At 71.7% G+C, this 115,343-nt stretch carries 94 protein-coding genes, 1 tRNA gene and 1 pseudogene (2 of these 96 cut by a window edge); 42 read left to right on the forward strand and 54 right to left on the reverse strand.

What is annotated here, in order from left to right:
- The 8 genes from MQE23_RS07730 to MQE23_RS07765 all read left to right on the forward strand — a co-directional run.
- Positions 1 to 674: the 3' portion of a sugar ABC transporter permease gene (locus MQE23_RS07730; RefSeq protein ID WP_020272707.1), read on the forward strand. Its footprint begins 211 nt before the window's first position; only the last 674 of its 885 coding nucleotides appear in the window; its start codon lies off the left edge, out of view; its stop codon occupies positions 672 to 674.
- On the forward strand, positions 671 to 1,540 hold the full coding sequence (locus MQE23_RS07735) for a carbohydrate ABC transporter permease (RefSeq protein ID WP_020272708.1): 870 nt from the start codon (positions 671 to 673) through the stop codon (positions 1,538 to 1,540). Before MQE23_RS07730 ends, MQE23_RS07735 begins: the two co-directional genes overlap by 4 nt.
- Positions 1,541 to 1,741: 201 nt before the next feature.
- On the forward strand, positions 1,742 to 2,596 hold the full coding sequence (locus MQE23_RS07740) for an alkaline phosphatase family protein (protein WP_051185563.1): 855 nt from the start codon (positions 1,742 to 1,744) through the stop codon (positions 2,594 to 2,596).
- A complete protein-coding gene (locus MQE23_RS07745) occupies positions 2,593 to 5,526 on the forward strand; it encodes a glycoside hydrolase family 2 TIM barrel-domain containing protein (RefSeq protein ID WP_243378641.1) in 2,934 nt (977 codons plus the stop codon). The genes MQE23_RS07740 and MQE23_RS07745 overlap by 4 nt, the downstream gene beginning before the upstream one ends.
- A 108-nt stretch (positions 5,527 to 5,634) precedes the next feature.
- Entirely contained in the window at positions 5,635 to 7,470 is a 1,836-nt protein-coding gene (locus tag MQE23_RS07750; RefSeq protein WP_243378642.1) for a LamG-like jellyroll fold domain-containing protein, read from the forward strand.
- A gap of 17 nt (positions 7,471 to 7,487) precedes the next feature.
- A complete protein-coding gene (locus MQE23_RS07755; RefSeq protein ID WP_243378643.1) occupies positions 7,488 to 9,164 on the forward strand; it encodes a PHP domain-containing protein in 1,677 nt (558 codons plus the stop codon).
- Between the two features lie 4 nt (positions 9,165 to 9,168).
- Entirely contained in the window at positions 9,169 to 10,017 is an 849-nt protein-coding gene (locus MQE23_RS07760; RefSeq protein ID WP_243378644.1) for a hypothetical protein, read from the forward strand.
- Positions 10,018 to 10,049: 32 nt separating this feature from the next.
- Entirely contained in the window at positions 10,050 to 10,877 is an 828-nt protein-coding gene (locus MQE23_RS07765; protein WP_020277635.1) for a PaaX family transcriptional regulator C-terminal domain-containing protein, read from the forward strand.
- Here MQE23_RS07765 and MQE23_RS07770 read toward each other — a convergent pair.
- From MQE23_RS07770 to MQE23_RS07785, 4 genes are read right to left on the reverse strand one after another with little or no spacing between them, the layout of a single operon-like run.
- The gene (locus MQE23_RS07770) at positions 10,868 to 11,323 is read right to left on the reverse strand and encodes a MaoC family dehydratase (RefSeq protein ID WP_010043036.1); all 456 of its coding nucleotides are present in this window, start codon (positions 11,321 to 11,323) and stop codon (positions 10,868 to 10,870) included. The two genes, MQE23_RS07765 and MQE23_RS07770, sit on opposite strands and share 10 nt — an antisense overlap.
- An 11-nt stretch (positions 11,324 to 11,334) precedes the next feature.
- Complete coding sequence (locus MQE23_RS07775; protein WP_020277637.1) at positions 11,335 to 12,843, reverse strand: long-chain fatty acid--CoA ligase; 1,509 nt, start codon at positions 12,841 to 12,843, stop codon at positions 11,335 to 11,337.
- 10 nt (positions 12,844 to 12,853) lie between these two features.
- Positions 12,854 to 13,729: an amidohydrolase family protein gene (locus MQE23_RS07780; protein WP_020277638.1), complete on the reverse strand. Its 876-nt coding sequence runs from the start codon at positions 13,727 to 13,729 to the stop codon at positions 12,854 to 12,856.
- Positions 13,729 to 14,646: an SDR family oxidoreductase gene (locus MQE23_RS07785; RefSeq protein WP_020277639.1), complete on the reverse strand. Its 918-nt coding sequence runs from the start codon at positions 14,644 to 14,646 to the stop codon at positions 13,729 to 13,731. Before MQE23_RS07785 ends, MQE23_RS07780 begins: the two co-directional genes overlap by 1 nt.
- Before the next feature lie 185 nt (positions 14,647 to 14,831).
- Here MQE23_RS07785 and MQE23_RS07790 point away from each other — a divergent pair, with 185 nt between their 5' ends.
- The 4 genes from MQE23_RS07790 (at position 14,832) to MQE23_RS07805 (ending at position 18,841) form a co-directional block, all read left to right on the forward strand.
- Positions 14,832 to 15,257, forward strand: coding sequence for a MarR family transcriptional regulator (locus MQE23_RS07790; protein WP_020277640.1), 426 nt, complete (start codon positions 14,832 to 14,834; stop codon positions 15,255 to 15,257).
- Positions 15,258 to 15,393: 136 nt separating this feature from the next.
- On the forward strand, positions 15,394 to 16,686 hold the full coding sequence (locus tag MQE23_RS07795) for an MFS transporter (protein ID WP_020277641.1): 1,293 nt from the start codon (positions 15,394 to 15,396) through the stop codon (positions 16,684 to 16,686).
- Positions 16,683 to 18,050, forward strand: a complete 1,368-nt coding sequence (locus tag MQE23_RS07800) for a DUF6351 family protein (RefSeq protein WP_243378645.1) — start codon at positions 16,683 to 16,685, stop codon at positions 18,048 to 18,050. Before MQE23_RS07795 ends, MQE23_RS07800 begins: the two co-directional genes overlap by 4 nt.
- Positions 18,047 to 18,841 (forward strand): IclR family transcriptional regulator, encoded by a 795-nt coding sequence (locus MQE23_RS07805; RefSeq protein WP_020277643.1) that lies wholly within the window; start codon positions 18,047 to 18,049, stop codon positions 18,839 to 18,841. The genes MQE23_RS07800 and MQE23_RS07805 overlap by 4 nt, the downstream gene beginning before the upstream one ends.
- A gap of 57 nt (positions 18,842 to 18,898) precedes the next feature.
- On the opposite strand, the gene MQE23_RS07810 is transcribed toward MQE23_RS07805, so the two are convergent.
- Positions 18,899 to 19,354 (reverse strand): VOC family protein, encoded by a 456-nt coding sequence (locus MQE23_RS07810; RefSeq protein ID WP_243378646.1) that lies wholly within the window; start codon positions 19,352 to 19,354, stop codon positions 18,899 to 18,901.
- A 198-nt stretch (positions 19,355 to 19,552) separates the two neighbouring features.
- Between MQE23_RS07810 and MQE23_RS07815 the strand changes: the two genes are divergently transcribed.
- Complete coding sequence (locus MQE23_RS07815; protein WP_243378647.1) at positions 19,553 to 20,947, forward strand: glycoside hydrolase family 16 protein; 1,395 nt, start codon at positions 19,553 to 19,555, stop codon at positions 20,945 to 20,947.
- A 64-nt stretch (positions 20,948 to 21,011) separates the two neighbouring features.
- Here the strand turns inward: MQE23_RS07815 and MQE23_RS07820 are convergent, their stop codons facing one another.
- Entirely contained in the window at positions 21,012 to 21,899 is an 888-nt protein-coding gene (locus tag MQE23_RS07820; RefSeq protein ID WP_037674437.1) for an AraC family transcriptional regulator, read from the reverse strand.
- Positions 21,900 to 22,074: 175 nt separating this feature from the next.
- On the opposite strand from MQE23_RS07820, the gene tkt reads away from it, so the two are divergent.
- Genes tkt through MQE23_RS07860 form a run of 8 tightly spaced genes read left to right on the forward strand, consistent with a single transcriptional unit; the run spans position 22,075 to position 32,571 of the window.
- Positions 22,075 to 24,150: a transketolase gene (gene tkt / locus MQE23_RS07825; protein WP_243378648.1), complete on the forward strand. Its 2,076-nt coding sequence runs from the start codon at positions 22,075 to 22,077 to the stop codon at positions 24,148 to 24,150.
- A 19-nt stretch (positions 24,151 to 24,169) separates the two neighbouring features.
- Entirely contained in the window at positions 24,170 to 25,315 is a 1,146-nt protein-coding gene (tal, locus tag MQE23_RS07830; RefSeq protein ID WP_243378649.1) for a transaldolase, read from the forward strand.
- A complete protein-coding gene (gene zwf / locus MQE23_RS07835; protein ID WP_020277649.1) occupies positions 25,312 to 26,979 on the forward strand; it encodes a glucose-6-phosphate dehydrogenase in 1,668 nt (555 codons plus the stop codon). The genes tal and zwf overlap by 4 nt, the downstream gene beginning before the upstream one ends.
- A complete protein-coding gene (gene opcA / locus MQE23_RS07840) occupies positions 26,976 to 27,911 on the forward strand; it encodes a glucose-6-phosphate dehydrogenase assembly protein OpcA (protein ID WP_243378650.1) in 936 nt (311 codons plus the stop codon). Before zwf ends, opcA begins: the two co-directional genes overlap by 4 nt.
- Entirely contained in the window at positions 27,904 to 29,568 is a 1,665-nt protein-coding gene (gene pgi / locus MQE23_RS07845; RefSeq protein WP_020277651.1) for a glucose-6-phosphate isomerase, read from the forward strand. Before opcA ends, pgi begins: the two co-directional genes overlap by 8 nt.
- Position 29,569: 1 nt before the next feature.
- Positions 29,570 to 30,454: a phosphogluconate dehydrogenase (NAD(+)-dependent, decarboxylating) gene (gnd, locus tag MQE23_RS07850; RefSeq protein ID WP_243378651.1), complete on the forward strand. Its 885-nt coding sequence runs from the start codon at positions 29,570 to 29,572 to the stop codon at positions 30,452 to 30,454.
- A gap of 3 nt (positions 30,455 to 30,457) precedes the next feature.
- Positions 30,458 to 31,045 (forward strand): histidine phosphatase family protein, encoded by a 588-nt coding sequence (locus MQE23_RS07855; protein ID WP_020277653.1) that lies wholly within the window; start codon positions 30,458 to 30,460, stop codon positions 31,043 to 31,045.
- Positions 31,046 to 31,104: 59 nt separating this feature from the next.
- Positions 31,105 to 32,571, forward strand: a complete 1,467-nt coding sequence (locus MQE23_RS07860) for a membrane-associated oxidoreductase (RefSeq protein WP_243378652.1) — start codon at positions 31,105 to 31,107, stop codon at positions 32,569 to 32,571.
- Here the strand turns inward: MQE23_RS07860 and MQE23_RS07865 are convergent.
- Together MQE23_RS07865 and MQE23_RS07870 are read right to left on the reverse strand one after the other, a co-directional pair.
- Entirely contained in the window at positions 32,558 to 34,354 is a 1,797-nt protein-coding gene (locus MQE23_RS07865; protein ID WP_243378653.1) for a sugar phosphate isomerase/epimerase and 4-hydroxyphenylpyruvate domain-containing protein, read from the reverse strand. The two genes, MQE23_RS07860 and MQE23_RS07865, sit on opposite strands and share 14 nt — an antisense overlap.
- Before the next feature lie 14 nt (positions 34,355 to 34,368).
- Positions 34,369 to 35,244, reverse strand: a complete 876-nt coding sequence (locus MQE23_RS07870) for a shikimate dehydrogenase (protein ID WP_020277656.1) — start codon at positions 35,242 to 35,244, stop codon at positions 34,369 to 34,371.
- Positions 35,245 to 35,384: 140 nt separating this feature from the next.
- Between MQE23_RS07870 and MQE23_RS07875 the strand changes: the two genes are divergently transcribed.
- Both MQE23_RS07875 and MQE23_RS07880 read left to right on the forward strand, forming a co-directional pair.
- Positions 35,385 to 36,056, forward strand: coding sequence for a TetR/AcrR family transcriptional regulator (locus tag MQE23_RS07875; RefSeq protein WP_020277657.1), 672 nt, complete (start codon positions 35,385 to 35,387; stop codon positions 36,054 to 36,056).
- A gap of 192 nt (positions 36,057 to 36,248) precedes the next feature.
- Positions 36,249 to 37,607 (forward strand): MFS transporter, encoded by a 1,359-nt coding sequence (locus MQE23_RS07880; RefSeq protein ID WP_243378654.1) that lies wholly within the window; start codon positions 36,249 to 36,251, stop codon positions 37,605 to 37,607.
- 48 nt (positions 37,608 to 37,655) lie between these two features.
- Here MQE23_RS07880 and MQE23_RS07885 read toward each other — a convergent pair whose 3' ends face one another.
- Positions 37,656 to 38,066, reverse strand: coding sequence for a VOC family protein (locus MQE23_RS07885; protein ID WP_243378655.1), 411 nt, complete (start codon positions 38,064 to 38,066; stop codon positions 37,656 to 37,658).
- Positions 38,067 to 38,328: 262 nt separating this feature from the next.
- Here MQE23_RS07885 and MQE23_RS07890 point away from each other — a divergent pair, with 262 nt between their 5' ends.
- Positions 38,329 to 39,561, forward strand: coding sequence for a serine hydrolase domain-containing protein (locus MQE23_RS07890; protein WP_243378656.1), 1,233 nt, complete (start codon positions 38,329 to 38,331; stop codon positions 39,559 to 39,561).
- A gap of 6 nt (positions 39,562 to 39,567) precedes the next feature.
- Here the strand turns inward: MQE23_RS07890 and MQE23_RS07895 are convergent, their stop codons facing one another.
- The 3 genes from MQE23_RS07895 to ribA all read right to left on the reverse strand — a co-directional run bounded on the left by MQE23_RS07895 (position 39,568) and on the right by ribA (position 42,583).
- Positions 39,568 to 40,725, reverse strand: a complete 1,158-nt coding sequence (locus MQE23_RS07895) for a saccharopine dehydrogenase family protein (RefSeq protein ID WP_243378657.1) — start codon at positions 40,723 to 40,725, stop codon at positions 39,568 to 39,570.
- Positions 40,715 to 41,776: a saccharopine dehydrogenase gene (locus MQE23_RS07900; protein WP_243378658.1), complete on the reverse strand. Its 1,062-nt coding sequence runs from the start codon at positions 41,774 to 41,776 to the stop codon at positions 40,715 to 40,717. The genes MQE23_RS07895 and MQE23_RS07900 overlap by 11 nt, the downstream gene beginning before the upstream one ends.
- Before the next feature lie 147 nt (positions 41,777 to 41,923).
- The gene (gene ribA / locus MQE23_RS07905; protein ID WP_037670750.1) at positions 41,924 to 42,583 is read right to left on the reverse strand and encodes a GTP cyclohydrolase II; all 660 of its coding nucleotides are present in this window, start codon (positions 42,581 to 42,583) and stop codon (positions 41,924 to 41,926) included.
- A 41-nt stretch (positions 42,584 to 42,624) separates the two neighbouring features.
- On the opposite strand from ribA, the gene MQE23_RS07910 reads away from it, so the two are divergent.
- Positions 42,625 to 43,353: a creatininase family protein gene (locus MQE23_RS07910; RefSeq protein WP_082319958.1), complete on the forward strand. Its 729-nt coding sequence runs from the start codon at positions 42,625 to 42,627 to the stop codon at positions 43,351 to 43,353.
- Between the two features lie 155 nt (positions 43,354 to 43,508).
- Here MQE23_RS07910 and MQE23_RS07915 read toward each other — a convergent pair.
- From MQE23_RS07915 to MQE23_RS07935, 5 genes and pseudogenes are all read right to left on the reverse strand, one after another.
- Positions 43,509 to 44,540: pseudogene (locus tag MQE23_RS07915) on the reverse strand (lysylphosphatidylglycerol synthase transmembrane domain-containing protein); the annotation flags it as partial.
- Positions 44,537 to 45,529 carry a class I SAM-dependent methyltransferase gene (locus MQE23_RS07920; RefSeq protein WP_020274351.1) on the reverse strand — a complete coding sequence of 331 codons (993 nt, stop codon included), beginning with the start codon at positions 45,527 to 45,529 and terminating at the stop codon, positions 44,537 to 44,539. The gene MQE23_RS07920 and the pseudogene MQE23_RS07915, both read right to left, overlap by 4 nt.
- On the reverse strand, positions 45,526 to 46,731 hold the full coding sequence (locus tag MQE23_RS07925) for a glycosyltransferase family 4 protein (protein ID WP_037670748.1): 1,206 nt from the start codon (positions 46,729 to 46,731) through the stop codon (positions 45,526 to 45,528). Before MQE23_RS07925 ends, MQE23_RS07920 begins: the two co-directional genes overlap by 4 nt.
- Entirely contained in the window at positions 46,728 to 47,126 is a 399-nt protein-coding gene (locus MQE23_RS07930) for a 6-carboxytetrahydropterin synthase (RefSeq protein ID WP_243378660.1), read from the reverse strand. The genes MQE23_RS07925 and MQE23_RS07930 overlap by 4 nt, the downstream gene beginning before the upstream one ends.
- A 163-nt stretch (positions 47,127 to 47,289) precedes the next feature.
- Positions 47,290 to 48,270 carry a zinc-binding alcohol dehydrogenase gene (locus tag MQE23_RS07935; RefSeq protein WP_020274348.1) on the reverse strand — a complete coding sequence of 327 codons (981 nt, stop codon included), beginning with the start codon at positions 48,268 to 48,270 and terminating at the stop codon, positions 47,290 to 47,292.
- 108 nt (positions 48,271 to 48,378) lie between these two features.
- Between MQE23_RS07935 and MQE23_RS07940 the strand changes: the two genes are divergently transcribed.
- Complete coding sequence (locus MQE23_RS07940; RefSeq protein ID WP_020274347.1) at positions 48,379 to 49,140, forward strand: CDP-alcohol phosphatidyltransferase family protein; 762 nt, start codon at positions 48,379 to 48,381, stop codon at positions 49,138 to 49,140.
- A 13-nt stretch (positions 49,141 to 49,153) separates the two neighbouring features.
- On the opposite strand, the gene MQE23_RS07945 is transcribed toward MQE23_RS07940, so the two are convergent.
- The gene (locus tag MQE23_RS07945; RefSeq protein WP_020274346.1) at positions 49,154 to 49,537 is read right to left on the reverse strand and encodes a helix-turn-helix domain-containing protein; all 384 of its coding nucleotides are present in this window, start codon (positions 49,535 to 49,537) and stop codon (positions 49,154 to 49,156) included.
- A 126-nt stretch (positions 49,538 to 49,663) separates the two neighbouring features.
- On the opposite strand from MQE23_RS07945, the gene MQE23_RS07950 reads away from it, so the two are divergent.
- Complete coding sequence (locus MQE23_RS07950; protein ID WP_020274345.1) at positions 49,664 to 50,065, forward strand: RidA family protein; 402 nt, start codon at positions 49,664 to 49,666, stop codon at positions 50,063 to 50,065.
- Positions 50,066 to 50,107: 42 nt separating this feature from the next.
- Here the strand turns inward: MQE23_RS07950 and MQE23_RS07955 are convergent, their stop codons facing one another.
- The 3 genes from MQE23_RS07955 to MQE23_RS07965 form a co-directional block, all read right to left on the reverse strand.
- Positions 50,108 to 50,563, reverse strand: a complete 456-nt coding sequence (locus MQE23_RS07955; protein WP_020274344.1) for an SRPBCC domain-containing protein — start codon at positions 50,561 to 50,563, stop codon at positions 50,108 to 50,110.
- Between the two features lie 77 nt (positions 50,564 to 50,640).
- Complete coding sequence (locus MQE23_RS07960; RefSeq protein WP_243378661.1) at positions 50,641 to 52,155, reverse strand: ABC transporter substrate-binding protein; 1,515 nt, start codon at positions 52,153 to 52,155, stop codon at positions 50,641 to 50,643.
- A gap of 81 nt (positions 52,156 to 52,236) precedes the next feature.
- Positions 52,237 to 53,115, reverse strand: a complete 879-nt coding sequence (locus MQE23_RS07965) for an alpha/beta hydrolase (protein ID WP_243378662.1) — start codon at positions 53,113 to 53,115, stop codon at positions 52,237 to 52,239.
- Between the two features lie 185 nt (positions 53,116 to 53,300).
- On the opposite strand from MQE23_RS07965, the gene MQE23_RS07970 reads away from it, so the two are divergent.
- The 4 genes from MQE23_RS07970 (at position 53,301) to MQE23_RS07985 (ending at position 57,628) form a co-directional block, all read left to right on the forward strand.
- The gene (locus tag MQE23_RS07970; RefSeq protein ID WP_243378663.1) at positions 53,301 to 55,244 is read left to right on the forward strand and encodes an AfsR/SARP family transcriptional regulator; all 1,944 of its coding nucleotides are present in this window, start codon (positions 53,301 to 53,303) and stop codon (positions 55,242 to 55,244) included.
- 109 nt (positions 55,245 to 55,353) lie between these two features.
- A complete protein-coding gene (locus MQE23_RS07975) occupies positions 55,354 to 56,139 on the forward strand; it encodes a DUF1963 domain-containing protein (protein WP_243378664.1) in 786 nt (261 codons plus the stop codon).
- A 114-nt stretch (positions 56,140 to 56,253) separates the two neighbouring features.
- A complete protein-coding gene (locus MQE23_RS07980) occupies positions 56,254 to 57,213 on the forward strand; it encodes an adenylyl-sulfate kinase (protein ID WP_243378665.1) in 960 nt (319 codons plus the stop codon).
- Between the two features lie 22 nt (positions 57,214 to 57,235).
- A complete protein-coding gene (locus MQE23_RS07985) occupies positions 57,236 to 57,628 on the forward strand; it encodes an SCO5389 family protein (protein WP_020274338.1) in 393 nt (130 codons plus the stop codon).
- On the opposite strand, the gene MQE23_RS07990 is transcribed toward MQE23_RS07985, so the two are convergent.
- On the reverse strand, positions 57,615 to 58,475 hold the full coding sequence (locus tag MQE23_RS07990) for an alpha/beta hydrolase (protein WP_020274337.1): 861 nt from the start codon (positions 58,473 to 58,475) through the stop codon (positions 57,615 to 57,617). The two genes, MQE23_RS07985 and MQE23_RS07990, sit on opposite strands and share 14 nt — an antisense overlap.
- A 130-nt stretch (positions 58,476 to 58,605) precedes the next feature.
- The gene (gene fusA, locus MQE23_RS07995) at positions 58,606 to 60,648 is read right to left on the reverse strand and encodes an elongation factor G (protein WP_243378666.1); all 2,043 of its coding nucleotides are present in this window, start codon (positions 60,646 to 60,648) and stop codon (positions 58,606 to 58,608) included.
- A gap of 537 nt (positions 60,649 to 61,185) precedes the next feature.
- Here fusA and MQE23_RS08000 point away from each other — a divergent pair.
- On the forward strand, positions 61,186 to 61,569 hold the full coding sequence (locus tag MQE23_RS08000) for a DUF6083 domain-containing protein (protein ID WP_279345134.1): 384 nt from the start codon (positions 61,186 to 61,188) through the stop codon (positions 61,567 to 61,569).
- A 12-nt stretch (positions 61,570 to 61,581) separates the two neighbouring features.
- Here MQE23_RS08000 and MQE23_RS08005 read toward each other — a convergent pair whose 3' ends face one another.
- The 8 genes from MQE23_RS08005 to MQE23_RS08040 form a co-directional block, all read right to left on the reverse strand.
- Positions 61,582 to 62,496, reverse strand: coding sequence for a YceI family protein (locus MQE23_RS08005; RefSeq protein ID WP_037670743.1), 915 nt, complete (start codon positions 62,494 to 62,496; stop codon positions 61,582 to 61,584).
- Between the two features lie 128 nt (positions 62,497 to 62,624).
- Positions 62,625 to 63,467 (reverse strand): NAD(P)H-binding protein, encoded by an 843-nt coding sequence (locus MQE23_RS08010; RefSeq protein WP_243378668.1) that lies wholly within the window; start codon positions 63,465 to 63,467, stop codon positions 62,625 to 62,627.
- An 87-nt stretch (positions 63,468 to 63,554) separates the two neighbouring features.
- Positions 63,555 to 64,844 (reverse strand): patatin-like phospholipase family protein, encoded by a 1,290-nt coding sequence (locus MQE23_RS08015; protein ID WP_243378669.1) that lies wholly within the window; start codon positions 64,842 to 64,844, stop codon positions 63,555 to 63,557.
- Positions 64,841 to 65,920 carry an MBL fold metallo-hydrolase gene (locus MQE23_RS08020; protein ID WP_020269976.1) on the reverse strand — a complete coding sequence of 360 codons (1,080 nt, stop codon included), beginning with the start codon at positions 65,918 to 65,920 and terminating at the stop codon, positions 64,841 to 64,843. The genes MQE23_RS08015 and MQE23_RS08020 overlap by 4 nt, the downstream gene beginning before the upstream one ends.
- A 28-nt stretch (positions 65,921 to 65,948) precedes the next feature.
- Positions 65,949 to 67,760: a S8 family serine peptidase gene (locus MQE23_RS08025; protein WP_243378670.1), complete on the reverse strand. Its 1,812-nt coding sequence runs from the start codon at positions 67,758 to 67,760 to the stop codon at positions 65,949 to 65,951.
- A gap of 364 nt (positions 67,761 to 68,124) precedes the next feature.
- Positions 68,125 to 69,228, reverse strand: a complete 1,104-nt coding sequence (locus MQE23_RS08030) for a maleylacetate reductase (RefSeq protein WP_243378671.1) — start codon at positions 69,226 to 69,228, stop codon at positions 68,125 to 68,127.
- On the reverse strand, positions 69,225 to 70,094 hold the full coding sequence (locus tag MQE23_RS08035; protein WP_020269979.1) for an intradiol ring-cleavage dioxygenase: 870 nt from the start codon (positions 70,092 to 70,094) through the stop codon (positions 69,225 to 69,227). Before MQE23_RS08035 ends, MQE23_RS08030 begins: the two co-directional genes overlap by 4 nt.
- Positions 70,095 to 70,148: 54 nt before the next feature.
- The gene (locus MQE23_RS08040) at positions 70,149 to 71,924 is read right to left on the reverse strand and encodes an FAD-dependent monooxygenase (protein WP_243378672.1); all 1,776 of its coding nucleotides are present in this window, start codon (positions 71,922 to 71,924) and stop codon (positions 70,149 to 70,151) included.
- 155 nt (positions 71,925 to 72,079) lie between these two features.
- Between MQE23_RS08040 and MQE23_RS08045 the strand changes: the two genes are divergently transcribed.
- Positions 72,080 to 73,900, forward strand: coding sequence for a helix-turn-helix domain-containing protein (locus tag MQE23_RS08045; protein ID WP_243378673.1), 1,821 nt, complete (start codon positions 72,080 to 72,082; stop codon positions 73,898 to 73,900).
- A gap of 114 nt (positions 73,901 to 74,014) precedes the next feature.
- Here MQE23_RS08045 and MQE23_RS08050 read toward each other — a convergent pair.
- Positions 74,015 to 74,099, reverse strand: a tRNA-Leu gene (locus MQE23_RS08050).
- Positions 74,100 to 74,241: 142 nt separating this feature from the next.
- Here MQE23_RS08050 and MQE23_RS08055 point away from each other — a divergent pair.
- Entirely contained in the window at positions 74,242 to 75,573 is a 1,332-nt protein-coding gene (locus MQE23_RS08055) for a DUF2254 domain-containing protein (protein ID WP_243378674.1), read from the forward strand.
- Between the two features lie 61 nt (positions 75,574 to 75,634).
- Here the strand turns inward: MQE23_RS08055 and MQE23_RS08060 are convergent, their stop codons facing one another.
- Genes MQE23_RS08060 through sucC form a run of 3 tightly spaced genes read right to left on the reverse strand, consistent with a single transcriptional unit; the run spans position 75,635 to position 79,293 of the window.
- On the reverse strand, positions 75,635 to 77,176 hold the full coding sequence (locus MQE23_RS08060) for an aldehyde dehydrogenase family protein (RefSeq protein WP_243378675.1): 1,542 nt from the start codon (positions 77,174 to 77,176) through the stop codon (positions 75,635 to 75,637).
- 44 nt (positions 77,177 to 77,220) lie between these two features.
- The gene (sucD, locus tag MQE23_RS08065; RefSeq protein WP_020269460.1) at positions 77,221 to 78,153 is read right to left on the reverse strand and encodes a succinate--CoA ligase subunit alpha; all 933 of its coding nucleotides are present in this window, start codon (positions 78,151 to 78,153) and stop codon (positions 77,221 to 77,223) included.
- A gap of 9 nt (positions 78,154 to 78,162) precedes the next feature.
- The gene (gene sucC, locus MQE23_RS08070) at positions 78,163 to 79,293 is read right to left on the reverse strand and encodes an ADP-forming succinate--CoA ligase subunit beta (protein WP_243378676.1); all 1,131 of its coding nucleotides are present in this window, start codon (positions 79,291 to 79,293) and stop codon (positions 78,163 to 78,165) included.
- Between the two features lie 144 nt (positions 79,294 to 79,437).
- Here sucC and MQE23_RS08075 point away from each other — a divergent pair, with 144 nt between their 5' ends.
- From MQE23_RS08075 to MQE23_RS08090, 4 genes are all read left to right on the forward strand, one after another.
- On the forward strand, positions 79,438 to 81,120 hold the full coding sequence (locus MQE23_RS08075) for a thiamine pyrophosphate-binding protein (protein WP_243378677.1): 1,683 nt from the start codon (positions 79,438 to 79,440) through the stop codon (positions 81,118 to 81,120).
- A gap of 8 nt (positions 81,121 to 81,128) precedes the next feature.
- Positions 81,129 to 82,370: a formyl-CoA transferase gene (frc, locus tag MQE23_RS08080; protein ID WP_020270550.1), complete on the forward strand. Its 1,242-nt coding sequence runs from the start codon at positions 81,129 to 81,131 to the stop codon at positions 82,368 to 82,370.
- Between the two features lie 4 nt (positions 82,371 to 82,374).
- The gene (locus tag MQE23_RS08085) at positions 82,375 to 84,519 is read left to right on the forward strand and encodes an acetate--CoA ligase family protein (protein ID WP_243378678.1); all 2,145 of its coding nucleotides are present in this window, start codon (positions 82,375 to 82,377) and stop codon (positions 84,517 to 84,519) included.
- Between the two features lie 121 nt (positions 84,520 to 84,640).
- Positions 84,641 to 86,029, forward strand: a complete 1,389-nt coding sequence (locus MQE23_RS08090; RefSeq protein WP_243378679.1) for an OFA family MFS transporter — start codon at positions 84,641 to 84,643, stop codon at positions 86,027 to 86,029.
- A gap of 149 nt (positions 86,030 to 86,178) precedes the next feature.
- On the opposite strand, the gene MQE23_RS08095 is transcribed toward MQE23_RS08090, so the two are convergent.
- The 19 genes from MQE23_RS08095 to MQE23_RS08185 all read right to left on the reverse strand — a co-directional run bounded on the left by MQE23_RS08095 (position 86,179) and on the right by MQE23_RS08185 (position 109,603).
- Entirely contained in the window at positions 86,179 to 87,237 is a 1,059-nt protein-coding gene (locus tag MQE23_RS08095) for a sugar phosphate isomerase/epimerase (RefSeq protein WP_243378680.1), read from the reverse strand.
- An 81-nt stretch (positions 87,238 to 87,318) separates the two neighbouring features.
- Positions 87,319 to 88,737: a nucleotide pyrophosphatase/phosphodiesterase family protein gene (locus MQE23_RS08100; RefSeq protein WP_020270546.1), complete on the reverse strand. Its 1,419-nt coding sequence runs from the start codon at positions 88,735 to 88,737 to the stop codon at positions 87,319 to 87,321.
- Complete coding sequence (gene eboE, locus MQE23_RS08105) at positions 88,734 to 89,903, reverse strand: metabolite traffic protein EboE (RefSeq protein WP_243378681.1); 1,170 nt, start codon at positions 89,901 to 89,903, stop codon at positions 88,734 to 88,736. The genes MQE23_RS08100 and eboE overlap by 4 nt, the downstream gene beginning before the upstream one ends.
- Before the next feature lie 3 nt (positions 89,904 to 89,906).
- On the reverse strand, positions 89,907 to 90,845 hold the full coding sequence (locus MQE23_RS08110) for a TatD family hydrolase (protein WP_243378682.1): 939 nt from the start codon (positions 90,843 to 90,845) through the stop codon (positions 89,907 to 89,909).
- On the reverse strand, positions 90,845 to 91,591 hold the full coding sequence (locus MQE23_RS08115) for an EboA domain-containing protein (RefSeq protein WP_020270543.1): 747 nt from the start codon (positions 91,589 to 91,591) through the stop codon (positions 90,845 to 90,847). The genes MQE23_RS08110 and MQE23_RS08115 overlap by 1 nt, the downstream gene beginning before the upstream one ends.
- On the reverse strand, positions 91,588 to 92,559 hold the full coding sequence (locus tag MQE23_RS08120) for a sugar phosphate isomerase/epimerase family protein (RefSeq protein WP_243378683.1): 972 nt from the start codon (positions 92,557 to 92,559) through the stop codon (positions 91,588 to 91,590). Before MQE23_RS08120 ends, MQE23_RS08115 begins: the two co-directional genes overlap by 4 nt.
- A complete protein-coding gene (locus MQE23_RS08125) occupies positions 92,556 to 93,461 on the reverse strand; it encodes an SCO3242 family prenyltransferase (protein ID WP_243382536.1) in 906 nt (301 codons plus the stop codon). Before MQE23_RS08125 ends, MQE23_RS08120 begins: the two co-directional genes overlap by 4 nt.
- Before the next feature lie 131 nt (positions 93,462 to 93,592).
- Positions 93,593 to 94,807, reverse strand: coding sequence for an inositol-3-phosphate synthase (locus MQE23_RS08130; RefSeq protein ID WP_243378684.1), 1,215 nt, complete (start codon positions 94,805 to 94,807; stop codon positions 93,593 to 93,595).
- Between the two features lie 93 nt (positions 94,808 to 94,900).
- The gene (locus tag MQE23_RS08135) at positions 94,901 to 98,623 is read right to left on the reverse strand and encodes a ThuA domain-containing protein (protein WP_243378685.1); all 3,723 of its coding nucleotides are present in this window, start codon (positions 98,621 to 98,623) and stop codon (positions 94,901 to 94,903) included.
- Between the two features lie 263 nt (positions 98,624 to 98,886).
- Positions 98,887 to 99,885 carry a sugar phosphate isomerase/epimerase family protein gene (locus MQE23_RS08140; RefSeq protein ID WP_020276530.1) on the reverse strand — a complete coding sequence of 333 codons (999 nt, stop codon included), beginning with the start codon at positions 99,883 to 99,885 and terminating at the stop codon, positions 98,887 to 98,889.
- Between the two features lie 14 nt (positions 99,886 to 99,899).
- Positions 99,900 to 101,111 carry a Gfo/Idh/MocA family oxidoreductase gene (locus tag MQE23_RS08145; protein WP_037673038.1) on the reverse strand — a complete coding sequence of 404 codons (1,212 nt, stop codon included), beginning with the start codon at positions 101,109 to 101,111 and terminating at the stop codon, positions 99,900 to 99,902.
- Positions 101,112 to 101,170: 59 nt separating this feature from the next.
- Complete coding sequence (locus MQE23_RS08150; RefSeq protein ID WP_020276532.1) at positions 101,171 to 102,217, reverse strand: substrate-binding domain-containing protein; 1,047 nt, start codon at positions 102,215 to 102,217, stop codon at positions 101,171 to 101,173.
- A 17-nt stretch (positions 102,218 to 102,234) separates the two neighbouring features.
- A complete protein-coding gene (locus tag MQE23_RS08155) occupies positions 102,235 to 103,254 on the reverse strand; it encodes an ABC transporter permease (protein ID WP_243378686.1) in 1,020 nt (339 codons plus the stop codon).
- Positions 103,251 to 104,768, reverse strand: a complete 1,518-nt coding sequence (locus MQE23_RS08160; protein ID WP_243378687.1) for a sugar ABC transporter ATP-binding protein — start codon at positions 104,766 to 104,768, stop codon at positions 103,251 to 103,253. The genes MQE23_RS08155 and MQE23_RS08160 overlap by 4 nt, the downstream gene beginning before the upstream one ends.
- Before the next feature lie 85 nt (positions 104,769 to 104,853).
- Positions 104,854 to 106,035 carry an ROK family transcriptional regulator gene (locus tag MQE23_RS08165; protein WP_020276535.1) on the reverse strand — a complete coding sequence of 394 codons (1,182 nt, stop codon included), beginning with the start codon at positions 106,033 to 106,035 and terminating at the stop codon, positions 104,854 to 104,856.
- A gap of 199 nt (positions 106,036 to 106,234) precedes the next feature.
- A complete protein-coding gene (locus MQE23_RS08170) occupies positions 106,235 to 106,912 on the reverse strand; it encodes a GntR family transcriptional regulator (RefSeq protein ID WP_020276536.1) in 678 nt (225 codons plus the stop codon).
- A 148-nt stretch (positions 106,913 to 107,060) separates the two neighbouring features.
- The gene (locus tag MQE23_RS08175) at positions 107,061 to 107,999 is read right to left on the reverse strand and encodes a beta-ketoacyl-ACP synthase III (RefSeq protein WP_020276537.1); all 939 of its coding nucleotides are present in this window, start codon (positions 107,997 to 107,999) and stop codon (positions 107,061 to 107,063) included.
- Positions 108,000 to 108,159: 160 nt separating this feature from the next.
- Positions 108,160 to 108,300, reverse strand: coding sequence for a hypothetical protein (locus MQE23_RS08180; RefSeq protein ID WP_243378688.1), 141 nt, complete (start codon positions 108,298 to 108,300; stop codon positions 108,160 to 108,162).
- A complete protein-coding gene (locus MQE23_RS08185; protein ID WP_037673031.1) occupies positions 108,269 to 109,603 on the reverse strand; it encodes an OFA family MFS transporter in 1,335 nt (444 codons plus the stop codon). Before MQE23_RS08185 ends, MQE23_RS08180 begins: the two co-directional genes overlap by 32 nt.
- Before the next feature lie 223 nt (positions 109,604 to 109,826).
- On the opposite strand from MQE23_RS08185, the gene MQE23_RS08190 reads away from it, so the two are divergent.
- The 4 genes in view from MQE23_RS08190 to MQE23_RS08205 are tightly spaced (at most 6 nt apart) and all read left to right on the forward strand, a layout consistent with a single transcriptional unit that may run on beyond the window.
- Entirely contained in the window at positions 109,827 to 110,798 is a 972-nt protein-coding gene (locus MQE23_RS08190) for a 2-dehydropantoate 2-reductase (protein ID WP_243378689.1), read from the forward strand.
- Positions 110,795 to 112,720, forward strand: a complete 1,926-nt coding sequence (locus MQE23_RS08195; protein WP_020276541.1) for a molybdopterin-dependent oxidoreductase — start codon at positions 110,795 to 110,797, stop codon at positions 112,718 to 112,720. Before MQE23_RS08190 ends, MQE23_RS08195 begins: the two co-directional genes overlap by 4 nt.
- A gap of 6 nt (positions 112,721 to 112,726) precedes the next feature.
- Positions 112,727 to 114,550 (forward strand): NAD(P)H-dependent oxidoreductase subunit E, encoded by a 1,824-nt coding sequence (locus MQE23_RS08200; RefSeq protein ID WP_020276542.1) that lies wholly within the window; start codon positions 112,727 to 112,729, stop codon positions 114,548 to 114,550.
- Positions 114,547 to 115,343: the 5' portion of a 2Fe-2S iron-sulfur cluster-binding protein gene (locus MQE23_RS08205; RefSeq protein WP_243378690.1), read on the forward strand. 64 nt of this gene lie beyond the right edge of the window; the window shows 797 of its 861 coding nt (coding positions 1-797); it begins with the start codon at positions 114,547 to 114,549; the stop codon falls past the right edge of the window. The genes MQE23_RS08200 and MQE23_RS08205 overlap by 4 nt, the downstream gene beginning before the upstream one ends.

The raw sequence follows: 115,343 nt of genomic DNA on the forward strand, positions 1-115,343 counted from the left end.
GGGTCCTGTCCACCGTCCCCACGCTCTTCGGCGCCCTCGTCCTGGCGACGCTGCTGCATTCGGTGCGCCGCTTCAAGGGCTTCTACCGCATCGCCCTCTACGTGCCGAACGTCACCTCGATCGTCGCCGTGGCGATCTTCTTCGGCGCGGTGTTCAGCAACAACTTCGGCCTGGTCAACGCGATCCTGGGCACGGTCGGCATCTCGCCCGTCCCGTGGCTGAGCAACCCGTGGCTGATCAAGCTGGTCATCGCGCTGCTGATGACCTGGATGTGGACCGGCTACAACATGATCATCTACCTGGCCGGTCTCCAGGCGATCCCGACCTCGATCTACGAGGCGGCGAAGATGGACGGGGCCGGCCCCGTCCGCACGTTCTTCCAGATCACCATCCCGATCATGCGGCCGATCATCCTGTTCACCGTCATCATCTCGACCATCAACGGCCTGCAGAGCTTCAGCGAACCCCAGGTCCTCTTCGCCAGCAACGCCGCCAACCAGAACCTCGGCGGCCCGGGCCAGGCGGGCCTGACCACGCTGCTGTACTTCTACCAGTCGGCCTTCCTCAACAACGACTACGGCTACGGCGCGGCCATCGTGTGGGCCTTCTTCGTACTGATCATGGTGCTCGTCGTCATCAACTGGCGCCTCGTGCAGCGCGGGAGGAAGTCATGACGACAGCGGACACGACACGGCCGGCCACGGGCACGCGGCGGCTGCGCCGCCCCAGGGGCCTGACCGCGCACATCCTCCTCGCTCTGGCCGTCCTCATCTCGGTCTTCCCGTTCGTGTGGACGATCGTCATGGCGACCAACACCACCGAGGACATCTACAAGAGCCCGCCGAAGCTGACCTTCGGCTCCCACCTGCTGGAGAACATCCGCCACGTGCTGAACACCATCGACTTCTTCGGGTCGATGCTCAACACGATCGTCGTCGCCTGCGTCACCACCGCCCTGGTGCTGTTCATCGACTCGCTGGCGGCCTTCGCCTTCGCCAAGTTCGACTTCCCCGGGCGCAAGGTGCTCTTCGGCACGCTGCTGGTGTTCATGATGCTGCCGCTCCAGCTGGCCGTCCTGCCGCAGTTCATCCTCATGTCGGAGATCGGCTGGGTCGGCATGCTCAAGGCCCTCGCCCTGCCGGCCCTCGCCAACGCCTTCGGCATCTTCTGGCTGAACCAGTACATACAGAACGGCGTGCCCGACGAACTGCTCGACGCCGCGCGCATCGACGGCGCCGGGTTCTTCCGCCAGTACTGGAACATCGCGCTGCCGATGATCAAACCCGCCCTGTCCTTCCTGGCCATCTACGCCTTCGTCAACGCCTGGAACGACTACGTCTGGCCGCTCATCGTCCTCACGGACCCCAGCCACGTCACGCTCCAGGTGGAGCTCGCCCAGCTCCATGTCGGCCACACCACCGACTACAGCATGGTCATGGCCGGTGTCCTCATGGCGGCCCTGCCGCTGGTCGTGGTCTTCGCGATCTTCGCGCGCGGCTTCATCGCGGGGGCGACCGAGGGAGCGGTGCAGGGGAGCTGAGGGCCGCGCCTCAAGGGGCGCGGGGCTGTGTCGATATGCGGCTCCGCCGCGTGGGCGCGACCAGCCACAGCGTCCGGGCAGCCGACAACGGACAAGCCGCCCCGAGCTCGTGGTCGATCGGGCCGGTGCAGCACACACGAGCGACGAGGGAAGCAAGCAGTGACGGACAGCAGCGCACGCGCCAAGGTGCTCGTCGTCGGCATGGACGGGCTCCGCCACGACCGGCTGATCCGGTCCCACGCCACCGCACCCGTGCTGCACGGCCTGATGGCCACCGGCGCCCACGGCACCAGCATGCTGCCCTACGGCCGGGCCGAGGACGGGCCGTCGGCCGGCACGGCCTACACCGACTCCGGGCCCGGCTGGTCGAGCGTGCTGACCGGGGTGTGGCCCGACCGGCACGGGGTGACCGGCAACGACTTCCTCGGTGCCGACTACACCCGCTACCCCGACTTCCTCAGCCGCGCCGCCACTGCCCGGCCCGGTCTGCGCACCGCGGCCGTGGTGTCCTGGCCGGAACTGCTCGACCGCGGTGTCCTCGGCCCCGCCATCGGCCGGCGGGTGCGCTACGACGGCGAGTCCGACGGCTACGAAACCACCGACCACCTCGTCGCCGACACCGCCGCACACTGGCTCACCGAGGACGATCCGGACGTCGTGTTCGTGTACTTCGGCGCCACCGACGAGGCCGGCCACGCAACGGGCCCCCTCAGCCCCGCCTACGACCGGGCCCTGCTCGCCCAGGACGCCCACCTCGGGCGGCTCCTGGAGGCGATCGACGCGCGGCGGGCCCATGAGCACTGGACCGTGCTCGTCACCACGGACCACGGTCACCTCGACACCGGCGGCCACGGCGGCGACTCGCGTGCCGAACGGGAGGTCTTCGTCATCCTCTCGGAGCCCGGCATGCCCGGCGGCACCCGGCTGGACACGCCCCGCCTGATCGACATCGCGCCCACCGTCCTGGACCGTCTCGGCATCCCCGTCGACCCCGCCTGGGGCCTGCGGGGCCGTGCCCTGCCCCGGCCCACCCCACCGACTTCGGAATGGTCATGACCGACGCACTCCCCGATCCCCTGATCGCCCTGCGCCCCTGGGAAGCACCCGAGGTGACCTCCTGGGGGCGCCTGCCCATGAGCGCCGTGGACCGGAGGGCCGGGGCCGTATCCCTGGACGGCGACTGGCGCTTCCAGCTGCTGCCCGCGCCGGACGCCCCGCTCGGGGACGTCTGGTCGTCGTCGTACGTCCCCGGTGTCTGGACCATGCAGGGCACGGACGATCTTCCGCGGTACCTGAACATCCGCATGCCGTTCGCGGAGTTCCCGCCGGGCGTGCCCGCCGCCAACCCGACGGGCGTGTACGAGCGTGCGGTCGACGTCCCCGCCGAGTGGGCCGGGCGCCGGATCGTGCTCCAGGTCGGGGCCGCGGAGAGCGTGCTGCTGGTGCACGTGAACGGGCGGCCCGTCGGCATCTCCAAGGACTCCCATCTGGCCGCCGAGTTCGACCTGTCCGGCGTCGTACGCCCTGGCGAGCGGGCCGCCGTACGGCTGACGGTGGTGAAGTGGTCGGACGCCTCGCACATCGAGGACCAGGACCAGTGGTGGCACGGCGGCATCACGCGCTCGGTGCTGCTGTACGCCACCGACCCGCTGTATCTCGCGGACGTGACCGTGCGGGCCGGCCGCGACGGTGACCTGCGCGTCGACTGCCTGGTACGGGACGCGGGCGGCGCCCTGCCCGAGGGCTGGTACGTCAGCGGGGAGCTGGACGGGGCGCTGCTCACGCAGGACGCGGAGTTCGACCGGGCCAACGCCGAGGACGAGCGCGTCTCCGCCTTCCTCGGCGAGGTCCGGCTGCGGACCGCCGTGCCGGACGTGCGCACCTGGACCGCCGAGACGCCCGAGCTGTACGGCCTGACCGTCCGGCTGCACCGCGCCGACGGCACGGTCGCCGACAGCTCGCACCACCGGACCGGCTTCCGTGACGTCGAGATCATCGGCCGGGACCTGCTGGTCAACGGCGAGCGCGTGTTCATCCGGGGCGTGAACCGGCACGACTTCCATCCGCTGACCGGCCGGACCGTGTCGTACGACGACATGCGCGCGGACCTCGTCCTGCTGAAGCGGTTCGGCTTCAACGCGATCCGCACCGCGCACTACCCGAACGACCCGGCCCTGTACGACCTGGCCGACGAGCTCGGCTTCTACGTCGTCGACGAGGCCGACATCGAGTCCCACGACCACGCGCACGAGATCGCCGACGACCCGCGCTATCTGGGCGCCTTCGTGGACCGGGTCGCGCGGATGGTGCTGCGGGACAAGAACCATCCGTCCGTCATCATCTGGTCGCTGGGCAACGAGTCCGACTACGGCGCGAACCACGACGCGGCGGCGGGCTGGGTACGCCGGCACGACCCGACCCGGCCCGTGCAGTACGAGGGCGCGGCCAAGCGCGGCTGGGCCGACCCTGACCTGGCCTCCGACATCGCCTGCCCCATGTACGCCCCGCTTCAGGAGTGCCTGGCGCACGCCATGTCCGGGACGCAGACCAAGCCGCTCATCCAGTGCGAGTACTCGCACGCCATGGGCAACAGCAACGGCACGCTCGCCGACCATTGGGAGGCCATCGAGGCCACCCCGGGTCTTCAGGGCGGGTTCATCTGGGAGTTCTGGGACCACGGCATCCTCCAGCGTGTGAACGACGGCAGACCGGCCGGGCGTGGGGGCGCCGGGCTCTACGACAACGGTGTCGCCGCGCCCGGGCACCGCTGGGCGTACGGCGGCGACTTCGGGGAGACCGACCACGACGGCGCCTTCATCGCCGACGGTGTCGTCTTCCCCGACCGCACCCCCAAGCCCGTGATGTTCGAGCACCGGGAGATCGCCGCGCCGCTGCGCATCGAGTGCTTCCGGCACGAGGGCGTCGTCCTGGGCAACCACCAGCACTTCCGGGGCCTGGACTGGCTGTCCGGCGAGTGGCAGCTGGCCCTCGCCGACGGCGGCACCCGGACCGCCCCCGCCGAGCTGCCCGATCTGCGGCCGGGCGAGACGGCCGCCGTACCGCTGCCCTTCGAGCTGCCGGAGGACGGCGGCGAGGCGTGGCTGACGCTGCGGGTCACGACGACCCGGGACGAGCCGTGGGCGCCGCGCGGCACAGTCGTGTGCCTGCCCCAGGTACGGCTGCGGCACGCGCCCCCGACGAGGCACGCCCCCGTCACGCACCGCGCCGTGGAGGTCGACGAGGACGGGCTGCTGGTCCATCCGCTGCTGACGGCCGGACCCACGCTGTCGCTGTGGCGGGCGCCCACCGACAACGACGAACTGGGCGGCATGGCGGCCCGCTGGCGGGACTGGGGTCTCGACGCGCTCACCCGCAAGGTCGTCGCCGTACGGCGGGACCCGGGGCGGGTGGCGGTCGTCTCCGACCACCTCGGCCCGGGCGGGACCGTCCGGCACGAGCAGGTGTTCACGGCGGTCGAGGGCGGGCTGCTCGTGGAGGAGTGCGCCGAGCTGCCCGAGGCGCTGGACGACGTGGCCCGGGTCGGGTCGGTCTTCGAGACGGCCGCCGGGCTGAACCTCCTGGAGTGGTTCGGGCAGGGCCCCTGGGAGTCGTATCCGGACCGGGGCGCGGGCGCGCCCGTCGGCCACCACTCGCTGCCGGTGGACGAGCTGTTCACGCCCTATCTGCGGCCCCAGGAGAGCGGCGGGCGGCACGGCGTGCGGCGGTTCACGCTGTCCGCGCCGGACGCGACCGGGCTCGCAGTGCGGCTGGACCGGCCCCGCCAGGTCTGTGTGACCCGCCATCGCGCGGCCGACCTCGCCTCGGCCGCCCATCCCGACGAACTGGTGTCGCGGGCGGGGTGCGTGGTGCACATCGACGCGGCACACCGCGGTCTCGGCACGGCTTCGTGCGGGCCCGACACCTTCGCCTCCTACCTCGTCGCGGCGGGCGTCCATCGCTGGAGCTGGACGCTGCGCGTTCTCTGAGTTCTCCTCCCTCCCCTGTCACCTTCTCCGACCTCTCCGAGACTCCCTCCCTGTCGCCTCCGCCGAGTTCTCCGAGACTCCCTCCCCGTCACCCTTCATGGAGCCCCTGTGTGCACTTCGCATGATCACGACCTGGGCGAGGCCCCCCAGGCCGGTGCCGGAAGACGCGGTTTCCTGCGCGCCACCGCCCTGCTCGGCGCGACCGCCACGGCGGTGGCCGCGCTGCCGGCCGTCACCGCCCGGGCGGCACCGGCGAGTTGGCGCCCCGACCCGCGCAGCCGCCGCTTCACGCTCGCCGTGATGCCGGACACGCAGTACCTCTTCGACGGGCCGAGCATCGACAAGGCGCCGGTCGAGGCGTCGCTGCGCTATCTGCTGGAGCACGGCAGGGAGGAGAACCTCGTCTTCCTGTCCCACCTGGGGGACCTCACCCAGAACGGCGCGCAGGAGGAGTTCGCGGCGATCGGCGAGGCGTTCTCGCTGCTGGACCGGCGGGGCGTCGGCTACAGCGTCCTGGCCGGCAACCACGACGTGAAGTCGTCGACGACCGACCAGCGCGGTGCGACGCCGTATCTGGACGCCTTCGGGCCCGAGCGGTTCAAGGGGCAGCGGACGTTCGGCGGTGCCTCCCCGGACGGCTACAACACCTTCCACCTGTTCACCGCGGGCGGCCGGGAGTGGCTGGTGCTCGCGCTGGACTGGCGGCTGTCGCCGCAGGGCTACGCGTGGGCGAAGGAGGTCATGGCGCGGCATCCGAAGACGCCCGTGATCCTCACGACGCACGAACTGGTCGTCGAGGACGACTCGTTGTCGGACTACGGGCAGCAGCTCTGGGACCAGCTGATCGAGGACCACGACCAGATCTTCCTCACGCTCAACGGGCACTACTGGCCCGCCGCCCGCGCGACGCGCAAGAACGCGGCCGGGCACGATGTCCATCTGCATCTGACGAACTACCAGAACCGCTACTTCGGCGGCGCGGCGATGATCCGCCTCTACCGGTTCGACCTGGACCGGAACGTCATCGACGTGGAGACCGTCTCGCCGTGGATCCTGGGCCGGGCGGGGAAGGGGCTCAACGAGCTGGAGCGGCAGGAGATGGAGCTGAGCGGCGACGCCGACCGGTTCTCCGTCGAGATCGACTTCGCGGAGCGCTTCTCCGGCTTCGCGCCCGTGCCCGCCCGTCCCGCGCGGCCCGTCTCGAAGATGCTGGTCCCTGGCACCGCGGCGTACTGGCGATTCGAGAAACCCGTCGACGGCACGGCCGGCACGGTCCGGGACCTGTCGGGGCGGGGCAACGACCTCTCGCTCGTCACGGTGGGCGGCGGTGCGCTGGGCTGGTCGGCGGACCATCACCCCGACCAGCCGGGGCACGGCAGCCTGGAGTTCCAGGGCTTCAAGTCCCCGCTGAAGGGCGCCTACCTGCGCACGGTCGACGGTGCCCCGCTCAACTCGGCCACGTTCGAGGACGGTTACACCATCGAGGCGTTCTACCGGCTGCCCGCCGACTGGGACCCGGACCACAATGCCTGGTCGGGCCTGGTCGGCCGCACGGGCACGGGCGGCACCGCCGGGAAGACCGCCGACGACCCCGACGAGCCGCTGGCCACGCTGTCGCTGTCCAACGACCGTGAGCCGCAGTGGGCGATGCGGCCGCTCAATCAGCAGGGCATCGCCACCAACTGGGGCCAGGAGACCCCGCTGGAGACCTGGTGGCACCTCGCGGTCGTCAACGACGGCAGGCACACCACGCTGTACGTCGAGGGCTGCCCGGTCGTCCGCAACCCCAAGGCGTCGTCCGTCGGCATCACCTCCGTCGGCCTGCCGTGGCTGCTCGGCGGCTACGAGTACGCCGGCAAGATCGACCAGATCTTCCACGGCCGGCTCGGCGACGTCCGGATCGTCGCCCGGGCGCTTCCCGTCACCTCCTTCATGAACCACTGACCTCCCAGGGAACTCTCATGACAGAGCAGCAGCTGCCCGCCTGGGCCGACCCGTCCGTCTCCCCCGCGGCCCTCGATGCGCAGGGCGCCTCCCGCCGCGGGCTCCTGCGCCGCGCGGGCCTGTTCGGCGCCGCGTTCGCCCTGGGCTCGGCGGCGACCCCGGCCCTGGCCGCCGACGGCGACGGCGAACGGCCGGGCGGCGAGGACCCCCGCCTGGCCTACCTCGTCGGCGACCACCACATCCACTCCGTCTACAGCCACGACGCCAAGTACACCTTCTCCCAACTGGCCGCCGCAGGGGCGAAGTACGGCCTGGACTGGATGGTGTTCACCGAGCACTCCAACTTCGGGCACGCCGACTTCGGGGCCGCCCTGGAGCACCAGGAGATCCTGGACGCCCGGGCGGAGAACCCGCGTCAGCTGATCTTCCAGGGGCTGGAGTGGTACATCCCGGCGGCCGAGCACTGCACGGTCTTCACCCCGCCCGGCCGGAACGAGGTGGATCTGCTCACCTGGTTCGAGCGCGCCTACGACGGCAAGCTCCTCGGCTACGACAAGGGCGGCCCCGCCGACGCGGACACCGCCCGCAACGAGGCACACGCCGTCAAGGCCCTCAAGTGGCTGGCCGAGCAGCGCCGTTCGGGCTACGTCGACGACGTTCTGGTCCTCGCCAACCACCCCATGCGCCTGGGCATCGACTCCCCGCACGAGATGCGCGCCTGGCGGGACGCGGCGCCCGGGATCATGATCGGCATGGAGGGCGCGCCGGGCGCCCAGGGCGCCGCCATCCCCGGCTGGCGTGGCGCCGCCTCGATCCGCGGCGAGTACGAGAACAAGCCGTCCGCGCAGTCCTGGCCCGGCTACCCGGCGGACGCCTATGTGACGTACGGCGGTTTCGACTGGGCGACCGCCACCGTCGGCGGCCTGTGGGACTCGATGCTCGCCGAGGGGCGGCTGTTCTCGGTCACCACCAACTCCGACGCCCACCGGATCGTCTTCGACACCTGGAAGAACGGCGACTGGCAGCCCGGCCAGACCTTCGACAGCACCGGGAAGCTGCCCGACCCGGTGAACACGGACACCCCGCAGCCGGGCAGCGACTTCTGGCCCGGGCAGTTCAGCCGTACGCACGTGGGCGTGACCCGCTACGGCTACCGTGCGGTCATGGCGGGCCTGCGCGCGGGCCGGGTCTGGCTCGACCACGGGCATCTGCTCGACGGGCTCGACGTCCGGCTGAAGCGGGACGGCGACCGGGGCCGGGGCGTGACGCTGGGCGGCCGGCTGCGGGTCCGCAAGGGCGAGAAGCTCACCCTGAACATCACCGTGACGACCGCCTCACGGCCCAACCCGCAGGGGATCCTGCCGGAGTTGGCGCACGTGGACGTCATCCGCGGCGCGGTGCGCGGCCCGGTCGCCGACCGTGACACCTGGAAGGCCCCCGACACCCGCGTCGTCCGCTCGCAGGACGTCTCCGGCCGCACGGGCACCTACACGCTGCGCATCCCGCTGACCGCGGGTGAGGAGTCCTTCTACGTCCGGCTGCGCGGCAGCGACGGCAACCGGCACGGCACCGGCTACCTCGGCGCCTCGGTCGACCCGCACGGACCGGTTCCGCACGCGCCCGGGGACGGTGACCCGTGGGCGGATACGTGGTTCTATGCGAACCCGGTATTCGTCGACGTGGAAGGTGCCTGACCTGATGAGACGTCAACTGCTCGCCGCCACCGCCTTATTAGGTGCCCTCACGCTGGGTGCCGGCACGGCCTCGGCCGCCGGTGCCCCGCAGTGGGCCGAGACCGGCACGTCGTACACCGACACCCTCGGCGGCGGGCAGGGCCTGGCCAGCCGCGCGGACGGCTCCCTGCTGTACCGCGGGCTGGCCTCCATCCCGCTGGGCCTGCGGGTCAAGGGCTGGAACCACATAGGCGACCCGGACATCGCGCGCGGCCATGTCTTCGACGCCTACCAGGGATCGGACACGGCCACGTCGAAGATGTTCGCGGTCACCACCCCGGCCGGGAAGCGCTACGAGTACGTCCACCCGCTGAACCCGGGCGAGAAGCTGAACAACTCCTTCGCCGCCGTCTCGCCCGACGGTCAGTGGCTGGTCTCGGGCGAGTGGGGCGCGCAGAACCGGCTCCAGGTGTTCCCGGCACCCCTGCTCAACCCCTCCACACCGCCCACCGGCGGCGAGCTGAGGGAGGCCGGGCAGATCACCCTGGACAAGCCGGTGCGTGACATCCAGGGCTGTGACTTCGTCACCGAGACCCGCCTGCTGTGCGCCTCGAACGACGCCTCGGGCACCCTCTTCCCGGAGATCCGGCCGCTGCTCCAGATCGATCTGCCCCACAAGCCGGACGGGCAGCCGGTCACCGGCACGGTGACGAGCCTCTTCGCGCTGCCGCAGCGCAGCGTGTGCACGGGCATCTTCGAGACGGAGGGCGTCGACTACGACGCGAACAGCGGCACCCTGCGGGCGCAGGTGATCCCGCCGGGCGTGTGCGCGGTGTCGACGGCCGTCCACGCGTACCAGCAGGTCACGGACTGATCGAGCGGAGGTACGGAGGTACGGTGGGCCGCGTGACCGGTGAAGAGTCGCTGCGGCCCCAGTCCCTCATGCTGACGTTCCTGGGCGACCAGGTGCTCGGGCGCGATGTTTGCGTGTACTCGGGCAGTGTCATCGACGTGTTCGCCCGCGCCGGGATCGGCGAGCAGGCGACCCGCTCGACGCTGACCCGGATGGTCAACCGTGACCTGCTGCGCCGCCAGCGCGAGGGCCGCCGGATGTACTTCGGGCTGACCGAGCGCTCGGAGGCCGTGCTGCGCGACGGCGAGCGGCGCATCTGGCAGACCGGCGCCGTCAACCGGCACTGGGACGGCACCTGGACCCTGCTCGGTTTCTCCCTGCCCGAGTCCTGGCAGCGCCAGCGCCACGACCTGCGCTCCCAGCTGACCTGGAGCGGCTTCGGCCCGCTGTTCAACGGCCTGTGGATCGCGCCGGGCGAGGTCGACGTGTCGGCGCTGGTCGCCGAGCTCGGCCTGTCCGCCCATGTGAAGGTCTTCCGCGCGCACGCCGACGCCGGGACGGACATCGGGCAGATGATCGAGGAGACGTGGGAGCTGTCCGATCTCGCCGGGCGCTACGAGGCGTTCGTACGGCGCTGGCAGCCCTGGGAGGACGAGCTGCCGGACGCCGACGACGCTCTCGTGCTGCGGCTGCGGCTGCAGACCGAGTGGCTCCGCATCGTCCGGCGCGATCCGCGCCTGCCGGTCAAGCACCTGCCGGACGACTGGCCGGCGGAACAGGCCGAGAAGACGTTCCGGGCCGTGCACGACCGGCTCTCACCGCTCGCGCGTGACGCCTCGGAACGTCTTCTCGACCTGGTGCCCGCGCGGCCTCAGGCGTAGAACCGCGACAGGCTCTGGAGCACCGCGGCCGGCTTGCCGCCGCCCTCGATCTCGATGGCGCCGTCGACCGTGATCTGCACGCCGCCCGGCACCTCCTCGACCTCGGCGAGCTTCGCCGTCAGCCGGATGCGGGAGCCGACCTTCACCGGGGAGGGGAAACGCACCTTGTTGAGGCCGTAGTTGACCTTCGTCGTCACGCCCTGGACGTCCAGGAGCTCGGTGAACAGCGGGATGAAGAGGGAGAGCGTGAGGTAGCCGTGCGCGATGGGGGCGCCGAAGGGCCCCTCCTTGGCCTTCTCGGGGTCCACGTGGATCCACTGGTGGTCCCCGGTCGCGTCGGCGAAGGTGTCGATCCGCTCCTGCGTGACCTCGATCCACTCGCTGGTGCCGAGGTCGCTGCCCGCGAGCTTCTTCAGTTCGTCGAGGCCGTTGACGGTGATGCTCATGGAGCCGTCCTTCACTGGGAGTCGGTGCCGTAGCGCTTGCGCACACGGGATTTGAGGAGCTTCCCGGAGGCGGTGCGGGGCAGTTCGTCCGCCACCACGACCGACTTCGGGATCTTGTACTTGGCGAGGCGGCCGGCGAGCGACGCGAGGACCTCGTCGGGGTCGAGTGCGGCGCCTTCGCGGGGGACGACGACCGCGCGGGGCACCTCGCCCCACTTGTCGTCCGCCACCCCGATCACCGCGCACTCCACGATGTCGGGGTGGGCGAGGAGCTGGTCCTCGATCTCGGCGGGGTAGATGTTCTCGCCACCGGAGATGATCATGTCCTTGATGCGGTCGACGATGTAGACGTAGCCGTCCTCGTCGATCTGGGCGGCGTCGCCGCTGCGGAACCAGCCGTCCGCGAAGGACGCGGCCGTCTCCTCGGGCAGCCCCCAGTAGCCGGGCATGACGTGCGGCCCGCGCACCACGACCTCGCCCACTTCGCCGACATCGACCGGCGCGAGGTCGGGCCGTACGACGCGTACGTCGCTGAAGAAGTGCGGCACACCCGCGGAACCCGCCTTGCCGACGGCGTGCTCGGCGTCCAGGAACAGCGTGCCGGGGGCGGCCTCGGTCATGCCGTAGCCCTGGAGGAAGGTCAGGCCGCGCCTCTGGTACGCCGCGATCAGCGGGGTCGGGACCGGGGAGCCGCCGCAGGTCAGGATGCGCAGCGACGTCAGGTCGGCGTCCGGCCAGCGCGGGTGCCGCGCCACCTGGTCGAACATCGTGGGCACCCCGAACATGAAGGTGATCCGGTGCCGTTCGATCAGATCGAAGGTGGCGTCCGGGTCGAAGGCCTCGACCAGGACGCAGGTGCCGCCCTTCAGCAGGACCGGGAGGGTCAGCATGTTCAGCCCTGCGGTGTGGAACAGCGGGGCGGAGACCAGCGCGCGTTCGTCGGCGACCAGGTCGTGGTCGATGAGGACGTTGATCGCGTTCCACGTGAGGTTGCCGTGGGTGAGCATCGCGCCCTTGGGACGGCCGGTCGTCCCAGAGGTGTACATGATGATGCAGGTGTCGTCGGGGGCGACGGGCGTGTCGATGGGCTCCCGGGAGGCCGAGGCCAGCGCCTCCTCGTACTCGGCGCCCACTTCGACGTACGTACGGACGTCCGTGCTGCCCGGGAGTCCCGCGACGAGACCGGCGTGCGAGGGACCGTAGACGAGGGCCTTGGCGCCGGAGTCGGCGAGTTGGTAGGCGATCTCGGGGCCGGCCAGGCGGGTGTTGAGGGGGACGAAGACCGCGCCGAGCGTGCCGGCTGCGAACAGGGTCTCCAGGTAGGAGGGGTGGTTCGGGCCGAGGTAGGCGATGCGGTCGCCGCGGCGCACGCCCCTCTCGCGCAGGGCGTGGGCGAGGCGGGTGGTGCGGTCGTACAGGCCGGCGTAGGTGCGGGTGGTGTCGCCGTGGATCAGGGCGGTGCGGTGCGGGGTCTTGCGGGCCCGGCGTGCGGGCCATGACCCCAGTCCCTCGTTGCGCATGTCACGCCCCTTACGGTTTCGTCAGCCCGAGCAGACGGGCGGCGTTCTCCTTGAGGATCTTCGGCCGGACCTCTTCCTTGATCGTCAGCTTGTCGAAGTCGGCGAGCCAGCGGTCGGGGGTGAGGACGGGGAAGTCGGAGCCGAAGAGCACCTTGTCCTTCAGCAGCGTGTTCGCGTACTGCACGAGCTGCGGCGGGAAGTACTTCGGCGACCAGCCGGACAGGTCGATGTGCACGCCCGGCTTGTGCGTGGCGACGGCCAGGGCCTCGTCCTGCCAGGGGAACGACGGGTGCGCCAGGATGATCTTCAGGTGCGGGAAGTCGGCGGCGACGTCGTCGACGTGCAGCGGGTTGGAGTACTTGAGCCGGATGCCGCCCCCGCCGGGCACGCCGGCGCCGATGCCGGTCTGGCCGGTGTGGAACAGGGCGATGGTGCCGGTCTCCTCGATCACCTCGTAGAGGTCGTAGGCCACCGAGCGGTCGTTGGGGAAGAAGCCCTGGATGCTGGGGTGGAACTTGAAGCCCTTCACCCCGTACTCCTCGACCAGGCGGCGGGCCTGCTTCACCCCCGCCTTCCCGCGGAAGGGGTCGATGGAGGCGAAGGGGATGAGGACGTCGGCGTTGGCGGCGGCGGCCTCGGCGACCTCCTCGTTCGGGACGGGCGCCGTGCCGGTGGCTGACTCGGCGTCGACCGTGAAGATCACGGCGGCCATCCTCCGCTCGCGGTAGTACGCGGCGGTCTCCTCCAGGGTCGGCTTCCGCTTGCCCTCGACCTTGAAGTAGGCCGAGGAGGCGTCGTGCAGGTCGTCGTCCAGGGAGGAGTGGCCCTTGGAGGACACCTCGGCGTGGGTGTGGACGTCGATCGCGACGAGGTCGTTCAGGTCCATCACGCCTCCGGGAACTTCGGTGCCGGGATGCCGACCGACTGCAGTTCGGCACCGACCGAGGTGGGCCAGGCGTCCGCGAGGGTGCCGGGGGTCCAGCCGCCGTCGGCGTAGGCCGCCCTGATCTCCTGCGGATGCGACCAGAGTGCCACCTTGTCGCCGCCGATGCCGATGGCCTGCCCGGTGATGCCGCGCGCGGCCTCGGAGGCCAGGAACGGGACCAGGGCGGCGCAGTCCTCGGGGGTGCCGAAGCCCTCGCCCTTGCGCAGGAAGTCCGGCAGCGGCTCGCCGTTCCTCATGGCCTCGATGTACGGGGCGAAGGCCGGGATCGTCTCGGTCATCGCGGTCGCGGCGACCGGCACGATCGCGTTGACGGTGATGTTCGCGCGGCCCAGCTCCATGGACCAGGTGCGGGCCATGGCCGCGATGCCGGCCTTGGCGGCGGCGTAGTTCGTCTGGCCGAAGTTGCCGCGCTGGCCGGCCGGGGAGCCGACCAGGATCAGCGAGCCGCCCTCGCCCTGCTCGCGCATCCGGACGGCGGCGGCGCGGGCGCAGGTGAAGGTGCCCTTGAGATGGGTGGTGATCACCGCGTCGAAGTCGTCGTCGGTCATCTTCCACAGCACCTTGTCGCGGAGGATGCCCGCGTTGGTGACGAGGACGTCCAACCGGCCGAACTCCTCGACCGCGCGGTTCACCAGCCGCTCGGCGGCCTCGGAGGTGCCGACCGGGACCACCTCCGCCACTGCCTTGCCGCCCGCCTCGGTGATGGACTTCACGGCCGCCTCGGCCACGGCCTCGTCGACGTCGTTGACGACGACGGATGCGCCGTGGGCGGCCAGGGCGTGCGCGTAGGCGAGGCCGAGGCCCCGGCCGCTGCCGGTGACGACGGCGACCTTGCCGGAGAGATCGATGCTGGGCACGGGTGGGTCCCTTCACACGGGTTCGACTTCGAGATCGAAGCTAAGAGCAATAATTGTTGACGTCAATAGTTGTTGGCGACCCAAAGGTGCGAGATGCTGGGATCCCAGGAAGCGCCGAGCACAGGGAGCCCGTCATCACACGCCAGAACGTCACCCCGAAGCCCATCGACGCGCACGAGCCGTGGATGCGCGGGCTGCACGCCGACACGGGCTACCTGCTGTACCGCCTGGGCCTGCGCTCGGGACAGCTCTTCAACTCCTGCCTCCAGGAGTCGGGCCTGCGCCTGCGCCACTACGCGGTACTGCGCTTCCTCGCCACCTCCGAGGGCGCCCTCCAGCGCGAGCTGAGCACCCGGCTCGGCTACGACCCGAGCGCGATCGTCGGCCTGGTCGACGACCTGGAGAAGCAGGGCTTCGCCGAGCGCCGCCCCTCCCCCGACGACCGCCGCAGCCGGATCGTCGCGCTGACCGAGAAGGGCCGCGCGTTCCTGCGCGACACCGACGAGGCCGGCCAGCGGGTGACGAACGAGCTTTTGGGCCCGCTGGACCCGGCCGAGCGGGACGCGCTGCACGGGCTGCTGCTGCGGATCGCCGAGGACGGACTGAACTGATGTTGTGCAAATGATTGACGGCTGCACGATGGATGCATAACTTCATCGGCCAACCGAGACCCGTCCCCAGGGAGCTCCCGTGCAGCCATCCCCTTCTGCCGCTCAACCTGCCCCCGATTCGCGGCAGTTGCGCCGCGTGGCCGTCTCCGGCCTGCTCGGAACGGCCGTCGAGTTCTACGACTTCCTCGTCTACGGCACGGTCGCCGCGCTCGTCTTCGGCGAGCTGTTCTTCCCCCGGGCCGACCCGGCGGTCGGCACCATCGCGGCGTTCGGCACCTTCGCCGCCGGCTATCTCGCCCGCCCGCTCGGCGGCATCGTCTTCGGCCACTTCGGCGACCGGATCGGCCGCAAGTCGATGATGCTGCTGACCATGGTCCTGATGGGCTCGGGCAGCTTCCTCATCGGCCTGCTGCCGACGTACGACGCGATCGGCGTCTGGGCCCCCATCCTGCTGGTCGCCCTGCGCGTGGTGCAGGGCATCGCGATCGGCGGCGAGTGGGGCGGCGCGATGCTCATGGTCGTCGAGCACGCCGAGCACGCGCAGGGTTCCCGGCGCGGTCTGTGGTCCAGCTTCACCCAGCTCGGCGCCCCGCTCGGTTCCGTGCTGTCGGCCGGTGTGGTCACCATCGTCGCCGGGCTGCCCGACGACGAGTTCCGCTCCTGGGGCTGGCGGGTGCCGTTCCTGCTGAGCATCGTGCTGCTGGCCGTCGGGCTGTTCGTGCGCCTCAAGGTCGCCGAGAGCCCGCTGTTCGCCCAGGTCAAGCGGCAACCGGTGGACAAGCCGCCGATCGTGGAGGTGCTGCGCCGTCCGAAGCCCGTACTGCTGGCCGCGTGCGTCGGCATCGGCGCGTTCACCGCCCAGTCGCTGCTGACGAGCTTCATGATCTCCTACGCCGTCGACGAGGGGTACACCCGCCCGCAGGTACTGACCGCGGTGACCGTCGCCTCCTGCGTGGCCCTCGTCGTCCTGCCCGCCGCGTCCGCGCTGTCGGACCGGGTCGGCCGCCGGCCCGTCGTGCTCGCCGGAGCGGTCGCCTCGGCCGCGCTCGCCTTCCCCGTGCTGGCGCTGGTCGACTCCGGCTCGCCCGGACTGCTGATCCTCGCCCTCGCCCTCGGTCACGGTGTCGCCCAGTCCACGATGTACGGGCCGCTCGGCGCCCTGCTCACCGAGATGTTCGGCACCCGCGTCCGCTACACCGGTGCCTCCCTCGGCTACCAGGCGGCCACCCTGATCGGCGCCGGGTTCTCCCCGCTCATCGCCGGCAGCCTCCTCGCCTCGTACGGGGGCGGAAGCACGCCCGTCTCGCTGCTGCTGTGCGCGGGCGCGGCGATCACCGCCGTCACCGTGTGGCGCCTGCGCGAGACGCACACCGACGCCCTCGACTCCCCCGCGCCCACCGCCCCCACCCTGGAAGGGACCCCGCGTTGAGGATCCGCCTCGCTTTACTGACCGCCTGCCTGTCCCTCGCGACCGCGCTGCCGGCGCAGGCCGCCGCCACGGACAGCCACCTGGAGGGCCGGCTCCCCTCCGGTGCCGCGTACGTGATGGACGTCCCCGCGTCCTGGAACGGCACGGTGCTGCTGTACAGCCACGGCTACTCCCCGGCCGGAGCCCCCAACCCGGCCCAGAACACTCCGGGTGCGGCCGCCCGGGACAAGCTGCTGGCCGAGGGCTACGCCCTGATCGGCTCCTCGTACGCGACGAACGGCTGGGCCGTCACCGAGGCGGTGCCGGACCAGCTCGCCACGCTGGATCTGTTCACCGAGAAGTTCGGGGCGGCCCGGCGGACGCTCGCCTGGGGCACCTCGTACGGCGGGTTCGTCACGACGATGCTCGCCGAGCGGCACGCCGGCCGGTTCGACGGCTCGCTGTCGATGTGCGGGCTGGTGCAGGGCGGCGTCGCCAACTGGAACAGCACCCTGGACCCGGTGTTCGCGCTGCGCACGCTCCTCGCACCGGACTCCGGGATCCGGCTCACGGGCTTCGCCGGCCAGCCGGAGGCGGTCGCCGCCGGGAAGGCGCTCACCTCGAAGGTCGACGCCGCCCAGCAGACCCCCGAGGGCCGGGCCCGGATCGCCCTCGCCGCCGCCCTGCACAACATCCCCGGCTACAACGACGCCTCGCAGACCGAGCCGGGGCCCACGGACTGGGAAACCCAGCAGGCCAACCAGTACACCGCCGTCCGGGGCCTGCTCCAGATGCCCGCGTTCAGCTGGCGGCAGGAGGCCGAGAGCCGGGCGGGCGGCAACCCGTCGTGGAACGCCGGTGTCGACTACACCGCCATGCTCACCCGGTCCCCGCTGTACAAAGAGGTGAAGGAGCTCTACAAGGAGGCAGGACTGTCCTTGCGTACCGACCTCTCGGCCCTGGGCCGGGCACCCCGGATCTCCGCCGATCAGCCGGCCGTACGGTGGATGCGGAACACCAGTGTGCTCTCCGGCCGACTGGCCGACCCGCAGCTGAACATCCACACGACCGGTGACGCGCTGATACCGGTGCAGTCGGAGAGCGCCTACCGGCGGGCGGCCGGCGCGGCCGGCTCCGGACCGCTGTTCCGTCAGGCCTACGTCGACGCCCCCGGCCACTGCACGTTCACCCCCGGCGAGACCCTGGCCGCCCTGCACGCCCTGGAACACCGCCTGGACACGGGCCGCTGGGACACCTCGCCCGCCGCCCTCAACTCCCGCGCCACAGCGGCGGATCCGACGGCGGATCCCCGCTACGTCCCGTACCGCCCGGCCGCCTACCCCCGCCCCTACGACCTCGCCCACCCGGGAGACACCCGGCCATGACCGCACTGCCCCGAGTCCTCGGCTCCGCTCACGCGGGCGGCGCCGCCCCGACCGCGACCGACCGGCTGCTGTCCGTCCTCGCGGCCTTCGACCACGAGCACCCGGCCCTGTGCCTGACGGACATCAGCCGACGGGCCGGACTGAGCCTGACCACCGCGCACCGGCTGGTGGGCGCGCTCACCGAGTGGGGAGCCCTGGAACGGGACGAGTCCGGCGTCTACCACGTCGGGCTCCGGCTCTGGGAGATCGCCGCACTGGCGCCGCGCGGCCTCGCCCTGCGGCAGATCGCGCTGCCGTACCTGGAGGACCTGTACGAGGCGACGCACGAGAACGTGCAGCTGGCGGTGCGGGACGGCACGGACGTCGTCTACATCGAGTGGCTGTCGGGGCGGTCGGCGGTCGGTGTGCACATCCGCGTCGGCGCGCGCTGGCCGCTGCACGCCACCGGGGTCGGGCTCGCCCTGCTGGCGCACGGGGACCCGGAGTTCCAGGAGGAGTACTGCGCGGGCGCACTCGCGTCCTTCACGCCGTACACGATCACCGACCCCGCACGGCTGCGGCGGGAGCTCGCCGGAGTGCGCCGGACCGGCGTGGCGGTGAGCGACCGCCAGGTCACGGAGGACGCCCTGTCGGTGGCCGCGCCGGTGCGCACGGCGGACGGCTCGGTGGCCGCCGCCGTGTCCGTCGTGGTACCGCACGCCGACGCCCAGGTGCCGGTGCTGGTCCCGGCGGTACGGGTGGCGGCGCGCGGGATCTCCCGGGCCCTGGGGTGGCAGCCGGAGCGGGCCTGAACCGGCGCGTTCAGCAGTTGCCCGGCATCGGCTTTCCGGCGAAGCGGTCGGTGCCGCTCAGGCCACGCAGAATTCATTGCCCTCCGGGTCCCGCAGCACGACGCCGTAGTACTCCATGTCCGGCTCGTCCATGACCCGCAGCACCGTCGCGCCGGCCGCGGTCAGCCGGTCCACCTTCGCCGTGATTCTCCGGGTGCGCTCCGGCAGGGGAACGCCTCTGCCGCCGCCGACCTTCAGGTCGAGATGCACCCGGTTCTTGACGGTCTTGCCCTCCGGCACCCGCTGGAACCAGACGCGGGGCCCCTGCCCGTCCGGGTCGACAATCGACTCGGGGGTCTCTCCCACTCCCTCGGCCAGTTCCTCCGCGGGCACCCCCATGTCCGCCCAGTAGGCCCGCCAGGTGGGGTGCCCGCCCGGGGGCGGTTCGGGCACGTATCCGAGGGCCTCGGTCCAGAAGGTGACGAGCTTCGCCGGGTCGGCGCAGTCGATGGTCAGCTGCAAGGTGACATCCATACCGTGAGCATCGCAGCAAGGTCTGACAACGGCCCCCAACAACCCGGTCGACAGAGCCCGTTCAGGACGTGCACTCATCGGCCGCCCCGCACTTTTCCCGGCTTCACCTCTTGACGACCCGGGTGACGTGGAGCACATTGACGACACTCTGAGAGCGCTCTCAACCTCCCCGCACCCGTACCCGAGAGGCATCCCCACATGCGTGACACCTCCGGCAGACCCCGCACCCGGCGCCCCTTCCGGCGGGCGCTCGTCGCCGTCGTCAGCACACTCGGCCTCGCCGCGGTCGCCGCCACCGCCGCGACTCCCTCCGCCAGCGCCTCCGCGCCGCCGCCCCCGTCGGGCTGGAACCAGGTCTTCCTCGACGACTTCAACGGCCCGGCCGGCAGCGGCGTCAACACGTCCAACTGGCAGTACGCGACCGGCAAGGGCTACCCGGGCGGCCCCGCCAACTGGGGCACCGGCGAGATCGAGACGATGACGAGCAGCACCGACAACGTCTCGCTCGACGGCAACGGCAACCTCCGCATCACCCCCCGGCGGGACGGCGCCGGCAACTGGACCTCCGGCCGCATCGAGACCAACCGCACCGACTTCCAGCCTCCGGCCGGCGGCAAGCTCCGCGTGGAGTCGCGCATCCAGGTGCCGAACGTCACCGGGGCCGCGGCCAAGGGCTACTGGCCCGCGTTCTGGATGCTGGGCGCCCCCTACCGCGGCAACTACTGGAACTGGCCGGCCGTCGGCGAGCTGGACATCATGGAGAACACCCAGGGCCAGAACACGGTGTTCGCGACGATGCACTGCGGCACCTCCCCGGGCGGCCCCTGCAACGAGACCAGCGGCATCGGCAGTTCGACGGCCTGCCAGGGCAGCACCTGCCAGGCCGGCTTCCACACCTACCGGATGGAGTGGGACCGCTCGACGAGCGTCGAGGAGATCCGCTTCTACCTCGACGGCGTCAACTTCCACACGGTGCGCGCCAACCAGGTCGATGCCACGACGTGGCGCAATGCCACGGACCACGGCTTCTTCATCATCCTGAACGTCGCGATGGGCGGCGGCTTCCCGGACGCGTTCGGCGGCGGCCCGGACGCGGGGACGCAGCCCGGCCACCCGATGGTCGTCGACTACGTCCAGGTGCTGTCGTCCGGTGGCGGCACCACGCCTCCCCCGACCGGCAACCGCGACGCCTACTCCGCCATCCAGGCCGAGTCCTACGACGGCCAGTCCGGCGTGACGACCGAGACGACGTCCGACTCCGGCGGCGGCCAGAACGTCGGCTCGCTGGCCAACGGCGACTGGCTGCACTTCAAGGGCGTGAACTTCGGCTCCAGCGCGGCCCGGCAATTCAGCGCCCGGGTCGCGAGCGGTGCGGCGGGCGGCGTCAGCGGACTGGTGGAAGTGCGGCTGGACAGCCGGAGCAACGCGCCCGTCGGGAGTTTCGCCGTGGGCAGCACCGGCGGCTGGCAGTCGTGGCGGACCGTTCCGGCGAACATCAACTCCGTGACGGGCACGCACGATGTGTATCTGACCTTCACCAGCGGACAGCCGGCGGACTTCGTGAACGTCAACTGGTTCACCTTCGGACACTGACGATCCTCGGCAGGGGGCTCCACGCGCGCGTGGGGCCCCCTTTCGCTGCCCGGCCTCCGTAACCTCAGCGCAGTTCCGCCCGGAACGCCGCCGGCGTCTGGTCCGTGTGCTGGTGGAAGAACTTGGAGAAGTTCGCGGCGTCGGGGAAGCCGACCGCCGCGCCGACCCGGCCGATCGGCAGGTCGGTGTGGGCGAGGAGGCGTTTGGCCTCCAGGACCACGCGCTTGTCGATGAAGGCCTTGGGGGTGTCCCCGGTCGCGCCGCGGACCGCGCGGACCAGGGTGCGGCGGGAGTAGCCGAGCGCATCGGCGTAGGCGCTGACGCTGTGGTTGGTGGCGAAGTCCTTCTCCACGGCGTCCCGGAAGAGGGTGAAGGTGGAGTCGGACGTCTGTCGTACCGACTCCGCCGTACTGGCGGCGAGATGGGCGAGCCGCAGCAGGAACGCCGTCAGCGAATGGCGCAGGACGGCGGTGTGCAGGCTCAGCGGCAGCGTGTCCGTGTCCTCGTACTCGCGGCGGAGCTGGCCGAGCGAGTCGCGCAGACCGGCGAGTTGGGCCGCGTCGGGACGCAAGTGCGGCGGCAGGTCGTAGCGGTACAGGCCGGTGGCCTCGACGGTCGCGCGGGGCAGGAAGCCCGGCTGCATGGTCAGCACCGTTCCGCGGTACTCGCTCGTGCGGGAGAAGCGGTGGACCTGCCCCGGGCGGATCCACAGCAGGTCCCCGGCCGTGGCCTCGTACTCGGTGAAGTCGACCATGTGCCGGACCGGGCCCTCGCCGAACAGCAGCACGACGTGGAAGTCGATGCGGTGCACGCGCTCCAGGGGCGCGTCGGCGTGCCAGGTGCGGCCGGTGCCCATCGGGCCGACCTGCATGCCGACGCCGCCGACACTCAGCTCGACCGGGAAGGGGAACGTTCTGATCCCGTCGCCGCCTTGGATGCCTCTGTCTGCCATATCTGCCATATCCGCCATGTCCGCCTCGTGCCGCCCCATTCGCGCGCCGCGCTGCCTTGGGGTGTCCCACTTTCACCACAGGCTGGCACACGGCGACCTTCCGTCGAAAAAGTCAGACTTTTAGTTTTGAAGACGTCAGACCAGCCACTTCGCTCCTATCGAGGACTTCTTGAAGATGAGCACGCAGACAGCGGACAGCTTCGAATGGACCGAACTCGACCGGCGTGCCGTCGACACCGCCCGTCTGCTGGCGGCCGATGCCGTCCAGCGGGTCGGAAACGGCCATCCCGGCACGGCGATGAGCCTGGCGCCGGCCGCCTACACGATCTTTCAGAAGGTGATGCGGCACGATCCGGCCGACCCGGAGTGGACCGGCCGTGACCGATTCGTCCTCTCCCCTGGCCACACGTCGCTGACCCTCTACACGCAGCTGTACCTCGCGGGCTACGAGCTGGAGCTTGACGACCTGAAGGCGTTCCGCACGCACGGCTCGAAGACGCCCGGCCACCCCGAGTACGGACACACCGCGGGCGTGGAGACCACGACCGGCCCGCTCGGCCAGGGCGTCGCGAACGCGGTCGGCATGGCGATGGCCGCCCGTTACGAGCGTGGCCTGTTCGACCCCGACGCCCCCGAGGGCGAGTCTCCCTTCGACCACACCGTCTGGGCCATCGTCTCCGACGGCGACCTCCAGGAGGGCGTCTCCGCCGAGGCCTCCTCGCTGGCCGGCCACCAGAAGCTCGGCAACCTGGTCTTCCTCTACGACGACAACCACATCTCCATCGAGGGCGACACCGCGACCGCGTTCTCCGAGGACGTGCTGAAGCGGTACGAGGCGTACGGCTGGCACGTGCAGCGGATCGAGCCGCACGAGGACGGCGACGTCGACGTGCACGCGCTGTACGCGGCGCTGAAGGAGGCTCAGGCCGAGACCGGGCGCCCCTCCATCATCGCGATGCGCACCATCATCGCCTGGCCGGCGCCGAACGCGCGCAACACCGAGGCCTCCCACGGCTCGGCGCTCGGCGAGGACGAGGTCGCCGCCACCAAGCGCCTCCTCGGCTTCGACCCGGAGAAGACCTTCGAGGTCGCCGACGAGGTGCTGGCGCACACCCGCCGGGCCCTGGACCGGGGCGCCGAGGCGCACGCCGCCTGGGACAAGCGGATCGCCGCCTGGCGCGGTGAGAACCCGGAGCGCGCCGCCACCTTCGACCGGGTCAGCAAGGGTGAGCTGCCCGCCGGCTGGGAGGACGCCCTGCCGGTGTTCGAGCCGGGCAAGGCGGTCGCCACCCGTGCCGCGTCCGGCAAGGTGCTCCAGTCCCTCGGCGCGGTCGTCCCCGAGCTGTGGGGCGGCTCGGCCGACCTGGCCGGCTCGAACAACACCACCATCGACAAGACGTCGTCCTTCCTGCCGGAGGGCAACCCGCTGCCGGAGGCCGACCCGTACGGCCGGACGATCCACTTCGGCATCCGCGAGTTCTCCATGGCCGCGGAGATGAACGGCATCGCGCTGCACGGCAACACGCGCGTCTACGGCGGCACCTTCCTGGTGTTCTCCGACTACATGCGCAACGCCGTCCGGATGTCGGCCCTGATGCAGCTGCCGGTGACGTACGTGTGGACGCACGACTCCGTCGGCCTGGGCGAGGACGGCCCGACCCACCAGCCCGTCGAGCACCTGGCGTCGCTGCGGGCCATCCCGGGCCTGAACGTCGTACGCCCGGCCGACGCCAACGAGACCGCGCTCGCCTGGGCCGAGATCCTCCGGCGGCACACCACCGACCCGGCCCCGCACGGTCTCGCGCTCACCCGCCAGGGCGTGCCCACGTACGAGCCGAACCCGGACGCGGCACGCGGCGGTTACGTGCGGGCCGAGGCGGAGGGCGGCGAGCCGCAGGTGATCCTGATCGCCACCGGTTCCGAGGTGCACCTCGCCGTCGAGGCCCGTGAGCGGCTCGAGGCGGCGGGTGTGCCCACCCGGGTGGTGTCGATGCCGTCCGTGGAGTGGTTCGAGGAGCAGCCCCGCGCGTACCGGGACAGCGTCCTGCCGCCGTCCGTGAAGGCCCGGGTCGCGGTCGAGGCCGGTATCGGCCTGACCTGGCACCGGTTCACGGGGGACGCGGGACGCATCGTCTCCCTGGAGCACTTCGGCGCCTCCGCAGACGCCAGGACCCTGTTCGCCGAGTACGGCTTCACCCCCGAGAACGTCGTCGCCGCAGCCCGGGAATCCCTGGCCGCTGTGCGCGGTTGATCCGACCGCCCGAAAGAAGATGATCACTGTGACCGAAGCGACCGCGAGCGCGGGAGCACTCAAGCGCCTGTCCGACGAGGGCGTGTCGATCTGGCTGGACGACCTGTCCCGCCGGCGGATCGAGTCCGGCAGCCTGGCCGGGCTCGTGGCGACGGGGAACGTCGTCGGCGTCACCACCAACCCGTCCATCTTCCAGGCCGCCATCGGCTCCGGCGAGGGCTACGAGGAGCAGCTCGCCGACCTGGCGGTGCGGGGCGTCACCGTCGACGAAGCCGTCCGGATGATGACGACGGCCGACGTCCGGGCCGCCGCCGACGTCCTGCAGCCGGTGTACGACGCCACCGGCGGGCGGGACGGCCGGGTGTCCATCGAGGTCGACCCGCGGCTGGCCCACGACACGGCGGCGACCGTCGCCGAGGCCCGGCAGCTGGCCTGGCTGGTGGACCGCCCCAACGTGATGATCAAGATCCCCGCGACGAAGGCCGGCCTGCCGGCGATCACCGAGGTGATCGGCGCGGGCATCAGCGTGAACGTGACGCTGATCTTCTCACTGGAGCGCTACCGCGAGGTGATGGACGCCTACCTCGCCGGCCTGGAGCAGGCACAGGCGGCCGGTCTCGACCTGGCGGCCATCCACTCGGTCGCGTCCTTCTTCGTCTCCCGCGTCGACTCCGAGATCGACAAGCGGCTGACGCTGCTGGGCACGGACGAGGCCCTCGCCCTGAAGGGCAGGGCGGCCCTGGCCAACGCCCGGCTCGCCTACGAGGCCTACGAACAGGTGTTCGCCGGGCCGCGCTGGCAGGCCCTGGGCGGCGCCCGTGCGAACCGGCAGCGCCCCCTTTGGGCCTCCACCGGTGTGAAGGACCCCGCTTACAAGGACACCCTGTACGTGGACGAACTGGTCGCCCCCGGCACGGTCAACACCATGCCGGAGGCCACGCTGAACGCCGTCGCCGACCACGGTGACGTCCAGGGCGACACCGTCACCGGCGGTTACGCCCAGGCGCGTGCCGACCTGGCGGCCGTCGAGCGGCTCGGCATTTCCTACGACGAGGTGGTGCGGCAACTGGAGGACGAAGGCGTCGCCAAGTTCGAGGTGGCCTGGCAGGACCTGCTGGACGCGGTCACCAAGTCCTTGAACAGCAAGGGAGTTGACGCGGAATGACCGAGGGCATCCCCCAGACGGCCGAGCAGGAGACCATCGGAACCAAGGAGGACAAGGAGGCCCGGGCGGCGCAGGAGGCCGCCGGGGTCGAGCAGACCGGGGTGAGCGGCCGGGCCGCACCGCGCCCGCAGTACGCCGGCACCGACTTCGACAATCCCCTGCGCGACCCGCGCGACCGCCGTCTGCCCAGGATCGCGGGCCCGTCCGGGCTCGTCATCTTCGGGGTGACCGGCGACCTGTCCCGCAAGAAGCTGATGCCGGCCGTGTACGACCTGGCCAACCGCGGCCTGCTGCCGCCGGGCTTCTCGCTGGTGGGTTTCGCCCGCCGGGACTGGGAGGACCAGGACTTCGCGCAGGTGGTGCACGACGCGGTCCGTGAGCACGCGCGAACCCCCTTCCGCGAGGAGGTCTGGCAGCAGCTCGCCGAGGGCATGCGGTTCATCCCGGGTGACTTCGACGACGACACGGCGTTCAAGCAGCTGCGCTCCGCCGTCGAGGAGCTGGACGCCTCCCGGGGCACCAGCGGCAACTACGCCTTCTACCTCTCGGTGCCGCCGAAGTTCTTCCCGAAGGTCGTCCAGCAGCTGAAGAAGCACAAGCTGGCCGACGCCCAGGAGGGTTCCTGGCGCCGCGCGGTCATCGAAAAGCCGTTCGGGCACGACCTCGACAGCGCCTGTGAGCTGAACGCGATCGTGCACGACGTGTTCGACCCGGAGCAGGTCTTCCGTATCGACCACTACCTGGGCAAGGAGACCGTCCAGAACATCCTGGCGCTGCGCTTCGCCAACCAGATGTTCGAACCGATCTGGAACCGGTCGTACGTCGACCATGTGCAGATCACCATGGCCGAGGACATCGGCATCGGCGGTCGCGCGGGGTACTACGACGGCATCGGCGCCGCCCGTGACGTCATCCAGAACCACCTCCTGCAGCTGATGGCGCTCACCGCGATGGAGGAGCCCGCCGCCTTCGACGCGGCGTCGCTGCTCACCGAGAAGCTGAAGGTGCTGCGGGCCGTGCGGCTGCCGGAGGACCTGGGCCGGCACACCGTGCGCGGGCAGTACGCGGCGGCCTGGCAGGGCGGCACCAAGGTCCGCGGCTATCTGGAGGAGGAGGGCATCGACCAGGCCTCCTCGACCGACACCTACGCCGCGATCAAGCTCCAGGTGGACAACCGCCGCTGGGCGGGCGTGCCCTTCTACCTGCGCACCGGCAAGCGGCTGGGCCGCCGGGTGACGGAGATCGCGGTGGTGTTCCAGCGGGCCCCGCACTCCCCCTTCGACTCCACGGCGACCGAGGAACTGGGGCAGAACGCGATCGTCATCCGCGTCCAGCCGGACGAGGGCATGACGGTGCGGTTCGGCTCCAAGGTGCCGGGTACGTCGATGGAGATCCGCGACGTGACGATGGACTTCGCCTACGGCGAGTCGTTCACCGAATCGAGCCCCGAGGCGTACGAACGGCTGATCCTGGACGTCCTCCTGGGCGACGCCAACCTGTTCCCCCGTCACCAGGAAGTGGAAGAGTCCTGGAAGATCCTCGACCCGATCGAGCAGTACTGGGCCACGCACGGCCGGCCCGCGCAGTACGTCTCGGGCAGTTGGGGACCCGCGGAAGCCGACGAGATGCTCGCACGAGACGGACGGAGCTGGCGCAGGCCATGAAGATCGACCTGACCGACACCACGGCAAGCAAGATCAACAAGGCGCTGGTGCAGGGCCGCCGCGCCATCGGCACCCCGGCCGTGGGCATGGTCCTGACGATGGTGATCGTCACGGACGAGGAGAACGCCTACGACGCGATCAAGGCAGCCGAGGAGGCCTCGCACGAGCACCCCTCGCGCACCCTGGTCGTCATCAAGCGGCACGCCCGCACCCCGCGCGACCGCACCCAGTCCCGGCTGGACGCCGAGGTCCGGGTCGGCGCCGACGCGGGCACCGGCGAGACCGTGGTGCTGCGGACCTACGGCGAGGTGTCCGAGCACGCCGACTCGGTGGTGCTGCCGCTGCTGCTGCCGGACGCGCCGGTGGTGGTGTGGTGGCCGATGGAGGCGCCGGAGGTGCCCTCGAAGGACCCGCTCGGGGCGCTGGCCCAGCGGCGCATCACCGACCTGTACGCGGTGGAGAACCCGCTGGAGATGCTGGAGACCCGGGTCCGCTCCTACGCGCCCGGTGACACGGACCTCGCCTGGACCCGGCTGACGCCCTGGCGTTCGATGCTGGCGGCGGCGCTGGACCAGGCCCGGGCGAAGGTGATCTCGGCGGCCGTGGAGGCCGAGGCCGAGAACCCGGCCGCCGAGCTGCTGGCCCGCTGGCTGGAGGCCCGGCTGCACGTCCGGGTCGACCGGGTGGTCACCGCCGGGCCGGTCGTGACGGCGGTCCGCCTGGGCACGGAGAGCGGTGAGATCGTCATCGACCGCCCCGAGGGACCGCTGGCCACACTGACCCTGCCGGGCCAGCCCTCCCGCACCCTCGCGCTGAAGGTCCGTGCCACCTCCGAACTCATCGCCGAGGAGCTGCGGCGCCTCGACGCGGACGAGATGTACGCCATCGCCCTGAACGGCGAGGCAACCGAGGAGACCCCTGCTCATGTCTGACTCCCCCTCCGGCTCCCCCAGGCTCACGCGGCGGCCCGAGTGGACCGCCCTGGAGGACCACCGCAAGGACGCCCTGCCGCAGCCGGACCTGCGTGAGCTGTTCACGGCGGACCCGGGGCGCGCCGAGCGCTACGTCGTGCACGTGGGCGACCTGCGCATCGACTACTCCAAGCACCTGATCACCGACGAGACGCTGGCCCTGCTCCAGGAGCTGGCCACCGCCACCGACGTGTTCGGGCTGCGGGACGCCATGTTCCGCGGCGAGAAGATCAACGTCACCGAGAACCGGGCCGTGCTGCACACCGCGCTGCGCGCCCCGCGGGACGCGGTGATCGAGGTCGACGGCGAGAACGTCGTCCCCGGTGTGCACGCCGTGCTCGACAAGATGGCCGCCTTCGCGGACCGGGTGCGCTCGGGCGAGTGGACCGGCCACACCGGCAGGCGGATCCGCAACGTCGTCAACATCGGCATCGGCGGCTCCGACCTCGGCCCGGCGATGGCCTACGAGGCGCTGCGGCCGTTCACCGCCCGGGAACTGACATTCCGCTTCGTGTCGAACGTGGACGGCGCCGACCTCCACGAGGCCACCCGCGACCTGGACCCGGCGGAGACGCTGTTCATCGTCGCGTCCAAGACCTTCACCACGATCGAGACCATCACGAACGCGACCTCGGCGCGCTCCTGGCTGCTGGACGGCCTCGGGGGCGACGAGAAGGCGGTCGCCAAGCACTTCGTGGCGCTGTCCACGAACGCCGGGAAGGTCGCCGACTTCGGCATCGACGTCGACAACATGTTCGAGTTCTGGGACTGGGTCGGCGGCCGCTACTCGTACGACTCCGCGATCGGCCTGTCCCTGATGATCGCGATCGGCCCGGACCGCTTCCGGGAGATGCTCGACGGCTTCCGCATCGTCGACGAGCACTTCCGCAACGCCCCCGCCGAGGCCAACGCCCCGCTCCTCATGGGCCTGCTCGGCATCTGGTACGGCAACTTCCACGACGCCCAGTCGCACGCCGTCCTGCCCTACAGCCACTACCTGTCCAAGTTCACCGCCTACCTCCAGCAGCTCGACATGGAGTCCAACGGCAAGTCGGTGGACCGCGACGGGCGTCCGGTGGAGTGGCAGACGGGGCCGGTGGTGTGGGGCACGCCCGGCACCAACGGGCAGCACGCCTACTACCAGTTGATCCACCAGGGCACCAAGCTCATCCCCGCCGACCTGATCGGCTTCGCGCGGCCGGTCGCCGAGCTGGGCGACGAACTGAAGGCGCAGCACGACCTGCTGATGGCCAACCTGTTCGCCCAGGGGCAGGCGCTCGCCTTCGGCAAGACCGCCGAGGAGGTGCGGGCCGAGGGCGTGCCCGAGGAGCAGGTGCCGCACCGCACGTTCCGGGGCAACCACCCCACCACGACGATCCTGGCCACCGAACTCACCCCGTCGGTCCTCGGCCAGCTGGTCGCCCTCTACGAGCACAAGGTGTTCGTGCAGGGCGCGGTCTGGAACATCGACTCCTTCGACCAGTGGGGCGTCGAGCTCGGCAAGGTCCTCGCCAAGCGCGTCGAGCCCGCCCTGACCGAGGGCGCCGACGTCCCCGGTCTCGATCCGTCCACGGCCGCGCTGGTGGCCGCCTACCGCAATCTTCGGGAAGTGAACTGACATGCAGATCGGTCTTGTGGGCCTCGGCAAGATGGGCGGCAACATGCGCGAGCGCCTGCGCAACGCCGGCCACACCGTCATCGGCTACGACACCAACCCGGACAAGTCCGACGTCGCCAGCCTGGCCGACCTCGTCAACCAGCTGGAGGCGCCGCGCACGGTCTGGGTCATGGTCCCGGCCGGCGACCCCACCCAGCACGTCATCGACCGTCTGGCGGACCTCCTCAAGCCGTACGACACGGTGGTCGACGGCGGCAACTCCCGCTGGACGGACGACGAGAAGCACGCCGAGGAGCTGAGCAAGCGCGGCATCGGCTTCGTCGACGCGGGCGTCTCGGGCGGTGTGTGGGGCCTGAAGAACGGCTACGCCCTGATGGTCGGCGGCGAGAAGGAGTACGTCGACCGGCTCCGGCCGATCTTCGAGGCGCTCAAGCCGGAGGGCCCGTACGGCTTCGTCCACGCGGGCAGCGTGGGTGCCGGGCACTTCGCGAAGATGGTCCACAACGGCATCGAGTACGCGATGATGCAGGCCTACGCCGAGGGCTGGGAGCTGCTGGAGGCCGTGGACTCCGTGGACAACGTCCGCGAGGTGTTCCGCTCCTGGCAGGACGGCACCGTCATCCGCTCCTGGCTGCTGGACCTCGCGGTCAACGCGCTCGACGAGGACGAGCACCTGGAGAACCTGCGGGGCTATGCCCAGGACTCCGGCGAGGGACGCTGGACCGTGGAGGCCGCGATCGACAACTCCGTGCCGCTGCCCGCGATCACCGCCTCCCTGTTCTCCCGGTTCGCCTCCCGGCAGGACGACTCGCCGCAGATGAAGATGATCGCGGCGCTGCGCAACCAGTTCGGCGGCCACGCCGTCGAGTCCGCGAAGAAGGCGTAGGACGTGGGCGATCTGCTGCTGGTCCGCCACGGCGAGACCGAGTGGAGCCGGAGCGGACAGCACACCAGCTTCACCGACCTGCCCCTCACCCCGAACGGCGAGGGGCAGGCCAAGTCGCTGGCTCCGCTGCTGGCGGGCCGCTCCTTCGCACTGGTCCTCACCAGCCCGCTCGGCCGCGCGGTGCGCACCGCCGAACTCGCGGGCCTGACGGGAACCGTGCGGGACGCGGACCTGCACGAGTGGTACTACGGCGCCTACGAGGGCGTCACCACCGAGGAGATACACCGCACCCGTCCCGACTGGGACCTGTGGACCGACGGGGGCCCGCCCGGACCCGACGGCGAGCCGGGCGAGTCCCCCGAGGAGGTCGGCGAGCGCGCCGACCGGGTGCTGTCCCGGGTGGCCGACGCGCTGCCCGAGGGCGATGTGCTGCTGGTGGCGCACGGCCACTTCCTCCGCGTCCTGACGGCCCGCCGGCTGGGCCTGCCGCCGTCACAGGGGCGGCTGTTCCGGCTGGAGACGGGCACGGTCAGCCGGCTCTCGACCGAGCACGGGCGTCCCGTGATCGCGGAGTGGAACACCAGGGCGTAACAGACCCCGGCCGGAGGTGAGTTGACAGCCTCCGGCCGGGCGCGTCAGAGTCCCCGCTGATGGAGATCGAGGACATGACACCCGCCGAGGAGCGGGTGTGGCGCGCGTTTCCGCGTGGGGACGACGTGGACTTCCGGGGGCCGGCGGACGAGGACCCGGCGCGGGGCGCCGACTGGGGACCCGAACGGACCGTACGGGCAGCCGTGCTGCGGGCCCTGCTGCTGAGCGCCCCGCAGGAGGACGGGGAGACGGCCGCCCTCCGGCTGGCGGGCGCGCGGATCACGGGCGCGCTGGACCTCAAGTACGCAGAGGTCGACCACGCCGTGCGCCTCAGCGGCTGCTCCTTCGAGGACGTCCCCGTCCTGTACGGGGCGCGGCTGCGGCAGCTGAACCTGCGCGACTCCGTCCTGCCCGGGCTGGACGCAGCCACCCTCCGCGTGGACGGCGTGCTGCGCATGTCGGACTGCCTGTTCGAGGGGCCCGTCCGGCTCGGCGGGGCGCAGATCTCCGGCGCGCTGTTCATGGACAGGGCCGGGATCGACGAACGGCCCACCGATCAGCCCGCGCTCCAGCTCAACCACGTGACCATCGGCGACGGCCTGTCGGCGCAGGGACTGCGCACCCGCGGCGAGCTGCGCCTGACAGGTGCCTCGGTCGCCGGGACGATCGACCTCAACGGGGCGCGGCTGGAGGCCGGTACCGGTGAGGCCGCCCTCGACGCGGAGACGCTCACGGTGGAGGGCGACGTGCTGCTGCGCGACGTCGACGTCCTCGGCTGGATCGGCCTGCGCGGCGCCCGGATCGCGGGCCGCCTCGACCTCTCCCACGCGCGGCTGGCGAACCCCGGTGACACGGCACTGCGCGCCAGCAGCTGCACCGTCGGGGAACTCTGGCTGCGCAGGAGCCCTCCCATGACGGGCGCCCTCAACCTGCGCCGCGCCCAGCTGGACGTCCTGTTCCTCGAACCGGACGTGGTCCCCGAGGAGGTCCTGCTCAACAGCCTCGTCTACACCTCCCTCACCCCGCACGAACCCGCCGAGCGGCGCCTGGCGATGCTGGAGCGGGACCGCGAGGGCTATGTCCCGCACGCCTACGAGCAGTTGACCGCTGCCTACCGCCGGATCGGCGACGACGACGCGGCCCGCGTCGTCCAGCTCGCCAAGCAGCGCCGCCGTCGCGGCACCCTGCCGTGGTACGGCCGGTTGTGGGGCCACGTCCAGGACGCGGCCGTCGGCTACGGCTTCCGGCCCCTGCGCGCCGCCGGCTGGCTGGTGTCCCTGCTGGTGATCGGCTCTGTGGTCTTCGCGCTGCACCACCCGCAGCCGCTGAAGGCCGACGAGGCCCCGCAGTTCAACCCGGTCTTCTACACGCTCGACCTGCTGCTGCCGGTGATCTCCTTCGGGCAGGAGGGCGCGTTCGGCCCCACCGACGGGTACCAGTGGCTCTCCTACACGCTGGTGCTCACGGGCTGGATCCTGGCCACGACGGTCGTCACCGGCATCACCCGCTCGGTCAGCCGCCAGTGAGCGCCCGTGCCGTGTGCTGTGCTGCCAGCCGGACCGGGGCGTTCGGGGCGCCGTAGCCCCGGTAGCCGGCGTCGCGCTGGACCAGTTCGAAGAAGACGCGGCCGACGGTGCGGGTGTAGCAGTGGCGGAAGACGCCGTGGGCGTCGCGGTCGTAGAGGATGCCGAGGTCGCGGTAGGTCTCCAGCTCGCCGTCGGCGAACTCGAAGCGGGCGGCGAGATCGTCGTAGTAGTTCGCCGGGACGGGCAGCAGACCGCCGTCGGCCTCCCGGAAGCGGCGGGCCGAGGCGACCACGTCGTCGGTGGCCAGGGCGATGTGCTGGGCGTGGACGGTGTCGTCCGTGGGCGCGGCGCCGACGGTGAGGGCGATCCGGACGCTGCCGTCGGCGTTGGTCACGGCACGGCTGCGCAGCAGACCGTAGGGGTCGGCGACGTCCACGCTCTCCTGGGCGTGCAGGCCGAGCACGCCCCGGTGGAAGAGGGCCGCCTCGTCGAAGTGGTGCCAGGGCTGGACAAGGGCGAGATGGTCGATGCGTCGGACGGTCGCGGGGACGGCTGCCGGGCCGGTGTCCTCGAAGTCGGCCCGCCAGTCGGGCAGGCCCGGACGGCCGGTGGCGCAGAAGAAGAGCTCCGTGCCGTCGGGGGCGGCGACCGCGTCGAGCGGGGCGTCCCCGGGTGCCCGGCGCCGCGGCAGGACGGGCGCCAGCAGCGCCTCCGCACGCCGGGCCGCCGCGGCCGGATCCGGTGACTCCAGCCCGATCGCAGCGAGCTGGGTGCCGTCCCGGCGAACCATCGGCCCCGTGTTGACGAGGATCCGGGCGTCCCCCTGCTCCCACAGGGCGACGGGCTTGCCGCGATGGCGGGCGGTGCGGGTGAAGCCGAGGGCGCCGAGCAGGGCGGTGAGGGGTTCGGCGTCGGGCGTGACCAGCTCGGCGAAGGCGACGCCGGTGGGGACGACGGGCTCGGGCAGGGCGGCCCGGCCCACCGTCTCCTGGAGGACCAGCAGGGAACGCCGGGCGTCGACGGCGGTCGGGCCGGCCTCGGCCTGGCGGAAGACGTCGTTGAAGACCTCCAGGGAGAGCGGGCCGTCGTAGCCGGTGCGCAGCACGTGCCGCAGCAGGCCGGCGACGTCGAAGCCGCCCTGGCCGGGGAAGCAGCGGTAGTGGCGGCTCCACTGGAGGACGTCCATGGCGAGCAGCGGGGCGTCGGCGAGCTGGAGGAAGAAGATCTTCTCACCGGGGATGTCCTCGATGCCCTTGGGGTCCGAGCCGCGCGAGAGGATGTGGAAGCTGTCCAGGCAGGTGCCGAGGGCGGGATGGGCGGCCGACTCCACGATGCGCCAGGCGTGGTCGTACGTGCTGACGTGCCGCCCCCAGGCGAGCGCCTCGTAGGCCACCCGGATGCCGAACTCCTGGGCCATGGCGGCGAGCCGGCTCAGCTGTTCGGCGGCGAGGGCGTCGTCGTCCACCGCCCGCGGGGAGACGCTGGAGCAGACGAGGACGGTGTCGGCGCCGAGCCTGCGCATCAGCTCGAACTTGTGGCGGGCCCGCCGCAGGTTGCGGGCGAACTCGTCCTCGGGGACGGCCTCGATGTCCCGCATCGGCTGGTACAGGTCGATGGAGAGGCCGAGGTCGGCGCAGCGGGCGCGGATCTCCTCGGGGGTGAGGGGGCTGGCCAGCAGGTCGTTCTCGAAGATCTCCACCCCGTCGAAGCCGGCCCGGGCGGCGGCCGTGAGCTTCTCGGTGAGGGATCCGCTGAGGGAGACGGTGGCGATGGACGTACGCACGTCGATACCTCTCTTCAGTTCGATGCCCCTACGGCTCCGGCCAGTTCGGTCAGGTCCGCCAGCATCCGCGCGGCGTCGGGTTCCCGTCCGGTGAACAGGCGGAACGCGTCGGCGGCCTGGAACGCGGCCATGCCGCCGCCGTCGAGGGTGGCGCAGCCCAGCGCGCGGGCGGTGCGCAGCAGTTCGGTCTCCAGCGGGCGGTAGACCACCTCGGCGACCCACAGCCCGGGGTGGAGCAGTTCGGCGGGCAGGGGCAGGCCGGGGTGGGCCGCCATGCCGGTGGGCGTGGCGTGGACGATGCCGTCGGCCTGTGCGAGCAGCCGCGCCTGCCGGTCCGGGGTCGCGGCGCCGGCACGGCCCTGGCCGAAGGCGTGGTTCAGGGCCTCGGCCAGGGCGGCGGCCCGTTCGGGCAGGGCGTCGACGACGGTGACCCGCTCGGCGCCGAGGGTGAGCATGGCGTGCGCGACGGCCGCGCCCGCGCCGCCGGCACCCAGCTGCACGACCCGCTCCAGCGGCGCGTCGGGCAGCCCGCGCGCGAAGGACGCGGCGAAGCCGGTGACGTCGGTGTTGTGGCCGACCGCGCGGCCGGCCTCGAAGACGACGGTGTTGACCGCGCCCAGCGCCTCCGCCTGCGGGGCGAGCGCGTCCAGGTGCTCGATGACGAGCTGCTTGCACGGGTGCGTGATGTTGAGCCCGTCGAACCCGAGGTCGCGGGCGGCTCGCACCAGATCCCCCACCGCCTCGGGCGGCACCCCGAGCGGGTCGATGTCGATCAACCGGTACAGCAGGCGCAGGCCCTGCCGGTCGCCCTCCCGCTCGTGCAGCGCCGGGCTGAGCGACGGGCCGATGCCGGAACCGATCAGTCCGACGAGATACGAGTCCTTGGGCACACGGGCCTCCCGAGCGGTCACTAATGTACGAACTAGTACGTTAGCTATATCAGCCGAGCTCGACCACGGGAAGCCCCCGGTGGGATCCGGCCGCTGCTCCTAGAATCACCGGCACCGGCCCCTCCGCCCGAAGGAACCTGATGACCAGCGTCGAAGAACCGGCACGTCCTGGCGAGCGCGAGCGCGTCCGTGACGCCGTCCGCACCCAGGCCGAGATCCTCGACGTGGCCACCCAGGAGTTCGCCCGGGCCGGCTACGACGGGGCCAGGGTCGACGAGATCGCCGCCCGCACCCGCACCACGAAACGGATGATCTACTACTACTTCGGCGGCAAGGAACAGCTGTTCACGGCCGTGCTGGAGCGGGCCTACGGCGTGATCCGGGAGGCCGAGCAGCAGCTCGACGTCGAGCACCTGGACCCGGTGGCGGCCATCCGGCGCCTGGCCGAGGTGACCTTCGACCACCACGAGCAGCACCCGGACTTCATCCGCCTGGTCAGCATCGAGAACATCCACGAGGCACAGCACATCGCCGCCTCCGAGAAGCTCGGGAGGATCGGCTCCCCCGCCCTGGACGTGATCCGCCGCATCCTGGAGGAAGGCCGCAGGTCAGGGCTGTTCACGGCGCAGGTCGACGCCGTCGACCTGCACGCGATGATCTCCTCCTTCTGCTTCTTCCGGGTTTCCAACCGGCACACCTTCGGCGCGCTGTTCGGCCGCGACCTGGTCGACCCGGCGCAGCGCGCGCACTACCGCACCATGCTGGGCGACATGGTGATCGCGTATCTGACGGCGGAGCGCGCGGCGGACTGACCGTCTGTTTCGTCGAACGTCCGGCGTCGAACGTCCGGCGCACGACCCCTTGACACCGGCGGCACACGGGCGCAGCATCCCTAGCCATCCCCTAGTAACTACCCAGTGGGTTAATTAGCCGCGATCCGGCACGTCCCCTTCGCTCTCCCTTCTGTTCACTCCGCCTATGGTGGAGCCCCCAAAGGAGCCGCCGTGTCCGTCCCCGCCACGCCCCGAGGGGCCGCAGCCCCGCCCGGTCAGCCCAGGAAAGCCGCGACCGCCGCCTGGATCGGCAGCGCGCTGGAGTACTACGACTTCTTCATCTACGGCAGCGCCGCCGCGCTGATCTTCCCCGAGGTGTTCTTCGACGAGTCCGACCCGGCCACCGCGACCCTGCTGTCGCTGGCCACGTTCGGCGTCGCGTACGCCGCCCGCCCGGTAGGCGCGCTGATTCTCGGGCACTTCGGCGACAAGCTCGGCCGCAAGAAGATCATGGTCTTCACGCTGATGCTGATGGGCCTGTCGACGTTCCTGATCGGCTGTCTGCCGACCCGGGACCACGTCGGCACGCTCGCCCCGGTCCTGCTCGTGCTGTGCCGGGTGCTCCAGGGCATCTCGGCGGCGGGCGAACAGGCCAGCGCCAACTCCATGACACTGGAACACGCGCCGCCGGGCCGGCGCGGCTTCTTCACCAGCTTCACCCTCAGCGGCACGCAGGGCGGCCAACTGCTGGCCACGCTGGTCTTCATCCCGGTCGCTGCCATGCCCGAGGACCAGTTGCTGTCCTGGGGCTGGCGGGTGCCGTTCTGGCTGAGCGTCGCGGTCGCCGTCGTCGGCTGGGTCATCCGGCGCAGGCTGGACGAGACCCCGGCCTTCGCCCAGCAGGCCGCCGAGGAGGGCGTCGTCAAGCTGCCGCTGGTGGTGCTGCTGCGCGAGCACTGGGCGGACGTGCTGCGGGTGATCGCGGGCGCGCTCATCGCCTCGGTCAGCACCATCTTCACGGTGTGGGCTCTGGCGTACGCCACGAGCGACGCGGTCGGCATGTCGCGCACTGCCATGCTGTGGGTGGGTGCCCTGGCCAACCTCGTGGCACTCGCCGCGATCCCGCTCTGGGCCATGCTGTCCGACCGGATCGGCCGCCGCCCGGTGTACCTGATCGGCGCGGCCGGCAGCGCGGTGACGATGTTCCTGTACCTGTGGGCCGTCTCCACGGGCTCGTACCCGCTGACGTTCCTGCTGGGCATCCTCTGCTTCGGTGTGGTCTACAGCGCAGCGAACGGTGTGTGGCCCGCCTTCTACAGCGAGATGTTCACGACCCGGGTCCGGCTGTCCGGCGTGGCCATCGGCACGCAGATCGGCTTCGCGGCGGCCGGCTTCGCGGTGACGTTCGCCGCGCGGATCGCGGGGCCGGGCGGCGACGACTGGTCGGCGGTGGCCCTGTTCACGGCGGCCCTGTGCGTGCCGCCGGTCATCGCCGCGCTGTCGGCCCGCGAGACGCACCGGGTTCCGACGGAGGCGCTGGGTGTACGCCCGGCCCGGGCGACGACGGAGCCGGAGAAGGTGACGGCCTGAGCCTGGGCCGCTCCCCCGCCGGGTCCTCGTGGACCCGGCGGGTTCCCGTCAGCTGTTGGACCAGGCCCGGCGGCACAGCACCAGGCGATAGCCGTCGGGGTCCTCGACGGTGACGCCCCATTCGTTCCAGTAGGGGTTGGGGGATTGGACCCGCTTGCCGCCGTGCCGCTCCAAGCGGGCGATCAGGTCCTCCGGAATCGGGTCGTCGGCGTAGACGACCAGCAGGTCCTCCTCGGTGGGGCGGGGCTCCACCGGCCGGGCCGCCTCGTGCACGAGCTCCAGATGCCAGTCGGCGTCGGGCCAGCAGAGCATCAGCAGGTCGTGGTGGCCCGGTTCGGATCCGCCCTCGGACCGCCACACGACACTGAGCCCGAGCCCCTCGCGCCAGAACCGCTCGGCCGCCGCGAGGTCGCGGGAGGGACGGGCGATCCGGATGTGGCTGCGACCGTTCACGGGCATGGCGACCTCTTCTCGTGGCGTCCTGGTCTGCGGCGGCGATCCGCCTCGCAGCCTAGGAGGCCGGCCGCCGCCTGACATCGGCCATCGGTCCTGCGACCCGGAACCTAGGACGTGCCGTGCACGAGTCGGATCAAGTTGCCGTTCCTACGTGTGTTGCCGTTCCTACGTGATCACGAATGGTTCCTGCACGAGGATGAGGTCTGAGGCGGTCCGGTCGGGGTATGCCGGAACTCACCTCGACGAGCGCGACGGAGGACGATCGATGGCACAGCTGCGACAAGAGGTCGACCCGGGTGAGGCCGGGCTGGATCCGGAGGCGCTAAGCCGCCTGGACCGGCACTTCGCCTCTCTCGTCGAGGAGGGCCGGCTGCCGGGATTCCTCGTGTCCGTCGCCCGTGCCGGACGCGTCGCCCACCTCACGACACACGGCCTGCGTGACATCGCGGCCGGGCAGCCCGTCGAGCCGGACACGCTGTGGCGGGTCTACTCCATGACGAAACCGGTCACCGCGGTCGCCGCGCTGCTGCTGGTCGAGGAGGGCCGGCTGTCGCTGGACGACCCGGTCGCCGACCACCTGCCGGCGTTCGCCGACCCCCGGGTCTACGTCGCCGGCTCCGGGGCCGACGTCAGAACCCGCCCGGCCGCCGGCCCGATACTCGTCCGGCACCTGATGACCCACACCTCGGGCCTGACCTTCGGCTTCTACCACACTCACCCGGTGGACGCCCTGTACCGCGAGGCCGGTCTGGAGTCGTCGGTACGGCCGGGCGCGGACCTGGCCGAGACCATCGAGGAGTACGCGCGCCTGCCGTTGCAGTTCGAGCCGGGCACGCAGTGGAACTACTCGGTGGCGAGCAACGTCCTGGGCCGGATCATCGAGGTCGTGTCGGGGCAGCCGCTCGACGTCTTCTGCGCCGAGCGGATCTTCGGGCCGCTCGGCATGACGGACGCGGGGTTCCACGTCACGGACGAGCAGGCGCCCAGGCTGTCCGAGATGTACGGCGAGAAGGAGGGCGGCGGCATCGAGCGGATCGCCGGGCTGCCGCTGCGCGGCGGCCGGCCGCGGTTCCTGTCCGGCAGTGGCGGCATGGTGGCCTCCGCCCACGACTACCACCGCTTCATGGAGTTGCTGCGCCGCCGGGGCGAACTCGACGGCGTCCGGCTGCTCGCCCCGGAGACGGTGGACCTGATGACCCGCAACCATCTGCCCGGCGGTGCCGACCTGCGTGCCTTCGGCAGCCGCCCGGCCCACGACGAGCCCGGCAACGAGGGGGTCGGCTTCGGACTCAACGTCTCCGTGGTGATCGACCCGTCCCGCACGCAGGCGCCCTCCGGGCTCGGCGCGTACGGCTGGAGCGGGGTGGCCACGACGACGTTCTGGGTCGACCCGGGCCGCGACCTGACGGTGCAGTTCATGACGCAGGTGCGGCCCAGGTCCTCCCACACGGTGTTCCGCGACCTCAAGAGGTTCGTCCACGAGGCCGTGTCGGGCTGACCCCCGCTACCGGTCGACGCGGAGTGTGAACTCGACGCCGTCCCGGACCAGTTCCCGCAGCCACTGTTCGGACCGGGCCGCCGTCTCGGCGGCCCGGTTCAGGCCCGGCGGCAGCGAACCGGCCAGGACGTGGCGGACGCCCAGGGCGAGGGTGCGCGACACGCAGCGGGCCATCGCGCTCTCCCGCCCGTCGCCCACCAGGTCCAGGAGGTAGCCGCCCGCCCAGGTCCGCCCGGTCTCGGCGCGGACGTCCAGCGACACGGCGAGGACGACCCGGTCGCGGTCGTCGTCCGTGGTGGGGTAGGCGGCGGCGAGCTCCTGGGCCAGGGCGGTGATCCGCGCGTCGTCGCCCCTCTTCAGTTCCTCGAAGACGCCGTCCCAGGCGCGCAGCCAGCCCTCCAGACGCAGGGTGCCGCGTACGAACGTGCGCGGTGTCCAGGCGTCCGGCAGTCCGTACTGCTCGACGAAGGGGACGCTGTCGCGGTTGGGGTAGACCTCGAAGGTCTCCCCGTCGACGACGTGCCTCCGGGTCGCCTCCCAGGGGCGGTCGGCGACCGTCTCGGCGCCGCCCTCGATGTAACGGGCCGGGGAACGCAGGGCGTTGAGGACCCCCGCCGGTGCCCAGCTGAAGCGGTACGTGAAGTCGTTCGGGACGGCCGGGACGCCGCCGCAGTACGACGTGAGGGTGTACGAGGCGGGGGTCTCGTCGCCGATGGCCTCCCGGGCCCGGGCGACGAGGGCGTGGGCGAAGAGGTGGTCGATGCCCGGGTCGAGCCCGGCCTCGGTGAGGACGGCGATCCCGGCCTTCTCGGCGGCGGGCACCTGCTCGAGGACCGCCTGGGACACATAGCTGGAGCAGGCGAAGTGCGCCCCGAGCCGGACGCACTCGGCGAGCAGCGGCGCGTGCTCCGGCGCGGGCAGCATGGACACCACGACGTCGCCGGGCGCCAGTTCGGCGGCGAGGGCGGGCAGCGAGTACGCGCGGGGCTCGGCCCGTCCGGCGAGGCCCAGCCGGTCGAGGGCGTCGGCCGCGCGGCTCTCGGTGCGGTGCCAGAGCCGTACGCGCTCGGCGGTGTCGCACAGCGCGGCCAGGCCGCTGCCCGTGGACAGGCCGGCGCCGATCCAGTGGACGGTGCCGCTCGCGGGTACCGGGTCAGTGGTCAAGGATCTCCCCCTTGTCGAGGCCGTGTTCACGGCATGCCTGACGGAACCGGTCCAGACAGCGTCCCCAGGGCCCGGTGACGCCGAAACCGAGCAGGTGGGGCAGGAGGGCGGCCGAGAAGTCGGCGCTGGACTCCAGCGGCAGCAGGGAGGGCAGGTTGTCGATGGCGATCAGGTCGAGCGGGGGTTCCTCACGCAGGCGGCGGACGGGCTCGTCCCAGTCGGTGGTCTCGTCGTACACCGGAAGGACGTTGAGCGGGGAGCCGACGTCGCACGTCACGTCGCACAGGGTGCGCAGGCGGCGCTCCGGGGTGTCGAGGTCCTGCTCGCGGAGGAAGGGCGGGACCGGGCTGGTGGCGAGCACCGCGTTCACCATCACGTCGTGCTCCAGCAGGGCGCGGCGGTCCAGGGCGCGGGTCTCGGCGAGGTCCCAGCAGGTCGGGTCCGCACCGGCGGACGCGAAGGCCGTCCGGGCGCCGCGGCCGCTGCGTCCCAGGGCGCCGATGACCAGGCCGGTGAACCCGGCGTCGTCCGCTGAGGGCTTCAGCGTCTCGTCCAGTGCCTCCTTCGTCGTGGGCGTCAGCGGCGCCCGCAGCCGGCCGCGGTGCTGGAGCACCGCGAGGGCCGCGCCCAGGTAACCGGCCCAGAACCCGAACGCGGCGAGGCGCCGCCCGGTGTCGTCGACCAGGTACTCCAGGTCGAACAGCGCCCCGCCGCCGGCGGCGAACCGGCGCAGCAGTCCGGCCGCCCCGGGCTGGCCCTTGTAGGCGTGGCCGAAGAAGATGTGCCGGTGCGCCAGTTCGGCCGGTTCCCCGGGCAGTTCCTTCAGGCCGAGCACGACGGCGTCCCGCGGGGCCGACACCCACGAACCCGCGGGGGCGACGCGGCAGCCGGCCGCCTCGTACTCCTCGATCGGGAAGACCCGCTGCGGGGAGTCCTCGACGGTCAGTGCCACTCCGTTCTCGACGAGCCGCCGGGCGTCGTCGGGCACGACCGGTGTGCGTCGCTCGGTCGTTCGGGCCTCGTGGCGCAGCCACAGATGGAGCTCGGTCATACCAGGTGGGCCTCCGGACGTGAGGCGTCGGCCGCTGAGGGCCGACGCTCAAGGGACGGACGCACGCAGCGTACGCGGCCCGCCCGCGGGTCGCGTACGAATGCGTCCGGGTCACGTCGCGGGGCACCGGAACCGGCCCCGGCCCCCTCAGGAGGAGCTGACCACCGCGTCGAGGTGGGGCAGGTGGTGGTCGAGGCGCTCCCGCTTGGTGCGCAGATAGGTGATGTTGTTCTCGCACGGCGGGATCAGCAGCGGCACCTGCTCGGCGACCTCGATGCCGTGGTCCACCAGCGCCTCGCGCTTGCGCGGGTTGTTGGACATCAGGCGGACGGACTTGACGCCCAGGTCCTCCAGGATCCGGGCGGCCACGCCGTAGTCGCGGGCGTCCACCGGCAGGCCGAGGGCGAGGTTGGCCTCGACGGTGTCCAGGCCCTCCGCCTGGAGTGCCATCGCGCGCAGCTTGGCGAGCAGGCCGATGCCGCGGCCTTCATGCCCTCTGAGGTAGACGACGACACCGGCGCCCTCGGCGACGACCGCGCGCAGGGCGGCGTCGAGCTGGTCGCCGCACTCGCAGTGCTGGGAGCCGAAGGCGTCGCCGGTCAGGCACTCCGAGTGCAGCCGGATGAGCACGTCGTCCGTGCCGAGGTCGCCGTAGACCAGCGCCACTTGTTCGTCACCGCGGTCGTGGTCCAGGTAGCCGACCGCCTGGAATTTCCCGTACACGGTGGGCAAGGGCGCATTCACAACGCGTTCCACGCCGGTCCGCTGCGGTGACTTCTTGCCGAGTACGCCAATTTTTTCTGTCATGATTCTCGAGTTCCTAAGCAGAGACGAAAGGCCGTGACGTTATGAGTGATCTGGTGCCGGCGGACACCACGGAAGACGTACGGACGCGGGGCGCCGGTGTCTCACGGCAGGTCGCGGTGCTTCCCGTGGGGAGCTTCGAGCAGCACGGTCCGTATCTTCCGCTGGCGACCGACACGCTCGTCGCCTGTGCCGTCGCGCGGGAGATAGCCGGCGCGTACCCGGTGCACCTCCTTCCTCCGGTGACGATCTCCTGCTCGCACGAGCACGCGGCCTGGCCGGGGACCGTGAGCATCTCCTCGGTGACCCTTCATGCGGTGGTACGGGACATAGCGGCTTCGCTCCGCCGGTCCGGCGTCGACGCCCTGGTGGTGGTCAACGGGCACGGCGGAAACTACGTACTGGGCAACGTCGTTCAGGAATCCTCCGCCCGCGGCGAGCGGATGGCGCTGTTCCCGGCCCCGGAGGACTGGGAGGCGGCGCGGGAGCGGGCGGGTGTGGTCGCCTCGCTGCTCACCGACATGCACGCGGGGGAAATAGAGACCTCCATCCTTCTGCACGCTCATCCCGAAATGCTCCGACCCGGTTATGAGACTTCCGATTTCGTCGCTGACGACCGGCGTCATCTGCTCACCCTCGGCATGTCCGGCTATACCGATTCCGGTGTCATCGGCCGTCCTTCGCTGGGTTCGGCGGAAAAGGGGAAGGAACTCCTGGCGAGCCTGGCGGATTCCTTCGGGGCGTATTTCTCGCTGTTGACCTCCGACGGGTAGCCGGACAAGGTCGCGGGGCCGGGCCCGGGGGCCGGTGAGGCTGACCGGGACCCGGCCCGCAGGCCCGCGTACCAGCGGACGACGAGCACGATCAGGCCGGGCAGGCTCGCCACGAGGCTGAGCACCCCGTAGACCACCGCGACGGCGAGTCCCCGGCCGGCGCCCAGGCCCGCGGCGCCGAACGCCCAGGCGGTGACCCCCTCCCTCGGGCCCCAGCCGCCGACGTTCAGCGGCAGGCCCATGGCCAGCAGCGCGAGGACCGCGAGCGGCACCAGTACGGCCACGGAGGCGGCGGCTCCGGCGACGCGGGCGGCGAGGACGAACATGGCGACGTAGCCCGCCAGGACGACCACGGAGGAGACCACGACTCCGGGCCCGTTGCGGCGGGACAGCAGCCCCTCGCGGGCCTCGGCGAGCATGGCGCGCAGCGCCCGGCCCCGGTGGGAGGGCGCCGCGCGGTTCATGCGCAGGGCGAGGACGACGGCGACCGCGCCGAGTGCGGCCAGGGCCGCGAGCGGGGCGATGTGCCGGGCCCGGTCCAGCACCGGGGACGGCATGGTCAGCAGGACCACGGCCCCGACGGCGAACAACGCGATCTGTCCGGCGGCCCGTTCGAGGACGACGGCCTTCACGCCCCGCCGCACATCCCCCTCGCTCTGCCCGTGCCGTACCGCCCGGTGCACGTCGCCGAGCACCCCGCCGGGCAGCGCCGCGTTGAGGAACAGCGCCCGGTAGTAGTCGGCGACGGCCGGCCCGAACGGCAGCCGGATCCTGAGGCTCCGGGCCACGAGCGCCCAGCGCCACGCGCTGAACACGGTGGTGACGAGCCCGATCCCGAGCGCGAGCAGCACCGACACGGTGTCGATCCGGCCCAGCCCGTCGAGGAAGACGCCGGTGCCGAGCCGCCAGAGCAGTACGCCGAGGATGACGACGCCGGCGAGGGTGCCGAGATGCGTACGGACCTTGGGGGAGCCTAGGCGGGCGAGGGCGGTACGGATCGGGCGACGGGGAGACGAAGCGGCGGTGGCGTCGGCCTCGTTGCCGCAGGGGGTGGCCGACGCAGTGGACGGACCCGGGTCGCCGCCGGTTTCCGGCAACCACTGCGCGTCGAGGGGCGTCGGCCGCTCGCACACGGCCGTCGGCGCACCCCGCGGCATCTCCGTCGTGCCCGTCGCCTGCGGGCTCATGACGCTCCGCCCGCCGGACGGTTCAGGGCCAGGAGGTCGGTGTGGTGGACGGTGACGCGCAACTGGCCCGCGGCGCAGGCGGCCAGGCGTTCGGCCAGGTAGGCGTCCGCCCGGGCACGCAGGTCGGGGCGCTGTTCGACGGCGGCGCCGACCCAGCCGCGCAGCCACTGCTCGGTGAGCGCGGCCTGCTCGGGGCCGAGCCGCCAGGGGCTCGGATGCAGCCGTACGGTCGCGCCGTGCTCGGAGAACGCCTCGGTCGCCGCCGTCACCGCGTCCGGACCGAGCAGACCGTCGCGGCGCTGGTGGTCGTTGAACGCCTGGGCGATCTCCGAGTCCAGCGGATGGGACGGCGTCAGCTCCACGCGGCCGGCGACGGACAGCGTCAGCAGGGCGGGGCAGCCGGCTCCGGCGCAGGCGGCGGCGAGGGCGTCGATCTCCTCGCGGGTGAGGACGTCCAGCAGTGCGGACGCGGTCACCAGGGACGCGCCGTGCAGGGCGTCCGCGGTGAGGCGGGCGACGTCACCGCGCCGCGTCTCCACGGTGACCCGGCTGCCGTCGGCCGCGGAGCGCGGGGAGGCGACGGCGGCGAAGTGCAGCAGATAGGGGTCGCGGTCGTGCAGGATCCAGTGCTGCGCGCCGTCCAGGCAGGGGGCGAGCCAGCGGCCCATCGAGCCGGTACCGCACCCGAGGTCGTGGATGACGACACCGCCGGACTTGCCGGGCAGGTTGGCGAGCCGGATGCGCAGGGGGTCGAGCAGATCGTGCGCCCGCGCGGCGGCATCGGCCGGCTCCCGCAACTGAAGCCACTCGGGCGCGTAGCGGGGCGGATCGTCGGGGTTGGCCTCACGCAGCTTCACGGTGGGCCGGGCGCCGGGATTCCCACTGGGGCCGGCACCCGGAATCACTCCGTCCATCGACTCGGCAGCCTCCCTCGGTCCGGGCTGGGCCGGGATCGTCCCGCTGTGCTGGGTCGTCACCGGGTTCGTCATGCGGCCCTCCGGGGGTCGGTCGGAAGCCGGCGCAGTACCGCCGCCAGGCTCTGTGCGGTCGTCGCCCAGCCGCCGAGGGCGGCGCGGCGGCTGCGGGCTGCGGCCTTGAGGCGACGGCGTACGTCCGCCTCGCCGAACCAGCAGCGCAGCTCGGCGGCGATGGCGGCGGAGTTCTCCGGCGGGACGAGGATGCCGGGCACACCGCCGTCGGGGGCGCGGCCGACCGCCTCGGGAAGCCCGCCGACATCCGTCGCCATGACCGGGATGCCGCGCGCCAGTGCCTCGGTCACGGCCATGCCGTACGTCTCGGCGTAGGAGGTGAGGACCATCAGGTCGGCGGTGGCGTAACTGGCGTCGAGTGCGGCGCCGGACTGCGCTCCCGCCAGCTCCAGCCGGTCCTGAAGGCCGTGCTCGGCGATGAGGGACCGCAGATGGGCGACGTACTCCGGGTCCTGGGTGAGACTGCCGACGAAGACGCAGCTCCACGGCAGGTCGGCCACCGTGGCCAGTGCCTCCACCAGCCGGTGCTGTCCCTTGCGCGGGGTCACGGCGGCCACGCACAGCAGCCGTGAGACACCGTCGGTGCCGGGCGCGAGCGGCGCGATGTCGGCGCCGGGGGCCGCGACGTGCACCCGCTCCGGGGGGAGGCCGTGGTGGGCGACCAGACGGCGGACCGCCCAGTCACTGGTGGCGACCACCGCCGGCACCGCCCGCAGCACCGCCCGCTCCTTGGCGTCGAGGTCCGCGGCCACGGCCGGGTCGAGCCCGGTCTCGTCGCCGAGCGGGAGGTGGACGAGGACGGCCATGCGCAACCGTTCCGCCTCCGGCACGACGATCTCCGGGACGCCGCAGGCGACCAGCCCGTCGAGCAGGACGACGGCGCCGTCGGGCAAGCCGCTCAGGGCGCGGGCGAGTTCCGTACGGGCCGCCGCCCCCGGACGGGGCCAGTCACCGGCCACGGCGTGCTTGGTGACCTGCCAGCCGAAGCCGGGCAGGTCCAGGCAGACGCGCCGGTCGTAGGCGTTGCCGCCGCTCGGCGTTGCCGGGTCGTCGACGCCGCCCGGCAGCACGAAGTGCACGGTGCGCAGGGACATGGGGATGATCTCGGCGTTCTTCAGGGCGGCATGCTGCACGGGAACATAATTCAGCCGCGCAGGCACGGGTCCGGTCTGCCCGGGCCGTTCGATCGTCGTGTCGGTCACAGTGCACGCTCGTAACTCGCCCAGGCGATGTGCGACTCGTGCAGCGTGACGGTCAGGCCCGCGATGCCCTTGGCGCCCTCGCCCAGCGCGCCCTTGTGGATGCGCTCGGCGAGCCGGTCGGCGATGACCTTGGCGAGGAACTCCGTGGAGGTGTTGACTCCGGCGAAGTCGGGCTCGTTGTCGAGGTTGCGGTAGTTCAGCTCGCTGACCACCGCCCCGAGTTCCTGGGTCGCCAGGCCGATGTCGACGACGATGTTGTCGTCGTCCAGCTGTTCGCGCCGGAACGTGGCGTCGACGAGGAACGTGGCCCCGTGCAGGCGCTGCGCCGGTCCGAAGACCTCGCCACGGAAGCTGTGGGCGATCATGATGTGATCGCGGACGGTGATGCTGAACAACGGACGACCCTCCAGGTGCGGCGCGTCTGCTCCCCCGCTCCAGCTGCCGGGGATGCCGTGTATTACGGCTCCTTGCCTTCCCCTGTTCAGCCTCCGGTACGTCTTTTCTCAGGTCAGGCGCTCTCGTCTTTTCTCAGGTCAGGCACTCTGGTCGCATCTCCGGTCAGGCGCTCTGGTCGTAGCGGACGCGGTGGCACAGCGCGGGGATCTCGCCGGAGGCGAGCCTCGGCAGCACGTCCGGCAGGTCCTCGAAGGCGGATTCGCCGGTGACGAGGGCGTCGAGAGCCGGGTCGGCGAGCAGGTCGAGGGCGAGGGCGAGCCGGTCGGCGTAGGTGCGGTCCGGCCGGGCCGGGGAGACGGTGCCGACCTGGCTGGAGCGGATGACGAGCCGCCGGGAGTGGAAGGCCTCGCCGAGCGGCAGGCTCACCTTCCGGTCGCCGTACCAGCTCAGTTCGAGCACGGTCCCTTCGGCGGTGAGGAGTTCCAGGGACCGGGCGAGGCCCTGCTCGGTGGCGCTGGCGTGGACGACCAGGTCGCACTCGCCGAGGGCGTCCTCGGGGGAGGCGAAGCCGACACCCAGGGCCTTGGCGATGTCCGCCCGGCCCGGGTCGGCGTCGACCAACTGGACGCGGACGCCGGGGAACCGGGCGAGCAGGGCGGCCACCGACGAGCCGACCATGCCCCCGCCGACCACGGCGATCCGGTCTCCGATCAGGGGCGCGGCGTCCCACAGGGCGTTGACGGCGGTCTCCACGGTCCCCGCGAGGACGGCCCGTTCGGCCGGCACGGTGTCCGGTACGGGTGTGACGGCGCTCACCGGGACGACGTAGCGGGTCTGGTGCGGGTAGAGGCAGAACACCGTACGGCCGGTGAGGGCCTCGGGCCCCTCCTCCACGACGCCGACGCTGAGGTAGCCGTACTTCACCGGGCCCGGGAAGTCGCCCTCCTGGAAGGGCGCCCGCATGGCCGTGTGCTGGCTTTCCGGCACGCCGCCGCGGAAGACCAGCGTCTCCGTGCCGCGGCTCACGCCGGAGTACAGCGTGCGGACCAGCACCTCGCCCTCGCCGGGCTCCGGCAGGCTGACGTCCCGGATGCCGCCTCGCCCGGGCGAGTCGATCCAGAACGCGCGTCCGGTGTGCTTCATCGAAGTCCTCCTGAACGATCGGGAAGCTGCTTGCGTACCGAGGGGTGCACAGGCCGCGCACAAGGTAGCGGCGTTGATCGACTCTGTCACACGGCCGGAGGGTGTTCGGTGGCCCTGAACAACACTTACGACGCGAGGCTCGTACAGCAGGAGACCGCCGTGGGGGCGGGAGTACAGATCCTGCTGCTCGCCCTGATCGGTACGGCGATCGGGATGGGCCCGGCGGGCTGGCTGACCGGCCTCGCGTTCGCGATCGCCACCTGGGCGGTGCTCTCCCGGGCCCTGCACCGCTCCCGGCTGCGCTCGTTCGGTGCGGCGAACCGGGTCACTCTCGGCCGGGCCACCCTCGTCGGCGGGGTCACCGCGCTGGTCGCGGACTCCTTCCAGAGCTCGCCGCCCGTGTCGCTGTTCGTGGGCCTGACGGCGGTGGCCCTGATCCTCGACGGTGTCGACGGCAAGGTCGCCCGCCGCACGGGCACCTCGACCCCGCTGGGCGCGCGCTTCGACATGGAGGTCGACGCGTTCCTGATCCTGGTGCTGAGCGTGTACGTGTCGATGCAACTGGGCCCGTGGGTGCTGCTGATCGGCGGGATGCGGTACGTCTTCGTCGCCGCCGCCCGGGTCTGGCCCTGGCTGACCGCCGCCCTCCCGCCGAGCACCGCCCGCAAGACCGTCGCCGCGCTCCAGGGCGTGCTGCTGCTGCTGGCGGGCGCCGGTCTGCTGCCGTACGCGGCCAACTTCGGGGTCGCGGCCCTGGCTCTGGGCCTGCTGGTGTGGTCGTTCGGACGGGATGTGCTGTGGCTGTACCGGACCTCGCGGGTCGAGAAGACCCCGGCCCGGCGGCAGGTGCGGGAACTGGTCGCGAGCTGACGCCCCGGGCCGGTCAGGCGTCGAACCGGCCGCGCGCCGACTCGATGTGCCCGAGGTACTGGTGGGTCCAGCCGCAGATCAGGTCGACCGTGGCGCGCAGGGCCCGGCCCGGTTCGGTGAGCGTGTACTCGACCTTCGGCGGCACGGTGGGGTGCACCTTCCGGTCCACCAGGCCGTTGCGCTCCAGCATCCGCAGGTTCTGCGTGAGCATCTTGTGGCTGACGCCCTCGACCTCGTCGCGCAACTCACTGAAGCGCAGAGTGCCTTCACCGAGGGCCTCGATGATCAGCAGCGCCCACTTGTTGGCCACGTCCGAGAAGATCTCCCGCGCCAGGGAGTCGGCCCGCCGCAGATCCGCGTTCTCCGGCAGGTCGTCCCTCACCTGCTTGGTCACCATCTGGTACCCCAGTCACTGAAAAGTGCGTTCTTCCAGGTCGGCGCTCACTCTCTTACAGTTCCCGAGTAACCGCAAGAGAGCGCGGGTTCGCGCTCGACAGAGGAACGAAGGACGGGAACGGGAACCATGACCACGATCGATGTCTACGACCACGCCATCCCGGCAGAGAGCCACTTCGGCTACGCGCAGGCCATCAGGTCCGGCGAGCTGATCCATGTCTCGGGACAGCTCTCGTTCGACGAGGCGGGCGGCTTCCGCCCGGAGGACGACTTCGCCACTCAGCTGGCGGGGACCTACGCCAACCTCGACAAGGTGCTGGCCCACTACGGCGTGACGCGCAACCAGATCGTCTCCCAGACGCTGTACGTGGTGGACCTGGTGAAGAACGCCGGCGCGGTGGCGGAGGGCAACCGGGCCTACTTCGGCGCCCACCGCCCGGTCAGCACGGCCCTGGGCGTCACCGAACTCACCTTTGCCGGACAGGCGGTCGAGATCAGCTGCGTGATCGACACGAAGCTGCCCGCCTGATCGGTCCCGGCGCGCAGCCCGGGCGAGGCATGTGGACAGTGATCAATCCAAGGGTGCCGCGAGCAGTTCCCCGAGCTTGCCGAGGCTCTGACTCCAGCCTTCCTCGTGGAGAGCCCGCCGCCGCTCCGTGGCGAAGTCACCCTGGTCGAGGACCAGCTCGGACCGCGCGGTGTCGATGTCGTGGAGCGACAGCGTCACCACCGTCTCCCGGTCCTCGGGGTCGGGATCCTCCCAGCGGAAGGTGTACGACAGGCCCACCGGTGGCTCGACCTCGATGTACTCGCCCACCAGGTGGAACAGGTCACCTTCCGGGGGCTGCATCGCGATCCGGTAGGCACCACCCGGACGGAGGTCACTCTCCACACTCGGGATGGTGAACCCGTCCGGGCCCCACCAGCGGGCCAGTTCCCGGGGCTCGGTCAGCTCTCGGAACACGACCGGGCACGATCCGTCCAGGGTGCGCTGCAGATGCAGTCTCAGCCGCCCGTCCGGTGTCATCGCGCATCACCTCCCACCGAAGGTGCCGGGCACGACCACCATGGCCAGTCTACGTTTCCCGACCGCGGACCACGATCTCAGCGACGGGTCCCGGCCCCCACCAGGGTCCGCTCGTAGGGGTCGAGGACGACGCCCCGGACCTTGGTGGAGACGCCGGCGATGATCTGCTGATGGGCCAGCGGCACGACCGCGTCGGTGCCGAGGACCGCGGCCTCGGCGGCCATGGCCGCGTCCTGCCGCTCGCCCGTGCCGTCGGTGCCGTCGGCCTTCTTCACGGCCCGGTCGACGTTCTCGTCGCACAGCAGGGCCAGGTTGTAGCCGCCGTCGCAGGTGTAGTCGCCGGCGAGGATGCCGACGGGGTCGCCGGTGTCCAGCAGGCTGTTGCGGGCGCCGATGAACGCGTCGAACTTCCCGGCCAGCGCGTCGCTCTCCAGCCGTGAGTACTCGCGCACCTGCAGCTTCACCTCGAATCCGGCCTTTTCGAGCTGCTGTTGCACGACCTGGGCGACCTCGGGGAGTTCGGGCCGGTTGTCGTAGGTGGCGAGGGTGATCCGCGTGCCGTCGGGCCGGGCGGCGTCCGCCCGCCCCGACGGCTTCACCCGCTTGCTCTCGGCCCAGGTGACGGCAGGGCCGTAGATGCCCGCGCCCGGGTCGGCGTAGCCCTCGAAGACGCCCTTGACGATGACGGACGAGTCGATCGCCGTGCGCGCGGCGGCGCGCAGCTTCTGGTTCTTGAAGGGGCCGGTCCTGGTGTTGAGGTGAAGGCTGGTCGTCCGGGTGGTGCCGGCTTCCTTCAGGGTCCCCTTGTCGAGGGTGGCGGCCTGGGCGACGGGGATCGCCTCGGCGATGTCGACGTCGCCGGTGCGCACCGCGTTGGCGCGCGCGGTGCCGTCCTTGACGAAGCGTGCGTCGATGCCGGAGGCGTGGGCGCGGCCGGCCCAGTAGTCGTCGAAGCGGTCGAGGGTGGCCGAGCCGCCGCTGTTGACCTTGGTGATCTCGAAGGGCCCGGTGGCGGTGCCGACGGGCGTGGGGGCGCCCTGCCTCGCGTACGCCTTCGGGGAGAGGATCGCCAGGCTCGGGCTGGACAGGCGCATGGGCAGGACGGGGTCGGCCGCGGCGGTGGTGATACGGATGCCGCGGCTGCCGTCGGCCTCGGCGTCGAGGGTGACACCGGCGAGGGCGGCGGGCACGGGCTTCGCCTTCGTGGCGTGGGTGAGCGCGTCGGCCACGGCGGACGGGGTGACGTCCGTGCCGTCCTGGAAGGTCGCCTCGCGCAGGGTGAACCGCCAGGTGCGGTCGTCCTCGCGGCGCCAGGACTCGGCGAGCGCGGGGGTCGCGGCACCGTTGGCGTCCAGGGCGGTCAGTCCCTCGGTGACGCCGAGCCGGCTGAGGAGCGTGGCGTCCGCTCCGTACGGCGAGAAGTTCTCGGCGGGCGGGAAGGCGAGGGCGACGCGCAGCCGGGAGCCCGACGCCCCGCCGTCCGCCGAAGACTCCCCGCCCGGGGTGGCGAAGCAGCCGGTGAGGCACGGGGCGAGGGCAAGGGCGGTGAGGAACCGGAGGCGGTTCTTGATGCTCAGATGACGCACTTGCACAGCATACGCATCAAGCGGCTCACGCCGGTCGACCGGGTGACCGAGGGCAGGGATGCGCCCAAGTCCCCTACGCCCCGAGGCTCAGCGGGCCAGGAGGTCCTGGATCGCCGCAGCGATCTCGTCGGGCGCTTCCTCGGCCATGAAGTGCCCCGCCCGGGTCAGCCGGTGGTCCAGGTCCGGCGCCCAGGCCTTCCACACCCCGGCAGCGTCATACCCCAGGCGTGTGCCCCAGTCCTGCTGGATGACCGTCACGGGCATGGCCAACTGCGATCCGGCGTCCAGATCCGCTTGGTCGTGCACGACGTCGATGCCCGCCGAGGCCCGGTAGTCCGCGACGATCGACCTCACTGCCGCGGCGCTCGCCCGCAGGTACTCGGCGCGCACCTCCTCCGGCACTGCGGTCGGGTCGTTGGCCCAGGCGTCGAGGAACGAGCCGAAGAACACGTCCGCGCTGTTGGTGATCATCGTCTCCGGCAGGCCCGGCGGCTGTGCCATGAGGAAGAGGTGGTAGCCGACCGCCGCCGGGACGCCCTGCAGGACGTCCCACATGTCGAGCGTCGGCACGACGTCGAGGATGCCGAGGTGCGTGATGGTGTCAGGGTGGTCCAAGCCCGCCCGGAAGGCGACCAGGGCACCCCGGTCGTGGCCGACGAGGGCGAAGCGCTCGTGGCCGAGCGACGCCGCCAGGGCCACGACGTCGGCGGCCATGGTGCGCTTGGCGTACACGTCCGGGCCGGTGGCCTCGGGCTTGTCGCTGGCGCCGTAGCCGCGCAGGTCAGGACAGATCACCGTGTGCTCGTCGACGAGCCGCCCGGCGACGTGTCGCCACATCAGGTGGGTCTGCGGGAAACCGTGCAGCAGCACCACCGGGCTGCCGCTGCCGCCGACAGCGGCGGCCAACTCCACGCCGTCCGCGCCGGGCAGGCGGATGTGATCGAAGCCGGGAATGGTGAGCGCCATGGAAGGCCGTCCTCTCGGGCCGGGAACTGACCGGATCAGCCTGCGCGACGGCAATCAGCAGCCGATCAGTACGCATGGGCACGGTCGGCAATCGGCAGCGGATCAGTGCGCTCGGACACAGTCGGCAATCAGCAGCGGATCACCACGGTTGGGCGCCGCCGACCCCTGGCACGCAGGATGGGGGCATGCGCATCGACGTGCTCGGGGCCGTGCGGGCCCTGCGTGACGACGGCAGTCCCGTCGACCTGGGCGGGCCCCGCCATCGCGAGGTACTCGCCCGGCTCGTCGCCGCCGAGGGACGGATGGTCACCACCGACACCCTCGTCGACGACCTGTGGTCCGATCCGCCGGTCCGCGCCGTGGGCGCTCTGCGTACCTTCGTCGCCGCACTGCGCCGCGCTCTCGAACCCGACCGGCCGCCGCGCACTCCGCCACGGGTCATCGTCACCGAAGGCCCCGGTTACGCGCTGCTGCTGCCCCGCGAGGACGTGGACGTGCATCGGTTCCAGGACACTCTGTCCCGCGCCCGCCGCGACCCTGATGCGGTGACCGACCTCGCAGCGGTACTCGCGGCCTGGCGCGGACCCGCCTACGCCGACGTGACCGACTCCGTGTGGGCGCAGCGCGAGCGGACCCGGCTCGAGGAGCTGCGGCTGGAGGGAGTGGAACTGCGCGCCCGCATCGTCCTCGACTCCGGGGAGGGTCCGGGTCTCGTCGCCGAGCTGGGTGCCCACGTCGCCGAGCATCCGTGGCGCGAGCCGGCCTGGGAGCTGCTTGCCCGCGCGCTCCACCGCGCGGGCCGGCGGGCCGACGCCCTCGCCACCCTCCGCCGCGCCCGCGCGATGCTCGTCGGCCACCTCGGGCTCGATCCCGGCCCCGCCCTGCAGAGCCTGGAGACGGAGATCCTCAACGGTTCCCCGTCCCTCGAAGGCGCACGGACCGCGTGGCCCGGCCCGGGTGTCCGGCTCGGCCCGCGCACCACCGTGGACCTGGCCCGCACCCTCGCACTGGCGGGTGGCGACGCCCTCGTCCACTCGCGGCGCGACCGCCTCGCGGCCGTCCAGGCCGCACAACGCACGGGAGACCTCCTTCTGACCGCCCGGGTCATCGGTGCTTATGACGTGCCCGCGATCTGGAGCCGGGCCGACGACCCGGAGCAGTCACGGGCCGTCGTCGCGGCCGCCGAGCGCACGCTCACGGCGCTCGGCCCCGACAGCCCCGCCGACCTGACCGCCCGCCTCCTGGCCACGGTCGCCGTCGAGAGCCGCAGCGCCGATCTGTCCGGGACCGATCTGGAGCACGCGCACCAGGCGGCACGGAGGAGCGAGGCCCTGGCACGGGAGCTGGCCGACCCCGCTCTCCTGGCCTTCGCCCTCAACGGGGTGTTCCTGCAGTCCTTCTCCCGACCCGGGCTCGCCGCGGTACGGGACAGCGTCGGGGCCGAGATTCTCGACCTGGCCACCCGGCACGACCTGCCGAACTTCGCCGTGCTCGGCCGACTCGTCCGTCTGCAGTCCGCCTCAGCGCTCGGCGACCTCGACGCCGCGGCCTCGCACGCCCACGCGGCCGAACGGCTCGCCGCGACCACCGAGGCGCCCCTCGTCCCCGTGCTCACCGCCTGGTTCCGGGCCCGGGCCACTGCCGCCCGCAGCACCGAACCCGGCGGACCGGCCGCCGCCACGGCAGCGGCGCACTACCGCGCTGCCGAGGACGCCCTGCGGACGGCCGGCATGCCAGGGTTGCACCGTGGGCTGTTCCCGCTGGCCCTGCTGGGGCTGCGCCTGCTGCACGACCGGCCCGCGCCCACCGACCCGCGCCTCGACTGGGGTCCCTACCTGCCGTGGGCGCGACCGCTCGTGCTCCTCGCCCAGGACCGGGGCGAGGAGGCCCGTACCGCCCTGAACGCGGTGCCGGAGCCGGCGCATGACCACATGCAGGAAGCCATGTGGTGCCTGACCGTCCACGCCGCGGTACGCCTCGGCGAGCGGGGAATCGCCGCCCGCGCCGCGACCGCCCTGCGCTGCGCCCGCGCGGAACACGCCGGCGCCGCCAGCGGAATGCTGACCCTGGGCCCGGCGGCGCGGTACCTGGCGGAGGCGGAGGAACTCGTCGGAGCGACGAGCATCTGACGTGGCATCAGAAGTGTTGCGTGGCATATGAGTTCGCTCCACGGCAGGCCACGCGGTAGATGGTGCTCCCCCGCGGAGCGGACCGAGTGACGGGCCGTAGGGTCGACCCATGACCGACACGGAGATCGTTGACGAGACCCCCGCGGCGAGGGCTGCCCGCTTCCGTGCGGAGGCAGCCGCGCGGGGAATTCCGGCCGCCGAGGTGGAGGCGTACATACGCACCGCCCGCCCGGCGATCTATCTCGCGGAGGACGGCCCCGGCCCGGTGGTGGCGCTGACCGGCGGGAACCCGCCGCCGGCGGTGGGGACCCCGGCGCGAGCGGCTTCGTTCGTCGCGGCCGTCGACTGCGCGGCCCTGCCGCCCGGGGCGACGGATCTGCCGCTGCCGTCCGAGGGTCTGCTGCTGTTCTTCGCCGACCCCGATCCGGGCAGCGGGGCGGTGATCGCCGACGCCGTGCGCTACATACCGGCCGGGACCCCGTTGACGGAGCAACCGCTCGACCCGGAGGAGAGGCCGGGCGCCTACCGCCGGGCGCGCCTGGACTTCTGCTTCCACCAGTGGTCGTGGCCGTGGCGCGACGAGGACGACGACGAGGAGTCGCAGCAGGCCGCCGAGCTGGAGTCCGCCTGGTCCCACGTGGTCGGCCGGCGCCCTCGCTGGCGCTTCCAGCTCGGCGGTGAGCCGGTCCTGTTCAACTGGGATCCGGTCGAAGTGGCCCGGGACGAAGTGCCGCTGCCCGCCGGGGACGGCGACGAGTGGACGCTGCTCGCCACCTGGCGCGGTGATGACGATTGCGAGGAGCTGGAGTCGGGCCTCTTCCACTGGGTGATCCGCCGCGCCGACCTGGCCGCCCTGCGCTTCGACCGGCTGTACGTGTACGTCGACGCCTTCTGACCCACGTCAACAAGCCCGGCAACGCCCCGGAAACGGGGAACGATTTGACAGCACCGACGACCACTCCCTAAAACTCAATCACATGACATCCATTTTCAAAAAGGTGGGACGGTCGTGAGGGTCGCGTTCGTCGGCAAGGGCGGCAGCGGCAAGACCACGCTGTCGGCGCTCTTCTCCCGCCACCTGGCGCGCTCCGGCGCCCCGGTCCTCGCCCTCGACGGCGACATCAACCAGCACCTGGCCGAGGCGCTCGGCGGCGAGGAGGAGTCCGCCCCTCCCCTGGGCCGGCACCTGGGCGAGATCAAGGACTTCCTGCGCGGCACGAACCCACGCATCACCTCCCGCGAGGCGATGATCAAAACGACGCCCCCGGGACGGGGCTCTCGTCTCCTGCGCCCACTCGGCGACGACGAACTGCACGCCCGGCACGTCGGCCGGGCGGGCGGCGTGCCGCTGATGGTCACGGGTGAGTTCGACGAGTCCGACCTGGGCGTGGCCTGCTACCACTCCAAGCTGGGCGCGGTCGAGCTGTACCTCGGCCACCTGGCCGACGGCCCGGGGGACTACGTCGTGGTCGACATGACGGCGGGCGCTGACGCCTTCGCCTCGGGCCTGTTCACCCGCTTCGACCTCACCTTCCTGGTGGCGGAACCCACCCGCAAGGGCGTCTCCGTCTACCGCCAGTACCGCGAGCACGCGGAACAGTTCGGCATCCGCATCGCGGTCATCGGCAACAAGGTGACCGGCGAGGACGACCTCCTCTTCCTCAAGGAACAGGTAGGGGACGACCTACTGACCCACCTGGTCCACTCCCCCTGGATCCGCGCGGCCGAACAGGGCCGCGTCGAGGCCGGCCCGGACGCGCTCGACTCCCTCGAACCCCACAACCGCCACGCCCTCACGATCCTCCGCGAGGCCGTCGACTCCCACCCCCGCGACTGGGACCGGCTCCACCGCCACGCCGTGGAATTCCACCTGCGCAACGCCCGAGCGTGGGCGGACGCCCGCACGGGCGAGGACCTGGCGGCGCAGATCGACCCGGACTACATCCCGGGCACCGGGCCCACCCCCTGACCAGACAGGACGACACTCCCCCATGTCTCTCGACGTCTCCCCGAAACTCCTCGCCGAAGCCGAGCAGGGCGACATCCGTGAGGAGGACTTCGTGGACACGGTCCGCACGTCCCTCCCCTACGCCTACGACCTGATCGCCTCCCTCGCCACCGAACTCCACGACGGCCACTCCGAGTTCACCGACAACCAGACCCCTCCCCCGTCGGAACAGGAGCGCGGCCAACTCCTGCGCGCCCTCGCCAGCGACGCGATCCGCACCAGCCTGGAACGCCACTTCGGCATCACCCTGGCCTTCCAGAACTGCCACCGCGTGGCGGCGTTCCGCCCGGGGACCCGGGACGGGGAGACGTACGCGCGCTTCACGTCCGTGCGGTCGCAGGTCCTGAACCAGTCGCCGGAGTTCAGGGACTGCTGACACCGCCGCCGTCCAGAAAAGCCACCACGGCCGCTACGAACCGCCCCCGATCCTCCAGCCACGGAAAGTGCCCCGCCCCGCTCTGCACGACCAACTCGGCGCTCGGGAACAGCCCCGCGTACTCCTTCATCACGCGCGCGGGTGCCGCCACGTCGTACTCCCCCGCCAGCACAAGGACGGGCGAGGGAAACCTGGCGAGGTCGGTCCCGGTGGCGTCGGGGTCGAATGCACCGTCGGAGGCGTACAGGGCGGCGGCCTCGTCGTTGCGCTGTCGCTGCTCCGCCGCGCGGAAGGCCCGGGCCTCGTCGTCCCACCGGCCGTACCAGAACGGGGCGACGGCGTCCCAGTCGCCGTCCGTCGCGCGGCCGGCCGTGATGGCCTCCAGGGACGCGTACGCCGGGGCGAACCACGGTTCGTCCCGGCGCAGGCGTGCCGTCTCCAGGCGGTCCTCGGCGGTGATGCCGAGGCCGACGGCGAAGACGCTGGGCGTGATCAGGGCGAGCCGGCCCACGCGGTCCGGATGGCGGGCCGTGTACAGCGCGGCGAGATTCGCACCGGCGGAGTGCGCGAGCAGATCCAGCCGCTCCAGCCCCAGTTCCTCCCGCAGCGCCTCGACATCGGCGACCTGCCGGTCGCACCGGTACGACGCCGTGTCCCGAGGCACAGCCGACCGGCCCGTGCCCCTGAGGTCCAGCCGGATCAGGGTGCGGTGGGCGGTCAGACCGCCCAGATCCCCCAGGTAGACCGAGTCCTGCATCGGGCCACCGGGGAGACAGACCAGGGGCGGTCCGTCCCCCGTCACGTGGTAGGCGAGGGTGGTGCCGTCGGGGGCGGTGAAGGTGGGCATGGGCGTGAGGTTGGCAGTAGGGGGAGGCTGGAGCAACCGGTTATCCGCCGAGGCGTCATCCGCCCACCGTGCCGGCGTACCCGGGAGGGGCATGCCCCTCCCCGGTCCAGGGGAGGGGCCTTCCTCGGTGCTACCGCACCGGCGTCGCGACCGGTGCCGGCGCGTAGCCGGTGGGCCGGGCCGTGAAGGTGCCGCGGCCCTGGGTGCGGCTGCGCAACCGGGTCGCGTAGCCGAAGAGTTCGGCCAGCGGCACGGTGGCCGTGACGACCGCCGCGCCCGCCCGGGTGACCGAGCCGGTCACCCGGCCGCGCCGGGCGGCGAGGTCGCCGAGCACGCCGCCCACCGCATCCTCGGGCACGGTGACGGTGACCTCGACGACCGGCTCCAGCAGGACCATCGCGCAGGCGCGCAGGGCCTCGCGGAGGCCGAGCCGGCCTGCCGTGCGGAACGCCGTGTCCGAGGAGTCCTTCACATGGGTCGCCCCGTCGGTGAGCGTGACGCGCAGCCCGGTCACCGGGTGCCCGCCGAGCGGCCCCTCGGCGAGGGCGTCCCGGCAGCCGGCCTCGACCGCCCGGACGTACTCCTGCGGCACGCGCCCGCCGACGACGGCCGAGCGGAACGCGAACCCGCCCTCCTCGTACGGCTCCACGTCGAGGACGACATGGGCGAACTGCCCCGCCCCGCCGTCCTGCTTGACGTGCCGGAACACCAGACCGGACACGCCGCGGGCGACGGTCTCGCGGTAACTGACCCGGGGACGCCCGACGTTGACCTCCAGTCCCAGCTCGCGCCGGAGCTTCTCCACCGCCACCTCCAGGTGCAGTTCACCCATGCCCGACAGCACGGTCTGCCCGGTCTCCGGGTCGGTCCGCACGACCAGTGAGGGATCCTCCTCGGTCAGCCGGGCCAGCCCGGACGCCAGCCGGTCGGTGTCGCCGGCCCTGCGGGACTCGACCGCGACCGACACCACCGGCTCGGGCACGCCCGGCGGTTCCAGCACGAGCGGGGCGTCCGGCGCGCACAGGGTCGAGCCGGCGCGGGCCGACTTGAGCCCGACGACGGCGACGATGTCCCCGGCGACCGCCCGGTCCAGCGGGGCGTGCCGGTCGGCCTGGACGCGCACGATGCGGCCGACGCGCACGATGCGCCGCGCGCTCGCGTCCCACAGGGTGTCTCCCTTCTCGATCGTCCCGGAGTAGATCCGCAGGTAGGTCAGCCGTCCGGTCGGCGTGGCGTGCACCTTGAACGCGAGGGCGGCCGGCGGAGCCGCCGGATCGGCCGCCCGCTCCTGCTCCTCGCCCTCGTGGGTGCCGCGGACCGGCGGCACGTCCAGGGGCGACGGCAGATAGGCCACCACGGCGTCGAGCAGCGGCTCCACACCCCGGTTGCGGTACGCGGACCCGCACAGCACGACCACGGCGTCGCCGTCCCGGGTGAGGTCCCGCAGCGCCGAGGAGAGGGTCCGCTCACCGAGCGTGCCCGTCTCGCAGAACTCCTCCAGGGCGCCCGGATGGAGTTCCGCCACGGCCTCCTCCAGCGCCCGGCGGCGTGCGAGGGCCTCGTCCCGGAGGCCGTCCGGCACCGGCGCTTCCTCGACCGCGTCGCCGTCGGCCCACAACAGGGCGCGCAGGCGTACGAGGTCGACGACGCCGGTGAAGGTGTCCTCCGAGCCGATGGGCGACTGCACGACCAGCGGGGCCGGGTGCAGCCGCTCCCGGATCGACGCGACGGCCGCGTCCAGGTCGGCGCCGGCGCGGTCCATCTTGTTGACGAACGCGATCCTGGGTACGCCGTGCCGGTCGGCCTGCCGCCACACCGACTCGCTCTGCGGTTCCACCCCGGCCACCGCGTCGAACACGGCCACCGCGCCGTCGAGCACGCGCAGCGCACGCTCCACCTCGTCGGCGAAGTCGACGTGCCCCGGGGTGTCGATCAGGTTGATCCGGTGACCGTCCCAGGCGCAGCTCACCGCCGCGGCGAAGATGGTGATGCCGCGGTCGCGTTCCTGCGGATCGAAGTCGGTGACGGTCGTGCCGTCGTGGACCTCGCCGCGCTTGTGCGTGGTTCCGGTGGCGAACAGGATCCGTTCGGTGACGGTGGTCTTGCCGGCGTCGACGTGGGCGAGGATGCCGAGGTTGCGGACGGCGGCGAGCGGGTTGTGGTCGGTGCGCACGGCCCAGGGCCTTTCGAGGCGATCGGGAAAAGGGGCAGCGCGATTCCGGGCGAGGCGGACCTGCGGGCGTGCCTCAGCTCGCTGACGTCATGTCAGCGAGCTGAGGCGCTGTTCAGGCGTTCGCCCCGGCCATCCGGCGCCGGCCGCGCAGCGGGCACCGGAGCGACGAGGACACGAGGATCACCTCGTAGCGCGGCAGGGAGACGGTGGCAGCGGTGCGGTCACGCATGGCCGTCTCCCTTCGTTCGTCACGACGGTGCACCGCCCGGGTCGTGGGCGGCGCGGGTACATGCGTGAGTGTAGGGAGGGCGCGGGGAAGGGGGCGAGGGATTATTCCGTCGTGACGGAGGTGCGGGAGGGCCGGACGCCGCCCTCGCCGGAACTCAGGCTCGTCGTGTCCCGGCCGCCGGAGATTCGGCGGTGGTTGCCGAGTGAACCTGCCGAGCCTCGCTTCGCCCCTGTGGTGTCCTCACGCCTCGGATTCCTCGTCCGGTTCGCGCTCTACTCGCCGGACCGGTGACTGCGGACCCTGGCCCTATGGGGGCTTCTGATGACGGGCCGCACCGATTACGGGTCGGCCGGTATGCGTGTCAGCTCTGCCGGTTGCCGCAGGACCGAGTGGCGACGCTGGAGCAGGACTGGGTCCTGCTGGAGCCGGGGGTGACGATCCTGGCGCATCTCGTCCCCGCGGAGCACCGCTGGATCGAGCTGTCGGACGGCCGGGTCACGGTGTACGGCGTGTGCCCGCCGGACGGATCGCAGCGGTGCCGGATCGAGCATCGGCTGGCGTGTGCGAAGCAGCCGTTGCCGGATCTTTGGCCCTGGCTGACGGCGCTGCGGAACGAGAACGCCCGGGCGGCGGAGCGGCGATCCGGCCCGGAACCGCCCCGGCCGCCGGAGGTATGGCCGGACGCCGGGTAGGTGCCGGACCGCTTACTCCGGCGGTGTCGGGGTGTCGTGGGTGCGGTACATCGCCTGGACGTCCAGTTCGAGTTGCACCGTGGGGCCGACCACCGCGATGCCCCGGGCCAGCATGGAGCGCCAGTTGAGGGTGTAGTCCTCGCGGTGCAGTTCCGCCGTGGCCAGGGCCGCGCAGCGCAGTTCCTGGCCGTAGCCGCCGTTCACGGTGCCGAGGTACGTGGTGTCCAGGGCCACCGAGCGGCTCACGCCGTGCATCGTGAGGGAGCCCAGCAGCGACCACTTGCTGCCGCCCCGGTAGGCGAAGCGCGTGCTCGTGAAGTCGATGTACGGGAAGCGTTCGACGTCCAGGAAGTCGGCGGACCGCAGGTGGTTGTCGCGGGTGGTGTTGCCGGTGGTGATGCTGGAGGCGTCGATGCGGACGCGTACGCGGGAGTCGGCCATGTCCTGGGCGATCTGGATGCCGCCGTCGAAGCGTTCGAAACGGCCGTGCACATGGGCCATGCCGACGTGCTTGGCGATGAACCGGATCGCGGTGTGCGGCGGGTCGAAGAGCCAGGTGCCGGGCGTCGGCAGCTGGAGCGCCTCGGCCGGTTGCAGCCAGACGCGCTCGGTGGGCGCCGAGGTGCCCGCGGCCGTCTCGATCGTCTCACGGTGCGGCCGCAGACCCTCGGCCGAGATGAGCACGCTGTACCGGCCGGGCGGCAGCGCGGCGAGGAAGTAGCCGTAGGGGTCGGTCGTACCGCGGGCGGCCACCCGGTGGGTGTCCAGGGCGGTGACGGTGACGTCGGCGGCGGCCAGGGGCGAGCCCATCGGGTCGACCACCTCGCGGGCGACGGCACCCGCACCGGGCGGCAGGGGAAGGGCGAGGCCCGCCGCCGTGGCCGAGGCGCTCCTGTGCCGCCGGCGCCTGAGCAGTGCGAGGGCCATGTCGTTCACCTTTCTTCAGCGGCCGGCGGCGATTCGGCGCACGCCGCCGGGCGCACCTTGCTGCGATCACACCCCCTTGTCGATCTTGAAGGGCCGCACTGCGCGGCGGGTGTCTCAATACGAGACAGTCAGGACCGCTCCCTGAAGGCGTCCGCGTGCTCGGCGGCCCACTGGGCGAAGGTGCGCGCCGGGCGGCCGGTGACCTTCTCGACGGTGCCGGCGACCGTGCGGCCCACCTCCGGGGTGTTCCCGTACGCCTCCAGCAGGAAGCCGATGACGTCCTCCGGCAGGCCCGCCGCCCGCCATCCCTCGACGGCCTGCTCCTCGGTCAGCTCGACCAGGGCGATCTCCCGTCCTGCCGCTTCGGCGATCGTCTTCACCTTGTCGCCGACGGTGAGCACTTCGGGACCGGTGATCACATATTCCTGGCCCCTGTGGCCCTCCTCGGTCAGCGCTACCGCGGCGACGGCACCGATGTCGCCCTCGTGGACCATGGCGCTCAGCCGGGCCACGAACGGCTCCCGCACCTCGCCCGAGGCCGCGATCCCGTCCGCCCACTCCAGGGCGTTGGCCATGAACTCGACCGGCATGAGCACGGTCCAGTCGACACCCTCGCCGGCGCGTACCGCGTCCTCCAGCGGGGTCGGCCCGCCGCCGTGCAGCACGGTGACCCGGCGGACACCGGCCGCGCGGGCGAGCTCCAGGATCCGCGGGCCGGTCTCCAGCGGGCTGAAGGCGGCACCGCCGAAGGTGATCAGGTGCAGCCCGGTGACCCCCTCCAGGGCGGGGGCCAGGCCGTCCGGTGCGGTCAGGTCGCCCTCGACGACCTCGACACCGGCCGGAAAGGCGGCCTTCGCCGCGTCGCGCGTCAGAGCACGCACCTCGTGGCCCCGGGCGAGCAGCTCGGCGACGACCTGGCGGCCGACGGTTCCGGTGGCGCCGGTGACAAGAATCTTCTGCGTCTGAGTCATGCCCCGACCCTAGGAACACTTGCGGTCACCTTCTGTCCGCGAGTCCCGGGCCGGGTCGGTGTCGGGCCTCCGTCGGTCGACGGGGTGTCACCGTTCCGGCGGGCGCAGCGCTGTCAGGTCGTCCGGAAGCAGCTCGGGGTGGTACGCCGCCAGGGCCGCGCCGCCGAGCCACCAGCCGCGGTGGACCAGGGCCCGGCACAGGCCGGGGTCGAGTCGGTCGAAGACGGTCGGGACGAGGGCGAGGTGCCGGCCGTCGAAGGCCGGGTCTTCGGGGAAGGCCGCGCGCCAGCGGCGCAGGGCGTCCGGGCCGTTCGCCGGGAAGTCGGTGGAGAGCTGGACGAGGACCCCGCGGCGGGCACCGCGCGGCACTTCACCGTCCGGGCCCGCGGCCCTCGCGCGCTCGAAGCGTTCGACGACGGCACGGGTCCGCAGCGTGGTGCTCTGCCGGTACAGCAGTGAGTTCGCCCGGGCCAGGTCCCGGACCACGGGGACGCGCCCGTACACGCCGGGGCGCAGCAGTCCCCCGGCGTTGAGGACGCACAGGAAGGTGTGCCGGTAGCGGTCCGAGTCGATGGCCTCCAGGCCGGTGTTGTCGTACGTGCCGCCGTCGAGCAGCGCCGGCGGGTGGGTGGCGCACGGGAAGGGGTCCGGGTCGAGGACGACGGGCGGGAACGCGCCGGGTACCGCCGCGGAGGCCGAGACGGCCCGGCTCAGCCGCAGCCGCGTGCCGGCCGTGGGGGCCAGGCCGATGGTGTAGTCGCCGTACACGTCGCGTTCGAAGGTGAAGCGGGCCCCGGTGGTCAGGTTGGCCGCGTTGACGATCCAGCGCACCTCCGGGTCCAGCCGCTCCAGTTCGGTCTCCCGCAGGAACCACTCGTCCAGGCGCCGGGCCAGGAGGTCCGTCCGGGTCGAGGGGCCGAGGGTCCGCCACAGGCCGCCGACGAGGGCACGCTTGAGGGAGCGGGAGGAGACGCGGTCGACGACCGGCGCGACGACCAGCTCGTCGACGGCGCGCGCGGTGAAGTTCTCCCGCCGCAGCGCGGGCCAGGCGGTGGCCAGGCAGCCGTTGGCGACCGAACCGCCGGACACGGACGAGGAGTACCGCAGCCGGGAAAGCAGCCCGGTGTCGGCCAGCAGCCGCACGAAGCCCAGGGCAGCGAGGGTGGCGCGGAACCCGCCGCCGGACAGGGCGAGCGCGACCGGGTGGGCGGTGGCGGGTGGTTCGGCGGGGCGGAGGGCGTCACCGCAGGGACGCGCCGCGAGGCCGGTGCCGGCGGCGGGCGAGTCCACGGCCCACCGCGGGCCGGCGTCCGGCGCTGCGCCGGCCTGGGGCGCGGACGGGGCGGAACGGGCGGGGGCCTGCCGGGAGGTGGTCATGGCCGGTCTCCGATCGTGATGAGGAGCGCTTGCTCGGCGGGCGCCCGGACGTCGACGCCGAAGGCGCGGCCCTCGCTCAGTCGCGTCAGTTCCTCCTCGGCGAACGGGATGTGGTTGGTCAGGTGGATGACGTACTCGTCGTCCGGTGCCCGGGACTCGACGAGCCAGCGCAGGGTGTCCTCGCTGGGGTGGTGGTGGCGGACGCCGTCGGCGGATATGACGTAGTGGTCGGCCCGCACCTGCTCGAAGAAGCCCGCCTCCACGTTGCGGTCACTGCCGTGGTGCGGCAGTTTGAGCAGGTCGACGTGGAGGGGTTGCGAGTCGTCGAGCAGGCCCAGTTCGCGCAGCCCGGTCAGGACGCGGTCGCCGCGGGCGTCACCGGTGAGCAGGGCGGTGCGGCCCTCGTGGCGCAGCAGCAGGACGATGCTGGAGAGGTTCGGCACCGACCCGTCGGTGTAGCCCGCGGTGATGACGTCGGGATCGCCGCGCTGTTTCGCCTTGCGCCACCGCTCCTCCAGCTCCTCCAGTGCTTCCCGGTCCGGCGCGACGACCGTGACGTCCAGGTCGTCGAGGACGGCCTCGGCGCCCTCGGTGAGCGGGCCGCCGAACGGGGCGTTGCCCTCCAGGTGCAACGCGGTCGCCGCGTTGCGGATGTCGCGGCCCTGGTTGTAGCTCGCCCCGACCGCGGCGTCGGTGGCGGCGCGTTCGAGGAGCGGCCGGACGGAGGCGCTCAGCCCGGGGGCGCGCCGGTCGACGAGTTCCTCCACGGAGTTGAACCACAGGGCGTCCACCGCGTACGGCGGGGCGTCCCCGTCCTGCTGGGCCTGCCTCATGTCGCGGAAGAGCCGGACGAGCCCGCCGGCGTGGTCGTCGTCGACGTGGGAGAGGCACACGACGTCGAGGTGCGGCGGGTCACCGCCGTCCGGTCCGCCGAGCTCCTGCAGCCGGCCGCGGAGTGTGGCCCGGTAGACGCCGCTGGGACCGCCGTCGACGAGCATGACCCGCTCGTGCGGTGTGCCCCAGTGGACGAGGAAGCAGTCACCGTGGCGGGCGTCGAGGAAATCGAAGGTGAGCATGTCGGCTCCTGGCTGGTGGACCGTTCCGTCAGACGGACTGGATGGCACGCAGCACGTCGACGAGCCCATGGCCCTGGAAGTGGCGTTCGCGAGCCAGGTCCGTCGCCGTGGCGCACAGGATCTCCTTCACACGTTCCGGGCGGCCGAGCAACTCCCGGTTGCGGGCCAGCAGCATGGCCGCGGCTCCGCTGACATGGGCCGCCGCCTGGCTGGTGCCGTGCATGGCGGCGATGCCCTCGCCGGGGATGGGGCCGTCGATGTCCTCCCCCGGTGCCACCAGGTCGGGCTTGGGCCGCCCGTCGCCGGTGGGGCCTCGGCTGGAGAAGTAGCTGACGCCGTGGCGGTGCGGGTTGCTGCGGTGGGTGGAGCCGACGGTGATGACGGACTCCGCGTTTCCGGGGTCGGAGATGCTGATGTCCCGGTAGTCGGCGCCCACGGTCCGCGCGGTGCCGGCGAACCCCGCGTTGCCGGCCGCGGTGACGACCACGACGCCCGACCGTGACAGGCGGTCGCACTCGACACACACGGGTGTCCACCCGGTGGAGTGGCTGGCGACGTCGTGCGGGACCGACAGGCTGATGTTGACCCCGGCGATGATGAACCGCCCGGTCTGCTCGTTGATGTGACGGATCGCCTGGAGCGCGGTGACGATGGAGAACTCGTCGCCGCCGCCGTCGTCGTCGAGGACCCGGAAGTCGTAGAGCCGGATGCGCGGGCAGATCCCGCGGAAGTCCAGCTCCGGCCACCAGCCGCCGATGATGCCGGCGATGTGGGTGCCGTGCTGGTCGCCTGGCGGTGGCCGTGCGGGCTGCTCCGGGGCCGGAGTGGTCTCGACGGACGGCAGGGCGGCCGCCCAGTTGACCAGGCCGCCCACGAGCACGTCGGCGGAGAGTTTGTCCCGTACGCCGGTGAAGTCGAAGGAGCGGGCGATGCGCGTCTCCAGTCGCTGCGGCGTCGGGCCGGTGGTGTCCCAGTCGTGGAAGGCGGGGTGCCGCGGGTCGATGCCGCTGTCGACCACGGCCCATCCGATGGAGGCGGCGTCCACCGAGAAGACCTGCTCCGCCGCATCGGCTTTGATCGTCCGGCGGGATCGTACGACCGCTCCGGCCGCGGGCCGGTTCGTCGTCACGGAGACGACCGGGTACTTCTGTCTCCGGTCGACCACCCGTCCGACGGGTGCGTGCGGCCGGCGCACGGGGCCGGTGTCCACGACGACGGCGTCCAGCATGTCCACGAGTACGCCCGTCACGGCCCGTTCCCGTGTCTCGTCCCGGGCCAGGTCCGGCCGCGCGTTGCGCACGATGCGGTGCAGCAGCCTCAACAGCCAGGTGACGTGGCGGCCGCGCTCCTGGCGGCGTTCCATGCTGTCGTGGATCTCGCTGGTGGCCGGGGTCCGGACGTGTCCGGCAAGGGCTGCTTCGATGCCTTCGGTCCCGCCGCTGCGGGCGAGTTCGTGGGCGACACGCACCGCACCGGCCAGACTGGTCAGGGGCAGGACGTCGCTGACGAGTTCCTTCAGGGTCAGCTGCGCCGCCACGAAACTGCCGGCGGCGATCGGACGGCACTTCTCCATCAGCCCGCGGCTCTGGAATCGCTCCAGCACCTGCTCGACGCCGTACTCCTCGCGGATCGCGAGAATCAGATCCTGCCGTCCCCGCTCCCCCGCCCGGGCCACGGCTGCCGGACCGGCGCCGGCCCCCGCGCCGCCGGCGTCCCGCCGTGAGGACGGCGGCTGGGCGAACGCCAGCCACACGTCGAAGTGCACGGGGCAGTAGGTGGCCCACAGGACAGGTACGGGACCCTCCCCGTAGAACACCGCTGAGAGGTCGGCTCGGTCCATGTGGACTCCGGGTGCGCGTGCGTGCGGCCCTGCGCAAGGCGGTGGGGGACGGCGGCAGCGGCCGAGGGCCTGTTTCCATCCTCGGCCCTGGTCATGGGCGCCGCAACCGCACGGGCCAGGCCGCGCCGGCACCGTCGTTCGGACCGCGGCCACGAGGCTCGCGAAGCCCTCCGGAGCTGGTTCCTGCGGGATCCGCGGCACGGAGCGGCGGTCCGCCGGGCACACCGGTAGGCGCTGACGTCGTTTCAGGCACGACGCGGTGATGTCGCGGTCACGGCAAGTGAGGGGACGGCTGCTGACGACGGCATCACAGCGGTCGGGGTCGGCCGCGCCCCGGCCCGGCAGGGCGGCGGTGGGGCCGCTCCTATGCCGTCGCGGGCGGCCCGCCCTCGTACGCCGCCCGCAGCAACGACCGGACCCCCTCCGCCGTCACCTCGCGCGGGTTGGCGTACGGCTCGCCCGCGACCCGGTCGGCCGCCGGTGCCACATCGCTTTCACGGAGGCCGAGTTCGGCGAGGGAGCGCGGTACGCCGAGGCGCCCGGCCAGCTCCCACAGGGCGCGAGGCGCGTCGTCGGCGCCGAGGGCCCGGCGCAGTACGGCCAGCGCCTGGGGGGCGGCCGGGGCGTTGTAGGCGAGGGCGTGGGGCAGCACCACGGTGTGCGTCTCGGCGTGCGGCAACCCGAAGGTGCCGCCCAGCACGTGGCACACCTTGTGGTGCAGCCCCATCGTGGTCGAACCGAGGCACGAGCCGCACAGCCATGCCGCGTACAGTGCCCGGCTGCGCGCGTCCAGGTCCTTCGGGTCTGCGGCCAGGCGCGGCAGTGCCTCGGTCATGGCGCGGACGCCCTCCTCGGCCATGACCGAGACCAGTGGCGAGGTGTCCGGGGCGTACAGCGCCTCGACGGCGTGCGCGAGGGCGTTGACGCCGCTGGTCACGGTCAGCGGTACGGGCAGGGAGAGGGTGAGCCGGGGGTCGTAGACGACGCTGCGGGGCTGGACGACCGGGTCGCGGCCGGTGCGCTTGGCGCCGTGGTCGGTCAGGCCCCACACCGGGGTCATCTCCGAGCCGGAGTAGGTCGAGGGCACGGCGATCAGCGGCAGTCCGGTGCGCAGGGCGATCGCCTTGCCGAGCCCGATCGCCGAGCCGCCTCCGACCGCGACGCAGCCGTCCGCCCCGGCCGCCCGTACCGCCGCGACGGCCCGGTCGGCGTCCTCGACCGGGACGTGCATCCGGGCCTCGGCGTGCACTCCCGCGCAGGTGTCGCCGAGCGCGTCCGCGACCGCCCGGGCGACGGCTTCGCCCCGGGTGCCGCAGACCACGAGCAGCCGCCGCAGGCCCAGGCGGGCGGCCTCGCCCGGGGTCGCGGTGACGGCCGCGCCGGGCCGGAAGACGACCCGCACGGGCCGGGTCTCGTACGAGAAATCGCTCTGGAAACTCTCGAATCTCTGGAAGCTCGGGGACGTCATGCGGCACGCTCCAGGACGAGGTCGAAGCGGGCGTGCCGGAAGGGGTTCGGCACGCCGAACTCCCGGGCCAGGGACGGGTCGTCGGTCTCCGCGAAGTCCTCGACCAGGCTCTCCTTCACGGCGAACACCGCGTCGGAGTCGAGGTAGTCGCCGCCGGCCACGAAGATGTGCGTGGTGACGGGGGTGTGTCCCTCGGCCGTGGCGATGAAGTGGATGTGCGCGGGACGGTACGGGTGCCGCCCGGTCGCGCGCAGCAGCCCGCCGACCGGGCCGTCGGTGGGGATCGGGTACGGCGCCGGGACGCAGGTGCGGAACCAGAAACGGCCCTCGGTGTCGGCGGTGAACAGTCCGCGTCCGTTGCCGGCGGGCTGGACGCCGGGCTGCTGGACGTCGTAGAAGCCCTTGTCGTCGGCCTGCCAGACGTCGACGACGGCGCCGGGCAGCGGTGTGCCGTCCTCTGACAGCACCCGGCCGCTGACGACGCACGGTTCGCCGCCGCCCACGAGGTCGATGTCGTCGCCGAGGGCGCGGACCGGCGACTGGGTCATGTGGAAGGGGCCGAGCACGGTCGACTCGGTGGCGCCGGGCGCGCGATGGCCGTTGACGGTCTCCACGAGCATGGACAGCCCGAGCACGTCCGACAGCAGGATGAACTCCTGACGGGTGTCGGTGCAGGCCTGCCCGGTCGCCGTCAGAAAGGCGATCGCCCGCTCCCACTCCTCCTGGGTCAGCCGGGTCTCGCGCGCGAAGTCGTGCAGATGGCGGACGAGGCCGGTGAGCAGCTCGCGCAGCCGCGGGTCGGCGGTCCCCCGGAGGCTGGCGAGGGCCTGCTCCGTGACGCCGGCCCCGGTCGCTTCGGTGGTCATCCCGGCTCCTCGTCGTCGAAGGTCGCTGCTGCCCTTGCTTCCATGATTGCTCGCTCAGGCGTGTCCGAGGATCGTCCGCACCGCGTCCGTGAGCAGTTCGCCGGCGTCCGGTGCGGCGGACGCGTGCCGGAAGGCGACGAACCCGTCGGGGCGCACGAGCAGGGCGCCCGCGTCGGAGATCTCGCTCAGGCGCGCCCAGTCGCCGTACGGGTCCTCGTACTCCTGCCCGGGGCCGATCACCACGGTGGCGACCGGGATGTCCTGAGCCGAGGCGGCCCGCACCCAGTCCTCTCCCCCGATGCCGGTGAGCAGGGTGAAGCGGCCCCGGCCGACGGTGTCGAGGGTGGAGAGCGTGCGGGAGCCGGAGGTGATCCAGGCGTGCGGGAGCCGGGCGCCGGGGCGGGAGGACGGCTGGTGGTGCAGCTCGGGGTCGCGGGCGAAGCCCGGGTCGGGCGTGCCGTCCGGGACGATCGCGCCGGAGCTGTAGCGCTGGTTGAGGTCGACGCCGTGCGCGTTGAACTCGTACGCCTTGAAGGCGATCGCCTCGCGCAGCTCGGCGCGCTGTTTCCCGGCGGCCTCGGTGCTGTCCTTGCGGGCGGCGATGTTGGCCCACAGCTGCTCGGGGGTCTGCGGGGAGAGCCCGTCGAGGGCTTCGAAGACCGGGGCGGTCTCTCGGATGGACCGGTTGGCGCGGGTGACGACCTGCCGGCCGATGGGCGCGCGTTCGGCGGTGTAGCTGTCGAGCAGCCTGGGGTGGGCCGTGCCGTCGAGGACGAGCTTGAGCTTCCAGGCCAGGTTGTAGGCGTCCTGGATGGAGGTGTTGGAGCCGAGGCCGTTGGACGGGGGGTGCCGGTGCACGGCGTCGCCGGCGCAGAAGACGCGGCCGTTCGCGTAGCTCTCCGCGTACATCTCGTTGACGGTCCAGGCGGAGGACGACTTGATGGTCACGGGGATGTCGTCGTCGCCGACGAGCCCCCGCACGACGGATTCGGCGTACTCGGTGGTCAGGTCCGGGGCGCCCGCGGTGACGTCGTAGCCCCACACGATCAGCCACTCGGTCCAGGGGCGGACGCAGCGCACCAGGCCCGCGCCGATGCCGCCGACGGTCGCGCCCGGCGCGAGGACCCAGTACAGCGTGGAGGGGCGGTGGGCGGTGTACTGCGTCAGGTCCGCCTCGAAGACGATGTTGATGCTGCCGGCGACGCCCATCTGGCCGCCCATCGGCAGCCCGGCGTCCGCGGCGACCCGGGACCGTCCGCCGTCGGCGCCGATCAGGTACTTGGCACGGATCTCGTAGGTGTCCCCGCGCAGCCGGTCGCGGACGGTGGCCGTGACGCCGTCGGCGTCCTGGGTGTGGGAGAGGTACTCGGTCTCGAAGCGCAGCCGGGTGCCGCGGGCGACGGCCGCGTTCACGAGGACCGGCTCCATGAGGTGCTGCGGCATGTCGCACATGCGGGTGGGGCTGGCGAGTTCGTGTTCCGCCTGCACGAGCGGATCGTTGCCCCAGGAGCGCACCCGCCCCAGTTCCTCGCCCGCCAGGCTGGTGCAGAACGTCGTGTTGCCCATCAGGTGCTGCGGGGTGGCCTGCGCGACGACGTCCTGTTCCACGCCGAGGTCACGCAGTACCTCCATGGTGCGCTGGTTGGTGATGTGCGCGCGGGGCGTGTCGGCGAGGCTCGCGTAGCGGGTCACCACGATGTTGGGCACGCCGTAGGTGCTCAGGGCGAGCGCGGCCGAGGCACCGGCGGGGCCGCTGCCCACGATCAGGACGTCGGTCTCGACGACGGTGGACACGGGGCGCTCCTGCGGGATCACGGGGGGGTCGGACATCGAGCGTCCATGATCATGGAGGGGTTCGGCCGGTCGCGGGTGTCTCATTACGAGACACCCGGCGGGTCGGTGAGGGGGCGCAGGGCACGGCAGTCGCTGCCCGTTTGCGGCCCGTTGTTGCCCGTTCAACCGAACCCGCTACGGTGTTGCATGCCGTGACCACGACCGAGCCTTCTCCCGCAGCCACCGCCCGGCCCTCACTGCGTCTCGCCCGCGAGCGGTTCCTGTCGGGGTGCCCGCTGCCCGGTGGCGTTCCGGAGGAGGTCGTCGCGGCGTGGCGCCGGGCGCGGTTCTTCGGTGTGCCGCACGACTTGAAGGAGCCGGCCGTCGCTCCCTCCCGGCCGGTGGAGTCAGCGCTGCTCGGTGCCGCGCGGCCGGTGCTCGACCGGATCGTGACGGCCCTGGACACGGACCGGTCCCTCCTCGTGCTGACCGACGAGCGGCTGCGCGTGCTGTGGAGCGCGGGGAGCGTACCCGGGCTCGATCCGTGCCCCGTCCTGTCGGAGCAGGAGGTCGGCAACAACAGCGCGGCCCTCGCCCTGCGCACCCGGCGCCGGGCCGAGGTGCACGGGCCCGAGCACTTCCTCGACCGGTGGCAGGACGTGTCCGCGGTGAGCGTCCCGGTGCTCGACCCGGAGGGCGGCCGGGTCGTCGGCACACTGACCGTCGCGTCGCTCATGTCGCGGCCGGGTGTCGCGCGATCGCCCCATCCACAGGCGGCACTCGCCGAGGCCGCAGCCACGGCAGTGGAGACGGAGCTGCGTACTCGGGCGGGGCGGGCCGAGCGGGTGCTGTTGGACGCGTATGTGCGGGCGGCGGGCGGACCGGACCGTGCCGTGGCCGCGCTCGACGGTCGTAACCGCCTGATCAACGACTCCGCACAGCAGTTGCTGACGCCCGAGGTGCTCGGGGCGCTGGAGCGTACGGCGCTGAGCGCACGGCACGCGGATGCCGCGGGTGAGGTCGGACAGTCCGAGGACACGGGCCCGGCCGAGCCGCCCGAAAGGCGCGACCTGCCCGAACGGGCGGAACCGGCCGAGCTGCCGGAGGGCGCCGGATGCGTCGCGCGGATCGACCGCGTACGGCTGGACGGGGTGGTCATCGGGATCGTCGCCGTCCTGGAGCCGCTCGCCGGTCCCGCGCCGTCGATGCCGGTGCCGGTGCCGGCCGTGCCGCGCCCGCCCTGCTCCCTCACCGGCTCGTCGGTCCCCTGGCGGCACTCCGTCGAGCGTGCCGTCGAACTGGCCCGCTCGCCGGAGCCGTTGCTGCTGACCGGTGAACGCGGAACCGGCAAGTCCGCGCTGGCTCTGGACCTGCTCGGCACGGAGGCAGGGGCTGCCGTCGAGATCGCCGACGCGGCGCTGGACGCCGGGCTCGACAGGGCCCTGCCCACCTGGCCGGCCGATCGCCCGCTGCTGCTCCGGCACGCCGAGCGCCTCGCGCAGCCCGGCGTGGCGGCGCTCAACTCCCTGCTCGACACACACCCGGACACCCGGCTGCTGGTCACCTACACGCCCGGCGCGCCGGTCGGCCCCTGCCTGCAGCGCCTGCTGGACAAACTGTCCGCCCGCTCGGTGACCCTGCCCCCGCTGCGGGAGCGTACCGAGGACATACGGGAGCTGCTGCCGGCCCTGGCACCACGGCCGGCCCCCGGGCAACCGCCGCTGACCTGGACACTGGACGCCCTGCGCGCCCTCGAACGGTACCCGTGGCCCGGGAACGTCACCGAGCTGGTCCATGTCGTCCGGGCCCTCGCGGAGGACCGCCGGATGTCGGGGCCGGTCCGCCGGGCGGAGCTGCCGGACGCCGTGCGGGAAGGCCCGGCAGCGCGGCCCCTCAGCCCGATGGAACACGCCGAGCGCGCCGCGATCCTCGAGGCACTGCGCCGCCACGGCGGCAACAAGGCCCGCACGGCGGCCGCGCTGGGGATCGGCCGGGCGACGCTGTACCGCAAACTGCGGGGCTACCGGGTCTGAGGGGCCGCGCCACGCAGCGCCCGCGGAGAGTCGCGGCACCCGTGGAGCACAGAAAAGGTGCCGACCAGAACTGGCCGGCACCTCTCGTGCACCGAAGCCGTGCACCGAAGCAAGTGTCCGAGGGGGGACTTGAACCCCCACGCCCGATAAAGGGCACTAGCACCTCAAGCTAGCGCGTCTGCCATTCCGCCACCCGGACCAGGTGTCTGCCGCCTTGCCAGGGCTCTGCCCCGCGGCGACATGGACAACCATACCAAGGTTTCGCAGTGCCTTTCACCTGCGTTTCCTTCCCCAGGGCGGGGGTCCGGGACCTCGCGCCCCGATGCACCTAGGGTCACACCATGAGTGACTGGATGGTTACGCAGGGGTCTGCTGCGGGGCGTCGTCCCCGTGCGCTGTCGCCGCTCAGGGAGCATCTGCGGGACACGTTCTGGTTCGCCCCCACCACGGCGATGGTGAGCGTCTTCGTGGTCTGGGCCGGGGCCCAGGCGCTGGACACGGCCATCGTCGAAGCGCTCCAGGACGACCGCGACTACGACACGCTCGACGAGCTGCTGCGGTTCGCGGACGACGCGAAGGCCGTGGTGAGCGCGGTCGGCTCGGCGATGATGACCTTCATCGGCGTGGTCTTCAGCATCTCGCTGGTGGCCGTGCAGATGGCGAGCGGGCAGTTCACGCCGCGCGTGGTACGGCTCTTCGTCCGGAGCCGGATCACCAAGGCGACGTTCGCGGTCTTCCTGGCGACCTTCGTGCTGACCCTGCTGGTTCTGACCTCCTTCGACAGTGTCGACGACCCACGTGCCGTCACCACGGTGCCTCTGGTGCAGTCGGTCCTCACTCTCTGCATGGTCGCGCTGAGCCTGCTGCTCTTCGTGCTGTACGTGAACACCACCCTGCGGCTGATGCGGATCAGCCATGTGATCGCGCGGATCGCCACGGAGTCGTTCCGGGTGGCCGCCTCGATGCCCGTGCCGACGGGCGGACCGGACGTCGCCCGCCTCGGTTCCGTGACGGCGTGGGTCCCGCACGAGGGCCGGGCGGGGGTGCTGCGGGACGTGCACATCGCGCGGCTGGTGCGGGTCGCGCGCAAACACGGGGTCGTGCTGCGGCTGATCCCACGGATCGGCGACTTCGTGGTGCCCGGCACCCCTCTGCTGGCGGTCCACAGCGGGCCGGCCCCGGCGCGCCGGGCCCTGCGCTACACGATCTCGGTGGGTGTGGAGCGGACCTATCACCAGGATCTCGGCTTCGGACTGCGCCAGTTGTCCGACATCGCGCTGCGCGCCCTGTCGCCCGCGATCAACGATCCGACGACCGCCGTCCAGGCGCTGGACCGTATCGTCCAGTTCCTGGCCGCGCTCAGCCGGCGACCGCTCGACGCCGCCCTGCACCGGGACCGGGGCGGTGCGGTGCGGCTGGTGCAGCCCGTGCCGGGGTGGACCGAGCTGGTGGATCTCGGGTTCACCGAGGTACGGGGGTGCGCCATCGGGAGCCCGCAGGTTTCGCGGCGCATGCTGGCCGGGCTGGACGATCTGCTCCTGCTCGTGCCGCCGGAACGGCGGGAGCCGCTGCTCCGCCATCGCGAGCTGCTCCGGCAGGCGGTCGACCGGTCCGGGCCGGCCCCCGCGGACCGCGCGTTCGCCCTGCGCCCGGACCGGCAGGGCATCGGCTGACCGGCGTATCGGCGACGTCCGCCGCCGATACGGTCTCCGATACTCGCGCCTTGACCTGCCCTCACGGCAGCAACTGGTACTCCGGGAAGTTGCCCGGCAGCCGCTCCCCCGCCGGTCCCCGTGTCACGGCGCGCACCAGCAGCTCGCCGCCGACGAACGCGCCGTGCCAGGACGCGCCGAGTCCGCCGAACAGCTCGTCACGGTCGCCGCGGGACCGGGGCCGGCCGTGGCCGGTCTTGAACGCGCGGATCTGCGGGGCGAGTCGCTCGTAGGTCGCCCGGTCGTCCGTGGACAGGGTGGCCACCAGCGCGCCGTTCGAGGCGTTCATCGCGGCCAGCAGCTCCGCCTCCGTGTCGACCAGGACGATCGTGTCGACCGGGCCGAACGGCTCCGCGTGGTGCAGCGGAGAGGACGGGGGCGGGTTGAGGAGCGTGACCGGCTGGACGTAGGCCGAGGTGTCCTGGCCGGGCAGGAAACGTGCGTCGGACGGACTGCCGCGGTGCAGCGGTACCGCGCCGCGCTCGATCGCCTCGGCGACCTGGTCCTGGAGTTCCTTCGCCTTGGCCGCGTTGATGACCGGCCCGATGTCCAGCTCGGGGTACGGGTCGTCCGGCCGCTCCACGGCGAGCGGGTGTCCGACCCTGAGCGTGCGGACCGCCGGGAGGTACGCCGCCAGGAACGCGTCGAACAGGTGCCGCTGGACGACGAAGCGCGGGTACGCCGTGCAGCGCTGCTTGCCGTAGTCGAAGAGCTTGGGGATGACCGCCGTGAGCGCGTTCCAGTCCGAGTAGTTCCAGATGCCCCAGGTGTTGAGTCCCTCCTGTTCGAGTACGTGTCGTTTGCCGAGGTCGGCGACGGCGGTGGCCACCGACGCGCCGGTGTCGCGGCCGCCGACGAAGGAGACGCAGCCGATCTCGGGCGCCCGCACCAGCGCCTGGGACAGCTCACCTCCGCTGCCGCTGACGAGGGTCACGGGGATCCCCTCACGAGCGGCGAGGGCGCAGGCCAGGGTCAGGCAGGCGACACCGCCGTCGGTCGGGGTCTTGGCGATGACCGCGTTGCCTGCCAGTGCCTGCACCAGCACTGCGTGAACGAGCACGCTCATCGGGTAGTTCCAGCTGGCGATGTTGGACACCGGACCGTCCAGCGGAGCCCGGCCGGCGACCATCTCCTCGATGCCGTCGACGTACCAGCGGACCCCGTCGATGGCGCGGTCGACGTCCGCCAGGGCGAGCCGCCAGGGCTTGCCGATCTCCCAGACCAGCAGGAGGGCGAGCAGTCGGCGGTGTTCGGCGAGGGCGTCCAAGGTGGCCGCGACGCGGGCCCGGCGCTCCGGCAGGGGGACGTGACGCCAGGCGCGGTGCTGGTCGAGCGCGGCGCGCACGGCCTGGCGGGCGGTGGCCCCGTCCAGGCGCGGCGGGCCGGTGATCGGGCTGCCGTCGACGGGGCTGACGGCGGGCAGGACCCGGCCGTCCGCCTGCCAGGCGGCGCTCCATAGGTTGAGGACCCGCTCGTCGCGGAAGGCCTCGGGCGCGGCGGCGAGGCAGCGCTGCCACGCTTCGGGCCAGCTCGTGCCGGATTTGAGGGTGAGGGTGGGTGCCATCGGGCTGCTCCGCTCTCGGTGCACGGTCGGGGGCGGGACCTGGCTCACTGCCGTTGTTCTCCGAGACACGCTTCGAGGCGTGCGAGCACGAGGTTCGCGGTCTCGGTCGGGGTGCTGCCCACGCTCACTCCGGCCGCCTCCAGCGCCTCCTTCTTCGCCTGCGCCGTGCCGGAGGAGCCGGAGACGATGGCGCCCGCGTGCCCCATGGTCTTGCCCTCGGGTGCGGTGAACCCGGCGATGTAGCCGACGACCGGCTTGGTGACGTGTTCGCGGACGTACGCCGCCGCCCGTTCCTCCGCGTCACCGCCGATCTCGCCGATGAGGACGATGAGGTCGGTGTCGGGGTCGTCCTGGAAGGCGGCGAGGCAGTCGATGTGGGTGGTGCCGACGACCGGGTCGCCGCCGATGCCGACACACGTCGAGAAGCCGACGTCGCGGAGCTCGTACATGAGCTGGTAGGTCAGCGTGCCCGACTTGGAGACCAGGCCGATGCGGCCCGGTTTCGTGATGTCGGCCGGGATGATGCCCGCGTTGGACTGGCCGGGGGTGATGAGGCCCGGGCAGTTGGGCCCGACGACCCGTGTGCCCTTCTCCGTCGCGTACGTGGTGAAGGCGACGGAGTCGTGGACGGGGATGCCCTCGGTGATGACGACCGCGAGGCCGATGCCGGCGTCTGCGGCTTCGAGGACGGCCGCCTTGGCGAAGGCGGGCGGCACGAAGACGACGGTGACGTCCGCCCCGGTCGCGCGCATCCCGTCGGCGACGGTGCCGAAGACGGGGACGGCCGTGGGGGCACCTCCCAGGCCCTCAAGGCACTCGGGGACGTCGAAGTCGACGGTGTGGCCCGCCTTCCGCGGGTTGACGCCGCCGACGACGTTCGTGCCGGCCGCCAGCATGCGCCGGGTGTGCTTCATGCCCTCGCTGCCGGTCATGCCCTGGACGAGGACCTTGCTCTCCTTGGTGAGGTAGATGGCCATGACGTCCCCTCAGGCTGTGGTGGCGAGTTCGGCGGCACGGCGGGCGGCGCCGTCCATGGTGGTGACCTGCTGGACCAGCGGATGCGCGTGCTCGTCGAGGATGGCCCGGCCCCGGGGCGCGTTGTTGCCGTCGAGGCGCACCACGAGGGGCTTGGTGAGGCGGACGGTGTCCAGGGCCTGGACGATGCCGTCGGCGACGGCGTCGCACGCGGTGATGCCGCCGAAGACGTTGACGAAGACGGACTTCACGGCCGGGTCGGAGAGGATGACCGACAGTCCGTCGGCCATGATCCGGGCGCTCGCTCCGCCGCCGATGTCGAGGAAGTTGGCGGGACGCGCGCCGCAGCCCGCGACCACGTCCAGGGTCGACATGACGAGTCCGGCGCCGTTGCCGATGATGCCGACCTCGCCGTCGAGCTTGACGTAGTTGAGGCCCTTGGCGGCAGCCGCCGCTTCCAGCGCGTCGTCGTGCTCGGTGTCGTCCGCGCCCCAGCGTGCTTGCCGGAAGCGGGCGTTGTCGTCGAGGGTGACCTTGCCGTCGAGGGCGAGGATCTGTCCTTGCCTGGTGCGGACGAGTGGATTCACCTCGACGAGGAGGGCGTCCTCGCGTACCAGGACCTCCCAGAGCCGTACGAGGACGTCGACGGTCTGCGGCGGCAGCCCGGCCGCCTCGGCGATCTCGCCCGCCTTCGCGGAGGTGACGCCCTCGGCGGGGTCGACGGGGACGCGGGCCACGGCGCCGGGGCGGGTGGCGGCGACCTCCTCGATCTCCATGCCGCCTTCGGCCGAGGCGATCGCGAGGAAGCGGCCCGCCGCGCGGTCGAGTACATAGGACACATAGAACTCGGTCTCGATGTCGACGGGCTGGGCCAGCATCACCTTGCCGACGCGGTGCCCCTTGATGTCCATGCCGAGGATCTGACGGGCGGTGAGCTCGGCGGCGGCCGGGTCGGCGGCGAGCTTCACCCCGCCTGCCTTGCCGCGGCCACCGGTCTTCACCTGGGCCTTCACCACGACACGGCCACCGAGCCGGCGTGCGATCTCTCGGGCCTCCTTGGGTGAGTCCGTCACCTCGGCCCGCGGCACCAAGATGCCGTGTTCTTCGAAGATTTCCCTTGCCTGGTGTTCGTACAGGTCCATTTTCGGCTCCTGACTGAAAGTGCCGCACGCCCCCTGGACACCACCCCATCGGATGCGGGATAACAAGCTTCATACAGTATTCGTCGACTGTATGCAATGTACCGCGAGACGTTCCAACCCCCTACGAAGGGACAGGACTTCGCCATGCCCGACGACACCCAGGACGTGATCTCCGGTGGTCATCTCGTAGCCAAGGCGCTGAAGGCCGAGGGGGTCGAGCGCATCTACACACTGTGCGGCGGCCACATCATCGACATCTACGACGGCTGCGTCGACGAGGGCATCGAAGTCGTCGACGTACGCCACGAACAGGTCGCCGCCCACGCCGCCGACGGTTACGCACGCATCACCGGCAAGCCCGGCTGTGCCGTGGTCACCGCCGGTCCGGGGACGACCGACGCCGTCACCGGCGTCGCCAACGCCTTCCGTGCGGAGTCCCCGATGCTGCTGATCGGCGGTCAGGGCGCCCTCACCCAGCACAAGATGGGGTCCCTCCAGGACCTGCCGCACGTCGACATGATGACGCCGATCACCAAGTTCGCGGCGGCCGTGCCGGACACGGCCCGGGCGGCGGACATGGTGTCCATGGCGTTCCGCGAGTGCTTCCACGGCGCGCCCGGCCCCTCCTTCCTGGAGATCCCGCGCGACGTGCTGGACGCCAAGGTGCCCGCGTCCAAGGCCCGGGTACCGCAGCCCGGCGCCTACCGGGCCTCGACCCGCTCGGCCGGCGACCCCGAGGCGATCGAGAGGCTCGCCGACCTGCTCGTGCACGCCGAGAAACCGGCCATCCTGCTCGGCAGCCAGGTGTGGACGACCCGGGGCACCGCATCGGCCATCGAGCTGGTGCGCACGCTGAACATCCCGGCGTACATGAACGGCGCCGGCCGTGGCACCCTCCCGCCCGGCGACCCGCACCACTTCCAGCTGTCGCGCCGGTACGCCTTCTCCAACGCCGACGTCATCGTCATCGTCGGCACGCCCTTCGACTTCCGCATGGGCTACGGCAAACGGCTGTCACCGGACGCGACCGTCGTGCAGATCGACCTCGACTACCGCACGGTCGGCAAGAACCGCGACATCGACCTCGGCATCGTGGGCGACGCCGGACTGGTGCTGAAGTCGGTCACCGAGGCCGCCTCCGGACGCGTCAACGGCGGGGCCTCCAGGCGCAAGGAGTGGCTGGACGAGCTGCGTGCGGCCGAACAGACCGCTCTGGAGAAGCGGCTGCCGAACCTGAAGTCGGACGCCTCGCCCATCCACCCGTACCGGCTGGTCAGCGAGATCAACGACTTCCTCACCGAGGACTCGATCTACATCGGCGACGGCGGCGACATCGTCACCTTCTCCGGGCAGGTCGTGCAGCCGAAGTCGCCCGGGCACTGGATGGACCCGGGGCCCCTGGGCACGCTCGGCGTCGGCGTCCCCTTCGTGCTCGCGGCCAAGCAGGCGCGGCCCGACAAGGAGGTCGTGGCGCTCTTCGGTGATGGCGCGTTCTCCCTCACCGGCTGGGACTTCGAGACTCTGGTCCGCTACGACCTCCCCTTCGTCGGCATCGTCGGCAACAACTCCTCCATGAACCAGATCCGCTACGGCCAGGCCGCCAAGTACGGCAAGGACCGCGAGCGGATCGGCAACACCCTCGGCGACGTCCACTACGACAAGTTCGCCCAGATGCTGGGCGGTTACGGCGAGGAGGTCCGCGACCCCGCCGACATCGGCCCGGCCCTCAGGCGCGCCCGCGAGTCCGGCAAGCCGTCCCTGATCAACGTCTGGGTCGACCCCGACGCGTACGCCCCCGGAACCATGAACCAGACCATGTACAAGTGAGGTGCCCGATGACCGCTCCGTCCACCAAGGCACTCGAAGGCATCCGCGTCCTGGACATGACTCACGTCCAGTCCGGGCCGTCCGCGACCCAGCTGCTCGCCTGGCTCGGCGCGGACGTCGTCAAGCTGGAGGCGCCGACCGGCGACATCACGCGCAAGCAGTTGCGTGATCTGCCGGACGTCGACTCCCTCTACTTCACGATGCTCAACTGCAACAAGCGGAGCATCACCCTCAACACCAAGACCGAGCGCGGCAAGGAGATCCTCACCGAGCTGATCCGGCGCTCCGACGTCATGGTCGAGAACTTCGGCCCGGGCGCGGTCGACCGGATGGGCTTCACCTGGGACCGCATCCAGGAGATCAATCCACGGATCGTCTATGCCTCCATCAAGGGGTTCGGCGAGGGCCCGTACACCAACTTCAAGGCGTACGAGGTCGTCGCGCAGGCCATGGGCGGGTCGATGTCGACCACCGGTTTCGAGGACGGGCCGCCGCTGGCGACGGGGGCCCAGATCGGGGACTCGGGGACGGGTGTGCACGCCGTGGCGGGCATCCTCGCCGCGCTCTACCAACGGGAGCGCACCGGGCGCGGGCAGCGGGTCAACGTGGCCATGCAGCACGCCGTACTGAACCTGTGCCGGGTGAAGCTGCGGGACCAGCAACGCCTGGCACACGGGCCGCTCGCTGAATATCCCAACGAGGACTTCGGCGACGAGGTTCCCAGGTCCGGAAACGCGTCCGGCGGCGGCCAGCCCGGCTGGGCGGTCAAGTGCGCGCCGGGCGGCCCGAACGACTACGTGTACGTCATCGTGCAGCCCGTGGGCTGGCAGCCGATCAGTGAACTCATCGGCCGGCCCGAGCTGGCCGGCGACCCCGAGTGGGCGACGCCCGAGGCACGGCTGCCCAAGCTCAACAAGATGTTCCAGCTGATCGAGGAGTGGTCCTCGACGCTGCCCAAGTGGGAGGTGCTGGAACGGCTCAACGCGCACAACATCCCGTGCGGGCCGATCCTGTCCACCAGGGAGATCATCGAGGACCGCTCGCTGGCCGCCAACGAGATGGTCGTCACCGTCCCGCACCCCGAGCGCGGCGAGTTCGTCACCGTCGGCAGCCCGCTCAAGCTGTCCGACTCCCCCGTCGAGGTGACCAGCTCACCGCTCCTCGGCGAGCACAACGAAGAGGTCTACGTCGGCGAACTCGGCCTCGGCGACGAGGAAGTGCGCCTGCTCAAGTCGAACGGAGTGATCTGACGTGATGGCCGAAGACCGGGTCCTGCGAGTGCGGGGCGTCCTGGACTCCGTGCGGGCCGAGGGGCGGACCGCGCTGACCGCGCCCGAGGGCAAGGTGATCGCCGACGCGTACGGGATCGCCGTACCGGGCGAGGAACTGGCGACCGACGTGGACGAGGCCGTGGCGTTCGCGGCGCGCTTCGGCGGGCCCGTCGTGATGAAGATCGTCTCGCCGGACATCCTGCACAAGACCGACGCCGGCGGGGTGATCGTCGGGGTCGAGGGCGCGGCGGACGTACGGGCCGCGTTCCACACCATCATCGACAACGCCCGTGCGTACGACCCGAAGGCCCGCATCTCGGGTGTGCAGGTGCAGGAGCTGCTGCCCCAGGGGCAGGAGGTCATCGTCGGCGCGGTCACGGACCCGACGTTCGGGAAGGTGGTGGCGTTCGGGCTCGGCGGGGTGCTCGTCGAGGTCCTGAAGGACGTGACGTTCCGGCTCGCGCCGGTGGACGCCGACGAGGCGCTGTCGATGCTGGACTCGATCCGGTCGGCGGAGATCCTGCGCGGGGTGCGCGGCCAGGCGGGCGTGGACCGGTGGGCCGTCGCCGAGCAGATCCGCCGGGTGTCGGAACTCGTGGCGGACTTCCCGGAGATCGCGGAGGTCGACCTCAACCCGGTGATCGCCACCGCGGAGGGGGCGGTGGCGGCCGACATCCGGATCATCCTCGCCGAGTCGCAGCCCGCCCCGCGCCGGAAGTACTCGAGGGACGAGATCCTCACGTCGATGCGCCGGCTGATGCAGCCGGGTTCGGTCGCCGTGATCGGCGCCTCCAACGAGCAGGGCAAGATCGGCAATTCCGTGATGCGCAACCTCGTCGACGGGGGCTTCGCGGGCGACATCCACCCGGTGAACCCCAAGGCCGATGACATTCTGGGCCGCAAGGCGTACAAGAGTGTCACCGACGTTCCCGGTGAGGTGGATGTGGCGGTCTTCGCGATCCCCGCCAAGTTCGTGGCCTCGGCCTTGGAGGAGGTGGGACGCAAGGGCATCCCGAACGCCGTACTGATTCCCTCCGGGTTCGCGGAGACCGGTGAACACGAACTCCAGGCGGAGATCGTGGCGATCGCCGAGCGGTACGGAGTGCGGCTGCTGGGGCCGAACATCTACGGCTACTACTCGACCTGGCACGACCTGTGCGCCACGTTCTGCACGCCGTACGACGTCAAGGGCGGGGTGGCGCTGACCTCGCAGTCGGGCGGCATCGGGATGGCCATCCTGGGCTTCGCGCGCACCACCAAGACCGGCGTGTCGGCGATCGTCGGACTCGGCAACAAGTCGGACCTGGACGAGGACGACCTGCTGACCTGGTTCGGGGAGGACCCGCACACCGAGTGCATAGCGATGCACCTGGAGGACCTCAAGGACGGGCGCGCCTTCGTGGAGGCCGCGCGGGCGACCGTGCCGAAGAAGCCCGTGGTGGTGCTGAAGGCGGGCCGTACGGCGGCGGGCGCGAAGGCGGCCGGTTCGCACACCGGGGCCCTCGCGGGCGACGACGCCGTGTACGACGACATCCTGCGGCAGGCCGGGGTGATCCGGGCGCCGGGGCTGAACGACATGCTGGAGTACGCGCGCGCGTTGCCGGTGCTGCCCGCACCCGAGGGCGACAACGTCGTGATCATCACGGGTGCCGGCGGCAGCGGCGTGCTGCTCTCGGACGCGGTGACCGACAACGGCCTGTCGCTGATGGAGATCCCGCCCGACCTGGACGAGGCGTTCCGGAAGTTCATCCCGCCCTTCGGGGCCGCGGGCAACCCGGTGGACATCACCGGGGGCGAGCCGCCGTCGACGTACGAGGCGACGATCCGGCTCGGTCTCGAGGATCCGCGCATCCACGCGCTCGTCCTCGGCTACTGGCACACCATCGTCACTCCTCCCATGGTCTTCGCGGAGCTCACCGCGCGCGTGGTGGCCGAGTTCCGGGAGCGGGGGATCGAGAAGCCGGTCGTGGCGTCGCTCGCCGGGGACGTGGAGGTCGAGGAGGCCTGCCAGTACCTCTTCGAGCGCGGGGTCGTCGCGTACCCGTACACGACCGAGAAGCCGGTGGCCGTGCTCGGGGCGAAGTACCGCTGGGCGCGGGAGGCGGGGCGGCTGGGGGGCGGTACATGAGGTGAGGGAGCGGGGGCCGGCCGACGGTGCGCGTCGGCCGGCCCCGGGACCCGCACGCGCACGAAAGGCATGGGACAGGGGGCGCTGGCCAGATCTTTCGACGCAAGGGGTGCGACACGACATGACAACGACCGATCTGCCCACCACGGTTCCCTACCGGGAGGTCACCGACGCGAACGGCCGCGTCTACCGCCTCGGTGAGACCGACATCGACATCATGGGGCGCAAACGCAAGTGGATGGTGATCCTGCCCTGGATCGGCATGATGGGCATCTCCTCCGCCGAGTACGCGTTCGCGTCCGCAGAGGAGACCCTGCACACGGCGCACAGCTGGAACAGCATGCACATCTTCTGGATGATGACCGTGTGGGTCTTCTTCCAGGCCGCGGTGGCCTTCCCCGCGGGCAAGCTGCGTGAGAGCGGCAAACTTCCGGCCCGCTGGGCGATGATGTGCGGCGCGGCGGGCACGCTGCTGGGCTACCTGTCACTGGCCTTCGCACCGCACGTCGTCTTCGCCTACATCGGCTTCAGCATGTTCAGCGGTATGGGCGCGGGCATGGTGTACGCCACCTGCGTCAACATGGTGGGCAAGTGGTATCCGGAGCGCAAGGGCGGCAAGACCGGCTTCGTCAACGGCGGTTTCGCCTACGGCTCGGTGCCCTTCGTCTTCCTCTTCAACGGCTACATGGACCTCACCAACTTCCGCTGGGTGCTGGTCTCGGTCGGCCTGTTCCTGGCCGGGATCGTGGCGTGCTCCGGCTACTTCTTCAAGGATCCGCCGAAGAACTGGTGGCCCGCCGACATCGACCCGCTCAACCCGCCGAAGGACCCGCGCGCGGCCCGCTCGATGCGCATGAACCCGCCGGCGGTGCGCCAGTACTCCCCCAAGGAGGCGTGGAAGACCGGCCGGGTGGCCCTGATGTGGTTCTGCCTGGCCTGTACGTCCGGTGTGAACATCTTCGGCATCGCCTTCCAGGTGGAGATCGGCGAGGAGGCCGGATTCGCCGGCGGGATCGTCGCCACGGCCATGTCCCTGAAGGCCATCGTCAACGGCACCGGCCGCGGTGTCATCGGCTGGCTCTCCGACCTCTACGGCCGCAAGCGGTGCCTGCTCGTGGTGTGCGTCATCCTGGGCCTGTCGCAGTACGGCATCCTCTGGTCGGCGAACGCGGAGAACCTGCCGCTGTTCCTCGTCTTCTCCTCCATCTCCGGCTTCGGCGGCGGCGCCATCTTCCCGATGTTCGCGGCCCTCACCGCCGACTACTTCGGCGAGAACAACAACGCGTCCAACTACGGCATGGTCTACAGCGCCAAGCTCGTCTCGGGCCTGGGAGCGGGCATGGGTGCCGTGGTCGTCGGCGCCTGGGGACACTCCGGTGCGTTCATCCTGGCCGGCTCCATCTCCCTCTTCGCCGGCTGCGTGGCGCTGTTCCTGACCCCGCCGGGGCGCGACAAGGACAGCCGCCGCATCGCTCCCAACCCGCGACCGCTGGGTGAGGACACGACCTGACATGCCCCCGGAGCCGTCCCCGGCAAGCAGCCCGCACGCACCGTCCGGCGCCGCACACCGTCCCCTCCGCGAAAGCGACGGTTGACCCGTCCCACACGTGAGGAGGCCCCTCCCCAGCCGGGGAGGGGCCTCCTCATGTTCCTACGGCGTCAGCACTTCTCCCGCAGCGAGTGCAGATGCGCGCTGGAGCGGCGCGCGAACGTGAAGGACTCGGCCGGGTTGTCGTGCTCGGCCTGCCAGTGGTGGGCCATGCGGTGGCCGCGCAGCCGGGTCACGGCGGAGATGAACCGCTGGTAGTCGATGTCGCCGTCGCCGACGTCGGTCATGCGGTAGCCGTACGGGTTCGACGGATCGCTCTCCCCGTCCTTCACGTGGAACAGCGGGTAGCGGTCGGGCTGCCTGAGGACGTAGTTGAGCGGTTCGAACGGCGCGGACGTGCCGTCGGGCCGCTTGGAGAAGCGGAACTGGCCGACGTACGCCCAGTAGATGTCCATCTCCAGGTAGACGAGGTCCGGGTCGGTCTCCTTGAGCAGGACGTCGTAGAGGCGGACCTTCGGGTTGTCGGTGGCGAAGCTGAACTCCTCGGAGTGGTTGTGCTGGTAGAACTTCATGCCTCTGGCCTTCGCCGCCGCGCCGTAGGTGTTGAATTCCTCGGCGGCGCGCTTCCAGGCGTCGACGGTCGAGCCGTAGCGGAACGGTCCGGCGGCCGTGCCGATGTGCTTGAGGCCGAGGGCCTGGGCGTCGTCGAGGACCTTGGTGAGGTTCTGGGCGAAGGTGTAGGCGTTCGGGTCGCTGGAGTAGTAGCCGACGTGGCTGCCGATCGGGTTCAGGCCGTGGTTGCGGGCCAGCCGCTTGAGCTGGGCGAGGGTGATGGGGCCGGCCGAGCCCTGGGTGTAGCCGGCGAACTCGACCTCGTCGTAGCCGTACTTCTCCAGTTCGGCGAAGACGGGGCCGAAGCCGAGGGTGGAGACCTTGTCACGGAGGCTGTAGAGCTGGATGCCGAGGCGGCCGGGCGGCAGGACGCGGCGGCCGCGGCCCTTGGCACCGGAGGCCGTGCCGGTGGCCCCCGACGCGTTGCCGGTGGCGGCTGTCGCGGGGGCGGCGGCACCGAGCAGGGCGGCGGCGGTGGCGCCTGCGGCCACGCCGAGCATGCCTCGTCTGCTGAGGCGGTGGGTGAGTTCGGGGTCGGGCTGGGAGAAGCGGCTCATGCGTGGAACTCCTCGTGATCGCGGGGCGTTGTCAGTGGTGAGTGCTTCACTTGTGACCAGTCGGTACTGAGGGTTACGGCCTCAGTCGAGACCGGCGAGTCGGAGCAGCAGTGACTTCACATCGGTGGCCGCGACGCGGTCGCCGACAGCGCGGGGGGTGGAGCAGATGAGGAGCGGACCGTCGTCGTCGCTCGCCGGAAGGCGGCCGTGGCTGCCGCGAATAGGTGAGGGGTCCAGGGGCACGACCGCCATGCGGTAGCGCATGCCGAGTTTCTTGCGCGCCAGCGCGGTGGCCGCCTTGACCTTGACGTAGGGGTCGAGGGGATCCATGAAGAGCTCGACCGGGTCGTAGCCGGGTTTGCGGTGGATCTCGACGAGCTGCGCGAAGTCGGGTGCGCGGGCGTCGTCGAGCCAGTAGTAGTACGTGAACCAGGCGTCGGGTTCCGCCACGGCGACGAGTTCGCCGGCGCGCGGATGGTCGAGGTGGTGGTCCTTCTTGCCCTCGTCGTCGAGGAGTTGCTCGATGCCGGGCAGACCGTCGAGGGCGGCCCGGGTGGCGTCGAGGTCCTCGGGGCGGCGCACATAGACGTGGGCGATCTGGTGGTCGGCGACCGCGAAGGCACGGGACGCCATCGGGTCGAGGTACTCCATGCCGTCCTGGGTGTGCACCTCCAGCAGGCCGGCGCGGCGCAGGGCGCGGTTGATGTCGACGGGCCGGTTCACCCGGGTGATGCCGTACTCGGACAGCGCGACCACCGTGCGCCCCTCGGCGCGGGCGTCGTCCAGGAGCGGTGCCATGGCGGCGTCCAGGTCGGCGGCCGCCTTCAGGGAGCGCGGGTCGTCGGGGCCGAAGCGCTGGAGGTCGTAGTCGAGGTGAGGGAGGTAGCAGAGGGCCAGGTCGGGGTGGCGGGTGCGGATGATGTGGCGGGTCGCGTCGATGATCCACCGGCTGGACACGAGGTCCGCTCCGGGGCCCCAGAAGTGAAAGAGGGGGAACGTGCCGAGTCTGTCGGTGAGTTCGTCGTGCAGTGCGGCCGGCCTGGTGTAGCAGTCGGGTTCCTTGCGGCCGTCGGCGTAGTAGACCGGACGGGGGGTGACGGTGATGTCGGTGTCGGCGCCCATGGCGTACCACCAGCAGATGTTCGCGACGGTGTAGCCGGGGTGGGCGCGGCGGGCGGCGTCCCAGAGCTTGTCTCCGGCGACGAGTCCGTTGTGCTGGCGCCACAGGAGTACGTCGCCGAGTTCGCGGAAGTACCAGCCGTTGCCGACGATGCCGTGCTCCGAGGGCATGGTGCCGGTGAGGAACGTGGACTGGGCGGCGCAGGTGACGGCGGGCAGGACGGTGCCCAGCGGGGCGCGGGAGCCGGATTGTCCGAGCGCCTTGAGGCGGGGCATGTGGTCGAGGAGACGGGGGGTGAGGCCGACGACGTCGAGGACGAGGAGCGGGGTGGGGCCTGTGCGGGCCGGGTGGGCGCTCGGGGCGGACGGGTGGGTGCTCATGGCAGCTCCTTCAGTCCGAGGTCCGTCAACAGGTCGCGGGCGAGGGTGAGTTCGGCGGCGATGCCCTCGGCGAGCTGGCTGCGGCCGCGGGGGCGCAGCTCGGGCGGGAGGGCCTGCCAGGTGTAGGTCTCGACCTCCAGGTGGCGGGTGAGCGGGACAGGGCCGCCGACGAGCCGGGTGAGCGCGGTCTTCAGGACCGGGAGTGTGGAGGTGAGGGGTGCGGCGGGGGCCGCGTGCAGCGGGACGTGGAAGTGGGCGCGCCAGGGTGCGCCGTCGGGCAGGGCGTGGCCGGCCACGGCCTCGTCGAGGTCGTCGGTGGCGCGCAGGCCGGCGGCGGTGGCGGTGCGGGTCTGGTGCAGGAAGCGGGGTTCGGCGAAGGCGGCGAGGGCCTCGCGGACCTCGGGCAGATGGGGGTGTTCGGCGTGCAGGGCGGCGGAGAGCTGGGATTTGACGACGGGGACGCGGGCCTCGGTGAGGGCGTCCAGGGCGGTGTGCGGGTCTTCGAAGGAGGTGGCGAGGTGGCAGGTGTCGACGCAGATGCCGATGCGGTCGTGGGCGATCGCGGTGAGCGGGGCGATGGCGTCGTGGGTGGTCTCGACGACACAGCCGGGTTCCGGTTCCAGCCCGACGCGGATGGAGCGGCCGGTCAGCTCCTCGATGGCGTCGAGGCGTTCGGCGAGGGTGTGCAGGGCGGTGCGGGCGGTCTGTGCGCGTTCGTCGTCGTACGCGGTGCGCCAGGCGAGGGGCAGGGTGGAGATGGTGCCGTCGCCGACGTCGTCGGGGAGGAGCCCGGCGAGGACGCGGGCCAGGGCGGTGGTGTGGTCGAGGCGTTCCGGGTCGGCCCAGTCCGGCTTGTACACCCGGTACTTGACCTCTTCGGCGCCGAAGCCCTCGTACGGGAAGCCGTTGAGGGTGACGACCTCGAGACCGCGCCGGTCGAGCTCGGCGCGCAGGGCGCGCAGGGCGGACGGGTCGGTGTCGAGGGCGTGGGCGGCGTCCCTGGCCAGCCACAGCCCGATGCCGAGCCGGTCGCGGCCCAGGCGGCGGCGGACGGGTTCGCAGTGGTCGCGGAGCTGTGCGAGGACGCCGTCGAGGGTTTCGGCGGGGTGGACGTTGGTGCAGTAGGCGAGGTGGACGATGGAGCCGTCGGGGTGGCGGAAGCGCATGGTTCACGCCCCCGCGGCGGGGACGCGGGCCGGCTCGCCGCCGTCTTCCGGGCCGGGGTCCGGCTCCACCGGCTCCTTCGGCTCCACCGGCTCCTTCGGTACGCCGCGGAGAATGGAGTTGCCCTCGTGGGTGGCCTCCGTGCCGGTGACGTCGAGGTTCAGGCGGCCGCTGAGCCCGTAGAAGGCGACGGGGTTGCGCCACAGCACCTGGTCGACGTCGTCCTCGTCGAAGCCCTCAGCCAGCATCAGGTCGCCGACCTTGCGGGTCTTGAGGGGGTCGCTCTTTCCCCAGTCGGCGGCGGAGTTGACCAGGACCTGCTCGGTGCCGTAGGCGCGCAGGATCGCGATCATCCGCTCCTCGTCCATCTTGGTGTCCGGATAGACGGAGAAGCCCAGCCAGCAGCCGCTGTCCTTGGCCTCCTTGACGGTGGTCTCGTTGAGGTGGTCGACCAGGACGCGTTCCGGGGGCAGTGCGGACTCCCGGACGACGTCGAGGGTGCGGCGCAGACCGGCGAGCTTGTCGCGGTGCGGGGTGTGCACGAGGGCGGGCAGGCCGTGGTCGGCGGCGAGCTGGAGCTGGGCGGCGAGGGCGGTGTCCTCGGCGGGGGTCATGGAGTCGTAGCCGATCTCGCCGACGGCCACGACGTTGTCCTTGACGAGATACCGGGGCAGCGCGTCGAGGACGGGCACACAGCGCGGGTCGTTGGCCTCCTTGGGGTTGAGCGCCAGCGTGCAGTGGTGGGCGATGCCGTACTGGGCGGCGCGGAACGGCTCCCAGCCGAGGAGGGAGTCGAAGTAGTCGAGGAAGGAGGCGGGCGAGGTGCGGGGCTGGCCGAGCCAGAAGGAGGGCTCGACGACGGCGCGGACACCTGCGGCGTGCATGGCCTCGTAGTCGTCCGTGGTGCGGGACGTCATGTGGATGTGGGGGTCGAAGATGCGCATCAGGACTCCTTGCCGTGGGGGTGGTCCGTGCCGGGGGCGGGGGGCACGGACTCGGTCAGGTCCAGGACGCGGTACAGGTCCTCGGGGACGGTGCGGCCGGCTGCGGTGCGTTCGGCGGCGTAGTCGCCCAGCATGCGGGCGAGTTCACCGTCGCCCCGGGCGCGCCGGGGCAGGTCCGCCACGTGGTCGACGGGGACACCGGTGAACAGGCACTTCAGCACGGCGTGGCGCCAGTCGTGGGGGGCCAGGTGCCGGGCGGCGTACGGGCCGACGGCGGCGGTGAGGAGCCGGGTGTCGTTGGTGCGCAGGGCGTCCTCGACGAGCGGGAGGGCACTGGAGCCGGACACGAGGTGGGGCAGGGCGTGCAGGACGGCGCGGCGCTCGTCGGCGGTGCCCTGGAAGTACACCCGGGTCAGGGCGTCGGTGCCGGCACGGGCCGCGTCGAGGATGAGGACGCGTGCGGCGTCGGCGTAGGCGGCACCGCAGCGCCGGCCGGCCTCGGCGAGGCGCAGTTCCCACGCGGAGATGGGCCCGTGGATGCCGGGGTGGGCGGCGGCCTCGTCGAGGGCGTGCTCGAGCCAGTCGCGGGCGGCGGGGTCGAGGTGGGCGGTGAGGTGGCGGCGGAGGTCGTCCAGTGAGGAGGTGAGGGCGGTGTCGAGGGTGGGGTGGGTGCTGTGGGCCTGGGTGTCCTGGGTGTCCTGGGAGCCGTCGGTTCTTACCGCTGGTGTGGTGCGGGGACGGGTCATGGGGTGCTGCTCCCTTCAGGGGTGGCGGAGGGAGCGCCGTGGGGTGGCGCGGCCTGCTGGAGGGCCGGGGCAGGGCGCGGCGAGGCGGTGGCCGCGGTCTGCTCGGCGTGGCGGAGGAACGGGAGGGAGTGTCCGGCGTAGTGCGGGCCGGCGTGGGAGTGGCGGGGCAGTTCGACGACGGTCAGGCCCTGGTAGCCGGTGGCGGCGAGGGCCGCCAGGACCGGCGGGAAGTCGATCTCCCCGTCACCGAAGGGCAGGTGCTCGTGGACACCGCGCCGCATGTCCTCGATCTGGACGTGCCGCAGCCAGGGTGCGGCGGCGCGCACGCAGTCGGCGGGAGAAAGGGGTTCTAGGCACTGGCAGTGGCCGATGTCGAGGGTGAGGCCGAGGGGTTCGGGGTCGCCGAGGATGCGGCGGAGGTGATGGAAGTCGTCCAGGCTGGCGAGGAGGTGGCCCGGCTCGGGCTCGACGGCGAGCGGAACGCCGGCGGACGCGGCGGCGTCCAGGACGGGCGTGAGGGTCTCGGCGAGGCGCTTCCACGCGGTGTCCGTGTCGGTGCCCTCCGGGACGATCCCGCTGAAGCAGTGGACCGCGTGGGCACCGAGGTCGGCCGCGACCCGCACGGCCCGCAGCAGGAGGTCGGCACGGCGGGCCCGGTCGCCGGGGTCCGGGTCCAGCAGGGAGGGACCGTGTTTGCGGCGCGGGTCGAGCACATAGCGGGCGCCCGTCTCCACGGTGACACCCAGTCCGAGCGCGTCCAGCCGGTGCGCGACCCGGCGGGTGCGGGCGGCGAGGTCCGGGGCGAGCGGGTCGAGGTGCATGTGGTCGAGGGTCAGCCCGACTCCGTCGTAGCCGAGGTCGGCGAGAAGGCGGAGCGCGTCGTCCAGCCGGAGGTCGGCAAGGCCGTTGGTGCCGTAGCCGAAGCGCAGGGGCCGGCGGGCGTCGAGGGGAGAGGTCCCTGCATTCACGTCACGCTCACCTTCTTCGCGAACCGCGCTCCCAGCGGGGCCAGCGCCGCGATGAGGAGGGCCGTGGCCGTGCCCTTGGAGCGGGCGGTCAGGGTGGCCTGGAGGGGGATCGTGGCGCGGATGCCGGCGCCGACGGCTCGTTGGGTGAGCGGAGGTGAGGGGTTGAGCGTGGCGTGGAAGTAGGGGCGGGCGGTGGCCGCGACGTAGGCGGCCGCGAGGGCGGTGGTGAGGTGTGCCGTGGGTTTCCGGCCGAGCGCAGCTCCTGGAGGCGGAGTCGCTCGTACCCCGAGAAGGCCATGAGCGGCTGTCCCTCGGTGGTCCGACGGGCGGTGCGTCACCACACGGGTCAGCAGGGCGGTCGTCGCGAGGGCCGCCAGGGGGACCAGGGGTGAGCCGCCCTGGGCCTCCTGGCGGGAGACCGTCGTGACGGCCAGGGTGTGGGTGCCGAGGAGGGCCGCCGACGGCAGCGCCTGGCGGGTGCGGCCGGTGGTGGCCGCGGCTCCCAGGAGCAGGTCCAGTCCGCGGGCCGCGCCCATGACCACGGGTCCGGCGGGCGTGTGCTTCACGCCGAGGTCGTACGCCCAGACGGTCGCCGCCAGGGGCGCGGCGACGGCCAGGGCAGGGCGGCCCGCGCGGGCGGCCAGGGCCAGTCCGGCTCCGGTGAGGGCACAGGCCACGGTGAGTGCGGCGGCGGGGCGGATGCGGCCGGAGGGCAGGGGGCGGTGCGGGCGTTCAACGGCGTCGACGTCGCGGTCCGCCCAGTCGTTGAGGGCCATGCCGGCCTCGTACAGGCAGAGGGAGGATGCAATGGCGAGCAGGGTTCGGGCGTTGGGCGGTGCGCCGGTCGCGGCCGTGCCGGCGAGGGCGTCGCCTGGCACACTGAACAGGGCGGGCAGGCGCAGGAGTTCGGCCCAGGCGCGTCGCCGGTGTGCACGGCCGGCAGCTCCGCAGGACGCCGTGCGGCAGGGGTTCTTCTCCTTGACGGCGTCCCCCGCACCGTCCCGGTTTGCGGGAGGCTGCTCGCGACGTCCCGTCACGGCCGGTCCCCCGTCCCGCGTACCTCCCGCGCCGGATGGGCGGCCCCGTCTGCGGCGTCCTCCCGTTCGGCTGCTCCCTCCCCCGCCTCTCCCTCGCGGAGCCTCCCCGCGAACCGGATCAGCGCTTCGTACTGCTCGGCCAGGCCCGAGGGCGCGTCCCCCACCGGGTCCTTGAAGTAGAAGGCGAGGGCGTCGAGCGGGCCGGACAGGCCCGACTCGTGGGCACGGGCGGTCAGCCGTGCGAGGTCGAGGGCGAGGGGTGCCGCCAGGGCGGAGTCGCAGCCCTGCCAGGTGGTCTGGAGGATCATGCGGGTGCCGAGGAAGCCGTCGAAGGCGATGTGGTCCCAGGCGGTCTTCCAGTCGCCGAGGGCGGGGACGTCGTCGATGTGGGTCTCGCCCTGGGGGGTGGTGCCGAGGGTGTCGGTGAGGACCCGTTCTTTGCCCGCGTTCTTGGCCGCCGCGGCGGCCGGGTCGGCCAGGGCGGCGCCGTCGCCGCCGCCGAGCAGGTTCGTGCCGGACCAGGCGCGGACGGTCAGGGCCCGCTGGGCGAACATGGGGCCGAGTACCGAGCGCAGGAGGGTCTGGCCGGTCTTGCCGTCGCGGCCGGCGTAGGGCAGGCCGCTCCGTTCGGACTCGCGGGCGGCGGCGGGGTGGTGCATGCCCTCGGAGGGGGTGAAGTTGACGTAGGGGCAGCCCGCGCGCAGGGCCGCCAGCGCGTACAGGGTGCTGGCCGGCAGCGGTGCGTCGGGCCCCTGCGAGGCGGGCTCGGTGGAGGCGACGTTCACCACGACGGCCCGATCCAGTTCATGGCGGTGGAGGAAGTCGCGGATGTCGTCGGCGAAGGCCGTGATCAGTTCGGTCTCGCTCCGGGTGTCCCCGGGAGTGGGGCCGCCGGGCCTGATCTCCCGGTCGGCGGCGGTGAGTTCGGCAGCGACTGCGGTGGCGATGCCCGGCGGGAGGACGCCACCGGCGGTCAGGGTCTCGGCGCGTTTGGGCAGGGGGCAGTCGACGGTGTCGTGGCCGCCGAAGACGAGGTCGGACAACGCGGGCAGACCGCTGTCGGTGAACGCCGGTGTCTCGGTCACCATGCCGGTGGGCAGGTGCAGTCCCGCGGCGACGGCGGCGCACCCCGTGACGACGGTGGTGGCGACGGAGCCGCGGGCTCCGATCAGCCACACCCCCACACGCGGTCGGGAGAGGGACGCGGACATGTGCAGCCTCCTGATCGTGCGCGAGTGCGCGAACCCGGGGGGAGGGACGGGAGACGGCGGGCGGGGGTCCGGCGTCCCCGCCCGCCGCCGCTCTCAGCCACCCGTGACGGGCAGTTCCTTCAACTGGATGTTGCGGAAGGAGACCTGGTCGTCGGCGCCATGGTTCTGGAGGCCGATGTAGCCGTCGGTCAGGCTCCGCTGGGGGTCCTTGTTGGTGAAGTCGTTGATCTTGACTCCGTTGAGGTACACCTGGAGGCGTTCGCCCTGGACCTTGATCTCGTAGGAGTTCCACTGGCCGGGCGGCCGCAGGACCTGGTCACGGGCCTTGATGTTCGCCGACTTGAACGAGTAGACGGAGCCCGTGGTGCGGTCGGCCGCGTCCGTGGCGTCGATCTGGATCTCGTAGCCCTTGTTCACCGCGGACCAGGGGTCGTCGGAGGCCGGGAAGCCCACGAAGATCCCGGAGTTGTCGTCGCCCCGCATCTTCCAGTCGAGCTTGAGGGAGTACGACTTCAGCTCCTTGGCCTGGTACCAGAGCAGGCCCATGCCGCCCTCGGTCTCCAGGGTGCCGTCCTTGACGTTGAACTTGCCGGGACCGGCCTGCTTCCAGCCGTCCAGGGTCTGGCCGTTGAAGATCTTCCGGTAGTCCTTGCTCGGCTTGCAGTCCGCCTTCACCTGGCCGGTGGCGTACTTCAGGCCGCCGAGCAGATGGGCGCGGAAGGCCTCGTCGGCGTAGGACTCCTTGGTGTGGCCGCCGCCGGTGTAGAAGGACCGGCCGCCGCCGTAGCTCTGGCACCAGGCGATCGGGTGGTCGCCCTTCATGTTCCCGCCCTGGTAGGTGGTCTCGTCCAGGGTGGCGAGGACCTTGGCCTGCTCGCGCGGGTTGGTGCGGTAGTTGTACCACTCGTCGGTGCGCTCCCAGGCGTCGCCCAGGTGCGCGGTCGACGGGTGGTCGTGGTCCTCGACGCGGACGGTGGCCTTCTGGATGGCCGGGTGCGAGTCGAAGTAGGCGCCGACGAGGCCGCCGTAGAACTCCCAGTCGTACTCGGTGTCGGCGGCGGCGTGGATGCCCATGTAGCCGCCGCCGTTCTTCACGTAGTTCTCGAACGCCTTCTGCTGCTCGGCGTCGAGCACGTCACCGGTGGTGGACAGGAAGGCCACCGCGTCGTACTTGGCGAGGTTGGCGGTGGTGAACTGCTTCGCCTCCTCGGTGGCGTCGACCGTGATGCCGGCCGGTCCGCCGAGCTCCTTCAGCGCGGCGATGCCGGCCGGGATGGAGTCGTGGCGGAAGCCCGCGGTCTTGGAGAAGACCAGGACCTTCTTGCCGCCCTTGAACGGCTCCTTGGAGAACTCGAAGTCGTCCACGTCGTACAGCGCGCCCTCGCCGCCCTTGAAGACCAGGTAGATGTCGGTGGTCTTCTTCGGCAGCGACCGCAGCGGCACGTCGACGTTCTGGAACGTCTCCCAGCCGCCGGTCGGCGGGATGTACGCCGAGCCGTGCAGCGGACCGTCGGGCGAGCCGGTGCGCAGCTCGATGAAGCCGCCCGCGCCGCCGGAGGAGGCCCGCACGGTCATCTTCTTCTGCCCGTCGAACCGGTAGGGGCTGAAGGAGATCCAGTCGCCGTCGTCGATATTGCCGACGGTCTTGCCGCCGTTGGCGCCGGTCTTCTCGATGACCGACACGCCCGACTGGGTGGTGAAGTGCTCGCCCTGGCGGTGCAGCGGCTGGAGCACGGCGCGGGCGGTGCCGGTCAGGGCCTCCTGGCCGTTCGCCCCGCCGTCGGTGTAGCTGGCGCCGACGACGCCGTAGATGTCGGCGTTGGGGTCGTGGCCGCCGTCACCGGGGGGCGGCTTCAGGGTGCCCTCGCAGCCCATCTCGCTGGTCAGCTCGTGGGCGTGGGAGTCGTGGCCGAGGCTGTAGACGACCTTGACCTTGGAGCAGTCGACGGTCTCCTCGGGGTCGGTGACGGTCACCTTGAACGGGACGGGCTTGCCGAATTCGGCCAGGGTGCCGTTGCCGGGAACGTCGATCCGCACCTTGGGCTCGGTGTTGCCGACCACGATCCGGACGCTGGCGTTGCCGGTGTTGCCCTCGGGGTCCTTCGCGGTGAAGGTGGCGCTGTAGGTGCCGACCTTCTTGTACTTGTGGGTGGGGTTGAGGCCCTCGCCCTTGGTACCGTCGCCGAAGTCCCAGCTGTAGGTGAGGTCCGGGGAGTCGGCGTCCTTGGCCGAGCCGGTGAACTTGACCTTCAGGCCGGCCGCCCCGGACGTCTTGTCGGCGCTCACCTCGGCGATCGGCGAGAAGCCGTCCTCGGCGTTCTCGATCCGGTACAGCGCGGAGTTCTCGTCGCCCTGGAACCAGGAGACGCCGTAGTCGAGGACGTAGAGCGCGCCGTCGGGGCCGAACTCCATGTCCATGATCTGGGTGCCGGTCCACGGGAAGTCGTTGATCTTCGCGACGGAGCCGTTGTCGTTCTGCTCGATCCGCTTGATCCACCGGCGGCCGAACTCACCCGCGAAGAAGTCGCCGTCGTACGCCTCGGGGAACTTCACGCTGGAGTCGAGCTCCGGGTCGTAACGGTAGACCGGGCCGGCCATCGGGGACTCGGAGCCGTCGCCGAACTCGGGCACGGAGCCGCCGTCGTACGGGATCCAGGCGGCCTGCGCGGGCGGCAGGTCGACCAGGCCCGTGTTGTACGGCGAGGTGTTCTTCGGGGCGTCGCAGTCGAACTTCTCGCCGGACTCCTTGGTGGCGAAGTCGTAGTCGACGTAGGCGTCGTTGGCGCCGGTGCAGAAGGGCCAGCCGAAGTTGGCCGCCTTGGTCACCTTGGCGAACTCGACCTGTCCGCCCGGGCCGCGCTTGGGGTCGGCGGCACCGGCGTCGGGGCCGTAGTCGCCGACGTACACGATGCCGGTCTTGTCGTCGACGCTCATCCGGAACGGGTTGCGGAAGCCCATCGCGTAGATCTCCGGACGGGTCTTCTCCGTGCCCGGGGCGAAGAGGTTGCCCTGCGGGATCGTGTACGAGCCGTCCTCGGCGACCTTGATACGCAGGATCTTGCCGCGCAGGTCGTTGGTGTTGGCGGAGCTGCGGCGGGCGTCGAAGGCCGGGTTGCGGTTCGGCCGGTCGTCGATCGGCGTGTAGCCGTCAGAGGCGAAGGGGTTGGTGTCGTCGCCGGTCGACAGGTAGAGGTTGCCGTCCGCGTCGAAGTCGATGTCGCCGCCGACGTGGCAGCAGGTGCCGCGGGAGGCCGCGACGTCGAGGACCTTCTTCTCGCTGGCCATGTTCAGCGTGCCGTTGGCGTTCAGCACGAAGCGGGAGAGGCGGTTGACGCCGTCGAACTTCTTGAAGTCCTCGGCGGTGCCGGTCTCCGGGGCATCGCCCGCGGGGGTGTCGAGCGGCGGGGCGTAGTAGAGGTAGATCGCCCGGTTGTTCTTGAAGTCCGGGTCGATGCCGACGCCCTGGAGGCCTTCCTCGTCGTGGCTGTAGACGGGGATCTTGCCGGCGACCTTGGTGACGCCGCCCTGGTCGGTGAGGCGGAGCGTGCCGTCGCGCGAGGTGTGCAGGACGCTGCGGTCCGGGAGCACGGCGAGCGACATCGGCTCGCCCGTCTCGGGTTCGCCCTTGGCGAGCGGCACCTGCTGGAACTGGCCCTCTGCGGCTGCCGGTTCGTCCTGTTCCGCTTGGCCGGGTTGGGCTCCGGCGATGGTGGCGGGGGTGCCCACGGCGAGGAGCAGGCCGGTGAACAGGGCGACGGTGGTGCGCAGCCTGGGCCGCCTGGGGGTGCGGGTGCTTCTGGGTCTGGTTCTGTGCACGAAGTCCCTCCGGGAACGGGGTGGGCCGTACGGAATGGGTGCGGAGCGTGCGGTGCGGGCGCCGGGGTGCGCCGTCACCCCGGAGGTACGTGTGTCCTGAACGCTTCAAGGAAGGTAACCGTGTCCGTCCTGGGCCAACACCCCTTGGATCAGGATCGGTTGAGCTTCCTCCCAGCACAGGACAGAGCAGGATCCGGGCAGGTCGGAGGGGGGACCGGCCGGTGGAACCGGTCCCCGTCCCCGACCAGCGCCGGGTGCCTGGTTCAGCTGTTGAACGCGGCGTCGAAGGACGCGCTGGGCGGCTCGAAGTCGAACGCCTTGAGGCGGGTCAGCGCCTCGGGAGCGCCCTGCAGCCGGTCCATGCCGGCGTCCTCCCACTCGACCGAGATCGGGCCTTGGTAGCCGATGGAGCGCAGCATCCGGAAGACGTCCTCCCAGGGGACGTCACCGTGCCCGGCGGAGACGAAGTCCCAGCCGCGCCGGGGGTCGCCCCAGGGCAGGTGGGAGCCGAGCCGGCCGTTGCGTCCGTCGAGGCGCTTACGGGCCTCCTTGCAGTCGACGTGGTAGATGCGGTCGCGGAAGTCCCAGAGGAAGCCGACCGGGTCGAGGTCCTGCCACACGAAGTGCGAAGGGTCGAAGTTCAGGCCGAACGCGGTGCGGTTGTCGACGGCCTCCAGGGCCCGCTGCGTGGTCCAGTAGTCGTAGGCGATCTCGCTGGGGTGGACCTCGTGCGCGAACCGCACCCCCTCCGCGTCGAAGACGTCCAGGATCGGGTTCCAGCGGTCGGCGAAGTCCTGGTAGCCGCGCTCGATCATCGCGTCGGGGGCGGGCGGGAACATGGCGACCAGGTGCCAGATGGCGGAGCCGGTGAAGCCGATGACGGTGTCGACGCCGAAGGCGGCCGCGGCGCGCGCGGTGTCCCTCATGCGGTTCGCGGCCCGCTGCCGGACCCCTTCCGGGTCGCCGTCGCCCCAGATCTCTCCCGGCAGGATCGCCTGGTGGCGTTCGTCGATGATGGCGTCGCAGACGGCCTGTCCGACCAGGTGGTTGGAGATGGCCCAGCACTTGAGGCCGTACTTGTCGAGGAGTGCCCGGCGGCCGTCCAGGTACGACGGATCGGCGAGGGCCTTGTCGACTTCGAAGTGGTCGCCCCAGCAGGCGAGTTCGAGGCCGTCGTAGCCGAAGTCGCGGGCGAGCCGGCAGACCTCTTCCAGCGGCAGGTCGGCCCACTGGCCGGTGAACAGCGTGAACGTACGCGGCATGCGCGTCAGCCTCCTCAGACCGCGATCGGTGTGTAGACGGAGTTCTTCTCGGCGCTCTCCTCCACGGCCGCGAGTACGCGCTGCACCTGGAGCCCGTCGGCGAACGAGGGCTCGGGGCGGCGGCCCTCGGCGATGGCGTGGACGAGGTCGCGGGCCTGGTGGACGAAGGTGTGCTCGTAGCCGAGGCCGTGGCCCGGCGGCCACCAGGCGTCCAGGTAGGGGTGGTCGGGTTCGGTGACGAGGATGCGGCGGAAGCCCGCCTCCGCCCCGGGTTCGGTGCCGTCGTGGAAGGACAGCTCGTTGAGCCGCTCCAGGTCGAAGGCGAGCGAGCCGCGCTCCCCGTTGAGTTCGATGCGCAGGGCGTTCTTGCGGCCGGTGGCGTAGCGGGTGGCCTCGAAGGAGGCGAGGGCGCCGGAGGGGAAGCGGGCCGTGAACAGGGCGGCGTCGTCCACGGTGACCTCACCCGTGCCGGCGGCCGAGACGGCGGACAGACCGCTCGTGGCGCCGGTGGGCAGGGGCCGCTGCCGTACGAAGGTCTCCGTCAGCGCGGAGACGCCCGCCAGCCGCTCCCCCACCAGGTACTGCGCGAGGTCGATGATGTGCGCGCCCAGGTCGCCGAGCGAGCCTGAGCCTGCCTGTTCCTTGCGCAGCCGCCAGGTCAGCGGGAACTGCGGGTCGACCAGCCAGTCCTGGAGGTACGTCACGCGCACGTGCCGCAGTGCGCCGAGGCGGCCCTCGGCGACCATGCGCCGGGCCAGGGCGGTGGCCGGCACCCGGCGGTAGTTGAAGCCGACCATCGCCACCTGCCCGCGCCGGTAGGCCTCTTCGGCGGCCCGCACCATCGTGGTGGCTTCCTCGACGGTGTTGGCCAGCGGCTTCTCGCACAGGACGTGCTTGCCGGCCGCGAGGGCGGCCAGCGCGATCTCGGCGTGACTGTCGCCGGGGGTGCAGATGTCGACGAGGTCGATGTCGTCGCGTTCGACGAGGGCACGCCAGTCGGTCTCGGTGGACGCCCAGCCGTGGCGGTCGGCCGCCGCCCGCACGGCGGTGGCGTCCCGGCCGCAGATCGCGGCCTGCACGGGGTTCAGCGGCAGGTCGAAGACACGGCCCGCGGTGCGCCAGCCCTGGGAGTGGGCGGCGCCCATGAAGGCGTAGCCCACCATCCCCACGCGCAGGGGTGGCTTGCCTGCCTCGGTCCCATCTGACTGCGCTTGCGGCTGTCCCATACGGGTGTCCTCCTCGTCCTGGTCGGGGTGGCGCACGTGGGGGGTGCGGGTGGAACCGGTCACCGGAAGCCGGTGGGCATGTACTGGTCGACGTTGGTCTTGTCGACGACGGCCGAGTAGAGGGTGATCGACGCGGGGATCTCGAACTCGGCCAGGCCGCCGATGCCCTTGCCCTGGCCGAGGGCGCGGGCGAGGTCGATCGCGGAGGCGGCCATGGTCGGCGGGTAGAGGACGGTCGCCTTCAGCACACCGTCGTCCTGCTTGATGGCCTGGAAGGCGGACAGGGCGCCGGCGCCGCCGACCATCAGGAAGTCGTCGCGCCCGGCCTGCTCGATGGCGCGCAGCGCGCCGACGCCCTGGTCGTCGTCGTGGTTCCACAGGGCGTCGAACTTGGACTGGGCCTGGAGCAGTTGGGCCATCTTGGCCTGCCCGGACTCGACGGTGAACTCGGCGGCCTGGCGGGCGACCTTCTTGATGTTGGGGTAGTTCTTCAGGGCGTCGTCGAAGCCCTGGGTGCGCTGCTTGGTCAGCTCCAGGTTGTCCAGGCCGGCCAGTTCGATGACGCGGGCATCGGACTTGCCCTTGAGCTTCTCGCCGATGTAGTGCCCGGCGTTGAGGCCCATGCCGTAGTTGTCGCCGCCGATCCAGCAGCGGTAGGCCTGCGGGGTGTTGAAGATCCGGTCGAGGTTGACGACCGGGATGCCCGCGCGCATCGCCTTCAGCCCGACCTGGGTGAGGGCCTTGCCGTCGGCGGGCAGCACCACCAGGACGTCGACCTTCTTGTTGATGAGGGTCTCGATCTGACCGATCTGCTGGGCGGTGTCGTTGGAGCCCTCGGTGATCTCCAGGGTGACGTCGGAGTACTTCTCGGCCCGCTTCTCGGCGTTGTCGTTGATGGCGTTGAGCCAGCCGTGGTCGGCCTGCGGGCCGGCGAAGCCGATGGTGACCTGCTTGCCGGGCTTGTCGTCGGCGGCGGGCTGGTTGTTCCCGGCCGGCTCGTCCTTGGAGTCGGAGGGCTCGTTGCTCGTGCACCCCGTGAGGAGGGCACCGGCGGAGACGGCGGCGGCTCCGAAGAGCAGTCCTCTGCGGCTCGTGATCTCGGTCATGGCGGTGAACCCTTTCCTCAGGTCGTGCTCGCGGTACGGCGCTGGACCAGCACGGCGGCGACGATGATCGCGCCCTTGGCGATCTGCTGGACGTCGCTCTGCAGGTTGTTCAGGGCGAAGATGTTGGTGATCGTGGTGAAGATCAGGACGCCGAGCACGGAGCCGGTGATGGTGCCGCGGCCGCCGGTGAGGAGGGTGCCGCCGATGATCGCGGCGGCGATGGCGTCGAGTTCGTAGAGGTTGCCGTTGGTGTTCTGTCCGGAGCCGGACAGAACGATCAGCAGGAAGGCGGCGATGCCGCAGCACAGCCCGGACAGCAGGTAGAGGTAGAGCCGCTGGCGGCGGACGTCGATACCGGCGAGGCGGGCGGCCTCCGGGTTGCCGCCGACGGCGACCGTGCGGCGGCCGAAGGTGGTGCGGTTGAGCACCAGCCAGCCGATGACGGTCACGACCGCGAAGACCAGGACCAGGGGCGGGATGCCGAGGACGTAGGCGTCGCGTTCGCCCAGGTCGAGGACGGACGGCACGGTCACGATCTGTGTCTTGCCGTCGGTGATCTGCAGGGCGAGACCGCGGGCGGAGGCCAGCATGGCGAGGGTGGCGATGAAGGGCACCATCGCGCCGTAGGCGATGAGCACCCCGTTGACCAGGCCGCAGCCGACTCCGACGACGACCGCCGTGAAGAGGATGCCGGCGAAGCCGTACTCCTGGGTGGCCACCGTGGTCGCCCACACCGAGGCGAGGGCGACGATGGCGCCGACCGACAGGTCGATGCCGCCGGAGACGATGACGAAGGTCATGCCGACGGTGACGACACCGATCACGGACGCCTGGGTGAGGACGAGTTGCAGGTTGCGGGTGTCGAGGAACTCGTCGGGCTTGGTGATGCCGCCGATGAGGATCAGCACGGCGAGCACGCCGAGCAGGGAGAGGGTGCGGACGTCGGTGCGGGCCAGCAGGCCACGCCAGGCCGAGGGCCGGTCCTGGGGCACCTTGTCGGTGATGCTGTCCCGCGGCGGGGAGACGGGCTGCGTCATGACGCCGGACTTCCTTCCATGACCAGGTCGAGTACGCGGTGTTCGTCGAGTTCGCGCGCGGGTGCCGTGTGGACGACACGGCCCTCCCGCAGCACCAGGACGCGGTCGGCGAGGCCGAGCACCTCGGGCACCTCGCTGGAGACCAGCAGCACGGCGAGGCCTTCGTCGGCCAGCCGGCGGACGACCGCGTAGAGCTCGGCGCGGGCGCCGACGTCGACGCCGCGGGTGGGTTCGTCGAGCAGCAGCACCTTGCAGCCGCGCAGCAGCCAGCGGGCCAGGACGGCCTTCTGCTGGTTGCCGCCGGACAGGGTGCGCACCGGCACGGACGGGTTGTCGGGCCTCAGCGACAGTTCGCGGGTCGCGGACCGGGCGGCACCGAGTTCGGCGCCCCGGTCGATCCAGCCGCCGCGCGAGAAGCGGGACATGGAGGAGACCGACACGTTGCGGGTGACGGACTCCAGCATGAGCAGGGCCTGCGCCTTGCGTTCCTCGGGGGCGAGCCCGAGTCCGGCCCGGACGGCGGCCCGGACGCTGCCCGGCTTCAACGGCTTGCCGTCGACCAGCACCTGACCGGTCGTCGGTTTCCTGGCGCCGTAGACGGTCTCGAGGATCTCGGAGCGGCCCGAGCCGACGAGTCCGGCCAGGCCCACGATCTCGCCCGGTCGTACCTCCAGGTCGAGGGCCTCGAACTCCCCGGCGCGGGACAGCCCCCGGACGGTGAGCACGGGTTCCCCGGACGGCGGGGAGTCGGGCCGGTCGGGGAAGACGTACTCGACGTTGCGCCCCGTCATCAGCGCGACGACCTCACGGGTCGGGGTCGTCTTCGCCGGCAGTCCGTTCGCCACGGCCCGCCCGTCCTTGAGCACGGTCACCCGGTCGCCGATGCGCCGGATCTCCTCCAGGCGGTGCGAGATGTAGACGACGGCGACACCGGCGGCGGTGAGGTCGCCGACGATGCGGAAGAGGTTGTCGACCTCGTCCGGGTCGAGGGCGGCGGACGGCTCGTCCATCACGATGAGCCGCACGTCGTGGGAGAGCGCCCGGGCCATGGACACGATCTGCTGCTGTGCCGCCGACAGCTCGCCGACGAGCCGGGCCGGATCGATCTCCGGGTGGCCGAGTCGCTTGAGGAGGGCGGCCGTCGACTCCTTGGCGGCCTTCCCGCGGACGACGAAACCGGCGGCGGTCGGCTCGTGGCCCAGGTGGACGTTCTCGGCGACCGACAGGTGCTCCACCAGGTCGAGTTCCTGGTAGATGGTCGCGATGCCGAGCCGCATGGCGGCGATCGGCGAGCGGAGTGTGACCTGCTCGCCGCGCCAGCGGATCTCGCCGGTGTCGGGCTGGTGGGCGCCGGCCAGGACCTTGATGAGGGTCGACTTCCCGGCGCCGTTCTGGCCGAGCAGGCAGTGCACCTCGCCGGCCAGGACGTCGAGGTCGACGCCGTCGAGGGCCCGGACTCCGGGGAACGACTTGGTGATGCCGGACATGCTGAGCAGCGGTGGTTCTGGTGCCATGAGGTCCCCTTGGCGGGCGTGCGGGCCGGTTTCAGGGCAGGGCAAAGCAGGGCGCGGTGCTGGTACGCCGTACTGAACTGAGTGCTTACGCGGGTGAGAACAGGTGGTCGCTGATGAGCCGGGCCGCGCCGGTGACTCCGGCGGCGGGTCCCAACTCGCCCAGGACGATGGGCAGATTGCCGGTCGCGAGGGGCAGTGACTGGCGGTAGACCTGAGTGCGGATCGCGGCGAGCAGGGTGTGGCCGAGGCCGGTCACCCCGCCGCCGATCACCACCAGGCCCGGGTTGAAGAAGCTGACCAGGCCGGCGATGACCTGGCCGGTGCGGTTGCCGCCCTCACGGATCAGGTCGAGTGCGGTGGCGTCGCCGGCGGCGGCCGCGGCGGCGACGTCGACGGCGGTGAGCCCGCCGCCCGTCTCCAGCCGCGAGGCCAGTTCGGCGGAGAGCCCCTGCTGGGCGGCCTCCGTGGCGTCGCGGGCGAGGGCCGCCCCGCTGAAGTGGGCCTCCAGGCAGCCCCGGTTGCCGCAGGCGCAGGGGCGGCCGTCGGGCACGGCCTGGATGTGCCCGATGTCGCCGGCGCTGCCCGTCGTACCGCGGTAGACCTCACCGCCGACGACGATGCCGCAGCCGATGCCCGTGCCGATCTTGACGCAGAGGAAGTCGGCGACGGTGCGGGCGACGCCCGCGTGCTGCTCCCCCATCGCCATGAGGTTCACGTCGTTGTCGACCATGACCGGACAGCCGAGTTCCTGGCTGAGCGCTTCCCGCACGGGGAAGCCGTCCCATCCCGGCATGATCGGCGGAGCCACCGGGATGCCCTCGGGGAAGCGGACCGGGCCCGGGACGCCGATGCCGGCGCCGTCGAACCCCTCCGCGAGCCCCGAGGCCTTCAACTTGGCGGCCATGGCCAGGACCTGCTCGAAGACCGCGACCGGGCCCTCGCGCACGTCCATGGGGTGGTTGATGTGCCCGAGGGTCTCCAGTTCGGCGTTGGTGACGGCGACGTCGACCGAGGTCGCGCCGATGTCGACGCCGAGGAAGCGCAGCCCGGGGTTGAGCCGGATGTTGTGGGAGCGGCGGCCGCCGCGCGAGGCGGCGAGCCCGTCGGCCACGACCAGCCCCGTCTCCAGCAGCCGGTCCACCTCCACGGCGAGCTTGGACCGCGAGAGGTCGACCTGGTCGCCCAGCTGGGCACGGGAGTTGGGGCCACCGTCGCGCAACAGCTTGAGCAGTCGGGCCTGGTGGGCGTTTCCGGGTCGTGCGGTCATACGTCTCACGAGCCCCTCCCCGCCTCAATCGGCCTGTGCGCGCCGGTTTTCCGCCACATCGGTGGCTTGCTTTCGGAGGGAACGTAGCAGCGGCTGCCGAAGGTGGGAAGAAGTCGCGCAGGAATTGCCCTCTACTTTTTCCACTCACAGGACAAAGACGAGGACGCGGGCTCAGACGGTGCCGACCGCCCGCCGAGGCCTACGAACGCGCTCGCGCGTGGTACGACCGCCTCGTGTGTTCGGTGTGTTCGCGCATGAGGTGGGTGGCCCGCTGTTCGTCGCGGTCGGTGATCGCGGCGATGAGTGCGCGGTGTTCGATCCAGGACTGGTGGCCCCGCTGGCGGGCGACCGGCGTGTAGTACCAGCGGACGCGGCGGTCGACCTGGGCGGCCAGTTCGGCGAGGACGGCGTTGCCGGCGAGCTCCATGATCTTCGCGTGGAAGCGGGCGTTCATGGCGACGGCCCCGTCCACGTCGTCGGCCTCGACGGCCTTCTCGCCCTCCGCGCACAGCGCTTCCAGCGCGGCGATGCCGGCCTTGTCCGCGCCCGCCGCGGCGAGCCGGGCCGCCTCGGCCTCCAGGAGCGTACGGACCGTGAGGAGCTGGTCGGCCTCCTCCTCCGTCGGCTCGTGCACGAACGCGCCCTGGGCGGGCCGCAGATCGACCCATCCCTCGGTGTTGAGCCGCTGCAACGCCTCGCGCACCGGCTGCCGGGAGACCCCCAGATGCCCGGCGAGTTCGCTCTCCACGAGGTGCTGGCCGGGCTGGAGGGCACGGGTGGTGATGAGTTCGAGCAGCGCCTCGTAGACACGGTCGCGCAGCGGACCCGGGCGTTCCAGCTTGGGTACCGCCCCTTGGGGCAGGCCTGTCGACAGCATCGCGGTCCCCCTCCTCGGCAGGGCCGTGCACAGCGCGGCGGAAGCCGGTGTCGCCGTAGCGTCAGTATCGATTGTCTTTCGTCTACAGTCTACGGCGCACAGGAGCCAGGGTTCCGGGCAGTTGACCGCGTCACACCGCGGCGCACGCTCAGGGGCAGCGGACGACCTGCCCGGCGTACGACAGGTTCCCGCCGAAGCCGAACAGCAGGACCGGGTCGCCCGTGGCGATCGCACCCTGTTCGACCAGCTTGGACAGGGCGAGCGGGATGCTCGCGGCCGAGGTGTTGCCGGACTCCGTGACATCGCGCGCGACGACCGCGTTCACGGCGCCGATCTTCTCCGCGAGGGGTTCGATGATGCGGAGATTGGCCTGATGCAGTACGACCGCCGCGAGGTCCGCCGGCGCCAGCCCGGCCCGCTCGCACGCCCGCCGCGCGATGGGCGGCAGCTGCGTCGTCGCCCAGCGGTAGACGCTCTGCCCCTCCTGCGCGAAACGCGGCGGTGTGCCCTCGATCCGCACCGCGTTCCCCATCTCGGGCACCGAACCCCACAGCACCGGCCCGATGGCGGGCTCGTCGGCGGCCTCCACGACCGCGGCCCCGGCCCCGTCACCGACGAGCACGCAGGTCGTGCGGTCGCTCCAGTCGGTCACGTCGGACATCTTGTCGGCGCCGATGACCAGGGCCCGGCTCGCGCCCCCCGCGCGGACGGCGTGGTCGGCGGTGGCCAGGGCGTGGGTGAAACCGGCGCACACCACGTTGAGGTCCATGGTGGCGGCCTGCGGGATGCCGAGGCGGGCCGCCACCCGGGCGGCGGTGTTGGGCGAGCGGTCGACGGCCGTGGAGGTGGCGACCAGCACCAGGTCGATGTCGGCGGGGGTCAGCCCGGCCGCCGCGAGGGCCTTGGCGGCGGCGTGGGCGGCCAGCTCGTCGACGGGTTCGTCGGGGCCGGCGATGTGGCGGGTGCCGATGCCCACCCGGCTCCTGATCCACTCGTCACTGGTGTCGACCATGCCCGCCAGGTCCTCGTTGGTGAGCACCTTGGCGGGCTGGTAGTGGCCGACGGCGGCGATGCGCGAGCCGTTCATGCGGGCGGTCCCCCTCGTTGGAACTTGGGTAGCGGGACCCACCAGTCTGATCAGTGACTCGCGGGTACGACGGCAGGCAAGGTGACAGGAAACAGGTGCCCGCGTTGTCAGCTTCGGTCAGGACCTCGGACGACCGAGCACCTGTCACCTGCCCCGGCGGCTAGCCGGTGAACAGCTGGGTCGCCTTGCGGACCAGCTCGTACAGCCCGTAGGCGAGCGGCAGGCCCACCCACACCCAGGCCAAGGCGATCAGCCACCGCCGGTCCGGGCTAGGCGGACTCTGACTGCTGTCGCTGGACATGCGCGGCCTCCTTCGGTGCCGGGATGTGATGACGCGGGTGGACGGGCCGGACGAGTTCGTTGGCGACGAAGCCGACGACGAGCAGCCCGATCATGATGACGAACGACAGCCCGTACAGGGACGCGCCGTGCCGGCCCGCCTCCTCCTGCCGGTCGGCGATCCAGTTCACGATGAGCGGCCCGAGCACGCCCGCCGTGGACCAGGCGGTGAGCAGCCGCCCGTGGATGGCGCCGACCTGGTAGGTGCCGAACAGGTCCTTCAGATACGCCGGAACGGTCGCGAAGCCGCCGCCGTAGAAGGACAGGATCACCAGCGCACACAGGACGAACAGCGGCTTGGAGGAGTCGCCGAACAGGGCGATGAGCGCGTACATCAGCGCGCCGGCGCCCAGGTAGACGCGGTAGATGTTCTTGCGGCCGATCAGGTCGGACGTCGAGGACCAGGCGATGCGGCCCGCCATGTTCGCCGCCGACAGCAGCGCGACGAAGCCGGCGGCGGCCGTCGCCGACACGGGTGTGGAGGTGTCCGCGAAGAAGTCCGTGATCATCGGGGCGGCCTTCTCCAGGATGCCGATGCCGGCGGTGACGTTCATGCAGAGCACGATCCACAGGCACCAGAACTGCGGGGTGCGGATGGCCTGGTTCGCGGAGACCTGCGGGCCGGTGGGGGCCGGTCGCGCAGTTCCCCGCGCCCCTGGGGCACTGCTCGGAACCCGGACCAAAAGCACACCCAGCAGCATGAACACGGCGTACGACAGCCCGTGCACCAGGAAGGCGAGTGCGATGCCGGAGCTGTCACCGCCGAAGGACTCCAGCATCTGCGCGGACCACGGCGACGCGATGAGCGCACCGCCGCCGAAGCCCATGATGGCGATGCCGGTGGCCATGCCGGGCCGGTCCGGGAACCACTTGATCAGGGTGGAGACGGGCGAGATGTAGCCGATGCCGAGGCCGATGCCGCCGACGAAGCCGTAGCCGAAGACGATCAGCCAGTACTGCTCCAGGGCCGCGCCCAGCGCGGAGAGCAGGAAGCCGGACGAGAAGCAGACCAGGGCGACGGTCATCGCCCAGCGCGGGCCGTTGCGTTCGACGAGCGTGCCGCCGAACGCGGCGGACAGGCCCAGCATGACGATGCCCAGCTGGAAGGGCAGCGCGCTCTGCGTGCCGCTGAGGCCGAGTGCGGACTCCAGGGGCGGCTTGAACACGCTCCAGGCGTAGGCCTGGCCGATGGAGAGATGTACGGAGAGAGCGGCGGGCGGGACGAGCCAGCGGCTCCAGCCCGGGGGCGCGACTGGGGGACTCATGAACCCGGAACGGTAGGCAGTCGCAGGGGACTTGAGAAGGCGGCGCGTCGACCGTATGCGGTGAGCGGTATCCAGCATGCGCCGAACGGTCATCGCACGGACCCTTGCTGACCCAACGTCCATACTGTAGACAATATTCCGTCGACACAAGCTGACGCCGACCGTGAGCCGGCCACTCGGCAGTCACCTCCGCGGTATCCCTCAAACCGAACGGAGTGTTCCCGTGAAAGTCGCAGTTCTCGGCGCCGGTGCCATCGGCGCCTACGTCGGCGCCGCGCTCCACCGCGCGGGCGCCGATGTGCATCTCATCGCCCGTGGACCGCATCTGGCGGCCATGAGGCAGCACGGAGTCCGGGTGCGCAGCCCGCGCGGCGACTTCACCGCGCACCCCCACGCGACCGACGACCCGGCCGAGGTCGGCCCGGCCGACTTCGTCTTCCTCGGCCTGAAGGCCAACGCGTACGCGGCGTGCGGGCCGCTGATCGCGCCGTTGCTGGGCGCCACGACGGCGGTCGTGGCCGCCCAGAACGGCATCCCCTGGTGGTACTTCCACCGGCACGACGGCCCGTACGACGGCCACCGCGTCGAGAGCGTGGACCCGAACGGCGCGGTCAGTGCGGTGCTCGCGCCCGAACGGGCCGTCGGATGCGTCGTCTACGCGGCGACCGAGCTCGAAGGGCCGGGCGTCATACGGCACTTGGAGGGCACGCGGTTCTCGATCGGTGAGCCCGACCGCAGTGTGTCCACGCGGTGCGTGGCGTTCAGCGAGGCCATGCAGGCCGGCGGGCTGAAGTGCCCGGTCGAGCCGGACCTGCGCAATGACATCTGGCTCAAGCTGCTCGGCAACATCTCCTTCAACCCGATCAGCGCACTGGCCCGCGCGACCATGCGGCAGATGTGCCTGCACGGCGGCACGCGCAAGGTCATCGAGATCATGATGACCGAGACGCTCGCGGTCGCGAACGCCCTCGGCTGCGAGGTCGGCGTCTCCATCGAGCGCCGGCTCGCGGGCGCCGAGCGGGTCGGCGACCACCGGACCTCCACGCTCCAGGACCTGGAGCGCGGCAAACCGCTCGAACTCGACGTACTCCTCGCGGCGGTCGTCGAGTTGGCGGACATCACCGGCGTGGAGGTGCCCACCCTGCGCACCGTGCACGCCATCTCGGACCTGCTCGCGCTGAGGAGCGCCGCATGAGCAAACGCGACCGAACCCCGAAGACCTACACACGGCTCACCCACCCCCTGGTCAGGGACTCGCGCGACGAGCCCTTCCGCCGGGCCACCTGGGAGGAGGCCCTGGACCGGGCCGCCCGGGGACTGGCGCGCAACCGGGGCGCGTTCGGCATGTTCTCCTGCGCCCGGGCGACGAACGAGATGAACTATGTGGCCCAGAAGTTCGCCCGGGTCGTCATGGGCACCAACAACGTCGACTCCTGCAACCGCACCTGCCACGCCCCGAGCGTGGCGGGCCTGTCGGCGGCGTTCGGCTCGGGCGGCGGGACGTCGTCGTACGAGGAGATCGAGCACACCGACGTCATCGTGATGTGGGGCTCCAACGCCCGCTTCGCGCACCCGATCTTCTTCCAGCACGTGCTGAAGGGGATCAGGAACGGCGCCCGGATGTACGCCGTCGATCCGCGCCGGACGTCGACCGCCGAGTGGGCGGAGAGCTGGCTGGGCCTCAACGTCGGCACCGACATCCCGATGGCGCACGCGATCGGCCGCGAGATCATCCACGCGGGCCTGGCGAACGAGGCGTTCATCGCGCGGGCGACCACCGGCTTCGAGGAGTACAAGGCGCTGGTCGAGCCGTGGACGCTGTCGCTCGCCGAGAAGGTGACGGGCGTTCCGGCCGCCGCCATCCGCGAGCTGGCGCACGCCTACGCCCGCGCCGAGCGCGCCCAGCTGTGCTGGACCCTCGGCATCACCGAGCACCACAACGGCACCGACAACGTCCGCGCCCTGATCAACCTGTCCCTGCTCACCGGGCACGTCGGCCGCTACGGCTCCGGCCTGCAGCCCCTGCGCGGGCAGAACAACGTGCAGGGCGGCGGCGACATGGGCGCGATCCCCAACCGCCTGCCCGGCTTCCAGGACATCCTCGACCCCGGCACCCGGCTGAAGTTCGAGTCCGCCTGGGACACCGTCATCCAGCCCCACTACGGGCTGAACCTCACGGAGATGTTCGAGGCGATGGAGGACGGCACGCTCAAGGCCGTCTACTGCATCGGTGAGAACCCCGCCCAGTCCGAGGCCGACAGCGAGCAGGCCGTACGGCGGCTCAGGGCGCTCGACTTCCTGGTCGTGCAGGACATCTTCCTCACCAAGACAGCCGAGCTCGCGGACGTCGTCCTGCCCGCCACGGCCGGCTGGGCGGAGACCGAGGGCACGACCACCAACAGCGAGCGACGGGTGCAGCGCGTCCGCAAGGCCGTCACCCCGCCCGGCGAGGCCCGCGAGGACATCGACATCCTCTGCGACCTCGCGGCCCGCCTCGGCCACGACTGGAAGTACGCCGACGCCGAGACCGTGTGGAACGAGCTCCGGTCGGTCTCCCCCGACCACTACGGCATGACGTACGAGCGCCTGGAGGAGCACCAGGGCATCCAGTGGCCGTGCCCCAGTACCGACGGGCTCGAACCGACCTATCTGCACGGCCGGTTGTGGGAGCCCGACCCCGCCGAGCGCGGTCCGCTCGCGCCCTTCGGGATCGTGCAGCACGACCCGCCCGTGGACCTCACCGACGAGGAGTACCCGATCCGGCTGACCACCGGGCGGCGCCTGGACTCGTACAACACCGGTGTGCAGAGCGGCGGTTACGCCTCGCCGCTCAGGCGCGGCGAGTACATCGAACTGTGCCCGGAGGACGCCGAGCGCTACGGGGTGGTGGTCGGCGAGCAGGTCCAGGTCACCTCGCGGCGCGGGTCGGTGACCGCGCCCGTGTGGGTGGACACCGCGCTGCGGCCCGGGCTCGCCTTCATGACCATGCACTTCCCCGACGAGGTGGACACCAACGCGCTGACGATCGAGGCGAACTGCCCGATCGCGGGGACGGCGGAGTTCAAGGCGTCGGCGATCCGGATCGAGAAGCTGCCCATCGCGACCATCGTGGGGTGACGCACAGTGGACCTGCACTTCGGTGACAGCAAACCGACGGACGACGAACGGGCGGCCGTCGACGCCCTGCTGGGCCCTCCGGAGTCCTCCTGGGAGGGCGCCGACCGCTCCGACGCGGATCTGAGGTGGGCCCGTGGCGGGCGCGCGGCCCGGGACCGCCGCGACCTGCTGTTGCCGGGGCTGCACGCGATCAACGACCGGGTCGGCTGGATCAGCGACGGCGCGCTCGACTACCTGTGCCGGCGGCTGACGGTGCCGCCGGCGGAGGCGTACGGGGTCGCCACCTTCTACGCCATGTTCTCCGTCAAGCCGCGTCCGGCGACCGTGCTCCACGTGTGCACGGACCTGGCGTGCGCGGCGGCCGGGGCGCCTCAGCTGTGCGCGGGGATCGAGGAGCGGCTGGGCCTCGGCAGCGGGGTCGCGGTCGAGCGCAGCCCCTGCCTGGGCCTGTGCGAACGCGCCCCGGCCGCGCTCGCGATCAGGGCCGGGGACCCGGTTCGTACGGCGGTCTCGGCGCCGGCGACCGTGCACGACGCCGTTCTCGCCGCGAGCGCCCCCGACTCGGCCCCGGAGGAGCCGCCGGCCGCGCTGGCGGTGCCCCAGGCCGGGCAGGACGGGCTGATGCTGCTGCACCGCGTCGGCGTGGTCGACCCGGCGTCCCTCGACGACTACCGCGCCCACGGCGGCTACACGGCCCTGCGCCGGGCCTTCGAGCTGGGTCCGGCCGGCGTCATCCGCGAGGTCACCGACTCGGGCCTGGTCGGGCGCGGCGGCGCCGCCTTCCCGACCGGCCGCAAGTGGCAGGCCACGGCGTCCCAGCCGGACCGTCCGCACTACCTCGTCTGCAACGCCGACGAGTCCGAGCCGGGCACGTTCAAGGACCGCGTGCTCATGGAGGGCGACCCGTACGCACTGGTCGAGGCGATGACGATCGCCGGGTACGCGACCGGCGCCCACCAGGGCTACCTCTACCTGCGCGGCGAGTACCCCCGCGCCCTGCACCGCCTCGAACACGCGATCGCGCAGGCCCGCGCGCGCGGCCTGCTCGGCGACGACGTCCTCGGCCAGGGCTACGCCTTCGACATCGAGATCCGGCGCGGTGCGGGCGCCTACATCTGCGGTGAGGAGACGGCCCTGTTCAACTCCATCGAGGGCTACCGGGGCGAGCCCCGTTCGAAGCCGCCGTTCCCCGTGGAGAAGGGCCTGTTCGGCAAGCCGACGGTCGAGAACAACGTCGAGACGCTGGTCAACGTCCTGCCGGTCCTCACCATGGGCGCACCGGCCTACGCGGCGATCGGCACGCCGCGGTCCACCGGGCCGAAGCTGTTCTGCGTGTCCGGGAGCGTGGAACGGCCGGGCGTCTACGAGCTGCCGTTCGGCGCGACGCTGGGCGACCTGCTCACCCTCGCCGGGATGCGGGACGGTCTGCGGGCGGTGCTGCTCGGCGGGGCGGCGGGCGGTTTCGTCCGGGCCGACGAGCTGGACATCCCGCTCACCTTCGAAGGGACACGGGAGGCGGGCACGACGCTCGGCTCGGGGGTCGTGATGGCCTTCGACGACAGCGTGCCCCTCCCCCGGCTGCTGCTGCGCATCGCGGAGTTCTTCCGCGACGAGTCGTGCGGCCAGTGCGTGCCGTGCCGGGTCGGGACCGTGCGGCAGGAGGAGGCGCTGCACCGGATCGTGGAGCGCACCGGCGCGGACGCCGCCGGGGACATCGCCCTGCTGAGGGAGGTCGGCCGCGCGATGCGGGACGCCTCGATCTGCGGTCTCGGGCAGACCGCGTGGAACGCCGTGGAATCCGCCATCGACCGTCTGGGGGCGTACGAATGACCGTCACACCGCTGGGGATCCCGCGCCGCATGATGGAGTTCACGATCGACGGCGAGGAGGCCAGGGTCCCCGAGGGCTCGACGATCCTCGACGCCTGCCGGGCGGCCGGAAAGGACATCCCGACCCTGTGCGAGGGCGACACCCTGCGGCCGAAGAACGCCTGCCGGGTCTGTGTCGTCGAGGTCGAGGGGGCGCGCACCCTGGTCCCGGCCTGCTCCCGCAAGGCCGAGCCGGGCATGGAGGTGCGCACCGACACCGAGCGGGCCCGGCACAGCCGGAAGGTCGTCCTCGAACTGCTCGCGTCCTCCGTCGACCTGTCGACCACGCCCAGGGTCGCCGAGTGGCTCAAGGAGTACGAGGCGAAGCCGGACCGCTTCGGCCCGGAGGCGGCCCGGCTCAACGAGGAACCGAAGGTCGACAACGATCTGTACGTGCGCGACTACGACAAGTGCATCCTCTGCTACAAGTGCGTGGACGCCTGCGGCGACCAGTGGCAGAACACCTTCGCGATCTCGGTCGCCGGGCGCGGTTTCGACGCCCGGATCGCCGTGGAGCACGACGCCCCGCTGACCGACTCGGCGTGCGTGTACTGCGGGAACTGCATCGAGGTGTGCCCGACGGGCGCGCTGTCCTTCAAGTCCGAGTTCGACATGCGCGCGGCGGGTACGTGGGACGAGTCGCGGCAGACGGAGACGACCACGGTGTGCGCGTACTGCGGAGTGGGCTGCAACCTGACGCTGCACGTGCAGGACAATGAGATCGTGAAGGTCACCTCACCGCACGACAACCCGGT

Source organism: Streptomyces sp. HP-A2021, assembly GCF_022807935.1.
GTDB lineage: Bacteria > Actinomycetota > Actinomycetes > Streptomycetales > Streptomycetaceae > Streptomyces > Streptomyces afghaniensis.

Coding starts and splice junctions, on each gene's coding strand:
- MQE23_RS07735 (WP_020272708.1), top strand. CDS start 671: ATGACGACAGCGGACACGACACGGCCGGCCACGGGCACGCGGCGGCTG.
- MQE23_RS07740 (WP_051185563.1), top strand. CDS start 1,742: ATGGACGGGCTCCGCCACGACCGGCTGATCCGGTCCCACGCCACCGCA.
- MQE23_RS07745 (WP_243378641.1), top strand. CDS start 2,593: ATGACCGACGCACTCCCCGATCCCCTGATCGCCCTGCGCCCCTGGGAA.
- MQE23_RS07755 (WP_243378643.1), top strand. CDS start 7,488: ATGACAGAGCAGCAGCTGCCCGCCTGGGCCGACCCGTCCGTCTCCCCC.
- MQE23_RS07760 (WP_243378644.1), top strand. CDS start 9,169: ATGAGACGTCAACTGCTCGCCGCCACCGCCTTATTAGGTGCCCTCACG.
- MQE23_RS07770 (WP_010043036.1), bottom strand. CDS start 11,323: ATGAGCATCACCGTCAACGGCCTCGACGAACTGAAGAAGCTCGCGGGC.
- MQE23_RS07775 (WP_020277637.1), bottom strand. CDS start 12,843: ATGCGCAACGAGGGACTGGGGTCATGGCCCGCACGCCGGGCCCGCAAG.
- MQE23_RS07780 (WP_020277638.1), bottom strand. CDS start 13,729: ATGGACCTGAACGACCTCGTCGCGATCGACGTCCACACCCACGCCGAG.
- MQE23_RS07790 (WP_020277640.1), top strand. CDS start 14,832: ATGCGCGGGCTGCACGCCGACACGGGCTACCTGCTGTACCGCCTGGGC.
- MQE23_RS07805 (WP_020277643.1), top strand. CDS start 18,047: ATGACCGCACTGCCCCGAGTCCTCGGCTCCGCTCACGCGGGCGGCGCC.
- MQE23_RS07810 (WP_243378646.1), bottom strand. CDS start 19,354: ATGGATGTCACCTTGCAGCTGACCATCGACTGCGCCGACCCGGCGAAG.
- MQE23_RS07815 (WP_243378647.1), top strand. CDS start 19,553: ATGCGTGACACCTCCGGCAGACCCCGCACCCGGCGCCCCTTCCGGCGG.
- MQE23_RS07820 (WP_037674437.1), bottom strand. CDS start 21,899: ATGGCAGACAGAGGCATCCAAGGCGGCGACGGGATCAGAACGTTCCCC.
- tkt (WP_243378648.1), top strand. CDS start 22,075: ATGAGCACGCAGACAGCGGACAGCTTCGAATGGACCGAACTCGACCGG.
- tal (WP_243378649.1), top strand. CDS start 24,170: ATGATCACTGTGACCGAAGCGACCGCGAGCGCGGGAGCACTCAAGCGC.
- zwf (WP_020277649.1), top strand. CDS start 25,312: ATGACCGAGGGCATCCCCCAGACGGCCGAGCAGGAGACCATCGGAACC.
- opcA (WP_243378650.1), top strand. CDS start 26,976: ATGAAGATCGACCTGACCGACACCACGGCAAGCAAGATCAACAAGGCG.
- pgi (WP_020277651.1), top strand. CDS start 27,904: ATGTCTGACTCCCCCTCCGGCTCCCCCAGGCTCACGCGGCGGCCCGAG.
- gnd (WP_243378651.1), top strand. CDS start 29,570: ATGCAGATCGGTCTTGTGGGCCTCGGCAAGATGGGCGGCAACATGCGC.
- MQE23_RS07860 (WP_243378652.1), top strand. CDS start 31,105: ATGGAGATCGAGGACATGACACCCGCCGAGGAGCGGGTGTGGCGCGCG.
- MQE23_RS07875 (WP_020277657.1), top strand. CDS start 35,385: ATGACCAGCGTCGAAGAACCGGCACGTCCTGGCGAGCGCGAGCGCGTC.
- MQE23_RS07885 (WP_243378655.1), bottom strand. CDS start 38,066: ATGCCCGTGAACGGTCGCAGCCACATCCGGATCGCCCGTCCCTCCCGC.
- MQE23_RS07890 (WP_243378656.1), top strand. CDS start 38,329: ATGGCACAGCTGCGACAAGAGGTCGACCCGGGTGAGGCCGGGCTGGAT.
- MQE23_RS07900 (WP_243378658.1), bottom strand. CDS start 41,776: ATGACCGAGCTCCATCTGTGGCTGCGCCACGAGGCCCGAACGACCGAG.
- ribA (WP_037670750.1), bottom strand. CDS start 42,583: ATGACAGAAAAAATTGGCGTACTCGGCAAGAAGTCACCGCAGCGGACC.
- MQE23_RS07910 (WP_082319958.1), top strand. CDS start 42,625: ATGAGTGATCTGGTGCCGGCGGACACCACGGAAGACGTACGGACGCGG.
- MQE23_RS07920 (WP_020274351.1), bottom strand. CDS start 45,529: ATGACGAACCCGGTGACGACCCAGCACAGCGGGACGATCCCGGCCCAG.
- MQE23_RS07935 (WP_020274348.1), bottom strand. CDS start 48,270: ATGAAGCACACCGGACGCGCGTTCTGGATCGACTCGCCCGGGCGAGGC.
- MQE23_RS07945 (WP_020274346.1), bottom strand. CDS start 49,537: ATGGTGACCAAGCAGGTGAGGGACGACCTGCCGGAGAACGCGGATCTG.
- MQE23_RS07950 (WP_020274345.1), top strand. CDS start 49,664: ATGACCACGATCGATGTCTACGACCACGCCATCCCGGCAGAGAGCCAC.
- MQE23_RS07955 (WP_020274344.1), bottom strand. CDS start 50,563: ATGACACCGGACGGGCGGCTGAGACTGCATCTGCAGCGCACCCTGGAC.
- MQE23_RS07965 (WP_243378662.1), bottom strand. CDS start 53,115: ATGGCGCTCACCATTCCCGGCTTCGATCACATCCGCCTGCCCGGCGCG.
- MQE23_RS07970 (WP_243378663.1), top strand. CDS start 53,301: ATGCGCATCGACGTGCTCGGGGCCGTGCGGGCCCTGCGTGACGACGGC.
- MQE23_RS07975 (WP_243378664.1), top strand. CDS start 55,354: ATGACCGACACGGAGATCGTTGACGAGACCCCCGCGGCGAGGGCTGCC.
- MQE23_RS07985 (WP_020274338.1), top strand. CDS start 57,236: ATGTCTCTCGACGTCTCCCCGAAACTCCTCGCCGAAGCCGAGCAGGGC.
- MQE23_RS07990 (WP_020274337.1), bottom strand. CDS start 58,475: ATGCCCACCTTCACCGCCCCCGACGGCACCACCCTCGCCTACCACGTG.
- MQE23_RS08000 (WP_279345134.1), top strand. CDS start 61,186: ATGGGGGCTTCTGATGACGGGCCGCACCGATTACGGGTCGGCCGGTAT.
- MQE23_RS08005 (WP_037670743.1), bottom strand. CDS start 62,496: ATGGCCCTCGCACTGCTCAGGCGCCGGCGGCACAGGAGCGCCTCGGCC.
- MQE23_RS08010 (WP_243378668.1), bottom strand. CDS start 63,467: ATGACTCAGACGCAGAAGATTCTTGTCACCGGCGCCACCGGAACCGTC.
- MQE23_RS08015 (WP_243378669.1), bottom strand. CDS start 64,844: ATGACCACCTCCCGGCAGGCCCCCGCCCGTTCCGCCCCGTCCGCGCCC.
- MQE23_RS08020 (WP_020269976.1), bottom strand. CDS start 65,920: ATGCTCACCTTCGATTTCCTCGACGCCCGCCACGGTGACTGCTTCCTC.
- MQE23_RS08025 (WP_243378670.1), bottom strand. CDS start 67,760: ATGGACCGAGCCGACCTCTCAGCGGTGTTCTACGGGGAGGGTCCCGTA.
- MQE23_RS08030 (WP_243378671.1), bottom strand. CDS start 69,228: ATGACGTCCCCGAGCTTCCAGAGATTCGAGAGTTTCCAGAGCGATTTC.
- MQE23_RS08035 (WP_020269979.1), bottom strand. CDS start 70,094: ATGACCACCGAAGCGACCGGGGCCGGCGTCACGGAGCAGGCCCTCGCC.
- MQE23_RS08040 (WP_243378672.1), bottom strand. CDS start 71,924: ATGTCCGACCCCCCCGTGATCCCGCAGGAGCGCCCCGTGTCCACCGTC.
- MQE23_RS08055 (WP_243378674.1), top strand. CDS start 74,242: ATGAGTGACTGGATGGTTACGCAGGGGTCTGCTGCGGGGCGTCGTCCC.
- MQE23_RS08060 (WP_243378675.1), bottom strand. CDS start 77,176: ATGGCACCCACCCTCACCCTCAAATCCGGCACGAGCTGGCCCGAAGCG.
- sucD (WP_020269460.1), bottom strand. CDS start 78,153: ATGGCCATCTACCTCACCAAGGAGAGCAAGGTCCTCGTCCAGGGCATG.
- sucC (WP_243378676.1), bottom strand. CDS start 79,293: ATGGACCTGTACGAACACCAGGCAAGGGAAATCTTCGAAGAACACGGC.
- MQE23_RS08075 (WP_243378677.1), top strand. CDS start 79,438: ATGCCCGACGACACCCAGGACGTGATCTCCGGTGGTCATCTCGTAGCC.
- frc (WP_020270550.1), top strand. CDS start 81,129: ATGACCGCTCCGTCCACCAAGGCACTCGAAGGCATCCGCGTCCTGGAC.
- MQE23_RS08085 (WP_243378678.1), top strand. CDS start 82,375: ATGGCCGAAGACCGGGTCCTGCGAGTGCGGGGCGTCCTGGACTCCGTG.
- MQE23_RS08090 (WP_243378679.1), top strand. CDS start 84,641: ATGACAACGACCGATCTGCCCACCACGGTTCCCTACCGGGAGGTCACC.
- MQE23_RS08095 (WP_243378680.1), bottom strand. CDS start 87,237: ATGAGCCGCTTCTCCCAGCCCGACCCCGAACTCACCCACCGCCTCAGC.
- MQE23_RS08100 (WP_020270546.1), bottom strand. CDS start 88,737: ATGAGCACCCACCCGTCCGCCCCGAGCGCCCACCCGGCCCGCACAGGC.
- eboE (WP_243378681.1), bottom strand. CDS start 89,903: ATGCGCTTCCGCCACCCCGACGGCTCCATCGTCCACCTCGCCTACTGC.
- MQE23_RS08110 (WP_243378682.1), bottom strand. CDS start 90,845: ATGCGCATCTTCGACCCCCACATCCACATGACGTCCCGCACCACGGAC.
- MQE23_RS08115 (WP_020270543.1), bottom strand. CDS start 91,591: ATGACCCGTCCCCGCACCACACCAGCGGTAAGAACCGACGGCTCCCAG.
- MQE23_RS08130 (WP_243378684.1), bottom strand. CDS start 94,807: ATGTCCGCGTCCCTCTCCCGACCGCGTGTGGGGGTGTGGCTGATCGGA.
- MQE23_RS08140 (WP_020276530.1), bottom strand. CDS start 99,885: ATGCCGCGTACGTTCACGCTGTTCACCGGCCAGTGGGCCGACCTGCCG.
- MQE23_RS08145 (WP_037673038.1), bottom strand. CDS start 101,111: ATGGGACAGCCGCAAGCGCAGTCAGATGGGACCGAGGCAGGCAAGCCA.
- MQE23_RS08150 (WP_020276532.1), bottom strand. CDS start 102,217: ATGACCGAGATCACGAGCCGCAGAGGACTGCTCTTCGGAGCCGCCGCC.
- MQE23_RS08155 (WP_243378686.1), bottom strand. CDS start 103,254: ATGACGCAGCCCGTCTCCCCGCCGCGGGACAGCATCACCGACAAGGTG.
- MQE23_RS08160 (WP_243378687.1), bottom strand. CDS start 104,768: ATGGCACCAGAACCACCGCTGCTCAGCATGTCCGGCATCACCAAGTCG.
- MQE23_RS08165 (WP_020276535.1), bottom strand. CDS start 106,035: ATGACCGCACGACCCGGAAACGCCCACCAGGCCCGACTGCTCAAGCTG.
- MQE23_RS08170 (WP_020276536.1), bottom strand. CDS start 106,912: ATGCTGTCGACAGGCCTGCCCCAAGGGGCGGTACCCAAGCTGGAACGC.
- MQE23_RS08175 (WP_020276537.1), bottom strand. CDS start 107,999: ATGAACGGCTCGCGCATCGCCGCCGTCGGCCACTACCAGCCCGCCAAG.
- MQE23_RS08180 (WP_243378688.1), bottom strand. CDS start 108,300: ATGTCCAGCGACAGCAGTCAGAGTCCGCCTAGCCCGGACCGGCGGTGG.
- MQE23_RS08185 (WP_037673031.1), bottom strand. CDS start 109,603: ATGAGTCCCCCAGTCGCGCCCCCGGGCTGGAGCCGCTGGCTCGTCCCG.
- MQE23_RS08195 (WP_020276541.1), top strand. CDS start 110,795: ATGAGCAAACGCGACCGAACCCCGAAGACCTACACACGGCTCACCCAC.